Raw genomic sequence first — 114291 nt, forward strand, 5'->3', positions numbered from 1 at the left:
CCCTACGCAAGACCTGCGAATCCGCAGCCCTGGCCCCCCACAAACACCCCACCCGAGTCTTCTACGCCACAGAACTCCCCACCGGCCCCAACCGCCGCACCACCCTCACCCAAGAAATAACCAACACCTGACCCCGCCCACCCCCAGCCCCAACCCACATTCAGCCCGACCGACGCTTGAGGCCACCCCAACACCCACCGCAGCCAACCAACCCGACCGAGGCAATTTCAGCCCGGCCGGCGTTTGAGGCCACCCAAAGCCACCCAACACCCGCCGCAGCCAACCAACCCACATTCAGCCCGACCGGCGCTTGAGGCCACCCAACACCCGCCGCAGCCAACCAAGCCACATTCAGCCCGACCGGCGCTTGAGGCCACCCTCGGCCGAAGGCCAGGTCACACCAGCCCGGCCGGCGCTTGAGGCCAACCCCACGCCACCCCCACCCCACGTGCCGCCCCGCGAGACCCGCATACCCTGGACTCCGTGTCCCACCCCGCCCCGCCTCCCGTGGAGGCAACCGCGTTCAAGGCCGCCCTGTCCCGCTTCGCCACCGGTGTCGTCCTGATCACCGCCCTCGAAGGCGACCCCGACGACGGCGGCCCGATGGACGACGTGGGCATGACCGCGACCGCGTTCATGTCGGTATCCCTGGACCCACCGCTGGTCCTGATCAGCCTGCGCCGCGAGGCCCGCATGCGCGACCTCCTCGACGAGCAACCGCTCTGGGCGGTATCGCTCCTGTCGCAGAGCCAACGGCACATCGCGGGCCGCTTCGCGATCCCCGGCCGGGTCAGCGACCGACTGATGTTCGCCGACATCCCGCACCGCCGCGGCACGGTGTCGAGCGCCCTGCTCGTCGGCGGCGCGCTCGCGACCCTGGAATGCCGCACCCACCAGGTCGTCGAGGCGGGCGACCACATCCTCTACGTCGGCGAGGTGCTGACCGCCGAACTGCCCAGCCCGGAGGGCCTCCCCCTGATCCACTTCCGCGGCGGCTACGGCACCCTCGGCTGACCCCACCCCGCCCCGACCGCCAGAACACCCCGGCCACCGGACCACTCGCCCACAAAGACCTACGGCCGCACGCCCGGCCGCATCAACCCGTCCGCCGTCACCGACGCCACCAGCCGCCCGTCCCGGGTGAACACCCGGATCCGGCCGTGCATGCGCCCATCGCCCGCGTACTCGCTCGCGCACCGCAGCAACAACCACTCGTGCGCCGAGAACTCCTGGTGGAACGTGATGTTCTGGGCCAGTGCCACCGACATCGCCCGCCCACCGCGCCGCTCGATCTCGTCCCGCGGATACGGCCGCAGCGCGACCGGGCCCAGAAAGCCCTCGGTCGTCCACGCGAGGATCGCGCGCGCCGTCGTGGGGCCGTCCGCGACCTTCGCGCACCGCGTCCACAGGTCGAGCCGCGGCGGCCCGGCCAGCTCCGGCGCGAGCGCGTCCACCCCACCGAACGTGCGCACCTCCCACGGCAGCATCGGAACCGGCAGTTCGGCGCATTCCTCCGGCCCCGGCACCTCGACCGGCAACGCGTCCGCGTGCCGCACCAGTTCGGCCCCGGGCACGCCGAGCGTCACGAAGGCCCGAAAGTGCTCGGCGGCACCCTGCCGAAAGCCGACCTGGAGCATCGCGACCGACCGCCCCTCGTGCAGCCGCTCGACCCGCACGTCCACCGGCTCGGTCGGATCCCCGGCCCGCGGGAACACGCCCTGGAGAGTCTGTACGGCCATGTGCGGGACGACCCGCTCGGCGGCCACCACCGTCTGCGCCAGGACCTGCGCGCCCAGCGTGCGCGGGATCCGCGTCACGATGTTGCGGGCCCGAAAGACCACCACACCGGTCGGGTCCGCCGACCCCTCCGGACCCTTCGGCCCGACCCGTTCGAGATCCAGCGCGTCCACCACGTCGGCCGTCGCGATACTCGGCCACATCGACACTCCACCAGCCATGAACGCATGATCGCAGCCACACTTCGGGCCGCACGGGAAGGGGCGAAGCCGACCGGCTCCGCCCCTTCCGGTATATCTGATAGATCGTCAGTTCCCATTCGTGGAGCGCCGATTCCCACGAACCGCGGCGCACCCGATCAGCGGCGCGTACCCATCCCGGTGAACTTGACGACCAACGACACCAGGAACACCGAGACCGCGATGCTGATGATCCACCGGGTCCAGTCGATGCCCCTGGTGGCCTCGACGCCCAGAGCCGCGGCGATGCCGTAGCCGATCAGCGTCCCGACGATGCCCACCGCCATCGTCGCGAAGAAGCCGATCTTCTGCCGGCCGGGGAGGAAGAGCCGCCCCAACGCGCCGATGATGATGCCGGCGATGATCAGGCCAACGAACGTCATGGTTCCCTCCAGCCACCAGCGAGCCAGGCAAACTCCCGCAAACCCGGACTTTTCCGGGTAGGTGTCTCTTGTTCCCCACGATCACCGCGCGTTAACGCGGACACGCCCGGGCCGCAAAGCCCTAAGGTGGTTGCGCCCGCCGGGTGGCGACGGTGCAAAATGGTCCGGTACACGCCCCGATAGCTCAGTTGGCCAGAGCACGCGCCTTGTAAGCGCGGGGTCGTCGGTTCGAACCCGACTCGGGGCTCACAGGGGCCGTCATCTGCGAAAACGCGGATGGCGGCCCGCTTTCGTGCCCGCCGCACCACCACGCCCACCCACCGCATCCGCGGCACTCCACCCGCGCCCGCACCGCACCACGCGCGCCGAGCGCCCGCCTCAGCGCTCGTCTCGGCGCACGACGTCCGGCGCCGGACCCGTCGAGCCGCGGACGACCAGCTCGGGCCGGTAGATCAGCTCTGTGCGCGGCGCCCGGCCACCGCCGATCTCGTCCAGCAGCGCACGGACCGCCGCCGCGCCCATCGCCTGGACCGCCTGCCGCACCGTGGTCAGCGGCGGATCGGTGAACGCCACCAGCTGCGAGTCGTCGTAGCCCACGATCGAGACGTCCTGCGGCACCCGCAGCCCGCGCTCGCGGGCCGCCCGCACGGCGCCGAGCGCCATCAGGTCGCTCCCGCACACGATCGCCGTCGCGCCCCGATCCAGCAGTGCGCCGGCCGCGGCCTGGCCGCCCTCGACCGAGAACAGCGACCGCTCGATCCACCCGTTCGCGTCCTCGACCCCGAAGCGCTCCGCGAGGCCGCGCCGGAAGCCGGCGATCTTGCGCGCCGTCGGCACGTACCGCTCGGGACCGACCGCGAGCCCGATCGCCGTGTGCCGCAGCGAGGCCAGGTGCCCTATCGCCAGCTCGACCGCGACCGCCTCGTCGCTGGAGATGAACGGCGCGTCCACCCCGGGCGCGAAGCCGTTGACGAACACCATCGGCAGTCCGCGCTCGACCAGCCGCAGGTAGCGCGACAGGTCGGCGCCCGAGTCCGAGTGCAGCCCCGAGACGAACACGATCCCGGACACCCCGCGCTCCAGGAGCAGTTCGGTGTAGTCGTCCTCGGTGACCCCGCCCGGGGTCTGCGTACACAGCACCGGCGTGTAGCCGTGGTGCGCCAGCGCCCGCTCGATGACCTGCGCGAACGCCGGGAAGATCGGGTTGTCCAGCTCGGGCAGCATGAGCCCGACCAGACCCGCGCTGCGTCGCCGCAGGCGCGCGGGGCGCTCGTATCCGAGCACGTCGAGAGCGGTCAGGACGGCCTGCCGAGTATCTTCCGCCACCCCGGGTTTGCTGTTCAGGACCCGACTGACGGTCGCCTCGCTGACCCCTGCCTGCGTTGCGATGTCCGCCAGCCGAGCCTTCATGCCCCGCAGCCTAGTGATGCTTGCTGCAGGATTTCGCAGGGCCTTGCAGCTCACGCAAAACTTTTCGACCCCGGCCGACTGCTGACAGAACCGGTGCTCCCGGGTACGGTGATCGGAGTCCATCTGGAATGGACTAGACCACTTTGCTCGGGGCACTGCGCGCCAGGCACTTCACCCTCCACTCGGATCGTCCGGCACGTTCCTGCCGGTGGAAGGACACATCACCATGGCCACGGTCAGCTACAAGCAGGCGACCTGTACCTACAAGGGCGCCGAGCGCCCGTCCGTCAACGCGCTGGACCTGGAGATAGCCGACGGCGAGTTCCTCGTCCTGGTCGGCCCCTCCGGCTGCGGAAAGTCCACCTCCCTGCGCATGCTCGCGGGTCTCGAGGAGGTCACCGGGGGCTCGATCCACATCGGCGACCGCGAGGTCACCAACCTGGAGCCCAAGGACCGCGACATCGCGATGGTGTTCCAGAACTACGCGCTCTACCCGCACATGACGGTCGCCGAGAACATGGGCTTCGCGCTGAAGATCGCCGGCGTCGACAAGAAGCAGATCCGCGCGAAGGTCGAAGAGGCCGCGAAGATCCTCGACCTCACCGAGTACCTCGACCGCAAGCCCAAGGCGCTCTCCGGCGGTCAGCGCCAGCGCGTCGCGATGGGCCGCGCGATCGTCCGTGAGCCGCAGGTCTTCCTGATGGACGAACCGCTGTCGAACCTGGACGCCAAGCTCCGCGTGCAGACCCGCACCCAGATCGCCGGCCTGCAGCGCCGCCTGGGCGTCACCACCGTGTACGTCACGCACGACCAGGTCGAGGCGATGACCATGGGCGACCGCGTCGCGGTGCTCAAGGACGGGCTGCTCCAGCAGGTCGACACCCCGCGCAACATGTACGACCGCCCGGCGAACGTGTTCGTGGCCGGCTTCATCGGCTCGCCCGCGATGAACCTGATCGAGGTCGACCTCGCCGAGGACGGCATCCGCTTCGGCGACGCGATCGTCCCCGTCTCGCGCGAGGCCCGCGAAGCGGCCGTCGCCGAGGGCGGGAGCAAGGTGACCCTGGGCGTGCGCCCCGAGCACCTGAAGATCAACTCGGCCGAGGGCCTGTCCAAGGACAGCAAGGGCCTCGCGGTTTCTGTGGACGTCGTCGAGGAGCTCGGCTCCGACGCGTTCGTCTACGGCTCGGTGACCATCGACGGCGAGACCAAGCCGCTGGTCGTGCGGGTGCCCGGCCGGGACGTGCCGGAGAAGGGCGGCGTCCTGCACGTCGTCCCGACCGTCGGCGAGACGCACCTGTTCTCCACCAAGTCCGGCGAACGCCTCGTCGACTGACGTCGCGCTTACCGGCCGTCGGACCCGGTACAGGCGAGACTCGGGCCATGGAACGCATGACCGAGACCGAGTGGCGGGCCTTCCTCCTGGAAGGTCCGCGGACCGGAAAACTCGCCACCGTACGCCCCGACGGCCGGCCGCACGTGGCCCCGATCTGGTTCGACCTCGACGATCGCGGCGACACCGTCGAACTCGTCTTCACGACGTTCGCGTCGTCGGTCAAGGGCCGCAACCTCGCCAACGATCCGCGCGTGAGCCTGTGCGTGGACGACGACCGGGCGCCGTACGCCTACGTCGTCGTCGAGGGCGAGGCCCGGATGTCCGTGGACCCGACCGAACTGCGGGTGTGGACGAAGCGGATCGCCGCGCGCTACATGGGTGCGGACGAGGCGGTGGAACGGGAGCCGGTGGACGGCGAACGGGTCGTCCACGTGCACATCCACCACGTGGTCGCCGACCGCAACATCGCGGGATGACGACCCGTGCACGACACGACGGAGGGGGCTCGCACATCGTGCGAGCCCCCTCCGTCGTGTCGTGCACGGGTGCGCCCGGGCGTCAGCCCAGCAGACCGCCCAGCGGCTTCGCGCCGGCGCCGGTCTTGGGCGCGCTGCCCGAGGCACCGGTGGTCGAACCGCCCATGGAGCTCCGGCCGGCGGCCGGCGTGGCGGCCCCCGTCGTCTTCTTGTCCGGGGCGCCGGCCGAGGTCGACTTCGCGGCACCCGGACCGCCCTTGGCGGACGGCGAGGGAGTCGCGACCCGCGGCGTGATCTGCGGCGCCGTGCTCGCCTTGGGCGGGACCACCGCCGAGGGCTCGGCCACCGGCGGCCTGGGCTGGGTGGCCACCGCGGCGCCCTGCTGACCGGCGGCGGGCGCGCCCGGGACCGCGGGACCGGCGGGCTGCACCGTGTCGCCCGTCCGGCCGGTGTCCGACTCGTCCAGGTGCCGGTGGCCGCCACCGAGGAAGGAACCCGCGAGCAGGGTCGCGCCGACGCCCGCGAACGCGAGCATCGAGCCGTAGCCGAGCTTGCGCCGCCGGGCCCGCACGGGCGTGATGATCGGCCCGCGCCAGGTCCGCAGGGACAGCCACGCGTCCGCCGAGTACATCGGCGCGCCGGCGAGCGCGAGCGGACTGAACGCGGCCAGGAAGACCACGTAGGGCGCGTGGTAGGGCGACGAGCCCGAGCCCACCGCGATCAGCACGCCGAGCGACAGCAGCATCCCGAGCAGGCCCGCGAGCCGCGTCCAGAGCCCGAGGACGACCGCGAAGCCGACCACGACCTGTCCGAACGCGAACAGCAGGCCCGCCCCGATCGCGTGATCGGCGGCCAGGTCCATGACCGACGGCGACAGGCTGCCGTCGCGCAGCACCCCGATCCGGTGCCCGAACGAGTCGGTCGAGCTCGGGTCCAGGAAGCCCGGCGCGTACAGCTTGCGCAGGCCCTCGACGAGGAACGCCCCGCCGAGGAACAGCCGCAGCGGCAACAGCACCGTGCCGCCCGGGAGCGTGCCGCGCCGCGCGTGCGTGGCCGCCGCCGCGGTGCCGTCCCGCTCGCGCACGGCCGTCCCCGACGTCCGCCGCGCGGCCGGCGCGCGCCGACGGGGCATGTCGTCACGGATCGCCGGCAGCCGCGTCGTGGCGTCGTCCGCCGCCTCGCGCTGTTTGGGCATGGGTCCGGGCGCGCCGCCGGCCCCGGGGCCGCCGATAACCACCCGCAGGGTCTTCGTGGGGGTGGCGACCGCCGCCGGATCGCCGGGGTCACGCACAGCCGCGGGCGAGGGCAACAGCCCGACAGCACCGCCGAAGCTGCCTTCCGATCTGGTGTCCACGCATCAATAACCGCGAGAGGTCCCCCGAGGATGCGGCCCTTCGCGTATTACCCGATACGGACCACAAGGCCCGCTTCGTCCGGTTACACTGCGCGGCGCCTGGCCACCTCGTAGAGCACGATGCTCGCCGCGACACCCGCGTTCAGCGACTCGTTGCCGCCGGCCATCGGGATCCGCACGGTGATGTCGCAGGTCTCCTGGACGAGCCGGCCCAGGCCCTTGCCCTCGGAACCGACGACGATGACGATCGGGTCGACCGCCGCGTCCAGCTCCTCCAGCGAGATGTCCCCGTCGGCGGCGAGGCCGACCACGGTCATGCCCGCCTTCTTGTACGCCTCCAGGGCGCGCGTGAGGTTGGCCGCGCGCGCCACCGGCACGCGGGTGGCCGCGCCCGCCGAGGACTTCCAGGCGCCCGCCGTCATGCCGGCCGCACGCCGCTCCGGCACGACCACGCCGTGGCCGCCGAAGGCCGCCGCCGAGCGGATGACCGCGCCGAGGTTGCGCGGGTCGGTGATGCTGTCGAGCGCGACGATGATCGGCGCCTCGCCGCGGTCGTGCGCGTCCACGATCAGGTCGTCGGGGTGCGCGTACTCGTACGGCGGCATCTGCAGGACCAGGCCCTGGTGGATCGCGCCGTCGGTCATCCGGTCCAGTTCGGGACGCGGGATCTCCATCAGCGGGATGCCCCGGACGTTGGCGATCTTCATCGCCTCGCGCACGCGGTCGTCGCTGTCGATGTACTGCGCGATGAACAGCGAGGTCGCGGGCGCCTCCGCGAGCAGCACCTCGAGCACCGAGTTGCGGCCGGCGACCAGCTCGGAGGAGCTCTTGCCACCGCGACCGGGACGGCCGCCGCCGGAGGCCCGACGGGTCGTGGGCGACGCGGCCTTGCGCTTGGCGGCGGCCTGGGCCGCACGCTGCTTGGCGTGGCCCTTGCGCGCCTCGGCGGGCGGGGTCGGCCCCTTGCCCTTGAGCGCCCGGCGGCTGTGCCCACCAGTACCGACCGAGGGCCCCTTCTTGCTTCCCTCGTTGCGCTTGTTACGGCGCTCCGTGTTGCCGGCCATGACGGGTACATCCCTTCGATTGCTTCATCAGCAGCTGAAATCAGCTCACATGCTTGTACAACCGTACGGCCGGCCCGCCAACTCATGGCGGTCCGGCCGTACGGCGCGTCTTGGCGCTAGTCCCGGTGCAGCGTCCAGCGCGGGCCGTTGGGAGTGTCCTCCACCACGATCCCGGCCGCCGTGAGGCTGTCCCGGACCGCGTCGGCCGCGGCGTAGTCCTTCCGGGCCCGCGCGGCCTGGCGCTGTTCGAGCGCGAGCTTCACGAGGTGGTCGACCACCCCGCGCAGTTCGTCCGAGCGACCGGCGGACGCGCCCGCCGTCCACTGCGCGGACAGCGGGTCCATGCCGAGCACGCCCAGCATCGCCCGGACGTCGGCCGCGTGCCGCACGACCGCGTCCTTGTCGCCCGCCGCGAGCGCGGTGTTCCCCTCGCGCACGGTGTTGTGCACGATGGCCATCGCCTGCGGCACGCCCAGGTCGTCGTCCATCGCCGCCGCGAACGCCGCCGGCATCTCGGCCGCCGGCTCGATCGCCCCGGTCTGCTCGCCGGCGCGCTCGAGGAAACCCTCTATCCGCCCGAACGAGACCTCGGCCTCGCGCAGGGCCTCCTCGCTGTACTCGATCATCGACCGGTAGTGCGGGGTGGCCAGGTAGTACCTCAGGACCAGCGGCGACCAGCGCTTGAGCATCTCCGTCACGAGCACGGAGTTGCCGAGCGACTTGCTCATCTTCTCGCCGCTGAGGGTGACCCAGGCGTTGTGCATCCAGTAGTTCGCGAACCGGTCGCCGGCCGCCTTGGACTGCGCGATCTCGTTCTCGTGGTGCGGGAACACCAGGTCGAGCCCGCCACCGTGGATGTCGAACGCGCTGCCCAGGTACTTGTGCGCCATCGCGGAGCACTCCAGGTGCCACCCCGGCCGACCGCGCCCCCACGGCGTCTCCCACGAGGGCTCGCCGGGCCGGGCCGACTTCCACAACGCGAAGTCGCGCCGATCCCGCTTGCCCGCGGCCCCGGCGCCCGCGTCCTCCGCCTCCCGCATCGCGTCGGGCTTCTGCCCGGACAGCGCGCCGTAGGCGGGGAAGGACGACACGTCGAAGTACACGTCGCCACCGGACGGGTAGGCGTGCCCGGTCGCGATCAGCCGGTCCATCATCTCGATCATCTCGGGGATGTGCCCGGTCGCCCGCGGCTCGACCGTCGACGGCAGGCAGCCCAGCGCGGTGTACGCGTCCGCGAAGGCCCGTTCGTTGGCCTGCGCGAGCCGCCAGTGGGGGATCTCCTGCTCGCAGGACTTCGCGATGATCTTGTCGTCGATGTCCGTGACGTTGCGGCAGAACACGACGTCGTTGCCGCGGTGGGCGAACCACCGGCTCAGCACGTCGAAGTTCAGCCCCGATCGGATGTGCCCGATGTGTGGCGGCGCCTGCACGGTGGCACCACACAAGTAGATCGAGACCTGTCCGTCGACGAGCGGCACGAAGTCCCGGACCGTGCGGGTGCTGGTGTCGTACAGGCGCATGCTCACAGGCGCAAGCTTAGAGCGTCACGGCGGCGTGCCGTTCCGCATTATCCCTCGGTTCGGACCACGAGCGCGGTCGCGATCGCGGCCACTCCCTCGGCCCGACCGGTCAGGCCGAGCCCGTCGGTCGTGGTCCCGGACACCGACACCGGAGCACCGACGGCGGCCGACAGCGCGGCCTCCGCCTCCGCCCGGCGTCGGCCCACCTTCGGCCGGACCCCGATCACCTGCACGGCGACGTTGCCGATCTCGAAGCCGGCCGCCCGCACCAGCCGGGCCGCCTCGGTCAACAACGTCACCCCGGACGCCCCCGACCACTCGGGCCGGGAGGTCCCGAAGTGCGCGCCCAGGTCGCCGATCCCGGCCGCCGAGAACAACGCGTCGCACGCGGCGTGCGCGACCACGTCGGCGTCCGAATGGCCGGCGAGTCCCGTCTCCCCCGGCCAGTGCAGTCCCGCGACCCACAGCTCGCGGCCCTCCTCGAAGGCGTGGACGTCCACGCCCACCCCGGTACGGGGCAGGACGAATCGGGGGGCGTGCTCACCGGACAACGTCGGTCTCCGTACTGTCTGCCGCCGCCCGCGCCGACTCCGCCGCGCGCCGCTCCAGGAGCGCCCGCGCGAGCAGCAGGTCGAACGGGCGCGTCACCTTGAACGCCTCTTCGGATCCGGGCACCACCACGACCGTGCCGCCCGTGCGCTCGACCATCCCGGCGTCGTCGGTCGCGCCCTCCGAGCCGAATCCGCCCGCCTCGGCGTGCGCGCGCGCCAGCACGGCCCGACGAAAACCCTGCGGAGTCTGAACGGCGCGCAACAGCGACCGATCGACCGTGCGCACGACGGACTCGATCCCGTCGACCGCGACGACCTCTTTGACCGTGTCCACCACGGGCAGCGCGGGCACGACCGCGTCGGCCCCGTCGGCGACGGCGGCGATCACCGCCTCCACCACCCGGGCCGGCACGAACGGGCGCGCGGCATCGTGCACGAGCACGATGTCGTGTTCGGCCGACACCGCGTCGAGCGCGAGTCGCACCGATTCCTGCCGCGTCGCACCGCCGGCGACCACCCGTACGGGTGAATCCGACGGCAGATGCGCACGCAAAAGATCCCGGACACCGGCCACACCGTCCGGAGGCGCGGCGACCACGACCGCGGATACCCCGCGGGCGGCCAACAGCGACCGGACGGCGTGCACCAGCATCGGGATGTCCCCAAGCTCACGCAACGCCTTGGGCGCACCGGGACCGAGCCGTTCACCACGCCCTGCAGCGGGCACAAGGACCGCAGCGTTCAACGAAGTCCCCTCAAACCACCTGGGCGCCGACGCGATCATCGCGTCGACACCGCACCGGCGGATCCGTCCGTCACCGACGGGCGGATCCTACGGCTCAGGAAGCCAGGACCTCGTCGAGGATGGCCTCGGCCTTGTCCTCGTTCGTGTTCTCGGCGAGCGCCAACTCACTCACCAAGATCTGCCGAGCCTTCGCCAGCATGCGCTTCTCGCCTGCCGACAGGCCGCGATCACGCTCGCGGCGCCATAGATCGCGCACGACCTCCGCGACCTTGATAACGTCACCGGAGGCGAGCTTTTCCAGGTTCGCCTTGTAACGTCGTGACCAGTTCGTCGGTTCCTCGGTGTGCGGAGCGCGCAGTACCTCGAAGACGCGGTCGAGCCCTTCCTGGCCGACCACGTCCCGGACACCGACGAATTCCGCATTGTCCGCAGGAACGCGGACGGTCAAATCACCCTGGGCGACCTTCAACACCAGATAGGTCTTGTCCACACCCTTGATCGTGCGCTGCTCGATCGCCTCGATCAGCGCGGCCCCGTGATGGGGGTAGACCACGGTGTCGCCAACCTTGAACGTCATGTGACAGGTACCCCTTCCGTGGCTTTCTAGGGTAACACGGGACACGCCCCTACTGAATGACGTTTCCGCAGGTCAGGGCCTTAGTCGGGGCTTGACAACCGACCTCCGGCCGTGCTGGGACAGGGAGCCCCACACCTGTAGGACTCGAACAAATAGGACAAATAGGATCATCGGGCGGCGCGTCGAGTGCTCCCGCGCGACCCATATGTCACATGGGCCCCACGGGCGTATCGCCGGTGTCGCGGCCACATCTCCTCGGTACCGGCCCGGCGAGGCCCGCCCCGGGCGCGGTGAGCCGCGTACGAGTCGCCCCTGCGGCCTGAGTACGCTGTCACCGGTCATCGTGACCGGTCCTCATCCGAGCTCTTCAAGGAGATGCCGCCGCCGTGAGCCGCAGCCTTCGACGCGGCGCCCTCGCCGCCACCGTCGCCGTCGTCCTTCCCCTGGCCGCGGGCTGCGCCAGCGGCAACGACGCCGAGACGCAGCAGATCAAGCCCGACACCGCCAACACGGCGTTCGGCGCCCTCAAGATCCAGAACGTGCAACTGGTGACGGGCGACCCGGGCAAGCACCTGGTCGCGCTCGGTGGTGCGCTGTTCAACGAGGGCACCACGCCCGAGACGATCACCAAGGTGACCGTGGACGGCGCGGGTCAGGCCATCGGCGGCCCCCTGACCATTCCGGCCGGTGGCGCCCTGTACATGGTCGACCGTCCGGAAGGGATCCCCGCGAACAGTCCGATGGGCCGGGAATTCCTGGGCCCGCTGGTCTTCCCGAACGCGCCCGACGTCGCGCCCGGCTCGTTCCGCCGGGTGACGTTCGCGTTCGGCACCGCCGGCGAGACCTCGCTGGACGTCGCGGTGTACGGGCCGACCAGCTACTACGAGCAGCTCAAGCCGACCCCGGCGTTCACCCCGCCGCCGGCCCCGCCCGCCCCGCCGACCACGGCCCCGCCCGCGACGACGCTGCCGAGCGGCAGCGCGACCTCGTCGACGCCGTCCAACGGCGCCTCGGCCCCGGCGAACTCGGCCGGCTCGTCCGCGCCGCGCAACAGCTCCTCGGCCCCGGCCCGCAGCTGACGCCCGCGACGCGGACACTCGGCACATACGACGGCGCCCGCGCCGCCCCCGGACGAACCGGTGGGGCGGCGCGGGCGCCGTCGTCGTGGGGGCGGCGGGTGCCGCCCCGGGCCGATCAGGGCTCGAACTTGTACCCGAGGCCGCGCACCGTGACCAGGTAGCGCGGCGCCCCCGGGTCGGGCTCGATCTTGGCCCGCAGGCGCTTCACGTGGACGTCGAGCGTCTTGGTGTCACCCACATAGCCGACGCCCCACACCCGGTCGATCAGCTGCATCCGGGTGAGCACCCGGCCCGCGTTCCGCAGCAGGACCTCCAGCAGGTCGAACTCCTTGAGCGGGAGGTCGATCCGCCGACCCTCCACGGTGACCCGGTGCGCCTCCACGTCGAGCCGGACCGGACCGGCCTCGATGGCGCGCGGCTCGTCGGTCGGCTCACCGCCCTGACGCCGCAGCACCGCCCGGATCCGGGCGATCAGCTCGCGCGTGGAGTACGGCTTCGTGACGTAGTCGTCGGCGCCGATCTCGAGGCCGACGACCTTGTCCACCTCGCTGTCCTTGGCCGTGACCATGATGACCGGCACGTTGGACTTGGCCCGCAGCCCGCGGAACACCTCCGTGCCGGGCAGCCCGGGCAGCATCAGGTCGAGCAGCACCAGGTCGGCGCCACCCTGGTCGAACAGCTCCAGGGCCTCGGGTCCGGTGGCGGCGACGGCCACCTCGAAGCCTTCCTTGCGAAGCATGTACGACAGCGCGTCGCTGAAGGACTCTTCATCTTCGACGACGAGCACACGGGTCATCGTGAAGCCTCCATGGATGGGGTCGACGATGTCATCGACATCGATTGAGAGGTATGCGATCCGGCGGTCTTGAACGGCAGCACGAGGGTGAAGGTGGATCCCACACCCTCCAGGCTGCGCACGGTTACCTCTCCCCCGTGGCCCGCCGCGATGTGCTTGACGATGGACAGGCCCAAGCCGGTACCGCCGGTGGCCCGCGAACGGGCCGGATCGACGCGGTAGAACCGCTCGAAGATGCGATCCAGGTCCCGCTGGGGAATCCCCAGGCCCTGGTCGGAAACGGTGATGACGGCCATTCGCGACTCCGCTCTGACCTCGATGTCGACCCTTGTGCGGGCGGGACTGTAGTTGACCGCGTTCTCGACGAGGTTGCCGAGGGCCATCACCAGTTGATTGTGGTCGCCCGGCACGATCAGGCCCGGGTCGCCGCCGATCACCAGGGTGATCTGCTTGGACTCCGCGGCCTGCCGACACCGGTCGGCGGCCTCCGCGACGAGCTCGTCCAGCGGTACCGGACCGACGTGGTGCAGCGGATGGTCGTTCTGGACCCGGGACAGGTCGATCAGCTCCTGGACCAGGTTGGTCAGCCGGGCCGACTCGATCTGCATCCGACCCGCGAAGCGGATGATCGCCTCGGGATCGTCGCTCGCGTCCATGACCGCCTCGGCAAGCAGCGACAGCGCGCCGACCGGGGTCTTGAGCTCGTGGCTCACGTTGGCCACGAAGTCGCGGCGGACCGCGTCCACCCGCCGGGCCTCGGTGCGGTCCTCGACCAGCAGCAACACCAGCCGGGACCCCAGCGGGGCGACCCGCGCGGACACCTCGAACTCGTGTTGCTCGCCGTCCGCGCGCTCCAGGAGCAGGTCGCGCTGCCTTATCTCACCGTCCCGCCTGGTCTCCTTGGCCATCACGAGCAGGTCCTCGGGAACGAGTTGGTCCCCGCGTACGAGGCCGAACTTGTAGGCCGCCGAACTCGCCTTCACGACGGTGTCGGTCTCGTCCAGGACCACCGCCGAGGAGCGCAGCACGGACAGCACGGTGGCCACACCGGGCGGCAGCGAGGGGGTCGCGGCGGGCGCGACGGCCGTACCCCGACCCTGGACTCGCTCACTCCAGCGGAAAGCCAAGGTGCCGGCTACGCCCACGGCCAATCCGGATACAGCGGCCAAAGCGGCAGCAGCAACGTTCACGTCCACATGTTCCAGGGTAGAGCTGCTCCGAACGGGTGAAACCGTCCAGAGGGTCCCACATGCAGATCTTCATGTGTCGTTCACCCGTGCGCCACGCCTGTCACCGGTGATCGTTCGGAGGTCGTTATGCCCGACACTCAGACCCCGCCCCAGCCGCAAGCCCCCGTACCGGGCTGCAACTGCCCATCGAACTGCGGTTGCGGCTGCAAGTCGGGTTCCGCGTGCAACTGCGGAGGCAGCTGCGGTCGCTAGAACCCGGTAACCCGGTGTTCGGGCCCAGAGCCCGGCCCGTGCGGGGCGCCTCACCCCTTCCGTGACAGGTAGGGCGCCCCGCGCGGAGCCGATCGACTTCACACCGTGTCCCGTACGCGACGTTTCGCGAGCGGTGTTCCGTACGCGGCGTTCTGTAGGGGTTGCTTCACGCGGTGTTTCGCGAGCGGTGGTCCGCGCTTACTTGCGGCCCTGGTTCTTGACCGCCTCGATCGCCGCCGCGGCGGCCTCGGGGTCGAGGTAGCGGCCGCCCGGGGTCAGCGGGCGCAGGTTCGCGTCCAGCTCGTACAGCAGCGGGATGCCGGTGGGGATGTTCAGCCCCGCGATGTCGGCGTCCGAGACGCCGTCCAGGTGCTTGACCAGCGCGCGCAGCGAGTTGCCGTGCGCGGCGACCAGGACCGTGTCGCCGCCGAGCAGGTCCGGCACGATCGCGTCGTACCAGTAGGGGAGCATGCGCTCGACGACGTCCTTGAGGCACTCGGTGCGCGGCCGGATCTCGACCGGCAGCGACGCGTACCGGCGGTCGTCGAACTGCGAGTACTCGTCGTCGTCCGCGAGCGGCGGCGGCGGGGTGTCGTAGGAGCGGCGCCAGAGCATGAACTGCTCCTCGCCGAACTCCTCGAGGGTCTGCTTCTTGTCCTTGCCCTGGAGCGCGCCGTAGTGCCGCTCGTTGAGCCGCCACGAGCGGCGGACCGGAAGCCAGTTCAGGTCGGCCACGTCGAGCGCGAGCTGCGCGGTGCGGATCGCGCGGCGCTGGAGCGAGGTGTGCAGAACGTCCGGCAGGACACCCGCGTCGAGCAGCAGCTGCCCGCCGCGCGCGGCCTCCTTCTCACCCTTTTCGGTCAGGTCGACGTCGACCCAGCCGGTGAAAAGACCCGCTTCGTTCCACTTGCTTTCGCCGTGCCGCAGAAGGACCAGTTTGTAGAGAGCATCAGCCATGCCCAGGAGCCTAATCGAGGCGATCGGGGCCCCGGCAACGGCCTTTTTCTCCTGATATGGGGCGAATTGCTATTCCCGGTTCTCCGGCGCGGCGAAGCGGGCGAACGCCTCCAGGTTCTTCAGCGATTCGCCGCGTTCGACGCGCCAGTCCCATTCGCGCCGGATCGAGGTGGCGAAGCCGATCTCCAGGAGCGTGTTGAAGCTGTCGTCGGCGGCCTGCAACACGACCCCGAGGATGCGGTCCACCTCGTCGGTGGTCACCGCGCCGATCGGCAGCCGGCCGTTCAGGTAGACGTCGCCGACCTTGTCGACGGCGAAGGCCACGCCGTACAGGCGCACATTGCGCTCCAGGAGCCAGCGGTAGAAGGCCGCGTGGTTCTCGTCGGCGTTCCGGACCACGAACGCGCTCACCGCGAGGGTGTGCGCGTTGACGGTGAGCGCGACCGTCGTCTTGAGCTTGCGCGTGCCCGGCAGGACCGCGACGAACGTGTCCGGCTTGGGCTGCTCCCACTCGACGCCGGCGTCCTTCAGGGCCGCGCGGACGGTCTCCGCGGCCTGATCCTGTTGCGCTGCTCCCACGACCTGCCCCAATCGTCTCGACACACCGACGCTACTGCCCGCCCACGACCCGACCACGCGGGGCCGCGCTGCGGGCCAGCGTCTCCGCGTACACCTCCGCCATCGACGCCGCCGCCGAGGACCAGCCGAAGGCCGCCGCGTGCCGGACGGCGCCCGCCGAGTAGTCCTCGCGCATCGCCGGGGCCCTGATCAGGTCGCGCAGCGCCAGGCCGTAGTCCACCGGGTTGTGCCCCCGGACGAGGGTGCCCGAGACGCCGTCGCGCACCGCGGTGGGCAGGCCGCCGACCGCCGCCGCCACCACGGGGGTGCCGCAGGCCTGGGCCTCGATGGCCACCAGGCCGAAGGACTCGTTGTAGGACGGCACGACCGCGACGGTGGCCGCGCGGTACCAGTCGGCCAGGACGTCCTGGCGGACGGGACGCTGGAACCTGACCACGTCGTGGATGCCGAGCGTCGCGGCGAGCTTCTGCAGGTGCTCCGGCGCGGCGAGGCCGTTCCCGCTCGGGCCGCCGACCACCGCGACGACGAGCGAGTCGCGCAGGGTCGGGTCGGCCTGCAACAGGTGGGCGATCGCGTACAGCAGCACGTCGGGGGCCTTGAGCGGCTGGATCCGGCCCGCGAACAGGATCACCGTGGCGTCCACCGGCACGCCGAGCCGGCGGCGCGCCTCGGCCATGTTGCCGGGGCTGAACGTCTCCAGGTCCACGCCGGGGTTGACCACCGCGACCTGTTCGGCGGTCGCGTCGTACAGGTCCATCAGCTGCTCGGCCTCTTCGACCGTGTTGGCGACCAGGCGATCGGCCGCCTCGACCACCTGGGACTCGCCGATCACCCGGGCCCTGGGTTCGGGGGCGTCGCCGCCCGCGAGCGAGGCGTTCTTGACCTTGGCCATCGTGTGCATGGTGTGCACCAGCGGCACACCCCAGCGCTCCTTGGCGAGCCAGCCGACCTGGCCGGACAGCCAGTAGTGCGAGTGCACGAGGTCGTAGTGGCCCGGGTCGCGCATGGCCTCGGTGCGCAGCACGCCGGATGTGAACGCGCACAGCTGGGCCGGCAGGTCCTCCTTGGACAGGCCCTCGTACGGTCCCGCGGTGACGTGCCGGACCAGCACTCCCGGGGCCATCTCGACCACCGGGGGCAGGTCGCTGCCGGTGGCGCGGGTGAATATCTCGACCTCGATGCCGAGCGCGGCGAGCCGCTTGCTCAGTTCGACGATGTAGACGTTCATGCCGCCGGCGTCGCCGGTGCCCGGTTGGTGCAGTGGGGAGGTGTGAACGCTCAGCGTCGCGATCCGACGAGGTGCCCCCCGGCGCGCTCCGAGTCTGGTCGCGCGCTGGACGTGGTGGCTCACTCGTTGACCTCCCTGGCCGGCCCCGTGCCATGTCGTCTTGTGTTGTCGTGTCGTGCGGTTTCGCGGTCGTGCGGAGATGCTGGTCGTACAGAGGTACTACTTGTATCGAGCTTCCATCGACCGTGGGTCGCCGATCGATCGTTTGCGGCCCAACTCATGACCTAACCCATGGTGGTGGGAGGGGATTCCCTCCCGGAGTGTGATCCGGACCGCTTGCGGGGGCGTACGGAGGTGTTCCCCTACGCTGCGAGCATGGGCACGCGCGGCATACCGGGACACGGCGCTCCGGGAGCGGGGGCTCGATCCCGACCCTCGGGAGTGATCACTCGCGGGACGACCAATCCGAATCGGCTGCGCCGGGTGGACCGGTGGCTGACCGGCGTGCACGGGCGACTGCTGCGGACCGCGGCCGATCCACTGGTGGTCGACGTCGGCTACGGCGCGTCGCCGGTGACCACCCTCGAACTGCTCCGGCGACTGCGCACGGTGCGGCCCGACGTCGAGGTGGTCGGGTTCGAGATCGATCCGGAGCGGGTCGCCGCGGCCCTGCCGTACGCGCGCGAGCGCCTGACGTTCGCGCGCGGCGGCTTCGAGGTGCCGCTGCCCGCGGGGCGCTCGGCCACCGTGATCCGGGCGTTCAACGTGCTCCGGCAGTACGACGAGGACGCGGTGCCGGCGGCTTGGGCGCGGATGTGCGCGCGGCTGGCGCCGGACGGGCTGCTCGTGGAGGGCACGTGCGACGAGTTGGGCCGGCGCGCGGTGTGGCTGGGCATCGGGGCGGACGCGCGGCCGCGCACGGTCACGTTCGCGACCCGGCTCGCCGGTTTCGATCGCCCGTCCGAGCTGGCCGAGCGGCTGCCCAAGGCGCTGATCCACGGCAATGTGCCCGGTGAGCCCATACACGCGTTCCTGACCGCGTTCGACCGGGCGTGGGATCTGCACGCGCCGCTCGGGGCGTTCGGGGCCCGGCAGCGCTGGATCGCGGCGACGGACACGTTGGCCCGGGACTGGCCGGTGTGCGACGGACCCGCGCGCCGGCGACAGGGCGAGCTGACCGTGGCGTGGTCGGCGGTCGCCCCGTCCGACCGAAATATCAGATCACGGTGTTGATACATTCCCGGTGACTCGTGTCCGATCGGAAAAGGCACGTGAAATCTTTTGCGAACGACATTCACTCGACAGGGGTACGGGGCGGCGTCTCATCCGTAATTGAACCGTTTCGCCCGATCCGATAACCGGACGATCACGAATGTTCCTCTGCCCATCGCAGCCGGAACATGCAAGGATCCGACGCTGAACCGGTCCTCGGGACCTGCCATCCATCGAGTGCCGGTTTCGGTTTGTTTCGGCACCGCCGCAGTGAATCGTCCGAATCGTCGCAGAACGCATTCGATTTCCGAAAGGGCGAAAGCATGGTGAAACTCGGGGGCCGGTCCGGCCTGCGAACCCGGGCTGTGACCACCTGCGGCGCGGCACTGTTGTGCGCGGCCCTGTTCGGCGGCAACGCGTGGGCGGCCCCCGGAGTCCCGCCCGCGCCGCCCGCCAATACCGCGATCACGTCCGTGCAGGACCTGCTGGCCGCCCAGGCCCGGGTCGCCGAGCTGTACCGCCAGGCCGAGCAGGCCACCGAGCGGTACAACGCCACGACCGAGCAACTCGGCCGCACGCAGATCAAGGTCAACGACGTCAACGCCGGCGTCGTCTGGGCCCGACAGAACGTCGAGAAGGCCCGCGACGACCTCGGCCGGCTGGCCCGACTGCAGTACACCACCCGGGGCATGGACCCGATGCTGACGCTGATGCTGTCCTCGGACCCGCAGCAGTTCCTCCGGGACGCGCCGGCGTACAAGCACATCTCGCAGACGCAGCTCGACACCATTGCCCGGGCCAAGCAGGCCGAACTGCAGCTCACGGCGATGCAAAAGAGCGCGGACGCACAGCTCGCGGAGAGCCGTCGGCTGGAGCAGGAAGCGGCCAAGGCCAAGACCGACATCGAGACGCGCATCGCCGAGGCCGAGAAGATACTGGCCGGCCTCACGCCCGAGCAGCTCGCCGAGCTGGCCCGGATGGAGGAGTTGTCCGCGCAGGCCGGGCAGACCCAGCTGAGCACGCTGATCGGCAAGCCCGACCAGCAGACCTCGCCCAAGGCCGCGCTGGCCATCGCGTGGGCGATCGACAAGATCGGCCTGCCCTACATCTGGGGCGGCGTCGGTCCGCAGGGTTACGACTGCTCCGGCCTGACCTCGAAGGCGTGGGCGTTCGCGGGGGTCCCGATCCGCCGCACGTCCCAGGAGCAGTGGGCGTCGCTGCCGCGGGTGTCGGTCGCCGAGATGCGCCCGGGCGACCTGATCGTCTACTACTCCGACGCGAGCCACATCGGCATGTACCTGGGTAACGGCAAGATCGTGCACGCGCCCCGACCGGGCCGCACGATCACGGTCGCCAACGCCGGGTCGATGCCGATCCTGGGCGTCGTGCGACCGGACGCGGGCGCGGGCACGGTGAACGCGCCGGCGATCCCCCACGTCCCGGGACAGCCCACGACGCCGGCCAAGCCGCCTACGACGCCGCCGGTCACGCCACCGACGACGCCGCCGCCGACGACGAACCCGCCGACCACCGAGCCACCGGCCACCGAGCCGCCCGAGACCGAGCCGCCGACCACCGAGCCGCCGACGACGCAACCGCCCACATCGGTTCCGCCGACGACGCCCTCGACACCGCCGGCGACGAGCAGCCCGAGCAAGTCGGGGACGAGCAAACCGTCGGGCAGCGCGGGGTCCACGCCGACCCGCACCTGACGCGAGACGCCGTGAGCGGGCCGGGCCTTCGGGCTCGGCCCGCTCGCGTGTTCGGGGTTCGGGTCGGTGTTCGGGGGGTCGCGACCGTCAGAGCGCCGCGACCGCGTTCTCGAACGCGATGTACGCGCGGGCCTCGAACAGGACGAAGCGTGCCTCCTCCAACCCGGACGGCGTCGCGTGCACGGTCTCGACCGCGATCCTGGCCGCGTCCTCCATCGGCCAGCCGTAGACGCCCGCGGACACCGCGGGGAAGGCCGCGGTGGTCGCGCCCAGTTCGTCCGCCACCCGCAGCGACTCGCGGTAGCAGGAGGCGAGTTGCGCGGACCGGTCCTCGGTGTGGCTGTACACGGGTCCCACCGTGTGGATCACCCAGCGCGCCGGGAGCAGCCCCGCCGTCGTGGCCACCGCCGCACCGGGCCGCAGGCCACGACCGAGCTTGGCCGCGCGCAGCGCCCGGCACTCCGCCAGGATCTCCGGACCACCCCTGCGGTGGATCGCCCCGTCGACACCGCCGCCGCCCAGCAGCGACGAGTTCGCCGCGTTCACGATCGCGTCCACGTGCTGCTCGGTGATGTCGCCGCGAACCAGCGTTATCCGTGTCATGGCCGCAAGCGTGCCGGCAACGCCCGTGGCGCTCCCACTCGGTTAGCCGGCACAGTGGCCGGATGTCCGTGGCCCGAGGAGAAGGGGACCTACCCGCGGAACTGCTCGATCGTGTGGACGCACTGTGCGAGTGGATGGCCGCGGTACGAACCCACGCGCACGACGAGCCGGGAGGCCGGGTGTCGCCGTCCCAGCTGCGGGCCCTGCTCGTGATCGCCGACCACGAGGGCATCAACCTGAACATGCTCGCCGGCCGACTGCGGGCCATCCCCTCCTCGGCCAGCCGGCTGTGCGATCGCCTGGTGGCCGCCGGCCTGCTGGAGCGCGGTCCGAGTACGACCGACCGCCGGGAGGTGGTGCTGCGACTGGCGCCCGCCGGGGTCCGATTCGTGGCGGAACTGCGATCCGCCCGCCGCCAGGCCCTCGCCCGGGTATTGATACACCTGGAGCCCGGCGACCTGGACGGGCTCGTGCGGTCCCTCGTGGTGCTGCGCGAGGCGGCGAATCGGGCCGACGACGCGGGGTAGGGACAACCCGCACGGTTACCCGCCCCCAGCCGCCCGCGCTATCGTCCTTTTTCGATTGCCGGACGACAACGATCCGCTCGGTGACATCAATTCCGGAGGTGGTGGCGTGCGCCCCGCGTACGGCGGCGACGGCGGAGCGGTCGGGAAGGCCGAGTATCGCGCGGTACCGATGTCCGTCGCGGTGGACTCGGATCCGGTCGCGCTCGCCGCGCACCCGCTGCGCGTCCTGCTGATCGAGGACGACGCCGGGGACGCCTTCCTGGTCGAGGAGTTGCTCGCGGACTCCCCCGACCCGATGGAGATCGTGTGGGCCCGATCGATGGCCGAGGCCATGGTCAAGCTCGGTGACGACATCGGCTGTGTCCTGCTCGATCTCGGGCTGCCCGACGCGGAGGGCCTCAACGGCCTGCACCGACTGCTCTCGTTCGCGCCGCGGACCGCGGTGATCGTGCTGACCGGCCTGTCCGACGCGCATCGCGGCTCGGCCGCGGTCGCCGCCGGCGCCCAGGACTACCTGGTCAAGCAGGAGATCGACGGCTCGCTGCTGTCCCGGGCGATCCGCTACGCCCTGGAGCGCAAGCGGGCCGACGAGTCGCAGCGCCGGCTGGTCGAGTCGGAGCTGCGCGCACAGGAGAACGCGCGTCTGGAGCGCGGGCTGCTGCCGGCGCCGATCCTGCGCGACCCCTCCCTCGACTTCCGCGCCCGCTACCGCCCGGGCCGACAGCGCGCGCTGCTCGGCGGGGACCTGTACGACGCGGTGCAGACCGCCGACGGGCGCGTGCACGTGATGATCGGCGACGTGTGCGGACACGGTCCGGACGAGGCCGCGCTCGGGGTCAACCTGCGGATCGCCTGGCGTTCGCTGATCTTCGCCGGCCTCACCGGCGGCGAACTGCTCACCACGCTGGAACGCATCTTCGAGCACGAGCGGCGCTCGGACGAGATGTTCGCGACCCTGTGCATGACGATCATCGAGCCGGACCGCAGACACGGTCGGGTCTATCTCGCGGGCCACCCGGCCCCGCTGCTGCTGACCCCCAAGGGCGTCGCCCCACTGTCCGAGGGCGCGACCGGGCCGGCCCTGGGCCTGTTCCCGGACGGCCGTTGGGGCTACGAGTCGATGGAGCTCGGCCGCGACTGGTCGCTGCTGCTGTACACCGACGGGCTGATAGAAGGCCGGATCGGCCCGGGTCCCGAACGGCTCGGCACCGAGGGCCTGCTGCCCCTGATCGGACGACTGGTCGCGGCCGGGCGGTCCGGATACGACCTGATCGATTCCGCCGTCGCCGAGGTGGAAGCCCTGCACGGGGGCAGCCTCAACGACGACGTGGCGGTGTTGCTGCTGCGGCACGATCCGGACCGCCCGCTGCACGGCGTGCAGGGCGGACATCCGGTCCTGCCGGGCCAGACGACGGGTGAGGACGGTACTGCGTGACCGGGATCGAGACACGCACGAAGCGGCGGCGCGGCCCCCGCATGCGCCAGGTCGTCGGCCTGGCGCTCGGGTTGCTGGCGCTGGTGATCGTGATCTCCGCGGCGGTCGGAGCGTTCGCGATATCCCGGCTGAACGACTCGCGGGACACCGTCCTGGACCGGCTCGAACCGGCCGCCAACACCTCGCTGCGCCTGGAGAACGCGCTGATCGACCAGGAGACCGGCGTCCGCGGCAGGCTGATCAGCGGCGACCCGAGCTTCCGCGAGCCGTACACGGTGGGCCGCGCCGAGGAGGACCGGGCCTACACCCGCCTGGACGAACTGCTGCCGTCCTCCGCCGAGGGCGACCGACTGCGGGCGGACCTCGCCGACGTCCGCGCCAAAGCCCAGGCGTGGCGTTCCTCCTACGCCGAGCCGGCCCTGGCCCAGGGTCGGAGCGACCCCGACAGTCTCCTGTCCGATCAGGGCAAGGGCCTGTTCGACGCGCTGCGCCAGGCGATCACGAACCAGCAGACGCACCTGAACGACGCCCGCCTGGCCGCCCGCGCCGAGCTCGCCGAGGACGCCCGCATGCTCACCGCGACGCTGATCTCGGTGGCCGTGCTGTTCGCGGGCCTGCTGGTGGTGGTGGGGCTGTTGTTCCGGCGAATGGTCACCCAGCCGTTGGAACACCTGGGCGAGCAGGTGCGTCGGGTCACCAAGGGCGACTACGGCCACGAGCTGACCGGCCGGGGCCCGGCCGAGATCACCGCGCTGACGCACGACGTGAACTCGATGCGGGACCGGATCGTCGAGGAACTGCGCAGTACCGAGGCCGCGCGCGTGCTCGTCGACGAACAGGCCGAGGACCTGCGCCGGTCCAACGCCGAACTGGAGCAGTTCGCCTACGTGGCCTCGCACGACCTGCAGGAACCGCTGCGCAAGGTCGCGAGCTTCTGCCAGCTCCTGGAGAAGCGCTACAAGGGGCAGCTGGACGAACGCGCCGACCAGTACATCGCGTTCGCGGTGGACGGCGCCAAGCGCATGCAGACGCTGATCAACGACCTGCTCACGTTCTCCCGGGTGGGCCGGCTCGACACCGAACGCGGCGACGTCGACCTCGGCCGGTGCCTGGACCACGCGCTGCACGCGCTGGCCGCCGCCCGCGAGGAGAGCGACGCGGAGGTCACCGCCGACCCGCTGCCCACGGTCGTGGGCGACGCGCTGCTGCTGGGTCAGCTGGTGCAGAACCTGGTCGGCAACGCGATCAAGTTCCGCGCCGAGGCCGTCCCGCGCGTGCACCTCGGCGCCCGCTGGGACGGCGAGCAGTGGGAGTTCTCCTGCACCGACAACGGCATCGGGATCGAGTCGCAGTACGCGGACCGGATCTTCGTCATCTTCCAGCGCCTGCACCCCAAGGACGCCTACGCCGGCACCGGCATCGGCCTGGCGATGTGCAAGAAGATCGTCGAGTACCACGGCGGGCGGATCTGGCTCGACCCCGACACCGAGAGTGGGACGACGATCCGCTGGACCCTGCCGGGCCCGCCCCCGAAGGACCCGCCCGCGACGGCCGCGGCCGAGCCGCACGACTCGGTGCCGCCACCCGCCGAGGCGGTGGTCGAGCTCCCGGCGCGCTGACCGCGCCGGGGCGGTTCACCAGGGGCCGTAGGGCCCCATGTTCCGGCCGCCACCGCCGCCGCGCCGACCGCCGACCTGCTTGAGCGCGGGCCGGACGTCCACGAGGTAGACGATCGCCGCGACCAGGCCGGCCAGCATGAGCAGCAGGCCCAGGCCGGTCGGCAGGACGTCGACCACGACCGCGACACCGAGCAGGATCAGCCAGAACGACTTCTTCTGCTTGTCCGCGGCGCGGTACGCGTCCTCGCGCCGGAAGGCGGCGTCGAACAGGCAGAAGACCTTCAGCAACAGGATGCCGAGGAAGAGCCACGTCATCAGCTCGTTGAACTTGGCCGTCAGCAGACCATCGGCCATGGCCAGTTCCATCGATCCTCCTCTGCGCGGCCGCCCCGTGCCGCCACGTCGTGCCGGAGAACCAGTCTGGCACGCGGAGTGCGACCTCGGGTCTCCCGAGGTCGCACTCCGGTGTGTCAGGCGCCCGCGCCGGGCGTCGGCTTGGCGGCCGAGTCGCCGATCTTCTTGGCGCCCTGCTCGATCGCGTCGGCCGCGGCGTCGGCGGTCTTGCCGGCGGCCGTGGCGGTGGCCTTGGCCTGCGCCTTGGCGTTGGCCACGCCGCGCTTGGCCGCGGTCGTGGTGGCCTTGGCCTTGCTCTCGGTGGTGTTCACGGCCGACTTGGCCCGCTTGGTGCTCTCCTGGCGGTCGACCCGCTTCACCAGCTTCTCGCCCCGCGCCGCGAGGTCTTCGTAGAGCTCCTTGGCCTTGTCCACCTGGGACTTGGCGAAGGTCTGGGTGCGGTCGGGGAGCGTCTGGAAGCGCTCGCGCAGCACCTTCGGGTCGGTGGTGATCTCGACCCGGAGCTTCTCCGGCAGTTCGCGGAGCTTCTCCACCATCAGGTCGCCCGCGCCGGCGACGGCGTACAGCGGGGTGGTGTCGGTCAGGGTCTTCTTCAGTTCCGTGGCGATCGCCATGGTGTTCCTCACTCGTCGGGATCGAGGTGGTCGGTTGCGGACCGACCGTCCTTGCCGTTCTCGGTTCCTTCGGCGGCGCCCTTGCCGTCCTGCGCCGCGCCGTCCTGCGCGTTCTCCTTGCGGAATGCCTCGTAGATTTCTATGAGGACGCGCTTTTGGCGGTCGCTGATCGCCGGGTCCGCCATGATCGCGGTGCGCACCTCGCGGTCACCCTCTTCGCGTTCGTCGAGGATGCCCGCCTGCACGTAGAGCGTTTCGGCAGAAATGCGGAGGGCCTTCGCGATCTGTTGCAGGATCTCCGCGCTCGGCCGCCGCAGGCCGCGCTCGATCTGGCTCAGATAGGGGTTCGAGACCCCGGCCGCCTCGGCGAGTTGCCGAAGCGAGTACTGCGCGTTGCGGCGTTGCTCCCGGATGTACTCACCCAACGAGCCGACGTTCAGACCAGCCATGGCTCCAGCATGCACAGACCCTGCTTGCTATTGCAAGCACGCTGCTAGCAAAGATATCCGGAGTCGAATCCACCGGTCCGCTCCCGCGGTGGTGGCCCACGCCCTAGCGGCCGGACAGCAGGTCCTCCACCTTGGCCTCGCCCTCGCGGTAGCGACGGGTGATCTCGGTGGCGCAGTCGTCGGCGGTCCGCTGGAGGCGGTGCCGGCGCGAGGACACCTCGTGCTCGTGGCTGCCGAGCTTGTCGAGCGCCTCCCCCAGTTCCGCGTCGGTATGCGCGGCGAGGTCGGACAGGCCCACGTCCGCGAGCAGTTGCTCGATCCAGCTGCGGTAGCGATCGGTGCGCGGCGGCTGGACGTTGACGTGTCGCGCGCCCCGCGTGGGCGGTCTGGATTCGGACAGGATCTCCGGCAGCCGACCGACCACCGGCGATTCGGGCTCGGCGCCGTCCTGCCCCGAGCGCCGGGCCAGTTCCGCGCGCAGGATGTCGATCCGCCCTTGGAGCAGCCTCCGCAGATAGGACAGATCGTTCTCCTCGCGCTGGGCGTCACGCATGAGTTCGCGAACCCGACTCAGCGTGAGTGCGCGGATGGCCTCCGGGGCCACTCCGTCGGGAAGATCCACCATGAGACGCATCGTGTCATGTCGGACAGACCACCGCGTGCCAGATGGCTCGGAATCGCTCCGGACGGGTGTGCAGAATGGGGCCATGCGCGCCGTCCTGCAGGTTGTGACCGAAGCATCCGTGACCGTCGAAGGGGAGATCGTCGGCTCGATCGTGGGCCCCGGACTGTGCGTACTGGTCGGGGTCACGCACTCCGACACCCCCGAGATCGCGCGCCGGATGGCCGCGAAGCTGTGGACCATGCGCGTGCTCGACGGCGAGAAGTCCTGCTCGGACCTGGCCGCGCCGCTCCTGGTGATCTCGCAGTTCACGCTCTACGGCGACGCCCGCAAGGGCCGCCGGCCGACCTGGAACGAGGCCGCGCCCGGACCGGTCGCCGAGCCGCTCGTGGCCGCGGTCGTCGCCGAGCTGCGCGACCTCGGCGCGCAGGTGGGCACGGGGGTGTTCGGCGCGGACATGAAGGTCGCGCTCGTCAACGACGGCCCGATGACGCTCGTGGTGGACATGTAGGGCGGGCGCGGGACGGCGGGGGTTGTCCCCATGTTCCCCGCGCGGGTATCGACGGAGAATGGCGTCAGGTACACCGACCGAAAGGGGTTGGACCCATGTCGCACCGTGGCCCGTACATCGCGGGCGGGATCGTCATCGCCATCATCGCGCTGATCCTGCTGCCGTCCTGGATCGCCTGGACCGTGGTGGCCGTCGCGATCGGCCTGCCCGTCGTCGCCTACTTCGCCCTGGACCGCTCGCAGCGGCGGCGCATCCACCGCATCCGCCGCCGCGAGATCCGCTAGTACCGTGGCCGGGAACGTTCACCGGTTCCCGGCCACGGCACTGGAGACGCCCTGGGCCCTACGCGGGGACCACGACCTCCTGGGTCGCCGGCACGCCGCCGGCGAGCAGTTCCGCGTCCACCGCGGTGTTGCGCTTGATCAGGGCCAGCGCGATCGGGCCGAGTTCGTGGTGGCGCGACGCGCTGGTCACGAATCCGACCTGGCGGCCCTCGAGTTCGACCGGCGCGCCGTGCGCGGGCAGCGCCTCCGGCGTGCCGTCCAGGTGCAGGAAGACCAGGCGGCGCGGCGGGCGGCCGAGGTTGTGCACGCGCGCGACCGTCTCCTGGCCGCGGTAGCAGCCCTTGTCGAGGTGCACGGCGGTGTCGATCAGGCCCAGCTCGTGCACGATCGTGCGGTGGTCGGTCTCGCGGCCGAGCCGCGGCCGGTGCGCGGCGATCCGCAGCGCCTCGTAGGCCCACATGCCGGCCGGGTTCGCGTGGTCGCGCCCGTACGCCTCCAGGCGCTCGCGGGGCAGGAACAGCTCGCGCCCGTGGGCGCTCGTGCGCACGAGTACGTCCTCGGGCGTGTCGCCGGGGTCGGCCGCCTCGTACACGATCGCGAAGTCGGCGGACACGTCCGCGACCTCGACGCGCAGCAGGAAGCGCATGCCGTCGAGGAACGCGACCAGGGCGGGCGCCTCGCCGGGCTCCACGTGGGCCCAGAAAGCCTCGCCGTCGTCCACGCCGTACAGCGCGTGCTCGATGTGCCCGTGCGGGCTCAGCACGAGCGTCAGGGTCGCCTCGTGCGGCTTCAGCGCGGTGAGGTGCTGCGTGGTGAGCGAGTGCAGCCAGCTCAGCCGGTCGGGGCCGCTCACCTTGATCACGTCACGGTGCGACAGGTCGACGAATCCCTCGCCCGCCTCCAGCCGGCGTTGTTCGCGCAGGGGGTCGCCATAGTGCGCGGCGACGCCGGCGTCGGGGGCTTCCGCGGCGACCGCTCGGGGCAGGGACAGCAAAGGACTCGTGGGCATACCCCCACAGTACGAGACCGGCCGAGTGGACCTCAGGGAACCCGGGCGGCCGTGCAGTCGGCGCAGCGGCCGAAGATCGCGAAGTGCGCGAGGTCGACGTCGAAGCCGTGCTCGGCGCGCATCCGCTCGCCCAGCGCTGCCGCGACCTCGGTCTCGACCTCGATCACCGTGCCGCAGTCCCGGCACACCAGGTGCAGGTGCCCCCCGACGTCCGCCGGGTGATAGGTCGGCGCGCCGTGCCCCAGGTGGGCGTGGGTGACCAGGTCGAGTTGTTCGAGCAGTTCGAGGGTGCGGTAGACCGTCGAGATGTTGATCCCGCCGGCGGTCTTGTGCACCTCCACCAGGATCTCGTCCGGCGTCGCGTGCCCCAGGGTGTTCACCGCTTCGAGGACGAGTTGGCGCTGCGGCGTGAGCCGGTAGCCCTTCTCCCGAAGTTCGTGCTTCCAGTCAGTGCTCACGCCGGAAGTTTACGAGTGCGGACCGGGCGCCGTGCTATTCGGCGGCGAGGTCCGCGTCGACCCGCTTGAGCTGAGCGGACACGTGCGCCTGCAATGGCTGCCCCATGGCGGCCATGTCGAAGGCGTACATCAGCTCGCCCTTGACCAGACCGTAGAGCCGGTGGCCCGCCGTGTACTCCTTCGCGTCCTCGGTGCGCGCGACGACGTCGGTGCGCATCTCCAGGCGCGGGCCGTCCACCTTGCCGAGCCAGACCTCCACGATCCCGGTGGGGTGCGCGAGCGTGACGTCGACCGAACCGTCCAACTTCGAGCGCCAGAACCCGGTCTCGGTCGCCAGCGGCCGGACCCGCTCGCCCGCGTCGTCGAGCAGCCAGGTGCGCGACGTGTAGGTCAGGAACGGCTTGTTCGCGATGTAGCCGAAGGTGACCTGCTGCCCGAAGCGGAACGCCTCGATCGTCGGATAGTCGCCGACGCCGGCGCCTTCCCAGGTGCCGAGCAGGAACGCGAGCGGGACGGCGTCGAAGTGCAGGTCGTCCGGGATTTCGATCATGTGAGAGAAGCCGCTTCCGGGGTCGGGTACGGCGGATCAGCCTACCCGGCCACGGGTCAGTTCTGGCCCTTGTACAGCTTGGACACGGTCAGGGCGGCGAACCAGGCGACCAGGACGCCCACCACGGCCAGCAGCGCAATGAAGAAGATGTGCATCGCCCGGGTGCTCCTCGTGCTTCGTACGTTACGTATCGACCGGATCCGGCCGGCGGGTCGCCAAACGGCCTCAGTGTATAGGCTGCGGATCGTGAAGCGATCTCTCGTGGTCAAGGTCACCGCAGGTCAGGACGCGCCGGAGCGCTGCTCCCAGGCGTTCACGGTGGCGTCGGTGGCGCTCGCGTCGGGGGTCGACGTGTCGCTGTGGCTCACCGGCGAGTCGTCGTGGTTCGCGCTGCCGGGCCGCGCCGCCGAGTTCGAGCTCCCGCACGCCGCGCCGCTGCCGGATCTGCTGGCCGCGCTGATCGCGGGCGGCCGGGTGACCCTGTGCACGCAGTGCGCGGCCCGGCGCGAGATCACCGGCGACGACGTGCTGCCCGGCGTCCGGATCGCGGGCGCGCAGGTGTTCGTCCAGGAGGCGCTCGCGGACGGCGCCCAGGCGCTGGTGTACTGACCCGCGGCTGTACCGACCCGCGGCCGGCGCCGACCGCCGTGCGCCGGGCTCAGTGGCTTATCCCGGAGATGTTGAGGCCGATCACGCCGAGCAGGACCAGGCCGATCGAGATCAGCTTGAGCGGGGAGGCGCCCTCGTTCAGCAGCCAGATGCCCACCAGCGCGGTGCCCGCCGCGCCGATCCCGGTCCACACCGCGTAGGCGGGGCCGACCTCCAGGCTCTTGAGCGCGTACGTGAGCAATCCGAAGCTGCCCAGCGCGCACGCCGCGAAGCCCACCGTGGGCCACAGCCGGGTGAATCCGTGACTCTGCTTGAGCATGATAGCGAATCCGGTCTCCAGGATCCCCGCGATGATCACGATCACCCATGCCACATGTGCCTCCCCGCGTCGCGCCCTACCCATGTGCCCCGAGTATCCCGAGTTTCCCGAGTGCCCCGAGTGCATCCACGGGAGATACGGAAACCTTTCTGCCCCCACCACGAACGGGACACACCAAACGACTCCGCCCCTCCCCCGAGCACGTGGGGAGGGGCGGAGCCGCTGTGGCACCGACCGGGTCGCGGGATCCGAAGGTGTACGTCCGATGGAGACCCGACCCGTCGGGGTCAGACGGCGATCTCGACCTCTGCGACGGTGCCCTTCTCGGCCACCACGACGCTGCGGTCCACGGTCGCGCCGGGGACGAGCGCCCGCACGGTCCAGTTGCCCGGGGCCGCGAAGAACCGGAACTGACCGGTCGCGGAGGTGGGCACCTCGGCGGTGAAGTCGCCGCCCGCGTCGAGCAGGCGCACATAGCCGTTGATCGGCTGACCGCCCTTGGTCACCGCCCCCTGGATGATGGTTTCCTTCGCCACGTCAACTCCTGCCAGATCCGGGCCGCCGGCCTTCGCACCGCACATCGTTCTTGCTCCCTGAAGTCGGGTAGGTGGTGTAGCCGTCGGTCACTTGCCGTCGCCGAGCTCGATCGGCACGCCGACCAGCGCGCCGTACTCGGTCCACGAGCCGTCGTAGTTGCGGACGTTGCCCTGCTCCAGCAGCTCGTGCAGGACGAACCACGTGTGCGCCGAGCGCTCGCCGATGCGGCAGTAGGCGATGGTGTCCTTCGCCAGGTCCACACCCTCGCCCTCGTAGAGCGCGGTGAGCTGCTCGTTGGACTTGAAGGTGCCGTCGTCGTTGGCGGCCTTCGACCACGGGATGTTCTTCGCGGTCGGCACGTGGCCGGCCTTCTGCGACTGCTCCTGCGGCAGGTGCGCCGGGGCGAGCAGCTTGCCGGAGAACTCGTCGGGCGAACGCACGTCGACCAGGTTCAGCGTGCCGATCGCGGCGAGGACGTCGTCGCGCCAGGCGCGGATCGAGGTGTCCTGCGGCTTGGCGACGTAGTTCGTCGCGGCGCGCTCGGGGACCTCGACGACGAGCTCACGCGAGTCGAGCTCCCACTTCTTGCGACCGCCGTCGAGCAGCTTGACGTCGCCGTGGCCGTAGAGCTTGAAGTACCAGTAGGCGTAGGACGCGAACCAGTTGTTGTTCCCGCCGTACAGCACCACGGTGTCGTCGTTGGCGATGCCCTTGGCCGAGAGCAGCGCGCCGAAGCCGGCCTCGTCGACGAAGTCGCGCTTGACCGGGTCCTGCAGGTCGTCGCGCCAGTCGATGCGCACCGCCCCGCGGATGTGGTTCTTCACGTAGGCGCTGGTGTCCTCGTCGACCTCGACGAGCACGACCTTCGGGTCGTCCAGGTGGGCCTGGACCCAGTCTGCGTCTACGAGAACGTCGGAGCGGCTCATGGGATACCTCCGGTGAAGAAGTGCGCGGGGTTCGCGGGATTCACGCTGATTTGGGGTACACCCGGGCATGCTGCGGCGCCGCGGCACACGGGTGTGATGGTGCGATTGCTACGCGGGGGTCGGGCGCCCGTTCCACCGCGTCGTCACACGGTTCGGGTCCCGAGGGCCGACGGCCGGTCGTGGTCCGCCGAGGGCGGGCCGTCGAACGACGACTGTCGACAAGTCAGTCAGCGCAACACAGGCAGGTCTGCGTGCGGCACAGGTCCACTGCGCGCCGCTTGGTGAGGTCATCCGCCTGTCGCTTCACAGGTTCGATCGTAGGGACGGCGACCGCCCCTGTCATGCCTGTTCCAGGATGCGAGACAAAATTGTCCGCCTGCTGAGACAAGCGGGCAAATGGTCCAGATTTGTCATGGTTGCGCAGGGGGAATTTCCAACAGTTCTTCGCCGTCGCCGACGATCCTGACCGCGAATCGGGTGATCTCGCCGACCGGAATGCTGGTCCCGCCGCGAATCTCGTCGGCCGGGCCGTACCCGCCGGCCGGTACCTGCCACGACGACGCCGTCTCCACTCGACCCTTCGTGCCGTACACGTCCAGCTGGCAGCGCGTGCCGGGGCGGATGCCGGACAGGGTCAGGTCCACGCTGCTGCCCCACGCGGTCGCGGCGTAGCGCAGCTCGGCGCCCGCGCCGGACCGCGGGTCGCTCGCGCGGACGGTACGCCCGCCCGGCGGCGGCGACGCGGGCGCGGTGGTCGACGGGGAGGGCTGCGGCGGGGCCGTACTCGCCGGCGGCGCTGCGGTCGTGCCGTCGCCCCCGGCGTCGCCGAGCGCCCAACCCAGCGCGCCCGCGAGCACGACGAGCACGGCCGCGGCGGCGACCGCTACGTGGCGCAACCGTCGGCGCCGCCCGGCGCGCCCGGCGGCGTCGGCCAGCAGGCGGGTGGGCGTCGCGCCGTTCGCGGCCACCCCGCTCGCCCGTGCCTCGGCCTCGGTCAGCCGGGCGAGCAGGCCGGGCAGGCCCGCGAGTTCGTCGTACTCGGCCCGACAGCGCGGGCACGTGGCCAGGTGCGCGCGGACCTGCCCGGCCTCGTCCTCGGCCAGCGCGCCGAGCACGAACGCGCCCAGGTCCAGGCGCGCGACCGCGCAGCCGATCCGCGGCGGACCGCCCGGCGGGTGCGGGGGCCTGGCCGGGGCGGGGTTCGGCGGGGTCGCACCGCCGGGAGTGGTGCCGTTCGGCGCCGCGCTCTCGTCCCCGGTGTCCGTCACGGGACCAACCCCCTTTCCTCCAAGGCCACGCGCAGCGCTCGCAGCGCGTAGTACGTCCGTGATTTCACCGTGCCCTCGGGCACGCCCAGGGCCTTGGCGGCGTCGGCCACCGAACTGCCCCGGTAGTACGTCTCCAGCAGCACGGCCCGGTGCTCGGGACTCAGCGCGGCCATCGCCTCGGCGACGTCCCACGCGAGCACGGCCCGGTCGAACTCGGCCTCGGCGCCCTCGTCGGGCACCGTCGCCAACACCGCGTCGCCGGTCTCGGGCGGGCGCGCCCGGCGGGCCCGCCCGACGTCGATCACCACGTTGCGGGCCACCGTGCAGAGCCAGCCGCGGACCGAGCCGCGAGCGGGGTCCAGGGCCTCGGGGTGGCGCCAGGCGCGCAGCAGCGTCTCCTGGACCACGTCCTCGGCCCAGGCCCGGTCGCCGCCGGTCAGTCGCAACGCGAAGCCCAGGAGCGGCCCGGCGTGTTCGAGGTACAGGGCCCGGATGACCGCCTCGTCGGCGGTGGAGATCCGGGAGGCGGAGTGCAGCGGGTCGGCGGCCGGGATGTCGGCCTCCGGCGCGGGCCGCGCGAGGAAGGCGCGGGCCGCCGCCGGATCCGCCTGCGCCTCGGCGCTCAGCACGTCGGAACGGTGCACCACACCCGCATCACGAGCGGGCGGGCCCGGCGGTTCATCCCGCGTCCCGGGACGGGACCGGCGGCGTATCCACGGCATGGCCGCATCCTCCCGTGACTGCGGCGCCGCCGCACACCTAATCAGCCGATCATGACCCTGCCCAGCAGATACGCGGCCGGGGCCGCGAGCGCGAGCGGCAGGGATACACCGGCGGTGAAGTGGACGAACCTGGACGGATGGTCGTAGCCGGCGACCCGGCCACCGAGCAGCCCGAGCACCGCCGCCCCCGCGCCGAGCAGCCCGGCGTAGGGCGCGTCGCCCCCGAGCGCCACACCCGCCGCGGCGCCGGCGGCCGTGCCGAGCAGCCAGGCCGCGATCGGCCCGAGGATCGCCGGCAGCGGCACCGCCCGGACCAGGGTCGCGACGCCGGCCGCGAGCACCGCGGGCACCACCGCCGCGCCCGGGTCCATCGGACCGCCTTCGAGGTCGCCCGCGACCAGATAGGCGACGTCGAACGCGGAGATCAGCGCCGCGGACGTGGTCACCGTGAGCGCGGGCAGCAACTCGCCGGGGCGGGCCCCGCTCCGGGCCTGTAGCGCCAGCAGCACGAGCAGCGTCACCGCGAGTACCGCCGGCACGCTCGCCAGTCCCTGCTCGCCCTTGGCGAACACCGCGACGTCGGTCGCGAACGAGGCGAGCACCACCAGCGCGATGCCCTGCCGCGCGGGCCACATCCCGTTCAGCCGGAACCATCCGGCGGCGGTGACCACTTGGAGGAAGGCGACGCCGAGCACGAGCGCCGGCTTCCCGGCGATCGCGGTCACCGCGAGCACGGCGGCGAGGCCGACCGTGCACAGCGCGGGCAGCAGGCCCGGCGGATCCCAGATCGGCGTCCGGGCCGCGCGCGGCTCGCGCGGCTCGCGCGGCGCCGACACGGGCGCACGCTGCGCGGGCACGTAGGCGGGCTCGTCCGCGGACTCGTGACCGTGCCCGAGGTCGAAGTCGGGGTCGTACGCGTCGGCCGGCTCGTCCGGGTACCCATACGGCTCGGCACCGGCCGGGTCGGCCTCGACCCCGGTGTCCACGATCGCCGGCAGCAGGCTCGTGGCACCGTCGTAGCCGTACCCGCCCGGGCCGGGCTCGGTGATCGCCGGCAGCACGCTCGTCGAGTCCTGGTGGCCGTACCCGGCGACCGGCGGCTCGACGACCGGCTCCGCGTACGTCTGCGGATAGGACTCCTGCTGGTACCCGTAGGCGCCGTACTCGGCCGGCTGCGCGTACTGCGCGGGCTCGGCGTAGCCGCCGTAGCCCTCGACGGGCTGCCCGTAGTGCTCCACGGGTTGCCCGATCGGCTGCCCGTACCCGTCCACCGGCTGCTCGCCGTACGCCGGGGCGGACTCGACCGGATGGCCCTGCTCGCCCTGGTACGTCGCCGCCGGGTCGTAGCCGCCCGGCTCCTCGTAGTGGTCGCCCGCCGGGCGCCCGCGCCGGCCGCTCATCCGCCGGCGAAGGGCGGCAGGACCTCGACGGTGCCGCCGTCGGTCAGGGTGATCGCCGCGTGGTCGCGCAGGCCCACGGGGTCGCCGTCCACGACGAACGAGCAGTTCGCGACGACCGCGCCGAAGCGGGTCGAGTCGACGTGCCGCTCGTGGGCCCGCCGCAAGGCCTCGGCGAGGGTGGCCGCGTCGTACGGCTCCTCGGGCGTGCCCGCGGCTTCCTTCGCCGCGGCCCAGTACCGCATGGTGCCGACCGCCATCGCGCCCGTCCTCCTGTGTGTCCGTCTGTGCGTCCGCGACTCCCACGCCGCCGGCGCCGAAGTGTGCAGCATCCATGATGACGCCCTTCGCGCGCCGACCGGACCCCTCGGTGCGCGGATCACCCTTCGGTGTGCGTCCGGGCCCATCGCCCGATCCGGTCGAGCAGCTCCGCGCCGACCGCGTTCTCGGCGTGTCCCAGCCCCGGCTCGATCCACAGCTCCTTGGGCGCCCGGGCCGCGTGGTGGATCTGCCGTGGGTGATCCAGCGGGAAGTACGGATCGTTGTCGCCGTGCACGACCAGCAGCGGCGTGGGCGCGATCGCGGCGGCCGCCTCGAAGGGCGCGAGCGGGACCGGATTCCACTCCTGCGGGGAGATCCGGGTGCGGGTCACGAACCGGGCGAGCACGCGACCGGCCGGCCGCTCGATCGCGAAGTGCACCCGGCGCATCGGCGGGGTCCCGCGGTAGTACCAGCGCGCCGGGGCGCTCACCGCGACGACGGCCGCGACCCCGTCGTACAGCGCCGCGTGCCGCAGCACGACGCTGCCGCCCATCGAGAAGCCCACCGTGACGATCCGGCGGTAGCCCAGCCGCCGGGCCCATCCGAGCACCGCCTCCAGGTCGCGCACCTCGCGGTCGCCGACCGTGCTCAGGCCCGCGGACGAGCCGTGGCCGCGGAAGTCGAAGCCGAGCACGCCGCCGTGCCCGCGCAGGCCCGCCATCACCGCGCCCACCGCCGGCCGGCGCCACGAACCGGTGAATCCGTGGGCCACCACGAAGACTCGCTCGCGCGACCGCGAATCGGTGCCGGACAGGTGCACGGCACTGATCCGCACGTCGTCGTCGGTGATCAGGACTGCCTGCTCGGGTGCAGGCATTCCGGTGAAAGCCGGACCCGAATGTGTCCGCAGTGCGGGAAGATCCCCGGGTCGGTCGGTTCCTTGAGGCATGTTCGCTATCCTGACCCCGAAGGCTCATCCCCCGATGACGGGCACACCCCAAAGGACCCCGGAAGTGGTTCCCGAACGGTTACGGATTCGGACGAGTCGGCGACCAATGAAGGATCCGGGCGACGATGCCCCGGGTCCTTTCGTGTTTTAGTGGAGGTGTCCCGTTGAGTGCTCTGCTGCTGCTCACGAACGCGCTCCAGCCGTCGGCCGAGGTGCTGCCCGCACTCGGCCTTCTGCTGCATCAGGTCCGGGTCGCCCCCGCGGAGGCTTCCGCCCTGGTCGACGCGCCCGCCGCGGACGTCATTCTGGTCGACGGCCGGCGTGACCTCCCCCAGGTGCGCAGTCTGTGCAGGGTGCTGCGGACCACCGGGGTCGGCGCCCCGCTGGTGCTCGTGGCCACCGAGGGTGGCCTGGCCGCGCTGACCGCCGACTGGGGCGTCGACGACGTGCTGCTCGACACCGCGGGGCCCGCGGAGGTCGAGGCCCGGCTCCGGCTCGCGATCGGCCGGCTCCAGGCCGCGCAGGGCGCGGAGGACGAGCCGACCGAGATCCGCAACGGCGATCTGACCATCGACGAGGCCACCTACAGCGCGAAGCTGCGCGGTCGCGTGCTCGACCTGACGTTCAAGGAGTTCGAACTCATCAAGTACCTCGCGCAGCACCCGGGCCGGGTGTTCACCCGGGCCCAGCTGCTGCAGGAGGTGTGGGGTTACGACTACTTCGGCGGCACCCGCACGGTGGACGTGCACGTGCGGCGGCTGCGCGCCAAGCTCGGCCCCGAGCACGAGTCGTTGATCGGTACGGTCCGCAACGTCGGCTACCGCTTCGTGGTGCCCGACCGCGGCGTCGGCGAACCGGCCCTCGCCGAACGCTCGTGATCGGGTCGCGGCGCTCGGCGTCCCGACGATCCGACGGGACGTCACATCCCATTCCCTGAAGCACAAAACAGACTTATCCGGAACAACGCGGAGTACTGCCCGCGTCCCGCGTCCAGGTTGTGAACTCCCATGAGCCGCGCCGCTCGTGGTACCTACAATGACCGCGTGCCCAAAGTGACCCGCGACGATGTCGCCCGCCTGGCGGGGACCTCCACCGCGGTGGTCTCCTACGTCGTCAACAACGGCCCGCGCCCGGTCGCGCCGGCCACGCGCGAGCGTGTGCTCGCCGCGATAGACAAGCTGGGCTACCGGCCCGACAGCGTGGCCCAGGCCATGGCCAGTCGGCGTACCAACCTGATCGGCCTCGTGCTGCCCGACGCCCGGCAGGCGTTCTTCGCCGAGCTCGCGCACACCGTCGAGCAGGCCGCGTTCGAGCAGGGCCGGCTGGTCCTGATCGGCAACTCCGACTACGAGGACGACCGCGAGCTGCACTACGTGCGCGCGTTCCTCGGCATGCAGGTGTCCGGCCTCGTACTGGTCAGCCAGGGCCCCTCCGAACGGGCCGCGCGCGAGATCGCCGCCCGGGACGTACGGGTGGTCCTGATGCACCGGCAACCCGACGCGCTCGGCGGGGACGCGGTCATACTCGACGACGTCCAGGGCGCCTACACGGCCGTCCACCACCTGCTGGACACGCACGGCCTCACCCGGGTGGACTGCCTCGGCGGCCCGCCCACCACGCCGCACTCCGGCGACCCGGTGACCGACCACGTCACCGGCTGGCGCCGGGCGATGGACGAGCGCGGGCTGTCCACGGACGGGCTTCTGCACGAGGCGCCCTTCGGTCGATTCGGCGCCTACCAGGTCGCGTTGTCGCTGCTGTCCGGGCCGAATCGGCCGCACGCGCTGTTCTGCTCGACCGACGACCAGGCGATGGGTGTCCTGCACGCGGCCCGCGAGGTGGGCCTGCGGGTGCCCGACGACCTCGCGGTGGTCGGCTTCGACGACATCGCCGAGGCGGCCATCGCCGACCCGCCGCTCACCACCGTGACCTCCGACCGCGCGGGCATGGCGCGGGCCGCGGTGGAGTTGGCGCTCGAGCGCGAACCGGCCGCGGCCGGCGCACCGCGCGTGCGCACCTTCCCGTCCACGCTCGTGGTCCGACGCAGCTGCGGCTGCGGCTGACGGGCAAGGCGGCGGCACCGACCGACGCTCAGTACCGTTGAGGGCATGGACCTCGCGGATGTGTCGATCGAGACGGTGGACCGGGCTTCGACGGAGGACGTCGCGGCCGTACTGACGCTCGCGGAGGCGGCGGCCGGGGCCGACGGCGCCGCGCCGCTGTCCGAACAGTCCCGCCTGGGGCTGCGGCACGGCGCGCCCGCCGCGCGCGAGCTGATCGCCCGCGCCGACACCGAGATCGTCGGCTTCGCGCACCTGGACGGCTCCGACCCCGTCGACGGCCCGTCCGCCGAACTCTTCGTCGCGCCGAAGGCCCGCGGCGAGGGCCTGGGCCGAGTGCTGCTCGACGCGCTGGTGGCCGAGGCGGCCCGGATCGACGACGGCGGCCGGCTGCGGGTGTGGGCGCACGGCAAGCTGCCCGCGGCCGAGCGCCTGGCCGCGGCCCTGGACTTCACCGCGTTCCGCGAGCTGTGGCAGATGCGCCGCTCGGCCGCCGCCACCGTGCCCGAGTTCGTCCCGCCCGCCGACGTGCGACTGCGCACCTTCCGCCCCGGCGCGGACGACCAGGCGTGGCTCGCGCTCAACGCGAAGGCCTTCGCGCACCACCCCGAGCAGGGCGCCTGGACCCCGGACGACCTGCGCCGCCGCTTCGACGAGCCGTGGTTCGACCCGAGCGGCTTCTTCCTCGCCGAGGACGCGGGGACCGGCGAGCTGCTCGGCTTCCACTGGACCAAGACGCACCCCGCGACCGACGAGTCGGGCCCGCTGGGCGAGGTGTACGTGGTCGGCGTCGACCCTGCGGCGCAGGGCCGCGGCCTCGGCGCGCTGCTGACCGCAGTGGGGTTGCGCCATCTGGCCGAGCGCACGGTGGGCTGCACGCCGCTCGCCGAGGTGCTGCTGTACGTGGACGCGGACAACGAGGCCGCGGTCAAGGTGTATACCCGTCTGGGCTTCCGTGTGCATACGATCGATGTGATGTACCGCCGCTGAACACGACATGAAACCTGGCGAACATCTGTTTCGGGTCGGGTTCGTACAGGTGCGGATAGACCCGCTCGAAAAGACAATGGTCTGATGAACGCCGAGACCCCCGCCGCACGCTCGTCCCGCCACCTGACCGTGGCCGTACCTCCGGCGAAGGACGGCAGGGGTCAGGTCTCGGCGGTGCCCGCGGACTCGGGGTCCGAGCTGCCCCCGGACCGGTTCCTGGACCGGGAGGGCAGCTGGCTGGCCTTCAACGAGCGGGTGCTCGAACTGGCCGAGGACCCGGCCACCCCGCTGTTGGAGCGGGCCAGGTTCCTGGCCATCTTCGCGTCCAACCTCGACGAGTTCTTCATGGTCCGGGTGGCCGGCCTCAAGCGCCGGATCGCGACCGGCCTCGCGGTGCGCGCGGCGAGCGGGCTGCAGCCGCGCGAGGTGCTGGAGAACATCTGGGCCCGCAGCCGCGCGCTGATGGCCCGGCACGCGACGTGCCTGCACCACGACGTGCTGCCCGCGCTCGCCGAGGCCGACATCCAGCTCCTGCGCTTCGACGACCTCACCGACGGCGAGCGGCAGTCGCTGTACGCGCTGTTTCGCGAGCGGGTCTTCCCGGTGCTCACCCCGCTGGCGGTGGACCCGGCGCACCCGTTCCCGTACATCTCCGGGCTCTCGCTCAACCTCGCGGTGATCGTGCGCAACCCGCGCTCGGGCAACGAGCACTTCGCGCGGGTCAAGGTGCCGCCGCTGCTGCCGCGCTTCGTGGAGACGTCGCCGGCCCGGTTCGTGCCGCTGGAAGAGGTGATCGCCGAGTTCCTGGGCGACCTGTTCCCGGGCATGGAGGTGCTCGGCCACCACGCGTTCCGGGTCACTCGCAACGAGGACCTGGAGGTCGAGGAGGACGACGCGGAGAACCTGCTCCAGGCTCTGGAGCGGGAGCTGATGCGCCGCCGGTTCGGGCCGCCGGTGCGCCTGGAGGTCGAGGAGACGATCGACCCGCACGTGCTCGACCTGCTCGTGCGCGAACTGGGCGTCAGCGAGAAGGAGGTCTATCCGCTGCCCGGCCCGCTGGATTTGACCGGCCTGCACGCGATCGCCGACCTGGAGCGACCCGAGCTCAAGTTCGGCCGCTTCGTCGCCGGCACCCACCGCGACCTGGCCGAGGTCGAGACCGCGCAGGCCGCCGACGTGTTCGCCGCGATGCGCAAGCGGGACATCCTCGTGCACCACCCCTACGACTCGTTCGCGACGTCGGTGCAGGCCTTCCTGGAGCAGGCCGCGGCCGATCCGAACGTGCTCGCGATCAAGCAGACCCTGTACCGCACCTCCGGCGACTCGCCGATCGTGGACGCGCTCGTCGACGCCGCCGAGTCCGGCAAGCAGGTGCTGGTGCTGGTCGAGCTCAAGGCCCGCTTCGACGAGCACGCCAACATCACCTGGGCCCGCAAGCTCGAACAGGCCGGCTGCCACGTCGTGCACGGCGTGGTGGGCCTCAAGACGCACTCCAAGCTGTCCCTGGTGGTCCGCCAGGAGGGCGACGCGCTGCGCCGCTACTGCCACATCGGCACCGGCAACTACAACCCGAAGACCGCCCGGCTCTACGAGGACCTGGGCCTGCTGACCGCCGACCCGCAGGTCGGCGAGGACATGTCGAACCTGTTCAACCGGCTCTCCGGGTACTCGCGCGCACAATCGTTTCGGCGGCTGCTCGTGGCGCCGCACTCGCTGCGCAACGGGCTGATCGAGCGGATCGAGCGCGAGGCGGCCAACCACGAACAGGGCCTGCCGGCGTACGTCCGGCTCAAGTCGAACTCGCTGGTCGACGAGCTGGTGATCGACGCGCTGTACCGGGCCTCGCAGGCCGGGCTCCCCGTGGATCTGTGGATCCGGGGCATCTGCGCGCTGCGCCCCGGGGTCCCCGGTCTGTCCGAGACCATCCGGGTCCGCAGTATTCTCGGCCGTTTTTTGGAACACTCTCGGATATGGGTATTCGCCGGCGGCGGCGAGCCCGAGGTGTGGATCGGCAGTGCCGACCTCATGCACCGCAACCTCGACCGCAGGGTCGAGGCCGCGGTGCGGTTGCGCGGCGATCGACACCGCGACGAGATGACGTCCTTCATGGACCTGGGCATGAGCGAGGAGACCGCCTCCTGGCACCTGGACCGGGACGGCACCTGGACCAGGCGATCGACCGCCGCCGACGGCACCCGGCTTCGTGACGTGCAAGAGCACCTCATCGAGACCCGGAGGCGCAGACGTGGCCCGGAGTAAGCAGTCGCAGGCGACGATCCCTCGACCACGCCCGGCGGCCGAGGACCCCTCGGCCGGCACGATCCTGCTCGCGCACCTGGTCGGCGAGGCGGGCGCGTTCATCGACCAGTTGCCCCGGCTCGGCGCGGGCGAGGAGGACGCGGCGCACAGCGCGCGCGTGGCCGCCCGGCGGATCCGCAGCGCACTGGCCACCTGCGGACCGCTGCTGGAGCGCGAGCGGGCCGACCGGCTGCGGGCGAGGTTGCGGGACGCGGCGGACGCGCTCGCGGCCGAGCGGAACGCCGAGGTGCTGCTCGAGCGCCTGCTGGCCGACCTGGACACGCTGCCCGAGCGACCCGGCTCGGCGCGGGCCCGGGCGATCGTCCGGCGCCGGTTGCGCGGCGACCTGGACGCCGGCCGCGCGCTGGCCCTGGAGGCCCTGGGATCCGAGTCGTTCGCGGCGTTGTCCGCGTGCCTGGTCGAACCGGCCCTGGGCCTGACCTTCACCGAGCGGGCGGCGGGCCCGGGCGCCGAGGTGGTACCGAGGCTGGTCGCGCGGACCGTGCGCCGGCTCGACCGCGCCGCCGAGCGGCTCCCGGTGGCGGCGGCCCGGGTGCCCTACCCGGCGGACAGCGCGGCGTTCGCGCCGTACGCGGGCACCGACGACGAGGAGTGGCACCGGGTCCGGATCCTGGCCAAGCGGGCGCGCTACGCCGCCGACATGTGCGTGCCCGCGTTCGGCGCCCCGGCCGCCCGGCTGACCCGGCGGCTCAAGGCGGTGACCGAGGTGCTCGGCGTGCACCAGGACGCGACGATCGCGGCGGAGGTGGTCGCGGAGCTGGCGGCCCGGCCGCGGATCGGGGGCCCGGCCGCCTTCGTCCTGGGCGAGCTGTACGCGCACGAGCGGCACGCGGCGACGGCCCAGCGCCACGCGTTCGCGCTCGTGTGGCCCAAGGCGAGCGCCGCCGACGCGAGGGCGTGGCTCGATGGATGATCCGGCGCGGGCCGGCCGCGTCGGGCGGCCCGCACTCGATCCGGTGCTCGCCGCGGGCGGGGTGCTGTGGCGGCGGACCGCGAACGGGCCGGAGGTGGGGCTCGTGCACCGCCCGCGCTACGACGACTGGTCGTTTCCGAAGGGGAAGCTGGAGCCGGGTGAGCCCGCGGTGGTGGCCGCGGTGCGCGAGATCGGCGAGGAGACCGGCTTCCGGGCCATCCTGGGCCGCGAGTTGGGGGTGCGCAGCTACCCGACGCACTCGCACGATCGACTCAAGATCAACCGCTACTGGGTCGCCGAGGCCGTGGCGGGGACGTTCACGCCCAACCACGAGGTGGACCGGATGTGGTGGGGGCTGCCGGAGGAGGCCGCCGCGCGCACGACGGATCCCGCGTACACCGCGTCGCTGATCGACGCGTTCCGCGGCGGTCCGCCGCCCGCGACGGTGCCGGTGCTCGTGCTGCGCGCGGGTCCGGCGTTCGCGGAGGATCTGGTGCCGATGCTCGCCGCGTTCGGTCCGGTCGAGGTGCACGGGTGCACCGAGCCGGCCGCGGCCGCGACCGTCGCGCCGTACGTGGCGGCCGTGCGCGCGCGGGTCTCGGCGGCGCCGCGCTCGGTGGCCGACGCGCTCCGCGGCGGACGTCCGACGCTGCTGTGCACGCCCGTTCCCGACCTGCCCCGGGCCGCTCCCGGAGTGGTGGGCACCCGGCTCGCGGCCGAGCCGTTGCTGCCCGGCGAGTTCGCGGTTCTGCACGCCGCGGCGGGGCGGGTGGTCGCGATGGGGCGTTACGCCCCGTACCCCACGGGAAGCTGAGCACTCGGTCAAGCCGAGGACACGGTTCACGGAACGTCGAGCGACCTCGATCTGAACGGCAGATGAACGTCGTCCGACCGGCCCGACAAAGCCCCAGTTCAGGGGCGGTAAATACCTAGATGGTCGGACAATTCACCCAGGAGTCGGCTTATCTGACTCGACCGTTCGAGTTCACCCTCGGTTCACTTTCCCCGGCGGATCGCTTCATTCGCGCGGCTTAACTTCATGGATGACGGCGATCACTCGGATCGTCGCGCCACGCAGTGAGTTCGATCGAAAGGGAGCGCCGTGACCATTCGGCCCCGCAGTGTCCGTCGCGGTATCGGCTTCACCGGCCTTGCCCTCGCCGGCGCGCTCACGCTGGCCGCGTGTGGCTCCGACGACAACAGCTCCGGCAACGACTCCAAGGCGCCGAAGTCCACGGCCGCCGGCGCCGAAGCCCCCAAGGGCGACTGCGCGACCGGCAAGATCGCCGGCGCCGGGTCGAGCGCCCAGAAGAACGCGCTGGACGAGTGGACGAAGGCCTACCAGGCCAAGTGCTCGGGCTCCTCGATCGACTACGCGTCCTCGGGCTCCGGCGCCGGCCGTCAGTCGTTCTTCGACAAGCAGGTCACCTTCGCCGGCTCCGACTCGGCGCTCAAGCCCGAGGAGGCCGCCAAGGCCGCCGCCGCCTGCGCGCCCGGCCAGGCGATCAACCTGCCGATGGTGACCGGCCCGATCGCGGTGTCGTACAACGTCTCCGGCGTGAAGGACCTGGTCCTGGACGCCAAGACGATCGCGGGGATCTTCTCCGACAAGATCAAGAAGTGGGACGCGCCGGAGATCAAGGCGCTCAACCCGAACGCGCAGCTGCCGTCGACCGCGATCCAGACCGTGCACCGGTCCGAGGCGTCCGGCACCACCGAGAACTTCACCAAGTACCTCAAGGCCGCGGCCGGCGCCGACTGGACCTTCGACGCCGCGCAGGACTGGAAGGCCACCGGCGGCCAGGGCGCCAAGGGCAACGAGGGCGTCGCGTCGATCGTCAAGCAGACGCAGGGCGGCATCGGCTACATGGAGCAGTCCTTCGCCGAGAACTCGGGCCTGAGTATCGCGCAGATCAACACGGGCGCGTCGGCTCCGGTCAAGCTCACCGCCGAGGCCGCGGGCAAGGCCGTCGAGGCCGCCAAGATCGCCGGCACCGGCAACGACCTGAAGCTGTCGATCGACTACGCGACCAAGGCCGAGGGCGCCTACCCGATCATCCTGGTCACGTACGAGATCGTCTGCGAGAAGGGCACCCCCGCGGACAAGCTCCCGCTGCTGAAGTCCTTCCTGAACTACACCTCCAGCGCCGAAGGCCAGAAGGTCCTCTCGGGCATCGGCTACGCGCCGCTCCCGACGACGATCGCGGACAAGGTTCGCACCGCCGTGGCCGGTCTGTCCTAGTCCGAGCCCGCTGAGCGACCGACTCGTACGGAGAGAGATGTCCACCACCACCCCCACCGCACCGGCGGAACCCGAGCGCGAGGCCCCGGCCAGGCGCACCAAGGTTCGGCTCGGCGACCGGATCTTCTCCGGTGCCTCCCGCGGCGCCGGCATCAGCCTGCTGGCCATCATGGCCGCGATCGCGATCTTCCTCGTGGTCAAGGCGACGGACGCACTGTCGAAGAACCAGGGCAACTTCCTGACGGACCAGGGCTGGGACCCGAACGCGGCCAAGCCGGTGTTCGGTGTCGTCACCCTGGTGTTCGGCACGGTTGTCAGCGCCACGATCGCGATGCTCATCGCGGTGCCGGTCGCGGTGGGGGTGGCGCTCTTCATCACGCACTACGCCCCGCGGCGGATCGCCCAACCGCTGGGCTACGTCATCGACCTGCTGGCGGCCGTGCCCAGCGTGGTCTACGGCCTGTGGGGCTCGATCTTCCTGGCCCCCAAGCTGCTGGGTCTGCACGCGTGGCTGTCCGACTACCTGGGCTGGATCCCGATCTTCGACAAGGAGCAGACGGGCATCACCGCCCGCACGCTGTTCACCGTCGGGATCGTGCTCGCGATCATGATCCTGCCGATCATCGCGGCGGTCACCCGGGAGATCTTCCTCCAGGTGCCCCGCGCCCACGAGGAGGCCGCGCTGGCGCTCGGCGCGACCCGCTGGGAGATGATCCGCGTCGCGGTCCTGCCGTACGGCAAGCCCGGGATCATCAGCGCGTCGATGCTCGGCCTGGGCCGCGCGGTCGGCGAGACCATCGCGGTCGCGATGGTGCTCTCGCCCAGCTTCCTGGTCTCGATCCACATCCTCGACCCGGGCAACAACACGATCGCGGCGAACATCGCCAACCAGTTCGGCGAGTCCAACGACATCGGCCGCGGCGCGCTGATCGCCTCGGGTCTGGTCCTCTTCGTCATGACGCTGCTCGTCAACGGCGCCGCGCGCATCGTCATCAACCGGCGCAAGGCGTTCTCTGGAGCGAACTCATGACCGTCCTCGACACCGGTGACAAGCGCCCGGGCCTCGGTACGGACGCGGCCGAGTCGGTCGCCGCGCTCCCCGATCCGCGCGCGGTCACGCTGACCCGCCGGACCCTGCCGCGCCAGGTGCCGTGGGCGATCGCCGGCGGCGCGATCGCGCTGGTGGTCGTGCTCAAGCTGGCCCTGGGCAACTGGGGACTCGCGGTCTTCCTCGCGGGCGTCGCCTTCATGGCGGTCCTCACCGCCGTGTCGTGGCGGTTCGAGGACAGCCGCCGGGCCCGCGACCGGTTCGCGACGAGCCTGATCTCCACCGCGTTCGTGCTCGCCGTGCTGCCGCTGATCTCGCTCCTGGGCTACACGATCCAGCGCGGCGCCGAGAAGCTCACCCCCTACTTCCTGACCCACTCGATGCGCGGCGTCGGCTCCCGGGACGACACCGGCGGCGTCTACCACGCGATCGTCGGCACGCTGGAGCAGGTCGGTCTGGCCGCGCTGATCGCGGTTCCGATCGGCCTGTTCACCGCGATCTACCTGGTGGAGTACGGCCGCGGCCGACTCGCCAAGACCGTGACGTTCTTCGTCGACGTGATGACCGGCCTGCCCTCGATCGTCGCGGGTCTGTTCGTCTACGCCTTCTGGATCCTGATGCTGGGCTTCGAGGCCTCCGGCTTCGCCGGTTCGCTCGCGCTGATGATCCTGATGCTGCCGACCGTGGTGCGCTCCGCGGAGGAGATGCTCAAGCTCGTCCCGAACGAGCTGCGCGAGGCCAGCCTGGCGCTCGGCATCCCCAAGTGGCGCACGGTGCTCAAGGTCGTCCTGCCCACGGCGTTCGGCGGCATCGTCACCGGCGTCATGCTCTCGATCGCCCGGGTGATCGGCGAGACCGCCCCGCTGCTGCTCCTGGTCGGGCTCACCCAGTCGATCAACACCGACCCGTTCTCCGGATGGCAGTCGGCCCTGCCGCTGTTCGTCTACGACCAGAACCACGCCGGCAACACGTTCGCCGAGGAGCGGGCCTGGGCCGGCGCGCTCACGCTGATCATCATCGTCATGCTCCTGAACCTGGCGGCGCGCCTGATCGCGCGCTGGAAGGCACCGAAGGCGGGCCGATGAAGCTCAAGACGCAGGGCACGACGAGAGCCACCCCCGACCCCGGCACCGACACCCGTACCGATCTCGAGGCAGGAATGACCAAGCGCATCGAAGTAGCCGGACTCAACGCCTACTACGGCTCCCACAAGGCCGTCGAGGACATCTCGATGACCATCGAGCCGCGTTCGGTCACGGCCTTCATCGGTCCTTCCGGCTGCGGCAAGTCGACCTTCATCCGCACCCTGAACCGGATGCACGAGCTGATCCCGGGCGCCCGGGTCGACGGCTCGGTCGCGCTCGACGGGCAGGACCTGTACGGAAACGAGATCGACCCGGTCGCGGTCCGCCGCACGGTCGGCATGGTGTTCCAGCGGCCCAACCCGTTCCCGACCATGTCGATCTACGACAACGTCGCGGCCGGGCTCAAGCTCGCGGGCATCAAGCGCCGGGGCGACCTCGACGCGATCGTCGAGCGCTCGCTGCGCGGCGCCAACCTGTGGACCGAGGTCAAGGACCGGCTGAACAAGCCCGGCGCGGGCCTGTCCGGCGGCCAGCAGCAGCGTCTGTGCATCGCGCGCGCGATCGCGGTCGAGCCGCAGGTGCTGCTGATGGACGAGCCGTGCTCGGCGCTCGACCCGATCTCCACGCTCGCGATCGAGGACCTGATCGCGCTGCTCAAGGAGCGGTACACGATCGTCATCGTGACCCACAACATGCAGCAGGCCGCGCGCGTCTCGGACAAGACCGCGTTCTTCAACCTCGCGGGTCCGGGCCAGCCCGGTCGGCTGGTGGAGATCGGCGACACCGAGAAGATCTTCTCGGCACCGACCCAGGAGTCCACCGCCGACTACATCGCCGGTCGGTTCGGCTGACGGTTCGAGAGTCGAGGGAACACGACCGTGGACACGCGAGAGGGCCCACACCGGGACGGGTGTGGACCCTCTTGTCGTTCTTGTCGTTCTTGTCGTTCTTGTCGTTCGCGTCGTTCGTGTGGAACGCGGCGCGGGGGTGCGGGGTCAGCCCACGATCAGATGGGCGATCCAGTACACGCCCGCCGCGACCAGGCCCGCGGCCGGCATCGTGGTGAACCAGCCGATCAGGATGTTCTTGGCGACGCCCCAGCGGACCGCCTTGACCCGCTTCGTCGCGCCGACGCCCATGATCGCCGAGGTGATGATGTGCGTGGTCGAGATCGGCGCCTTGAAGACGTAGGCCGTCGTGTACAGGATCGACGCGGCCGTGGTCTCGGCCGCGAAACCCTGCGGCGGGTCCAGCTCGATGATCTTGCGGCCGAGCGTGCGCATGATCCGCCACCCGCCCGCGTAGGTGCCGAGCGACAGCGTGACGGCGCAGGCGAGCTTGACCCACACCGGAATGCTGTCGCCCTCCTGGTGACCACTGATGACCAGTGCCATCACCACGATGCCCATGGTCTTCTGGGCGTCCTGGATGCCGTGTCCGAGCGCCATGCCGGCCGCCGAGACGGTCTGCGCGAGCCGGAACCCGCGCTTGGCCTTGTGCGGGTTGGACTTCCGGAACAGCCAGATGATCAGGACCATCACCAGATATCCGGCGACGAGGCCGACCACCGGCGACAGGAACATCGGGATCACGACTTTGTCGATCACACCGTCCCAGTAGACGGTGCTGGAGCCCGCGAGCGCGGCGCCGACCAGGCCACCGAACAGCGCGTGCGACGAGGACGAGGGCAGCCCGAAGTACCAGGTCAGCAGGTTCCAGAAGATCGCGCCGACCAGCGCCGCGAACAGGATGACCAGGCCTTGCTCGCCTTCGGGGGTGGCGATCAGCCCCTCGCTGACGGTCTTCGCGACGCCTTCGCCGAGGAAGGCGCCCGCGAGGTTCATCACCGCGGCCATGGCCAGCGCCGCCCGCGGTGTCAGTGCCCGAGTGGACACCGACGTCGCGATGGCGTTGGCCGAGTCGTGGAAGCCGTTGGTATAGGTGAAGAAGAGCGCGACGCCGATGACGATGATCAGACCAGTGAGTTCCACTGGGTCAGGACTCCTTGACGGCGATCGTCTCGACCGTGTTGGCCACGTGTTCGAAACCGTCGGCGGCCTCTTCGAGCACGTCGATGATCCCCTTGAGCTTGAGCACCGTCAGCGCGTCGTACGCACCGCTGAACAGGTGCGCCAGGAGCTTGCGGTGGATCTGGTCGGCCTGGTTCTCGAGTCGGTTGATCTCGATCCAGTACTCGGTCAGGTCCTTCATCGTGCGCAGCCGTGGCATCGCCTCCGCGGTCAGCTCCGAGGCCCGGACGAGCACCTCGATCTGGTCCGCGACCTGCGGGGGCAGATCGTCGAGCTGGTACAGCACGACCAGGTCGACGGCCTCTTCCATGTAGTCCATGACGTCGTCCAGCTGCGACGCGAGGGCGTAGATGTCCTCGCGGTCGAACGGCGTGATGAAGGAGGCGTTGAGCTGGCGCATGATCGCATGCGTGGTGTCGTCACCGGCATGCTCGGCCGCCCGCATCCGTTCGGCGATCTCCGGACGAGCGGAGACCTCTGCGCCGAGCAACTCCGTAAGGAGCTTGGATCCGGTGACCAGGTTGCTCGCCGCTGCGGCGAACATGTCGTAGAAGCTCGTCTCCCTGGGGGTCAGACGCAATCGCACTAGAGGTCTCCGGGATAATGAAAGTGGTCGGCGTCGATGCTAGGCGCTCCTGCGGTCCTGCACGCAAGCCGGGGAGTCGACATGAGCCCCGACCGTATCCGGCGGTAATACGACGCACGCTGTGAGCGACGAACAGGCATGCGGAATCGCCCGTTCCGCCACCGAGGACGCCCGTTACACGGCCAGAGTATGGGCCCGGACCCCGTTCGAGTGACAGAGCGGCCTACCCTCGACCCATGTCGCCCACATCACACGAAGCGGATCCGTCGATCGGTCGGAGCATCACCGTTCGGGCACGGCCCGCGACCGTGTTCGCGATCGCGACCGATCCGCGCGGGCGTCACGAGACGGACGGCTCGGGCGCGTGACGCGCGCGCCGCAACGGGACACGGTCGCGACAGGGGCCGCGCCCGCGCGATCGAAGAAGCCGGGGGAAGTGACCGGTTCGCTTGCCGGATATACCCCCCAGGGGTAAATTCGGAAGGTGGACGGTCACCCGATCGGGCCATGTATGTGGATACGGCCGCACAGATACGGGAGACGACGGTGGAACAGGATCCGCAGACGCCGGACGCGAAGGCGACACCCGGCGCGCAGGGGCACGAGCACGGCTACAGCGGTCGCAAGGACGAGCACCTCAAGCGGCTGCGGCGGGTCGAGGGGCAGGTCCGCGGGCTGCAGCGGATGGTCTCCGAGGACGAGTACTGCATCGACATCCTGACGCAGGTCTCGGCCGCGACGAAGGCGCTGCAGTCCTTCGCGCTCAGCCTGCTCGAGGAGCACCTCGGGCACTGCGTCGCGAACGCGGTCGAGAAGGGCGGTCCGGAGGCGGACGAGAAGGTCAAGGAGGCGTCCCAGGCGATCGCACGCCTGGTGCGCTCCTGAGGCCGCGGCGGCGGGGGCCGCCGGCCCGTGTGTGGACCGTCGTCCCCCACCCGCCCACGAGCCCGAGGACGGCGTCGATCTGGGCCTGGGTCAGCGGGCCGTCACTCGCCGACGCCGCGATCATCAGGTCGCCGTAGAGCTCGATCTCGTCGAGGACGACGTGGTCGTGCACGCCGCGATCGGAGAACCGTGACACCCACATCACCTCCTGCTGCGCACCCCGGACGGGCCTCGGCCCATCCAGCGTAGGGGCGCCTTCGCAGCGCGGACATGGCACGCCTGGGTCATTTGGGGACGGCCCACAACGACGCCGCGGGAGTGGCTCAGCCGCGTTTGGTGGGTGTCCCGGCCGGGCTCGGCGCGACGTACAGGTCCTTGCCCGTGGGCGGCTTGACGTCGACCGCGACGCCGAAGTCGTACAGCTCCGCGCTGGAGTGCACCTTCGCGGTCGGCCCGTCCTCCGGGCCCATCACGAAGGCGAACTGCTCCTCGACCTTGCGCAGTCGGCCCGCGTCGTCGAGGTAGGCGTCGAACGGGATCGGCGCCCCGTCGAAGGTCTTGAGCGCGGCGGCCAGCGGCCCGCGCACCTCGGGCGGGGTGAGGTCGTGCGCCTTGCGGATGTCGAGTGTGCCCTTGTAGTGCCGGACCGTGTCCGCGCCGAGCTTCTCGGTGCCCACGAGCACCACGTCGTCGTTGACCCCGCGCAGTATCTCGAAGGAGGTCCCGGGGTCGGTGCCGCCGCCGCTGACCAGGTTGCCGTCGGCGAGCCCGTCGATCGCCACGCGGACCCACTTGTCCTTGGGGATGCCGGGCGAGGCGTTCTTCATGTAGAGCGCCTCGGGGGTGAGGATCTCCTGGAGCGGCCCGGCGATGCCGGAGTCCTTGGGGGCGTCGACCGTGAGCGAACCGATGTGCCGCACGTAGTCGAACAGGCCCTCCCCGGTGAGCTTGACGACCCGGTCGGCGGACTCCATCGTCATCGCGGTGCGGGTGCGTGAACTCTTCGCGCTGGTGGTGACGTCGGCCGCCCGGCGGACCGCGAGGACGGCGTCGGACGGGCCGTTCGCGGCCTCGCCGCCCTTGACCTGCGCGCCCTGGGGTTGCGCGTCGTCACCTTCACAGGCGGTGGCGCCCGCCAGGACGAGGGCGCAGCAGGCACCCGTGAGCGCGGTGCGGACCAACATGTGGGGCTCTCCCGGGATGCTCGGAATCCTCGCGTGACGGCGCGCCACGCGGCGGCGGCTCGACGGGACAACGAGCGGGGGGTCGCGGGGTTACGGCCGTTCGGGGGACGGCGGGTCGGCGGGGGCCGGTGCCGGGCCGGCCGGCGTTCGGCGCGACCACGCCAGGTGTCGGCGCATCAGTTCCTCGGCGCCGGCCGGATCACGGGCCTCGATCAGGTCGAGCAGCCGGTGGTGCTCGGCGGCGATCAGGCCGCGGTCGACCGCCTCGGTCAGCGGTCGCGGACCGTACAGCCGGGCCTGCGCGCGCAGCTCGGCGACCACCCGGACCAGCCGCGCGTTGCCGGCGACGCCGAGCAGATGCGCGTGGAAGCGGTCGTCGGCGTCCACGTAGTCGACCACGTCGGCGCGGGCGACCGCGTCGGCCAACTCCTCGACCAGCGCGCGCAGGCCGGGCAGGGCGTCCGCGCAGCCGTCCCGGGCGAGCCGCCCGATGATGGGTATCTCCAGGAGCTCGCGAAGGTCGTGGATGTCGTCCAGGTCGGCCGCGGACATGCTGCGGACCCGGAAGCCCTTGTTGCGGACCGGCTCGACCAGTCCGTCCTTCGCGAGGTCGAGCAACGCCTCGCGGACCGGGGTCGCGGACACCCCGAAGCGGGTGGCGAGGGCGGGCGCCGAGTAGACCACGCCCGGTTGCATCCGGCCCGCGACCAGCGCGGCCCGGACCGCGCGGGCGACCTGCTCGCGCAGGCTCAGCCGCTCGCCCAGGCGCCCGGCGTCGCGGCCGCCCTCGCTGTCCGTCCCCATCGTGTCCGCCCCCTCGGCCGCGTCGCCGTCACACGACCGGACGCGGCCCGGTCGCCACCAACGGGCGCAGCGGTCCGCGTTCGACCATCCGTACGACGGGTTCCAGGGCGCGGCCCACGAACAGCGAGCCGACGAGGGCGACGAGCGCGCCGAGCGCGAAGCCCGCGAGCACGTCCGTCGGGTAGTGCACACCCACGTACAGCCGGGAGAAACCGGTGAACACCGAGGCGAGCACCGCGAGGATCCCCAGCCGGCGGTCGACCAGCAGGATCCCGACCGCCAGCGCCATGGTGGTCAGCGCGTGGTCGGACGCGAAGGACGGGTCGGTCTTGCCCTCGATCAGCACGTGCAGCCCGTCGTGGCTCAGGAAGGGCCTCGGCCGGTCCACCCACTCGCGCAGGGGCGCGTTCGCCAGCTCCGCGACCAGGGCCGCCAACGGGGCCCACAGGAGGCCGGCCACGGCCGCCGTGTGGTCGGCGCGCCCGCGGGCGCGCCACCACGCGAGCACGCCGAGGACGGCGAGTACGGCGAACATGCCGTACTCGCCCATGAACTCCATGCCCCCGTGTGCCCAGGAGGTGTGCTCGGTGAGGCCGTTGACGTCCCGCAGGACCTCGATGTCGAGGTTGTCGTCCGAACTCTCCGCCAGGACCTGCAAGGACACCTGTGAACCCCTTCGAACCGTATTGCCTGGTGCGGTGTTGCCGGTGCGGTGTTACTTCTTCTCGTACGCGGCGACGACTTCTTCCATCGGGCCGTCCATCTTCATCACGCCCTGGTCGATCCAGATCACCCGGTCGCAGGTGTCCCTGATCGACTTCATGCTGTGGCTGACCAGGAAGACCGTGCCGGCCTCCTTGCGCAGCTCGCGGATCCGCGCCTCGCTCTTGAGCTGGAACTCGCGGTCGCCGGTGGCCAGCGCCTCGTCGATCATCAGCACGTCGTGCGTGCGCGCGGCCGCGATGGAGAACCGCAGGCGGGCCGCCATGCCGGACGAGTACGTCCGCATCGGCAGCTTCGTGAAGTCCTTGCCGTTGTAGTTGTTGAGGCCGGAGAAGGTGGCGATCTGGTCGTAGTTCGCCTCCGCCTCGCTCTGCGTCATACCCATCGCGAGACAGCCCAGGATGATGTTCCGCTCGCCCGTGAGGTCGTTCATCATCGCGGCGTTGACGCCGAGCAGGGACGGCTGGCCGTCGCTGTAGATCTTGCCCCGGGTGGGCGGCAGCAGGCCGGCGATGCACTTGAGGATCGTGCTCTTGCCCGAGCCGTTGCGGCCGATCAGACCGATCGCCTGGCCCTTGTACGCGACGAAGCTGATGCCGCGCACCGCGTGCACCTCGGTGATGCCGGCGGCCTTCTTGCGCAGCGCGAGCCGCGACAGCGCGGAGGTCGCGCTGCCCTTGCCCGCGGCCGCGCCGTGCACCTTGTAGATCAGGTGCACGTCGTCGACCACGACGGTCGGCGGGAGTTCCGGCTGCGGAATGCCCTGCCCGGGCACCGCGGCCACCGAATCGTCCACCGCGGTGACCTCTTCCCAGCTCATGATCGTGGGCTGCTCAGCCACGGCCGTACCTCTCTTCCGCCTTCCAGAAGTACACGTAACCGCCGAGGCCCATCACGACCGCCCAGCCGAACCCGTAGACCCAGGTGTACGCCGGGATCGTGTCGTGGCTGTCGATCAGCGCGTCGCGGATCAGCTCGATGTACACCGCCACCGGATTCGCGGCCAGTACGTGCGCCACCCAGCCGGGCGCGGTCTTGGTGTAGTTGTCGATGCTGTAGAACACGCCGCTGAGGTAGAGCCACGTCCGCAGGATGAACGGCAGCAGTTGCTTGATGTCGGTCAGCACCGCGCCGATCCGGGCCAGCACCAGGCTCAGGCCGACGTTGAAGACGAACTGCAGGACGAGCGCGGGGACGATGAGCAGCCACTTGAGGCTGAGCGGCTCACCGGTGCCCAGCACGATCGCGCACAGCACGACCATCGAGAACAGCAGCTGTTGCAGCTGCACGATGGTGAACGAGATCGGCAGGCACGCGCGGGGGAAGTGCAGCGCGCGGATCAGGTTGAGCTGATCGCTGATCGCCCGGCTGCCCGCCAGTACGGCGCTCTGCGTGAAGGTGAACACGAAGACGCCGGTGACCAGGAACGCGACGTAGTTGTCGATGCCACCCTTGGTCTTGACGAGGTAGCCGAAGATCAGGAAGTACACGGCCGCGTTCATCAGCGGCGTGAGCACCTGCCACAGCTGGCCGAGCTTGGCGGTGCTGTAGGTCGCCCGCGTCTTGGCGTTGGCGAAGGCCACGATGAAGTGACGCCTGGCCCAGAGCTGTTTCGAGTACGCGAGCAACCCGGGCCGGGCTCCGCTGACCGTCAGCTTGTAACGGGCGGCGAGGTCCGCCAGGGGTTCGGTGGAACCGGGGGGCATCGACGTCCCCTGTGGGCTCAGGGTGTCGGCCTGCGCGCTGTTGGCCACGTTGACACTTTCGTCTGCGTCGGATCGAAATCGAAACGGTACGAGGATTCCAGCCTGTCAGATGACGGGTGGACGGCCGAGCCTGGTCATTCGCCAGACCGTGCGCCAGGACATCGGCTTGCGCGGACCGCTCGGAGTCTTCCACCCCTCGCGGAAGCCCGCGGCCCAGGCCTGCGCGTTCTCCTTGGACGGACGGCGGGCGGCGGTGAGTACGACCCACGTACCGAGGTAGGCGGGGACGATCGGCCACGGCAGGTTGCGCCGGGCCAGGAAGACGCGGTTGCGGGCGTTCATCCGGAAGAACGCCGCGTGCCGGGCCGGGCTGGTCTTGGGGTGTTCCAGCACGATGTCGGCGCGGTATTCGATGTCCCACCCGGCGTCCAGCGCGCGCCAGGCGAGGTCGGTCTCCTCGTGCGCGTAGAAGAAGTCGTCGGGCAGGCCGCCGACCTCGCGCAGGACGGCCGCGCGGACCGCGCTGGCGCCGCCGAGGAACGTGGTGACCGGGCCCGATCGCATCGGGTCGCCGACCCGGATCCTGGGCACGTGTCGCCGCTGGGTCTCGCCGCTCTCGGGATCCACGATCCGGAAGCTGACGATGCCCAGGCGCGGGTTCGCGGCGAACGCCTCGCGCAGCAGTCGGCCGGCGTCGGTGCCGGCGAGCCGGCCGTCGTCGTCGAGGTAGAGCACGATGTCGGTGCCGGCCGGCAGTTCGTCGGTGCCGACGTTGCGACCGGCGGGAATGCCGACGTTCTCGGGGAGCGTGACCCCGATCGCGCCCTCGGGGAGCTCCGGCAGCTCGCCGCCGTTGGCCACCACGACGACCGCCATCGGGTCGCCGTCCTGGTCGGCGACCGAGCGCAGCAGTCGGTTCAGCTCGGCGGGGCGGTCGCCCATGGTCAGCACGACCGCGCCGAGGGTGACCCGGTCCGCCTCGGCCGCGTCGTCCGCGCGCTGCCCCACGGCAGCGTCGGCGGTCACCGAAGCCTGCTCGACATGAGCACGCTGACCAGGTGCAGCAGGGTCTGCAGGAGCGCGATGGCGGCGAGCGCGGTGACCGCGATCCGGCTGTACAGCAGTCCGCCGTCGTCCAGGACGAGGTCGAGCACGCCCGCGAGGAGCAGGAAGATCGACGCCTCGACGGCGCCGACCAGGCGGTGGAACTTGAGCGAGGCCACGATCTTGCGCAGCGACGCGGCACCCGAGGAGCGCGGCACGGCGGCGGCGTCCTGCACCGGCGGCAGGCCGCTCTTGGCACGGGCACCGTCGACCAGGTCGGTCTCGGACTTGATCAGGATCGCGCCGAGCGCCGCGACCACGCCCAGCGTGGCGTAGCCGTTGAAGCCGCCGCCGTCGAGCACGCCGGCCGCGTGCAGGCCGGCGCCGGAGAGCAGGGCCGCCTCGGAAAGGTAGTGGCCCACCCGGTCGAGGTAGACGCCGGTGACCGAGGTCTGCCGACGCCAGCGGGCGACCTCGCCGTCGATGCAGTCGAGCAGCAGGTAGAGCTGCACGAGGACGAGCGCCGCGAGCGGGCCCGCGAGGCCCGGCAGGATCAGCGCGGCACCGGCGGTGATGCCGGCGATGATCATCATGTAGGTGAGCCCGTTGGGTGTCACCCGGGTCCCGACGATGCGTCGGGTGACCTGCAGGGAGATCTGCCGCATGTAGATGCGCCCGGCCCAGTGTTCGCCACTGCGCCGATCGAGCAGCCCCTCGGGGTGTACGACCGAGCGAAGCTCAGCCGCCGTAGGTGTTGACATATTCGGTCACCGAATCCCGGATGGCGTCATTGTCGAGGTCGAGATGTTCGAGGATGGTGAAACGCCCCGGACGGGTCTGGGGCGCGTAGCTCACCGCCGCCACGAATTCGTCGATGGTCAGGCCGAGATGCTCCGGCACGACCGGCAGCTTGTGCCGATCGAGTGTGCTCGTCAAGAGCTTCGTCAACGGGACGTCGCCGCGCAGGTGCGTGGCGAACGCGGCACCGAGGCCGACCTGTTCGCCGTGCAGCCCGTCGTGACCGTCGCGCTCGCCGTAGAGCAGGTCTATGGCGTGTGAGATCTCGTGGCAGGCCCCGCTGCACGGGCGGGTGGTGCCGGCCACGGACATCGCGATGCCGGAGAGTACGAGGCCCTCGGCCAGGGCCACGAGGAAGTCGTCGTCCTCGATGCCGCCGGGGCGGTGCAGGATCGAGTCCCCGGACGTGCGGGCGAACGCGGCCGCGAGGCCGTCCACCTGCTCGCCGGTCTCGCGCTGCGACAGCTCCCAGTCGGCCACCGCGGACAGGTTGGACAGTGATTCGCCGATGCCGGAGCGCACGAAGCGCTGTGGCGCGGCGCGGACCAGGTCGAGGTCCACGACCAGGGCGATCGGCGTGGGGACGCCGTAGGAGCCGCGGCCCGCGTCGTTGTCGAGGATGCTCACGGGGGACGCGATGCCGTCGTGGGCGAGGTTGGTGGCGACCGCGACCATGGGCAGGCCCACTCGGGCCGCGGCGTACTTGGTCGCGTCCAGGACGCGGCCGCCGCCCAGGCCGACGACGGCGTCGTAGGCTCCGGCGCGCATCCGGTCGGCCAGGTCGACGGCGGCGGTCAGCGTGCCGCCGGCCACCGAGTACCACTCGGCGCCCGGCAGCTGGGGCGCGAACCGCTCGCGCAGGCGTGCTCCGGAGCCCTCGCTGACCACGACCGCGACGCGGCCCGACGTCGAGACGCGGCGGTCGGCCAGGATCGTGGCGAGGTCGTCGACCGCGCCCGCGCGGATGTCGACGGTGAGCGGTGTCGGGACGAGTCGAGTCAGTACCGGCACGCGATCTCCCGCGCGACCATGAGGTCCTCGGTGGTGTCGATCTCGGTCCACGACACGCGGGTGTCCGGCGCGCTGATCGGCTGGACGTCGACCCGGCCGCCGCGGTTCACCAGCTCCTGGTAGCCGTCCTCGTAGTACAGCTGCGGGTCGCGCTCGAAGGTCGCCTGGAGCGATTCGATCAGCGCGGGCGCGGCGTGGCCCTCGATGAGGGTGACGCCGATGTACTCGCCGGACGCCTCGGAGGGGTCCATCAGCTTCGTGATCCGGCGCATCCGGCCGTCCGCGCCGAGGGTGACCTTCATCTCCTCGTCGGCGAGCGGCTTGGCGGTGTCCAGGGCCAGGATGATGCCCTTGCCGCCGGCGGCGTCACGCGCGGCCAGCATCGTCTCCTGGACCGAGACCGGGTGCAGCGTGTCGCCGTTGGCGAGCAGGACGCCCTCCGCGAGGTAGTCGCGGGCGCACCACAGGGAGTAGGCGTTGTTCCACTCCTCGGCCTTGTCGTTGTCGACCATGTGCAGCTTGAGGCCGTAGCGGCTCTCCAGCGCGCCCTGGCGGTCGCGGATCGCGTCGCCGCAGTAGCCGACCACGATCGCGGCCTCGGTCAGCCCGACCGCGGCGTAGTGGGAGAGGGTGACCTCCAGGATCGACCGTTCGCTGTCCGGCGCACCGGGCGCTCCCACCGGCACCAGGGCCTTGGGCAGCGTGTCGGTGTGCGGGCGCAGCCGGCGGCCGGCGCCGGCTGCGAGGACAAGGCCGATCATGAGAGGTCTCCAGTTCGATCGGTGGCCGCCACGGCGGCCTCCAGGGGGCGGTGCACGGGTGCCGGCGTCGAGGGAGCCGGTCCCACCGGGGTGACGTCGTCGATGTCCGGGCGCGCGCCGCGCACCCAGAACACGACGCTCTCGGCGAGCACGATCGCCGCGATTACGGCGGCCGTCACGATCAGGCCGGTGCGCAGGGTGTCCGAACCCAGTGCGGCCAGCACGGTCACCAGGAGCACGCGCCCCTCGTGACCGAGCACCAGCCACACCAGCGCCCGGGGCGGGGCCCCGTAGCCGCCGCGAAGGCGGTACACCGTGTCGTAGTGATGGTAGGCCGTGGCCGCGACCAGGCCGAACGCCGCGGCCACCCCGGTGGGGACCACCCGCGCCGCGAGAATCGTGATCGCGGCGTACTCGGCGGCCCGGAACACCGGCGGCACCACCCAGTCGAGCCGGTGCACCAGCGGTCGGCCGATCGCGACGCCGGCGCACAGCGCGTACACGCCGGCTCCGGCCAGGCCCCACCACTCGCCCGCGCCGCCCGAGAGCAGCACCGCGACCAGCGCGGCGGTGCCGAGGAGGGCGGCGGCCGGGGCGGGGACGCGCAGGCGGAGCCGGCCGACGAGCTCGGCGAGCGGGCCGCTGTCGGCGAGCGCCGCGAGGTGCTCCCCGACCTGCGGGACGGCCGCCGCGCGCCGCGGCAGCGAGCGCAGGATCCGGCCGAGCGAGGTGTAGCAGGCGGCGAGCACGCAGCCGACGATGAGCACGACGAACGTGATCCGCGGGGTCGTGGTCGCGGTCAGGATCGCGATCAGCGCCCAGCGCTCGCCGATCGGCAGGATGATCATCCGGCGGGCCCATACGGTCCAGCCGACGTTGTTGAGCTTGCCGGAGAGCTTGGCCCCCGCGCCGCCGTCGGCGCTGTCGTCGTCTCCGCCGCCGATGCCGCGGCGGGTCTCGTTGAAGGAGAAGTCGACGATGTGTCGGGTGGTCATGACGACCATCGCGACCAGCGCGAGGGTCCACACGTCGTCGTCGTGCCGGGCCGCGCCGAGCGCGAGGCCCGCGTAGACGGCGTACTCCTTGGCCCGGTCGAAGGTCGCGTCGAGCCAGGAGCCGATCCGCGAGTAGCTCACCGCGTAGCGCGCGAGCTGTCCGTCGGTGCAGTCCAGGACGAACGAGAAGTACAGGCCCAGGGCCGCGCCGATGTACCCGGCTCGGGTGCCGGTCGCGGCGCCCGCCGCCGCCGCGAGGGCGACGAGCAGCGACAGGACCGTCACCTGATTGGGCGTCAGCCCCCGGTTCGCGCACCAGCGCGCGAGGTAGCGCGACCACGTGCTGACCGCGAAGGTGGTGAAGAAGCCGTCCCGGGCCTTGACCGCCGAGTTCAGCCGGATCCGCTCGTCGTCCACGGCCGCCACGGCGGCCAGCGCCCGGGCGCGCGCGGCGTCGTCGCGGGGCACCTCGGCGACCATGTCGCCCAGCGGGACCTCGCGCACCGAGACGTCGCCGTCGGCGATCAGGCGCTCGGCGATCGCGTCGGGCACGCACGCGTCCTCGGGCAGGCGGCCCAGCTCGGCCAGCACGCGGGCGGCCCGGGCACGCGCGTCACCCTCGACGACGAGTACTCCCGGCACGTGCGCGGCCGGGAATCGGGTGTCCGCGACGACGAGCCGCAGCGCGTGCCGGTGGCCGACGAACCGGTGGTCGACCAGCGCGATCCGCCGGGTATCGGCGCCGAGGCGCCGATCGAGCGTGCTCGCCGCGACGACCTCGACCTCGGGTACCGCTCGGGTCAGCGCGGCCAGCTCGGCGAGCAGCGCGGCCGGGTCGGGGTCGGCCGAGGAGGTGGTCGGTTTCGTGATGACCAATGCCGTGGACAGGCGCCATCACTCCTTATGCAGCGGTGGTCGCTACACCGCCGAGAAACGGGATATGTGGGGGGCTCCCCGAAACAACGAGACAGGCTAGCCGATCAATCGATGCCGGAACACGTGCATCCGCCGCAGGTGGAACGCGTGCGCGACCCGGCCGGGGGCTGTCACGCGAGATGGCGGGCGCGGGAACCGAACGGGTTCCGATCCGCGTCCTGATCGGAGCAAGCCACGCGCGTCGGACGATTCGGGCGCTTTGACCGAGGTCATACTGTGATTGCTACAGTCGAAGCGATTCCCGTTCGAGTCCAGCCTTGCGGCAGCGCCGTCCACAGGACGCTGGTCGGCCCGCCCGGCCGGCGGCCGGATCACCCCGCGCCGCGCACGAACTTTCGAGACTTCTTGCCTTTGGAGGTGGCCGCTTGTCCATGACTTCGGCACCGGACGTCAGCATCGTCGTCATCGTCTACAACGATGCGGACCGCCTGCCCCGAGCCGTGGACTCGCTGCTGGCTCAGACCCTCGACAATATCGAAGTTCTGATCGTGGACGACGCCAGCACCGACGACAGCTTCTCGGTCGCGGAAGGCCTGGCCGCGCAGCGCCCGGACAAGATCCGGGCGATCCGCCTCCCGGAGAACAGCGGCGGTTGCAGCCGACCCCGCAATGTGGGTATCGACGAGGCTCGCGGCACCTATGTGATGTTCCTCGACAGCGACGACACGCTGGACCGTCACGCGTGCAAGAACATGCTCGCGACCGCCGAGGAAACCGGCGCGGATCTGGTCTCCGGCTTGTGTGTCCGGCTGCACGTGGACAAACAGAACAAAATGACCAAGTGGTATCCGCATCTTTATGAGCGCCACGCGGTATACGAGTCGTTGAGCGAGAACCCGGATCTGCTCTACGACACCCTGTCGACCAACAAATGTTATCGTCGTGATTTCCTCAACGAGAATTTTCTTCGTTTTCCCGAGGGATATCACTACGAGGACCTGCTGTTCTCCGCGCAGGCGTATCTCGCCGCCTCCCGCATCGCTTTGGTCCCTTACACCGTCTATTATTGGCACGTCATCGACAAGACGGCCGTCAAGTCGATCTCGAATCGCCGGGACGAAATCGGAAACTTCGTCGACCGTATTCGAATTCATAAGCTGATCGATCAGCAGTTGGCCGATCGACTGCCCCCGGACCGGGCGCACGCGCTCAAGGTCCACAAGGACAAGAAGTTCGTCAAGCACGACCTGGTCCTGTATCTGTGGGGTCTTCCCTTCCAGGACGAGACCTATCGTCGCGAATTCCTCGCCCTGGCCAAGCCGTATCTGGAGACGCTCGACCGCAGCGCGTTCCTGGACAGCAAGCCGATCCCCGCCCTGGCCGCGTATCTGATCATGCGCGACGACTGGGACAACCTGCTGCCCGCGCTGGACACGGTGCTGAACCCGACCAAGCTGACCTCCGACCTCCATCGCGAGGGCGAGCGGATCTACTGGTGCGCCGAACACCTCGACGACGAGCTCGGGCGACAGGTCCTCGACGTCACGGACACGCTTCCGTGGTCGAAGCCGCTCGTCCAGACGCGGTTCGGCAACCGGCTCACGTCCTTCCACAGCTCCGGCTCGGTCGTGTCGATGGCCGGCGAGATAAACAATGCTCTCGGTCGCATCGATCCCCGGTCCTCCATCGCGGCGAACCTGGAATTTCGCGCCCGCCGCAAGAAGCTGGCCGGGGTCGCGGTCTGCGTCCCGGTCAAGACCCTGCGCCACCAAGGCTCCAGGATCACGTGGACCTCGGAGTTCGACCTCGCCGAGAGTGTCCGGCCGATCGGACTGATCGACCCTGTGTGGGACATCCGGCTGCAGCTCAAGATCGACGGCAAGATCGTCTCGACCCGGCTGTTCACCACAGGCCTGCCGGAGGGCACCTCGTCGATTCCGGCCCGGCCTCGGCTGAGCCGACTGGCCGGCGACCATCTGTTGCCGCACCTGACCCCGAATGGCCACCTCGCCTTCGTGGTCGTCAGCGAAAGTGAACTGGCCCGCAAGAGTCAGGAGTTGGTCCTGCGGTCCGCGCGCAGTCCGCTCGGCCACAAGGCAATCCGGACGATCAAGGGGCAGCTCAAGCAAAGCAAGGCACGCAAGAAGAGCCTGGTCGACCTCGGCAAGCGCACGCTCGCCCAGTTGCCCGTGCACAAGGGAACCGTCGTTTTCGAGAGCCACCTCGGGAAGCAGTACAGCGACAGCCCCAAATACATCTACGAGGAACTGCGCCGCTCAGGAGCCAAGATCAACGCGATCTGGTCCTACGCGGACAGCAGCGAGGGCTTCCCGAAGGACGCCAAGCTGGTCAAGCGGCGATCGTGGGCCTATTACAAGGCCCTGGCTCAGGCCGAGTTCTGGATCGACAACCAGGGATTCCCCGCGGACGCGGTCAAGAACAAGGGCACCACCTACATCCAGACCTGGCACGGCTCGGCGCTCAAGCGGATGGGCTTCGACATCCCCTCGTTGAAACACGCCGGCGAGCCCGAACGCAATCGCCTCCAGACCGCCGTCGATCGCTTCGACCACTTCCTGGTCCGGTCCGAGCACGATGTCCGGACGCTGGTCGAGGCGTTCCGTCTACGGGCCGAGGTCCTCCGGGTGGGCTATCCGCGCAACGACGCGCTCACGGACCCCTCGCGGATGGGGGATGAACTCACCCGCTTGCGGAAGCAGCTGGGACTGACCGAGGGCGATCCCCGGCGGATCCTGCTGTACGCCCCGACCTTCCGGCAGGCGCCCGCGGGCGCGATCGTGCCCTTTACGATGCCGTTCGACCTGGAGCGATTCGCGGAGCGCTTCGGCGATCGGTTCGTGCTGTTGATCCGCACGCACTACCTCAACACCGTCGAGGTGCCGCCGTCCTTGCTCGGTGTCGTGCATGACGCCTCACGGGTCCACGACATCACGCCGCTGCTGTTGCTCGCGGACTCCCTGATCACGGACTACTCGTCCCTGATGTTCGACTACGCCCTGCTGGCTCGGCCGTTGGTGCTCTACACCTACGACTACGAGGAGTACACCGGCCAGTCGCGAGGAGCGTACTTCGATCTCGCCGAGCACGCGCCAGGGCCGCTGGTACACGACGAGGACGCTCTGTTCAAGGTCCTGGAGGACATCGACGGCTCACGTGTCGCGCACGCCGACCAGCTTCGGCGATTCGTCGACGAGTTCGGTGAGTACGACAACGGCAAGGCCGCACAGGCCGTCGTGGAACGGTTCTTCGGATCGAGGGGAATGGCGTGACCCAGGCTGACGGCGCGACTCCCATTCAGGGCCGGCGACAGGCCGGACGCGACATCTTCATCGTCTGCAACAACATCGAGGAACTCGGCGGACTGCAGCGCTGGGCGCACCACACTGCGGCCATACTCGCCGGGCATGGGCACAATGTGAACCTCGTGGGCATCATGCCGCCGGCCGAGCCGCACGCCTTCGAGCCGGACAGTTCGTACCGCACCACCGTGCTGTACGAGACTCCCCCGCCGAACGCGTGGTCGCCCAAGCGGTTGCGCGACCACGGCAACGTGCCCGCCCGGGTCCGCGAACTCCGCCGGCGGGACGGAGCGCGCAGGATGGCGGACCGGCTGACCGCGATGTTCCGCACGGCGCGCCCCGGTGCGGTGGTGATCGTGCCGCAGGTCTGGGCCATGGAGTGGGTCGCCCTTGCCGACACTTCCGGGCTCCGCGTGATCGGGATGAGCCACGAGTCGTTCGACGCGTCGAAGATGTCTTCCCGCCGTGCCCGCGTCAAGCGCTACTTCAGCGATGTCGACCGACTGCTGTTGCTCACCCGTGAGGACGCCGAGGCGTGGGCCCGGGACGGGATGAACAACACGGGCGAACTGCCGAATCCGCTGCCGATCGAACCGACCACTTCTTCCGACCGCTCGCACAAGGTCGTCGTCAGTCTGGGCCGCTTCTCACCCGAGAAGGGCTACGACCTGCTCCTCGAAGCCTGGGCCGAAATCGTGCCCGAGCACCCGGACTGGACGCTGCGACTCTACGGCGGGGGAGCCGAGGACGAAGCCCTGCGGGCACAGGCACTCCACCTGGGAATCACCGGAAACGTCGAGTTCCCCGGCCCCACCGCGGACGTCGAGGGCGCCCTCCGCGATGGAGCGATCTTCGCGCTGTCCTCGCGCGCCGAGGGCTTTCCGATGTCGCTGCTGGAAGCGATGTCGATGGGACTTCCCTGCGTGGCCTTCGACTGCGCCCCGGGCGTGCGGGAAATCATCGCCGACGGGTCCAACGGAATGCTGATCGCCCGCGGCAACACGGAGAGTTTCGCGGCGGCTCTTCGCACCGTCATGACGGATGCGGGGTTGCGCGACCGACTGGGCGAACAGGCACTGAAGGACGTGCAACGCTACACTCCCGCCTCGATCCTCCAACGGTGGGAAGACCTCTTCGAGTTCGTCTACCGCTGACGGCGCCCACGGCCGGCGCCCGCCGGCCGGGAGCGCCGATCGCCTCGGTGGACGCAGGGACGTGAGACGGTCCGACACCGATGCGGTAAAGCCCGGCCCGTCGGAAGAAATGCTTTCGCCGGTTCCATCGTCGCCCCGGCGTGGTACTGGCTCCTCTGACCGGCGGCGCTCGTGAAAGGATCGCGCATTGGTTCGCTCGCGAGGCCGTCGGGCGCAGCGGGAAGTGACACACGGAGCGCCTGCGGCGCGCGCTCTGGACTGGGGACGAGGACGAACATGGGTGCGGTGGCCGAAACGAGGGCCGACGTTCCGTCGAGCGGGACGTCGGCGGACGATACAGGCGACCCGGCGGGAGGCGGACCGAGCGCGCTGCGGGCTCGCTGGAGACCTTTGGCCGCCCCCTGTGTTGCCTTTGTCGCCACCGTCTTGTCGTATTGCACCGCCTGGTACATGCGCAAAACGTATCCATTCGGGACCACCGGCCACGCGATCAATGATCAGGCGAACCAGTACATCCCGTTTCACTTGAACTTGTGGGACCTCTCCCGCGGCGAGGCCGCCGGGAACCTGTTGTTCAACTGGCGCAGCGCCTTCGGCCAACAGTTTCTGGCCGACTATCACACCTACCTCGGCAATCCCTTCTCGCTGGTCGTGCTGTTCGTTCCGCGCAACCACGTCGACTTTGCGGTGTTCATGGTCGCGCCGCTGACCATGGGCGCCGCGGCAGCCCTGATGACCGTCTATCTGGGGCGGATCACCTCCGGATCGCGGTGGCTGCGGTCGATCATGGGCATCTGTTACGGCACGTGCTCGTGGGCCCTCGGTTCCGCGTCCTACATACCGATGTGGATGTGGGGTCTCGTCGCGCTGCCGCTGCTGGGACTCGCGGTCGAATGGTGCCTGGAGGGTCGCCGCTGGGTCGCGGCAACCCTGTTCGTGGGATTGGCCTGGACCGGGAACTTCTACACCGCCGCCATGGCGACGGTGGCCGCCTCGATCATCATGCTGATCCGTCTCGTCACGCTCGAGATGACCATGCGGGAAAGGCTCCGGGCGATCTACCGGGCGGCGGGGGCGACGGGGGTCGGCGTCATGCTGACGCTGCCGCTGCTGCTGCCGTCCTATCTGGCCTCGAAGGCGGCCGCGCCCACTCTGGCCGGCGATTTCATCCCGGTGAAGACCGATATCTACTTTGCCTCCATGCTGCCCGCTTCATCCCTTTGGGGCGATCGACCCCGAACGTACATGGTGTCGCTGGGCATGCTGGTCGCGTTCGCGTTCGTGCTGAACCGGGCCATCGCGATGCGTACCCGTGTGGCGTGGACGACCGCGACGGTGCTGGTTGCCGCGTCCTTTCAGTGGGCTCCGACGCAGTTCGTGTGGCACGGCTTGGCGGTGCCGAACGGCAACTCGTATCGGGAGACCTTCGTCCTCAGCGGCCTGATGGCGATCATGGGATGGCTCTTCCTGGCGAACAGCCCGCGCGCATGGCCGGTCGTGACCGCCGCGGTGGGGATGCTCGGCGCCACCTGGCTGCTGCGCGAAACCGACGACTTCGGCGAGTACACCTGGTGGGCGGTGATCGTCGGCGGCGGCGTCTCCGTTGTCGCGGTCTCCCTCCTCGTGCTCGCCCACCGGGCCGACCAGAGCGCGCCCTGGCGACGATGGGTCGCCGGGTTCGCCGTACTGACGATGTTCGCGGTCGTGGTGGTCGAGTCTTCGATGTCGTCCGCGGTCATCGACGCTCGCCGGGCCCGCGAGGGTTGGGCTCGACCGTTCGTCACCTCCGGGAACAAGTTCGAGAACAAGATGGCCGCCGTGGCGTCCGCGGACGCCTGGCCGCGCTATCGAACCGATCCCGGCACGCAGTTCTTCACCTATAACGAGGCACTGCTCTCGCGCGGGGAGGGGCCGCAGTACTACAGCAGCTACACCACCAAGGAGACCTTCGACGCCCTCAACGGGCTCGGTTTTCCATGGGTCAACTACGGTCGCACGATCCTCGGCCAGGACAACCCGGTCATCGACGCGATCTTCGCGATCGGCGCCCGGGTGAACGCCACGAACAAGTCGGAGACGCGGTTCACGGCCGACCGATTCGCGACTCCACCGCTGGTCACCGTTCGTCCGCCGACCGCTCCGGCGGCGGCGCCGGACACCGTCTTCGCCCGGCAGGAGGCCCTGCTCGGGACGAAGGTGTACGCCGTTCCACCGGTGACGATGGCGGGCGCCCAGACCGCGGCCGCGGTCGTCGGTGACGGACCGTACAAGATCACCTGGAAGGAAAACGTCGAGCTTCGGTTCACCGCGACGTGCGCGCCGGGCTCCGAGGTCTACTGGTACAGCCCCCAGGCCGCCCTGACCGCGTCCCAGGGCAGCGTGTCCAGGGTCTCCACCGGCTCGCACGACGGGTACTCGGCGGGCGGCGTGCTGCCACTCGGACCCGTGCCGGCAACCGGTCGGGTCGAGGTGGTGGCGACCCCGGCCGAGGACGGCGAGATTCCCCGATCGCCGATCGGCTGCCTCGATCGCAGCAAGGTGCAGTCGGCGGTGACCGCGTTGACCGCGACCGGCGCGACCAAGGTGACGGTCGATGGAAGCTCGATCAACGCTGTACTGCCCAAGGGCAGCACCGGAACCGCGGTGATCTCCACAGCGGCGTCCGACGGTTGGCAGTGTTCCCAGCAGGGCGGCTCGATGCGCGAGCCGGACAACCTGTACGGGCTGCTGGCCGTCCCGCTCAAGGCGGGCAGCACCCGGATCTCCTGCTCGTACACGCCCCCGGGTCTGTTCGCCGGACTCGCCGGAGGAGGCCTCGCGGCGGCTTGCCTCGTCGCCGTGGCCGTCACCGTATGGTTGCGGGAACGCAAGAGTCCGCGCCCGCACCGGCGTCCCGGACGAACCCGATTGAGTGGGAGATGGCTGTGAAGGACGCTGTGAGCGTCGTCGTCATCACGTACAACGACGCCGTCCATTTGCCCGCTGCCATCGAATCGGTGCTGGCCCAGGGCGATGTCGTGCACGAGGTCGTGGTCGTCGACGACGCCTCGACCGACGACACTCCCCAGGTCCTCGGCCGCTGGCCGCGCGACCGCGTGCGGGTGGTGCGACGGACGGTGAACAGCGGCGGTTGCGGGGCTCCCCGCAACGACGGCACCGCGTTCGCGCGTGCCCCGTGGGTGCTCTACCTCGACAGTGACGACGTGCTGCCGCCCGGCGCGGTGCACAAGCTCCTGGCCGCGGCCGAGGACGCCGACGCGGACTTCGCGGTCGGCGCCTGCGTCCGACACGAGCTTCCGGAGAACCGCGACGTGCCGTGGCAGCGCGAGCTGTTCACCAACCGTGGGGTGTACTCGCTGGCCACCCGACCGGAAATGCTCTGGGACACGCTGTCGGTCAACAAGCTCTACCGCCGCTCGTTCCTGACCTCGAACAAGATCCAGTTCCCGGACGGCAACGAGCACTACGAGGACTTCGTCTTCACCGCCGACGTGTACGCCGCGGCGACCCGCTTCGCGGTGATCCCGGATCACGTCTACACCTGGAACGTCCGGCGCCGCTCGGCCGCGCCGTCGATCTCGTTGCGCCGCGACCAGCTCAAGAACTGGCAGGACCGGCTCAAGGCCCACCAGCACGTCCTGGAGACGATGCGCTCCACCGGCGAGACCCGGCTCGTGGACACCGCCGAACGCAAGTTCCTCGAACACGACCTGGCGCTGTACCTGCGCGACCTGCACGCCAAGGACGCCGAGTACCAGCAGGAGTGGTGGGACGCCACGCGCGCGCACCTGGACACCTTCGGCTACCGCGGGGCCGAGACGGCCAAGGCGCCGATGCGCTGGGCCTCGTCGCTGATCTCGCTGCGCCGGCAGCCGACCGCGCTGCCCCGGCTGGCCGAGCTGGCGGCCGAGCCCGCGCGGCTCACGCCGCCGTACGCCGGCACCCCCAATCGCCCGCTGTGGGACGACGAGGAGCCGTCGGTACCGCTGACCGGGCTGTCCACGCAGTCGCCCGATCAGCTGCCCATCCACATCGAGGCCGCGGTGACGATGAGCGGCCCCCGGCTCGCGCTCGTGCTGCGGATCGCCGACCTGTACGGGCTGCTCTCCCGGTCTCGGGTGATCGGTGCCGACGTGATCCTGCGGGACCGGCACGACCGCGCGGAGCGGCGCCGACCGGTGCAGCTGGAGACGGTGGCCCGCGAGGGATTCCTGCACGGCAAGGTCACCCTCGAAGGCAGCGCGCTGCGCGGTCTGGAGGTCTTCGCGACCTGGGACATCTGGGCCCGGATCTCGTTCGCGGACGGTACGTACCGCGAGGTGCGCGTGCGCGCCGGCGGCGGCTCCGGCCTGGGTCGGCATCTGGTGCCGGACCTGCGCCGCGCGATGCTGCTCGTCCAGCCCTACCGCACCGCCAGCCACTCCCTGGGCGTGCGCGTCGCGGACGGCCCCCGGGGCGCCGCGGCGGTGGCCACGGCCCGGATCAAGCGGCGCAAGGCCCCGGGCAAGAAGGTCTGAGACGCCCCCGGACGCGACGCGCGGACACGACGAAGGCGGCGGCCCCGAACGGGCCGCCGCCTTCGTCGTGTCTCGGCGCCGGGAGTCTCGGCGCCGGGTGTCTCAGCGCTGCGGCAGGTTGGCCGCCGAGGTCTCGGCGCGGCGACGCATCCGTCGGCCGATCAGCGGGATCGCGATCAGCGCCACGAAGCCCGCACCACCCGCCAGCGTGCCCTTCTTCAGGCCCGGCGGGGTGTACGAGCACGAGACCTCCGAGGCCCCGGAGCCCAGCGGCACGGCCAGCAGGCCGTAGCGGTTGGTCGGCTTGACCGAGGACCCGTCGCGCTCGCAGGTCCAGCCCTTGTTGGCCGGCGTGGCGATCACCGCGGTGCCGGTGCTGCCCTTCGGCAGCTTGGCCTTGATGTCGTGGCCGCCCGCGGACACCGACTGCGCGCCGGTGGCCTTGAGCCCGGCCACCGCCCGGTCCAGGCGGGCGTTGTCCAGGCAGCCGATCGACTCGCGCGGAAGGCTGCCCGCATCGGTGGGCTTGAGGTCGACCTCGACCTTGCCCGTCGCCGGAACCGGGCCCAGCTCGATCACCGGGGCGCTGTTGCCGGGCGCGCGGCCCGCCACCTTGGACTCGGTCCCGAGGGCGGACACGCCTGCGGACAGCCACGGCGCATACAGGTAGGCGGTCGAGCCCGGCGCGCACTGTGCTTCCAGGCGCAGGTTCGTCTTGCCCTTGACCGGGTTGAGCTTGATCGGGTCGGTGCCGCTGTGCGACTTCGCCGTCTCCAGGCCCGACACCCGCACCTGCGGGATGGCGTACACGTCCGTGCCCAGCGCGGCGTTCTGCCACGCGAACACGCTGCCTCGGATCAGCGTTCCGGTCTTCGGCTGGACGGTGACCAGGGGCGGGGCCGTGTAGCGGTCGACCCGGAAGGCGGTCGAGCCCTTGTCCGGCGCCGAGATCCGGGCGCCGATCGAGAAGATCGCGTCGGTGACCGGGTTCTCCATCGAGGCCAGGAAGCGTCCGCTGATCCACCACGGATAACCCAGGTGCTGAAGCGTGTTCGCCGTCCGGGTGGTCACGTAGCTGCTGTAGTACTGGGCGCTCTGGCCGTCCATCAGCATCGCGTCGTTGTTGACGAACGCGTGCGGGCCGGTGTCGGTGCGATAGGCGGGCCAGCCGTCGGCCTCCCGGGTCGCCGCGTACTTCGCGTCGTAGGTCGGCCCCCACTCCGGCTTGGGACTGAAGAAGTCGAAGCGGTTGCGGTAGTCGTCCACGGCGACCGCCGACACGGTGGCCTCGGCCGCGAAGCCGCCGGCCAGCAGCACGGCGAGCCCGGCGCCGAGCGCCCGGGTCGCGCCCACGCCGAGGCGGCCCTCCAGGAGTCGCGGGGCGATCAGCACGACCAGCGCGACAAGCCCGCCGATCAGCAGCGCCCACCACGTGTACTCCATCTGCACGTCCCGGACGCCGTTCGCGTACAGCGCGACCGCGACGATCACCGCTGCCGCGCCGAGCACCGCGAACAGGCCGGGCCGATGCGACAGCGACAGCCACGCGGCGATCACGATCAGGCCGCTGAGCACGAACATCGCGCGGTACGGGCTGCCGTTGGGGATGTCCATGCCGTGCCAGAGCTTCTGCGTGGGCTCCCAGACGTAGGACGCGCCGACCAGGACCAGGCCGATGCTCCAGCTCGCCCGCACACGTTTGGCCAGTGCCTTGTTGAACGGCATGGTCAGCACGAGCAGGAGCGCGAACGTGCCCACGAAGAACTTGGGCGCCGTGATCAGCGGACGGGTGGCCGGCAGCATCTGGGTCAGGTACACGTCGCCCGGAATCGCCTTGAAGAGCGACATCGGTGCGGGCTGCGCGTCCTTGCTCGCCAGGTACGACGGCACCAGCAGCGGCAGGGTCACCATCACCCCGACGCCCACCGCGGAGATCGCGCGGACCGCGCGGTCCGCGCGGTGTCGCCAGGTGACGTCCTCGGCCATCGTCCGGACGGTGAAGAGCACGCCCGCGCCGATCGTGGCCATGATCGCGGTGTAGAAGTTGCCGCCCCACGAGAAGGCCACGAACAGCGTCGCCCAGACCCACCTGCGGCCCTGAAGACACCACTCCACCGCGATGCACATCAGCGGGAACGACGCGAGACCCCACATCCACATCGGGTCCGGCGACGCGTCGTCCAGCGCCCACGCGCACATCCCGAAGCCCGCACCGAGCACCGCGCGCTGCCACCACGGCCCCTGCGAGATCATCCCGAGGTAGCGGGTCATCAACGCGGCACCGAGCGCCATACTGAGCGGCGTGATCAGGAAGACCGCGAGATCGATCTGGTCGCGGGGGAAGAGGGCCACGAACCACGAGAACGGGTTCATGAGATAGGTGTAGAAGTCCGGCAGGTAGCCCGTGCCGTAGGCACTGTCCCAGTTGAAGAAGAGGTCACCGGACGTGCGGCCGTGCACGAGGTCCCAGAAGTGCGCGTGGAACGGCACGAACTGGTTGGCGAGGTCGTTGATCGCGCGGGAACGGGACCCGAACGGGGAGGTCCCGCGCACGGCGCAGGCTGCGCAGTAGGACGCGAAGGCGAGGAACGCCGCGAGCAGCGGGCCTCGCGCGGCGTACACGATCCGGCGCGTCCGAGGCCCGAGGAATCGACCGCCGGCGCCCGAACCGGCGTCGACGACATCCCCTTCGTTCCCGGGGGCCGTGCCGGCCTGATCGACTTCTGCGGTGTGCGCCAAGACCTCTGTTCCCTTTTCAGACATGTCCGCGTATCGGCGGAGACTCTCGGTGACCCTCGGTCCGGGGCGGGGCTCTTGCCCCGTGCCGGAGCCCACCTTCCCCAAGGTCATACTGTAGAGCCCCCTCGCATGGATGGTTTCGGTCCGCGTGGCTCGTGCTCGGATGCGGCAGCTCGCTCGAAGCCGGTATCCGCACGCAACCGGTGGGGTTGTTCACGCGTGTGACCACACGAGTCCCGGAAAGAAGAAGGGTGCCCACCCATGCCGATGCCGTCACCGACTCGACGGGGGATGCTCCTCACCGCCGGTGGCGCCGCCGCCGCGGCGGGACCGCTGGCCTGGTGGCGACTGAACGAGCGCGAGGCACCCCGGCGCAACCGCTCGCGGGAGAACATCGCGAGCAAGAAGCCCGCCCCCACGACCACCTCGGCCTCGGTCATGCACGTCATCGCACACGCCGACGACGACCTCTACTTCATGAACCCGGACCTGCTGGCCACGCTCGGGCCGGAAGCACGCAGCGTGACCGTGGTGCTCACCGCGGGCGAGTCCGACGGGCGCAACTTCGGCCGTGACGACCCGCGGCGCACCAAGGGCTCGCCGGACCGGCCCGGCTTCACCGGGGCCCGACAGAACGGGGCGCGCGGCGCCTACGCGCAGATGGCGCTGGGCGACCGCAAGGCGCGGTGGAAGCGCGAGCGGCTCGACACGCGAGGCGCGGTGGCCGAGCTGAACACCCTGGTGGGCGCACCCAACGTGCACCTGATCTTCCTGGGCATGCACGAGGCGGGGATGATCACCGCGTTCAACCGGACCAGCCTGCGCGGGCTCTGGGAGAACATCCTGCCCCGCCTGGGCACGCTCCCCCCCAAGGGCGGCCCGGTGACCACCGCCTCCTCGTACACGCGCGAGTCGCTGCTCCAGACGCTCACCGACCTGATGGACCACTTCCAACCGACGCTGCTGCGGACGCTGGACCCCGACCCGGAGACGAGTCGGCAGGGCCCCGACAACGTGCTCACCCCGGACGACCACCAGGACCACACCACGGCGGCCCTGTTCGCCCTCGAGGCGCTGCGCCGGCACGAGGAGGCGGCCGGCACGAGCGGCCCGCCCACCGTGGTCGAGTCCTACCGCGCGTATTGCAACGCGCACTGGCCGCACAACCTGGGTGCCGAGAGCTTCGGCCGCAAGAAGCGCGTCCTGGAGACCTACGGCTGGGTGGACGGGTGGGACTGCGGCGACGCGGCCGGTTGCGGCGACCGCAAGGTGGGTTCGCAGGTCGCCGTCTACAACTGGGCCGAGAGCACCTACCCGCGCTACCCGGGGACGTCCAACTGGACCCAGGTCGGGCCCAACGGGACGCACTACTCGTTCGCGGTGCTGGACGGCCGGGCAACGGTCTGGACGGCCGGCGCGGACGGCGTGTGGCAGAAGGGCACCGGGCTCGCGAGCGGCATGATCGCGCCGCGCCTGGAGGTGCTGCGGCACAAGGACGGCCGGCTCCAGTTGTTCGCGCTGCGGATGGGCCTGGCGGCCGACCCGCAGGCCCAGCGGCGCGAGATCGTCACGAGCGTGCAGGGCGCCGGCGGCTCGTTCGGCTCGTGGACCTCGCTCGGCGCACCCGACGAAGGCGACCCGATCGCCGCTCGGGAGACCGGGCTGCCCACGGTGGTCGCGGACGGTGCCGGCCGGCTGCGCCTCTTCGCCCGCAACCGGGTCCGCGGGCTCAGCGAGCGCGTGCAGAACGCCGACGGCTCCTGGCAGCCGTGGCGCGCTCTGGGTGGTGTCGAGATCCAGGACGGCGTGTCCGCGGTGACCCTCAAGGACGGTCGGGTCGAGGTCTACGCCTCGACCCGGACCGGCATCGCCCGCTGGACCCAGAAGCGCACCGGCGATCCGATGACCCTGGACTCCTCGATGCCCCACCCCGCCCCGGGCGGGCCGCCGACCGCGTACGTCGAGCCCGACGGCCGCGTCGCGCTGCTCACCCGACAGGCCGACACGGCGCGTATCCTGTTGTATCGACAGACCGCCCCCGGAGCATCGTGGGGCAAGGCCGATCCGCTCGATCTGGGCGGGCACGGCGGCACGGGCGCGCCGGCCGCCGTGCGAATGCAGGGCAGTGACGGCTTCCTGTTGGCCCACCGCAACGACAAGCTGGGGGTCAGCGTCGCGCGACTGCCCTCCACCCCGACCACCGCGCCCGAGTGGACCGACCTCGGCGGGCAGTCCGTGCACCTGCCGGCCGTGACCGTCGACGCCGCCGGCCGAGCGTTGATCACGACGCTCGGTCCGGACGGGAGAATGTCGTCCACCCGACAGGAACAGCCGCGCGCGGGAGCCGGATTCGGCGCCTGGACGCAGGCTCCGATCGGTTGACGCACGGGTTTTTCCGTCCCACTCCGAGGGCCCAGGATGGAGCCGGGACGTGCAACAATGATCGACGCTCGGGCGAGATGACATCTCGAACGTCGTCGCCTCCTCCCGGGATCATCCCGGGGGTGGGTGGGCTCCCCGACCATATGGTTGCGACCAGGGCGCGGCCTGTGTCTTCAGACGAGAAACCGGTGAAGTCGATGCTCTTGTCTCTCGTGGTGCCGTGCTTCAACGAAGAAGCCGTCCTCTCCACATTCCACGAGACGATCCGCGAGGAACTGAAGGACATCGGTGCCGACGTCGAGATCTGCTACGTCGACGACGGCAGCTCCGACGGCACCCTTCGCATCCTGCGCGAGTTGGCCGCGAAGGACCCGGCCGCCAAGTTCGTGTCGTTCAGCCGCAACTTCGGCAAGGAAGCGGCCATGCTCGCGGGCCTCGAACAGGCCACCGGCGACGCGGTCGTGATCATGGACGCGGACCTCCAGCACCCGCCGGAGCTGATCCCGCGCATGCTGGACCTGCACCTCAAGGGCCACGACCAGGTGATCGCGCGGCGCAGCCGCGAGGGTGACAAGCGCTTCCGCAGCTTCCTGAGCAGCTCGTACTACAAGCTCGTCAACAGGTGGGTCGACGTCGAACTCGTGGACGGCGTCGGCGACTTCCGACTGCTGTCGCGCAAGGCGCTGGACGCGTTGCTGTCGATGCGCGAGTACAACCGCTTCTCGAAGGGTCTCTACTCGTGGATCGGGTACGACTCGGTCCTGTTCGAGTACAAGAACGTCACGCGTGAGCTCGGGCAGACCAAGTGGAGCTTCGGCAAGCTCCTCAACTACGCCCTCGACGGTCTGATCTCGTTCAACAACCGACCCCTGCGCGTGGCCATCTACTTCGGCCTGATGCTCTCGGCGCTGTCGCTCGTCTACACGATGATCCTGGTCGGCATGGCGATCGTCCAAGGCGTCCAGACCCCCGGTTACATCACGATCATCGCGGCGGTGACCGGACTCGGCGGTCTGCAGATGACGATGCTGGGGTTGATCGGCGAGTACATCGGCCGTATCTACTACGAGACCAAGAACCGGCCGCACTACCTGGTCCGCGAGAGCACCGAGGATCACCGCGTCCCGGTCCCGCAGACCGCCGCGGCGGTGTCGATCCGGGAGACCTCGGCCGACATGTTCCCGCGGGGGGCGGGTCGCTGATGCTGCGTCAGGCTTTCCGGTTCGCGCTGGTGGGTGTCGTGAACACCGGCACCTACTACCTCATCTACCTCGGGCTGCGGGAGATCATCCCGTACCTGCTGGCGCACGTCTCGGCCTTCGTCCTGAGCATGATCGGCTCGTTCTTCATGAACACGTACTTCACCTATCGGGTGAAGCCCACGTGGAAGAAGTTCCTGCTGTTCCCGCTGACCAACGTGACCAATTTCGTGATCACCACGGTCGGCGTCTTCATGCTCGTCTCGTGGGCGTCCATGGACGAGCGGATCGCGCCGCTCGTGGCCGCGGCCGCGGCCATCCCGGTGACCTTCCTGGTGTCGCGCAAGGTGATGATCCCGGGTACCGAGCCGGAGCCCACGCTGGGCCGCGCCGATTCGACCCCGGTGTCCTGATCCCGTAACGGATGACCGACAGGTTCCGCATCGCACCCGTTCGTCCACCGAGCCGAGCACCGCTTGTGGCTACGCTGATCCCATGAACTGGCTTGTCACCGGCGGCGCCGGATACATCGGGACTCATGTCGTGCGGGCATTGCTCGCGACCGGCGAGAACGTCGTGGTGATCGACGACCTCTCCACCGGAGCGCGCGAGCGCGTGCCGAACGGCGTGCCGCTCGTGGTCGGCTCGGTGCTGGACCGGGCTCTGCTCGACGAGACGTTCCGCACCCACGCCGTGGACGGCGTCGTGCACATCGCCGGCAAGAAGCGGGTGCCCGAGTCGGTCGACCGACCGCTCCACTACTACGAGGAGAACGTCGAGGGGCTGCGTACGCTCCTGGCGGCCACGGTGGACGCAGGTGTCACGCGCTTCCTCTTCTCCTCCAGCGCGGCCGTCTACGGCATGCCGGACGTGCACCTCGTCGACGAGGAAACGCGCTGTGCGCCGATCAATCCGTATGGCGAAAGCAAGCTCGTCGGAGAGTGGCTGATCAGGGCCACGGCGCGCGCGCACGGCATCTCGTACGCCTCTCTGCGCTACTTCAACGTCGCGGGCGCGGGCGCGCCGGAGCTCGCGGACGAGGGCGTGTTCAACCTCGTGCCCATGGTGTTCGAGAAACTGACGGCGGATCGGGCACCGGTGATCTTCGGCGACGACTACGACACCCCCGACGGGACCTGCGTCCGCGACTTCATCCATGTCGTCGACCTGGCCGAGGCGCACGTGGCCGCCGCGCGCCGACTCGCGACCGATCCGGAGGCCGGGCTCGTCCTCAACGTGGGACGCGGCGAGGGTACGTCCGTGCGCGAGATGGTCGACCTCATCCAGGAGGTGACCGGTCTGCGGGACGTGGCTCCGGTGGTCCAGGCGCGGCGGGCGGGCGACCCGGCCCGGGTCGTGGCGAGCGCGGATCGGATCGCCGCCGAACTGGCCTGGAAGGCCCGCCTCGACACCTCGGACATGGTCGAGAGCGCCTGGGCCGGATGGCAGGCGCGGAGCCACTGAGCGGCCCCCTGGAGGCACGTCGCGGCGCCGGCGGCAAACCCGCCGGCGTTGTGGCGCGAATCACTCGGATCCCGTGTGCGAAACCGCGTCCCGAAGGGCATGGCGGACGCCTCCACGACGCTACGCGCGATGCGCATGTGACGAACGGGATGTAGGTGATCGTTCCCGGACGATCTCCACGTCGAACGACCAAGGACCTTTGTCACTCGATCCGGGACCTTCCGCCACGGAACGCCAACTACGGTCCTTTCCGTAAGGGACCATCTACTTTGCGCTCAACCCCAATTCGGACAATCGACGTCTATCAGACACAGACTTGTGATCTTCGGTGAGGCCTGCTTAGCGTTCCCATCGTCCGTATCCCACACGGACCCCGATCGCCGGTACGCCGAATCCTGTCGCCGGCCGTTCGGGAGGCTGACGAGCACCACACGACAGGAGCGGGGGAACCACAGGTGAACCGCCGCGAACGGCCTCGATCGAAGCGATCGGGCGCCGCGAACGGCTTGGGGTGAAGCCACGTCCTTCGGGATGTGGCCGGGCTATCGATCTCCGGCCCGAATCCGACAGCTCACCTCGTAGGCGTGGGAGAGGATCCAGCAATGCTGTCCGGAACCGGGCGTCATCGCCGCCGCAGTCACAGCAGGACCACGCGTCTGATCGCCGCGGCGGGTGTCGCCGGCGTCGGCGTCGCCATGCCGATCATCGGCGCGGGTTCGGCTCACGCCGCCCCCGTGAGCACGTGGGACAAGGTCGCCCAGTGCGAGAGCACGAACAACTGGAAGATCAACACGGGCAACGGCTTCTACGGCGGTCTGCAGTTCACGCAGAGCACCTGGAGCGAGTTCGGTGGCAAGCAGTTCGCCCCTCGCGCCGACCTGGCCACCAAGGACCAGCAGATCGCGATAGCCGAGAAGGTGCTCAAGAGCCAGGGCCCCGGCGCCTGGCCGGTGTGCTCGATCAAGGCGGGCCTCACTCGCGGTGCCGCCGCCCCGGACGTGGACACGTCGGCCGGCAAGACCGCGCCGAAGACGGCCCCCAAGGCCACCACGGCCACTCCGAAGGCGGAGACCCCCAAGACGGCGCCGAAGACGGTCGCCGCCCCCAAGGTCGAGGTCAAGACCGAGGCCCCCAAGGCCGACACCGCGCCGAAGACCGAGACGGCCCCCAAGGCCGACTCCGCCGCGACCACGTCCTACGTCGTGGTGGCCGGTGACACGCTCTTCAAGATCGCGGATGCCGCACACGTGCCCGGCGGTTGGCCGAAGCTGTACGAGGCCAACAAGAGCGTCGTCGGCGGCAACCCCGACCTGATCTTCCCGGGTCAGAAGCTGTCGGTGTCCGGCTCGGCCGCGACCACCACCAAGACCGAGGCCGCCGCGCCGAAGATCGAGGTGAAGAAGCCCGAGGCACCGAAGGCGGAGACGCCCAAGACGGCGCCGAAGACCTCGACCACCAAGGCGGAGACGCCGAAGAAGGCCGAGTCCAAGCCCTCCGCGTCGACGACCACCGAAAAGGCGTCGGGCTCCTACGTGGCCCCCGTCTCCGGCGGCTCGCTCAGCGCGAGCTACGGCACGGGCGGCTCGCGCTGGTCCAGCGGCAGCCACACCGGCCAGGACTTCGCGGTCTCGACCGGCACCACGGTCCGCGCGGTCACCTCGGGCACCGTCGTCTCGGCCGGTTGGGGCGGGGCGTACGGCAACGAGGTCGTCATCCGCCACGCGGACGGCAAGTACACGCAGTACGCGCACCTGTCCTCGATCTCGGTCAAGGCCGGGATGAAGGTCCAGACCGGCCAGAAGATCGCGCTGTCCGGCGCGACCGGCAACGTGACCGGCCCGCACCTGCACTTCGAGGTCCGGACCACGCCGAACTACGGTTCCGCGGTCAACCCGATGACGTGGCTGCGCAGCCACGGCGTCAACGTCTGATCCGTCCGATCCATCGGCGGCCGAGCCGCCCTTGCTTCGCGACACACGGCGGGCGTCCCCTTCGGGGGGCGCCCGCCGTTCGCGTGCCCGACGCGGCCGATCGCTCAGGACAGCCGGGCCGTGCGCAACGAGCCGTCCGGCCCCAGCCAGCAGGCCACCGCGTGCCCCGCGCCGTCGAGTGCACCGGTCGGTCCGGCCGCCGCCGGGCGCGTGTCCAGGACGAACGGCGCCCCGGTCCCGCCGACCGCGACCGGCCGGCCGTCGGTGTCCCGGGTCAGGGTGAGCGGATCACCGGCCGGCCCCGGCACCCGGGACAGCGGCTCGTAGCCATTGCCCGCCGGGCCTTCGCCGGCCGCCGGCCGCCACGTCCCCGCGTCGCCCTCGACCACGCTCGCGATCTCCGACGTGCCGGCGCGGCGGTACGCGACCTCCATCCGGCCGTCCGCCCGTACCACCGGCGCCGGGGGCCCGGTCGGGCGGTCGGCCGCGATCGTGCGCGGCGCGCCCATGCGATCGCCGGCCTGCTCCCAGTACCGAATGCCCTCACGGGAGGTCCCGAAGACGGCGACCCGACCGTCGGGGCGGGTCACCGCGACCGGACCCTCGACGATCTCGGCGCCGCCCAGATCCCGCCACGGGGTCCAGGCGTCGCTCCCCGCGGGCAGGTACCGCGTGCTGATCCCCTTGTCCCGGTCGCGGGCGAACAGGTGCAGCCCGCCCGCCCCGTCGGCCCGCACCACCGGCGTGCCGAGCCCGCGTTCGCGCACGTCGCCCGCCGGGTTGCCCAGGCTCGTCCACGGGCCCAGGTCGCCGCCCGGCGCGCGCTCGGTCGCCGTCACCACGTCGAACCGCTGCCGGTCGCCGCGCCCCGCTTCCCCGATCCGCAGCGCGAACACCCGGGTGCGGCCGTCCGCCGACCGCACCAGGCCCACTCCGGGCGCGAGTTCGCCGTCGCCGGGTCCCGGCATCGAGCGTGGGACCGCGGACCACGCCGGGGCGCCCACGGCCTCCTGGTCCCAGCGCGCGATCCGACCGCCGAGCACCGACCAGGCCGACAACCGGCCGTCGGCCCCCAGCACCGGCCGCGGACCGGCGTCCGGGAAGCGATACGTCGTGCTCTGCGGCCAGTTGGTGCGGGGCGCGGTGTCCCGCACCTTGAGGTCGCCGCAACCGACCGTGCCGGGGCAGTGGTGGACCCGGTCCGTCCAGCCGTACACGCGGATGATCGCGTCCTTGCGCTCGCGGGCCCCGGGCGCGAGGTTGTGCGGCCAACGCTCGTTGTAGTAGCCGCGGTAGGCGACGGCCACCGCCGGCCGCGCCGGTGCGTCTGCGTCGTAGCGCCGCAGTGCCTCCCACGCGAACTGCGCGGCGGCGGTGTGGTCCTGGTGGTCCGAGACGCCGCCGTTGTCCGCGTGCGCCGGGTGCGCCTTGTCGTGCGTCTGCCGATCGGGGTCGGGGTCGAGCGTGCGGACGACGGTCGGCGCCTGGGCCCGCATCAGGTCCGCGAGCGAGTCGATCAGGCCGTCGCGGGTGTACGTGTACGGCCCCCCGGCGGGCTCGTCCCGCGGTGCCAGCGTGTCGAGTTCGCGTTCCTTCCCGTTCCACAGCGTCCGCAGCCGCCCGTCGGCGCCGATGCCCTCCTCCTTGCGGGTGTTGAGGAACACCAGCTTGACGTTGGGGGCGCCGACGAGGGTGTCGAGCTCGGCGTGCGCGCCGTCGCGCAGTCGGACGCTGTGCCGCTCCCACGCCGCGGCGCGATCCCCGAGCGCCATGAACGCGTAGGCGGCCCGCGAACCGTTGTTGCGTGCGGCGGCGTACGCCTCCGGATCGGGGCGCCCACCGGGTCCGTTGCGCCCGTCGGCCTCGCCCGCGGTGAGGAAGACCGTGACGAGGTCGGTGCCCACCCGCACGGCCTGGTCGACGTCAGGGTTCATGAAGTACAGGTCGTCGTCCTGGTGGGCGACGATCTGCATGACCGCGCCGGACGCCTCCGGGCGCGGCGCGAGCGCCTCGATCCCGGTCGCTCGGGTGGGCGAGTGGTACGGCGGCGAGCCGAAGGGTCCGGTGAGTTTCACCACCGTGACCGTGATCGCGACGGCCAGGACGCCGACCACGGCGACGAATCTGCCGGTCCCGGGGATCATGGGCATGTCGGGGGCGATCCTTCCGAAGCGCGGTCACAGACGGACCACTTCATCATCGCCGGTCGCCCTGGGCGGGTCGTGACCGCCGTCGCGGCGCCGCCCGGGCCCGAGCGTCGCCGCGACGGATCCTCGACCCCGCCGGGTCGCCGACTCCGGTGGAGCGTCAGCCCCGACGCACGGAACCCGAGCCGGCCCCACGGGGCTTGGTGCCCGCGGGCAGCCGCGGCTGCGGCGCGGTGCCGGGGACGGCGGACTTGGCGGCCGGGGACTTGGCGGCGGCGGCCTTGTCCGGCTCGGCGAGCGGGCTGCCCGCGCCCGAGTCGTTGTTCGCCGAGCCCGGGCTGCGGTCCGGCAGCGACTGCGCGCCCTCCGGGGTCACCCGGGTCGCGCCGATGTAGTCCGGCTTGTCTATCGGGCCGAACTTGATGACCGTCCCGGTGTACGGCGCGTGGATCATCTGGCCGTTGCCGACGTACATCCCGACGTGGTGGATGCTGCGCGGGTCGCGCAGGTCTGTGGCGAAGAACACCAGGTCGCCCGGGAGGAGTTGGTCGCGCGAGGGGTGCCGCCCCGCGTTCCACTGGTCGTTGGCCACCCGGGGCAGCTTGATGCCCACGGTCTCGTAGGCGGCCTGGGTCAGCCCCGAGCAGTCGAACCGCCCGCCGTCGGCCGCCGACCCCTCACCGCCCCACAGGTAGGGCGTGCCCAGCTTGGTCTGCGCCCAGTTGACCGCGCCGGCCGCGAGCGCCATCGGCTGCAGCGGGGCCTTGACCACGCCGAAGCTCTGCTCCAGGGAGCGGATCGCCTTGACGTAGTTCTGGGTCTCCTTGTACGGCGGGATCCCGTTGTACTGCATGACCCGGTAGGCACCGGCGTTGTAGGCCGCGAGCATGTTGTTCGTGCGGTCCCCGGGGACCTTGGCCACGTACTTGGCGAGCGAGCAGTCGTAGCGCGCCGCCGCCGGGATCGCGTCGTCGGGGTCCCACGGGCTGGTCTTCCCGTCGCCGTCGCCGTCCGTCGCCCACTCCGGCCAGGTGCCGGGCATGAACTGCGCGATACCCTGGGCACCGATGGGACTCAGCGCGTTCGGGTCGAAGCCGCTCTCCTGGTACAGCTGCGCGGCGAGCAGGGCCGGCGAGATCTCGGGGCACAGCCGCCCCCACTTGTCGATCGCCGGTTGGAACTGCGCGGGCACGGTGCCCGCCGCGAGTTCCATCGTGGTGCCGCCGGTCTGGCTGCCGGACGCCGACTGCATCGCGCCCACCCCCACGGTGAGCAGACCGACCAGGCCGAACGGGACCGCCAACGCGATGCCGCCGGCCACCCAGGCTTTGCTCATCGCACGCACCCCCGATTCTCTGCGACCGGGACGGGCCGCAGCGGACACTCCGTGTCATTGTGCGCGCCATGATTGCTCAGCGCAATCACCCGTGATACACACAGTGAGCAGACACACTTGCCGAGGTGGTAGCCCGATCGGCTTCCCCACAGCACAATAAACGAACGACACACTCCTTCCGTCGAATGGACGGGAGGCCATGAAAAGCCCAACCTCGGGGGCGGTGAACAACGTGTTTCTTGGCGAAGGCAATGGCGACATCAATACGATCATCGGCGGGATAGCTCCGGACTGGGGCCCGTTCGCGAAACTGGGCGCCGAAGCCCGGATCATGGTCGAGGTGATCATGGCGATCGCCCTGCTCCTGTGCCTGGCCCTGGCGATCTGGGGCGCGGCGAAGCAGCGCATAGGGGCGACCGCGATGCGTGACACGTTCAGCGCGGAGCAAGGCAAGGGCCTCATCATCGCCGGCCTGACCGGTGTCTTCATCATCGGATCGCTCGGGACGCTGTTCACGATTGTGTACGGAATGGCGATCTAGAACGGTTCGCACCCTGCCGTCCCCAAGGTGGCGAATCCCGTGGTGTTTTGTCCCGGGCGCGGCGCACTCCGGTGCGCCGTGCGCCCCGAAAACGGAATGCCCCATTCCGCATTCGAGGCAAAGCAGCAATTCCGGTTCCTTTACCGGACAATCGAGCCTGTGTTCACGCGACAGCGCGGTGCCACCGGAATGACCTCCCGTCTGGGAAGATCGTTCCGGCTGCAACCGAACCCGGCGGCGCTCCGCCCCCGGGGACTGTGTTGTGCGCGCAGGTCGTCCGTATCTTCCGGCCTGCCGCGGTAAGGGGGGACAGGCCATGAGCGACGAGGAACCCGTCACGCGCACCCGCCTGCCCAGACCCACGTCCTCACCGGAGGGTCCGGAGCCCAGGCGCAACCCCATACTGTCCGGGATCGGCGTCGTCGTCGTGATCGCCGTGGTCATCATCTCCCTGCTGTTCGCCGCGAACCGGTCCGAGGACGGCGAGGGTTCCGACGCGAAGGACACCGGGTCCACCTCCGATACCGGCCCCCAGGCGTCCGCCGGACCGCCGCTGTCCGCGGCGCAGGTGCCCGAGCGGACCGAGTCCGGAGTGCCCGTCGGCTACCCGCAGACCGCGGAGGGCGCGCAGTCCGCCGCGGCGAACTTCGTGGTCGCGTACGGCTCAGACCGGATGTTCCAGGCGAAGCCACGCGCCGCGATCATCGCCACGATCACCGACCCCGCCGTTGCCGAGGGCCTGCTCGTGCGCGCCGACCAGGTCTTCCGCTCGCAGACCGCGACATTCGGCCTCCAGGCCGACGGGACTGCGCCAAAAGGACTGACCTTCGTGTGCCGCACCGTGCCGATGGGCACCAAGTCCATCGCGTACACCGCGACTTCCGCCACCGTGGAAGTCTGGAGCGTGGGCGTCGTGGGCCTCGCGGGAACCACCTCCACCAAGCCGGTGGGCGAAGCGTGGAACACCACCACGATGCGACTGTCCTGGGTGAACGGCGACTGGAAACTGGTCGAGTTCAGTCAGAAGGAGGGACCGACTCCGGTCGCCGGGCTGCAGGTTCCGTCCGGCGCCGAAGACATCGCCAAGGCCGACCGGGAGTTCGGGGAATTGCGCCATGCACGCTGACGGAGAACACGGAGAACGCCGCAGCTTCCGCAACCGATTCCTGGCCGTCGGCGGGTTGCTGACGACGGTCCAGGCCGCCGTCGTCCTCGGCGCCGCGGCCGTGTCCGCCGAGCCCTCCCCCGGCGCCACACCCACCGGCACGCCGGCCGCCACCCCCTCGGGCGGCAAGCCCGAGTGCGACCTGCTCACCGGCCCCGCCAAGGACATCTGCAACAACGGCGGCCCCAGCGCCCCCGGCACCGGCACCCTGGGCACGGTCACCGACCCGCTCGGTTCGATCGCCAAGGGCTGTGCCGAGGCGGCCACCTGGATCATCGACAAGCTCGCGGGCGCGGTGAACGACACCACGCAGGTCGACTTCACCAACCCGGGCTTCCTGCGCCAGTACGCGGTGGTGTTCGCCGCGTCGACGTTCCTCACCCTGATCCTGTGGATACTGGCCGTCGCCAAGCGCGCCGTGCGCGGCGTGCCGATCGGCACCGCGATCAGCGAGGCGGTCGGCTACCTGTGGCTGGCCGTGATCGCCTCCGCGTTCACGCCGCTGATGCTCTACTTGGCGGTCTCGATGACCGACGCGATCACCGCCGCGATCGCGACCGGCACCCAACAGGACACGAACAAATTCCTGGGCGGCTTCTCGAAGGCGCTGGATCCGGCGAGCGGGCTCGGCGGCGGTCCGGTGATGCTCATCTTCGTGTCGCTGCTCTCGATGGCCGCGGCGGCCGTGCTGTGGGTCGAACTCCTGGTCCGCGCGGCGATGTTGTACGTCGGGGCGATCCTGGGCACGGCGGTCTACTCGGGCCTGGTGGACAAGGCCATGTGGCACCACGTGCGGCGGTGGGCCGGGATCATGATCGCGGTGCTGCTCGCGAAGCCGGTGGTGGTGATCGTGCTCGGCCTCGCCACCGCGGTGACCTCGACGGGTGGCCAGAAGGACGCGTTCTCCTCCGTGCTGTCCGGTCTCGCGATCCTGTTCCTGTCCATCTTCGCGAGCGTGCTCATCTACCGATTCGTGCCCAACTTCGGCGACGACATGGCGTCCCTGCACAGCAGCCGCAAGGCCATGCAGTCGGCCGGCCCGGCCTCGATGGTCAACGGCCCGGCCACCTACGTGAAGCAGGGCATCCAGGCGCACGCCTCGCGCGGATCGAGCGGTTCCGGCTCTGCCCCGGCGACCGCGAACGCCGTATCGTCGGGCATTGCGGCCCATGGCACCAGGGGCGGGGGATCGGGCGGCGCGCCGGCACCGGCCCCGCCTCCCCCGGCCAACCCCGCAGCAACGCCTCACGCGAGGAACGGTAACGAGTAATGACGACGCAACCGGCCGCCCGCCGCCGGACCTTCCTCATCGGCAAGGCCAAACCCACGGCGGTCATCGGCAAGAACCGCGAACCGGGCGAGATCTTCCTGATCATCGCCGCGGGCGGACTCGCCCTGCTGTGGGGCCTGGTCGTGCCGATCCTGGTGGTCCGCGTCCTGGGCCTGGTCGGCTTCCCCCTGCTCGCGTTCGCCGCGGTGTACATGCCGTACAAACGGCGCACGTTCTACAAGTGGTGGGAGATCAACCGGACGTACAAGCGCACCCTCAAGCGGGGCGCGAAGTATCGCTCGGCGGTCACCGAGGCGGGCACCAGGCTGACCGGACAGGGTGTCGCGGTGGGCGCGCCGCCCGGGGTCGGCCGGGTGACGTGGTCGAGCGTGCCGTTCGGGCCCGACGACCTGACCGTGATGCTGCACCTGGAACGGCGCACGGTCACCGCCGCGATCGAGATCGAGGGCCCCGGAGTGGGGCTGCGCGACTCGGAGGACCAGGAGGCGCTGGTCGAGCGGTTCGGCACGCTGCTCAAGCACGTGGCCAACGGCGACGGCTTCGTGACCCGGCTTCAGGTCCTGGCGCGTACGCTGCCGGCCGACCCGGACGCGCACGCCAAGGACGTGGCCCGGCGCGGCGACCACAACGCTCCGGCGTGGGTCCAGGACTCGTACGAGCAGCTCCAGTCGATGGTCTCCACGTCCTCCGAGCAGCACCGGGCGTACCTGATCGCGTGCATGCACTACACCCGCGACCTGGCCGCCGAGGCGAACGTGATGGGCAAGGGCGACAAGGGCATCGGCGTGGTGATGGCGCGCGAACTCACCGACGTGTGCGCGCGGTTGACCGAGGCGGACATCCGGGTGCGGCAGCCGCTGAACGAGGCCCGGCTCGCGTCGTTGATCCACTCGATGTACGACCCCGAGCACCAGATCGACGCGTTCGAGGGCATGCAGGCGCGGTACGCCTGGCCGGCCGAGCTGGACGCGACGCACCAGAACTACCTGGAGGCCAAGACCCGCGAGTCGGACTCGGCCGAGCCGTGGTGCCATGCGACCGCGTGGATCAAGGAGTGGCCGCTGACCCCGGTCGGCGTCAACTTCCTGGCCCCGCTGCTCGTACACACGCCGGACGTGATCCGCACGGTCGCCGTCACGATGGACCTGGAGCCGACCGACGTCGCGATCGAGCGGATGCTCACCGAGAAGACCAACGACGACGCGGACGCCGCGCGCGCGGCCAAGATGAACCGCGTGGTCGACCCGCGCGACATGGCCCACACCGGTCGGGTCGACCAGCGCGGCGAGGACCTCGCGGGCGGCGCGGCGGGGGTGAACATCGTCGGCTACATCACGGTGTCCTCGCGCAATCCCGACCAACTCTCCCGCGACAAGCGCACGATTCGCGCGTCGGCGGGCAAGTGCTTCCTCAAACTGGAGTGGTGCGACCGCGAGCAGCACCGCGCGTTCGTCAACACGCTGCCGTTCGCGACGGGCATCCGCAAGTGAGCGGCGGCGGTCGCGACGCGCTCGACGGAGCGACGCGCTCGACGGTTCGCCGGGATGGATGGGGTGACGGGATGGATGGGGTGACGACATGTCGGGTCTGATGTCCACGTTGACCCAGGGCTTCTCCGGCATCATCTTCGGCCGCGGCGAGACCCAGCGGCTCCCGGTGCGCACGTCGACCGGTCAGGCCCAGGCGGTCTACCTGCCGACGGCCGCGCCGGGGCTCGGCGACTCGGGGGTGATCATCGGGCGCGAGGTGTACTCCGGCAAGGGCTACATCTACGACCCCTTCCAGCTGTACGGACAGCAGCTGCCCGCGCCGCACTGGCTCGTGCTCGGCGAGTCCGGCAACGGCAAGTCGGCGCTGGAGAAGACCTACGTGCTGCGGCAGTTGCGCTTTCGCGACCGCCAGGTGGTCGTGCTCGACGCGCAGGGCGAGGACGGCGTCGGCGAGTGGAACCTGATCGCCGAGGCGCTGGGCGTCAAGCCGGTCCGGCTCGACCCGAACGACCTCTCCGGCGACGCGGTACGGCTCAACCCGCTCGATCCCGCGATCGCGGTCACCGGGCAGCTGGCGCTGCTGCGGACCATCATCGAGGTGGCGATGGGCCACACTCTCCAGGAGCGCGCCGGATACGCGCTCAAGGCCGCGCACACGCACGTCATGCGGACCGTGCACGGGCGCCAGCCGATACTCCCGGACATCGTCGACGCGCTGCGCAACCCGACGCCGGAGTCGTGCGAACTGCTCAGCCTGGACGTCAAGGACGTCCGGGTCTGGGGCCTGGACGTCGCGCTCGTGCTCGACCGGCTCACCGACGGCGACCTGCGCGGCATGTTCGAGGGGCCGACCACCGACGGCATCGACCTCGACGCGCCGCTGATCATCTTCGACCTGTCGCACATCGACCGGAACTCGATCGCGATGCCGATCCTGATGGCGATCGTCGGCGTGTGGCTGGAGCACACGTGGATCCGCCCGGACCGGGTCAAGCGGATCTTCTTGGTCGAAGAGGCCTGGCACATCATCAACAGCCCGTTCGTGGCCCAGCTGTTCCAGCGCCTGCTCAAGTTCGGCCGCCGGCTCGGGCTGTCCTTCGTCGCGGTCGTGCACCACCTCTCCGACGTCGTGGACGGCGCCGCGGCCAAGGAGGCGTCGGCGATCCTGAAGATGGCCTCCACCAGAACCGTCTACATGCAGAAGGCGGACGAGGCGCGCGCGACCGGGAAAGTGCTCGGCCTGCCGCGGTGGGCCGTCGAGATCATTCCGACCCTGACCCCGGGCATCGCGGTGTGGGACGTCAACGGCAACGTGCAGGTGGTCAAGCACCTGATCACCGACACCGAACGGCCGATGGTCTACACCGACCGTGCGATGACCGAGGACGCGGTGGAGGAACGGGTGCGCGCCGAGGCGGCGTTGGCCGACGATCCGGCCGCGTAGTGGGGTCCTCGGGGTACCCGCCGGTGCCGCGCGTGCCCACGCCGGGCCGGGAGCCCTCGCGGGGCGTCCCGGACGGCCTGCTGATCGCCGGGCTCGCGCTGCTGGTCGCCGGCACGGCGGTGATATGGCTCGCGACGGGTCTGGGCGCGGTGGCGAGCGGCAAGGACTGGCCGGACCGGGTCACCTATCGCGGTTCGGCGTTGGCGATGCGCTCGGTGTTCACCGCGCCGGACGACCTGCCGCGCGCGTGGCCGGACACGCCGCCGGGCCAACTGCCCTCCCCCACGGCGTTCTGGGTGGCGTTCGGGTGTGTGGTGCTGCTGTTGCTGATCGCCGCGGGGCTGGTGTTCCGGTGGTGGCTGCGTCGGGTGGCGGCGCGCAATTCGGTTGCCCCGAAGCGGAATCAGGAGCTCCCGGAGGGGGAATGATGCCCGTGCGCTTCTCTGCCGAGGGCGTTCGTTGATCGTGGCCGGGTCTGGTCGCCGCGTGGCCGTATGGGTCACCCGGGATTGGCCCGGCCCACCATGTTCTCGGCCACAGGGCCCTGTCGGGTGGGCCCGGCCTGCGGCCGAGGCGTCCTCAAACGCCGGACGGGCTGGGATTGGGTTGTGTTCGGTTTGCGGGTGGGGTGTTCAGTCGGTCCAGGTCATGCATTCTTCGCAGCGGTAGGCGCGGGGGCCGGACTTGTACTCGACTCTGTCGGATTTGTGGAAGTACTTGCAGGCTCGGTTCTTGCATACGACGGGGTGGCCGTCGACTGCCTCGGTCGGTAAGGGTGTTGTCTCGTACTCGCATGGCGTGGGCGGGAGTTTTTTGTAGTAGCCGCCGGTCGCCGGCAGCGCGGTCGGGTCGAACGGTGAGAACGCGGCCTCGTCGGACACACCTTCGGACACACCCATGTGCACCTCCCCTTCGGGATGGGACGCTAGTCGAGAAACGGGAGTGGGACGGGTGGTTCGGGATCCATCCGCCCGAAGGGTCGACGAGGCCGCGCGGGTCAGTGGCTCGTGGCGGTCTGTTGGACGGCGATCGAGGCCAGCACGAGGACCCCGCCCAGGAGCCGCGCGGCGCCGAGTTGCTCGCCCTGGATCGACGCGGCGAGCACGGTCGCGGTGAGCGGTTCCAGGAGCACGGCCACGATGCCGCCGCTGGGGCGGGCCCGGCCGAGCGCGGTGAAGTAGGCGATGTAGGCCGCGGCGGTGGGCACGATGCCCAGGAACACGACCGCCCCGAGCGTGTCGGCGCGCGCGGGCACGCCCATCCCGACCACGAGCCCGGCGGGCAGCAACAGGCCGCCGCCGAACAGGAACCCGAGCCCGGTCACGGCGACCCGGTCCAGGCCGGGCAGGGCCGGCCGGGTGTCCAGGGTCAGCACCGCGAACCCGGTGGCCGCGAGCAGGGCGAACGCGGTGCCGGCGAGCCTGTTCCCGGCTCCGCCCGCGGGTGAACCGAGCAGCAGGACGAGGCCGGCGACGGCGACGCCGATCCCCAGCGTCGCGGCCCGGGAGGGCAGCCGACGTTCGAGGACGGCCTGCCCGGCGGTGACCAGGACGGGGACGGCCACCATTGTGGTGAGCGTCGCGAGGCTCACCGACGTGCTGACCACGGCCGCGAAGTAGGCGGCCTGGAACACCGCGAGCAGCGCCCCCGTGCCGGCCACGCGCGCGAGCGCCGCGCGCCCGAGCGGCCGCACGCGCAGCCGCCCCGAGGCGACGGCGTACAGGGTGATCAGGACGCCGCCGGTGAGCAGCCGGTAGGCGGCGATGGCGACGGGGTGCAGGCCGGCCCGGGAGGAGAGCAGCGATCCGGCGAGGCCGCCGGTGCCCCACAGGATCCCGGCGAAGACGAACAGGTCGAGCCCGGACCGGGAGGTGCGGGCGGCATGCAGCAGAGTACGAATGGACATGGGAGAGCTCCGACTTCGACGCCAACAGGACAACGTCGGAGCGGGACGGCACCGGTTCGGATCACGCCCGAGGGCACGCCGAGATGGGGCCGCGACCCGTGAACCACCGGATCGGACCCGGAAACGCCCCGCTCAGTGGCGGGGCGGCGGGCAGACGGACCAGTCGTGGTGCATGGGCCCCACCCTAACCAGGCCCGTGGGCCGGCCGTGGATCGGCGGAGGGTGCGAAACGTTTCTTCCGGGGCAGCAGCAAGCCATGGAGGAAACCCCGAAAGAGCGCCTCGACCGCGAGCTCAACGAACTGCTGCAGGGCCTGCGCGTCGCGATTCCCGGTGTGCAGTTCATGTTCGCGTTCCTGCTCACCGTGCCCTTCGCGTCCGGGTTCGCACGGGTGACGGAGTTTCAACGAGACGTCTTCCTGGTGGCGCTGATCTCGACCCTGCTGTCCTCGGTGTGCTTCATCGCGCCCGCGGTCCAACACCGGATGTTGTTTCGGAGCGGCGCCAAGGACGTGCTGCTGCGCCGGTCGAACCGGTACGGCATCGCCGGCTCGATCACGTTGGCGGTGGCCATGACGTCGGCGGTACTGCTGGTCGTGGACTACCTGTTCGGCCGCACCTGGGCACTGTCGATCGCGCTTCCGCTCGCGGCGCTGATCACCTGGGTGTGGCTGCTCCAGCCGCTGATCACCCGCAAGCGCCGCACCGACGACTACCTGCCGTAGCGCGGGGTCGCGGACCCCGTCAGACCCATTCCAGCAGTCGGGCCGCGTGTGCCCCCACGGGGCACGGTTGCGGTACGCCGCAACCGCACGTCGTGGGGTCGGCCGGGCGATGTCGGATCAGCGTGCGGGTGACCACCATGCGGTAGTCGAGCAGCGGATCGCCGCTCCCCTGCGGAGCCCTCGGGCGCGGGGCGCGCAGGATGCGCGGGGCCGGGGTCGACAACGACGCGGGCAGTGGACGATCGAGTCGGTCGATGTCCGTACGTTGCCGCGGAATGCGCACTCGCATGTATCCGGTCCCCTTGTCGTCCGGTCTCCTGCTGTCGCGGCGCGGCCGATCGTGGCAGCGATCGGCCGCCCGCACCGAGTCACTCCGTGTCGAGCCGGCCGCCCGCGTCCGGCTGGGACTCCTCGACCCTGGCGAGCATGCCGCGCAGGCCCGCGGCGAGCGCGTGCCGCTGCTCGGGGCCCAGGTCCTGGAGCAGGCCGGCCTCGAAGACCGCCGCCTCGCGCACCACCCGCAGCCATACGTCGCGCCCGGTGGTGGTCAGCTCGACGATCACCCGGACCCGATTCTGCTCGTCGCGCGTGCGCGTGACCAGGTCCTCGGCGACCATCCGGTCGAGCCGATGGGTCATCGCCGCGGGGGTGAGGCCGAGCCGCCGGGCCAGTTCGCCGGGGCTGAGCCGGTAGGGGCGGCCGATCAGCACGAGGGCCTTGAGCACCTCCCACTCGGCGTTGGTGATGCCCAGCGCGGTGAGTTGGCGGCCGTACGCGACGTTCATCCGTCGGTTGAGCTTGGACAGCGCCGCCACGATGGTCTCGACCTGTGGGTCGACCTCCGGGAACTCGCGCTGGAAGACGGCGATGTATTCCTCGATGTCGCCTTCATCCGCTGTTGCCGGCTCGGCCCCCTCTGTCATGCCGGGAAGTATCCCACCTCTCACGGTCCCGGCCGCCGCCGTCGGCCGGCGTCGGCCGGTAAAGCGTTGGACGACAACGCTAAAGACTCGTATAGTTTAGGTCTGAAGTCTTCAGGCTTGAGGACTCGGACTCATCGGACCAGGAACAGCGGCGCCGCCGGCGTGGGCCCGGGCTCATCCCCGGCCGCCCCCGGCGCGCCGCCGACGACGCAGGTACAGGCGAGCCTCCTCGCCGGGACACGGGCAGGCCCCGTCCCGGCGGGTTCGGCCCGGCTGCCTCCGCACGCCCCCGATCGGCCGAGCCCCGCCTGCGGACCGACCCCGCGGACCGGAACGGCCGGCCCGCGCGACCGGTAGTCGGGGAGGTGTGTGATGGCGACCCAAGGCGCTCTGCGTCGAATCCAACTCGGTAACGCGCTCAGTGCGTTCGGCAGTGGTTTCACGGTGCCGTTCCTGTTCGTGTACGTGACCCGGGTGCGGGACATGTCGGCCGGCCAAGCCGGGCTGATGTTCAGCGTGCTCGCCGTCGCCGCGCTCTGCGCGCTCCCGATGGTCGGTCCCGCGATCGACCGGCGCGGCCCCCGCCCGGTGGTCGCGATCGGCGCGGTGGTGGCCGCGCTCGGCTCGCTGGTCCTGGGCCTGGCCGTGAACGAATCGCTCGTGATGCTCGGCGCGGCGCTGCTCGGGGCCGGCGTGGCCTCGATCCAGCCGGCGCTCGCGACGATGATCGTGCGCTGCACGACACCGATGACGCGGGCCCGCGCGTTCGCCCTCCAGTTCACCTTCAACAACCTGGGCCTGGGCATCGGCGGGTTGATCGGCGGCCTGATCGTCGATCCGTCGCGACCGGCCAGCTTCACCGTGCTGTTCGCGACCGAGACGGCGATGTTCCTGGTGCTCGCCGCGGTGTGCGGAACGGTACGGCTGCCCGCCGCGACCGTCGCGCCGGCCGGCACGGCACCCGGCTCGGGCTTTCGGCACGCGCTGGGGAACCGGGCGATGGTCAAGCTGTGCGTGGTCAGCGCGGTCATCTTCTTCACCTGCTACGGCCAGTTCGAGTCCGGCCTCGCCGCGTTCGCGACCGAGGTCAGCCGGATCTCGCCGAGCATGCTGGGCGTCGCGCTCGCGGCCAACACGGCCGTGATCGTGCTCGGTCAGCTCACCGTCCTGCGGATCACCCAGCGGCGGCGGCGCAGCACCGTAATCGCGGCGACCGGTCTGGTGTGGCTGCTCGCGTGGATCGTGACCGCGGTGTCGGGCCTGCTGCACCACGACTCGGTCGCGGCGGCGCTCACCATCGTCACGACCTACGCGCTGCTCGGGGTGGGCGAATCGCTGCTCGCGCCGACGCTCGGCCCGATGGTCGCCGACCTCGCGCCGGCGCACCTGCTCGGCCAGTACAACGCGGTCCAGTCGCTGGTGAAGCAGCTGGCGATGGCGGCGGGCCCGGCCTTCGCCGGGGTCATGGTCGGCGCGGGTCTGTACGGCCCGTACCTGGTGATCCTGATGGGCTGTTCGATCCTGATCACGGTGCTCGGGCTCCGGATGCGGCACACCTTGAACCCGACCCAGAACGGCGTGGTCGTCGCCGAGTCGGCGCCGGTCCGCGCCGAGCGGCAGCCGGTACTCACGGCCTGATCGAGAACGCACGCCGATCCACCGACGCCGGACGGGCTCGACCGAGCCCGTCCGGCGTTCGAGGACACCGGGCCGTCGGGCCGGTCGCGCTCACCCCAACGGGAACTCGCACCAGACCGTCTTGCCCTCGTCGGTCAGCCGACTGCCCCACGACTTCGCGATCGTGGCGACGATCGCGACGCCCCGCCCGCTCTCGTCGTCGGCCGCCGCCCGCCGCCTGCGCGGCACGTGGTCGTCCGCGTCGGAGACCTCGACGATCAGCCGCTTGTCGGTGCGCCGAAGGCGCAGGCGCATCGGGGCCGCCCCGTGGGTGAGCGCGTTCGCGACGAACTCGCTGACCGCCAGGACGCCCAGCTCGCGCAGTTCCTCGCCGACCTGCCAGCTCGCGAGCACGCCCGACGTGAAGGCCCGGCCGCGCGCGGCCACCTCGCTGCCGCCGAGCAGGTCCAGCGACGCCGTGCGGAACAACCGCGCCTGGGCACCCTCGCGGCGCGGCAGTTGCAGCACGAGCATGGCCATGTCGTCGTCGTGCTCCTCGGGCAACTGCATGTGCGCGATGAGGTGGTCGCGGACCGCCTCGGGTTCGCCCACCGACGACAGCAGCGCGCCGCCGAGCGTGTCGATGCCCTCGTCCAGGTCCTCGCCGCGACGCTCGACCAGGCCGTCGGTGTACAGCACGACCGTCGAGCCCGGATCCAGCGTGATCCGGCCCGACGTGTGCGGCCAGCTCGCGCCGGTGCCCAGCGGCGGGCCGTTCGCGTCGTCGAGCTTGTGGATCACGTCGTTGCCGTCCCGGACCAGCGGCGGCAGGTGGCCCGCCGTCGAGTAGGTCAGGATCCCCTCGCCCGGGTCGTAGACCGCGTAGGCGCAGGTCGCGATCTGGGTCGCGTCGATCTCCATCGCGGTCTCGTCGAGCAGCTGCAGGATCTCGTGCGGCGGCAGGTCGAGCCGCGCGTACGCCCGTACCGCCGTGCGCAATTGGCCCATGACCGCGGCCGCGCGCACGCCGCGGCCCATCACGTCGCCGATCACCAGTGCCGTGCGGCCCGCGCCGAGGGTGATCACGTCGTACCAGTCGCCGCCCACCGCCGCGTCCGTGCCGCCGGGCAGGTACTTCGCCGCCACGATCAGGTCGTCGGGGTTCTCCAGGCGCTGCGGCAGCAGGCTCCGTTGCAGGGTGACCGCCGCCTGACGGTGCCGCCGCTCGCTCTCCCGCAGCCGGTCGGTGGCCTGGACCTGGTCCGTGACGTCGACCGCGAACACCAGCACGCCACGCGTGTCGCCGCCGCGCCCGGCCGCCTCGGGGCGGACCGGCGTGCACACGAACGTGTAGTAGCCGTGCTTGCGCTCGCTCTCCGGCATGCCGGGATACGTCTCGCCGCGATGGTCCACCCGGCGCGCGCGAACCGTCCGGCCGCGGCCGGTCCGGTACACCTGATCCATCAGCGTCAGCAGCCCGTGCTCGGCGAGTTCGGGCAGCGCGTCACGGGCCGGCACGCCCGACTTGCGCGCGCCGAACACGGCCCGGTAGGCGTCGTTGACATAACAGAGCTCGTGGTTCGAGCCCCGCGTGACCGCGATCAACGCCGGCGCGTGGGCCAGCACGTCCCGCAGCGGGAAGGTGTCGTTCGATTCCTGGCTGCGTGCCGCCGGCACCACGCGCCGCCGGTCACCGGCCAGCCGGGCGCCCCACCGGGTGATGTTCAACCGCTCGCTTCCTAGGGAGTTCGTTCACGCAAAGCGCATGGAGGTTTACCTCGGGTGACATCACCAGTGTGGGCGAAAGTCGGCCCCGAGGGAATCACGTCCCGTGACCGGGCCCCCGTTCGGGGTACCACCGGGGTGGGTTGTGGCAATGTACGGGACCCGGTCACGACACACTCAACCGTCGAGTGTCACGCCAGCCTACGAGCCCACCGCCCACTCGGGTCCGGAGCCCGTCCCACTAACGCGCGGGCCCGCGATCGCCGCGGGTGGCGTACTCGAACTCGGCGCGCGGGTGTTCGATCGAACCCAGCGAGACGATCTCGCGTCGGAACATCAGAGCCAGTGTCCACTCGGCCATGATGCGCATCTTGCGGTTCATCGTGGGCACGCGGCTGAGGTGATATGTGCGATGCATGAACCAGGCCGGGAAGCCCTTGGTCTTGATGCCGTAGACCTGCGCGACGCCCTTGTGCAGGCCGAGCGAGGCGACCGAACCGGCGTGCTTGTGCCGGTACTGCCGCTGCGGCTCGGCCCGCAGCCTCGCGATGATGTTGTCGGCCAGCACCCGCGCCTGGCGCACCGCGTGTTGCGCGCTCGGGCCGGTGAACTCCTCGCCCGGCTTGGTCAGGTCGGGCACCGCCGCGCAGTCGCCCGCGGTCCACACCCCGGGGACGCCGTCGACCTCGAGGGTCGCGCGGGCCTTGAGCCGGCCCTTGTCGTCCAGCGGCAGGTCGGTGGCGATCAGCATCGGGCTGGGCTTGACGCCCGCCGTCCACACCAGCGTGCTCGCGTCCACCTCGGTGCCGTCGGAGAGCACCACGTGCCGGTCCTTCGCCGATTCGAGACGGGTGTTCAGCCGTACGTCGATGCCGCGGCGGCGCAGCTCGGCGACCGTGTACCGGCCCATGTCCTCGCCCACCTCGGGCAGGATCCGCGGGCTCGCCTCGACCAGGATCCAGCGCATGTCCGCCGGGGTGATGTTGTGGTAGTAGCGGCACGCGTAGCGCGCCATGTCCTCCAGCTCGGCGAGGGCCTCGACGCCCGCGTAGCCGCCGCCGACGAACACGAACGTCAGCGCGTGGTCCCGGATCGAGGGATCGCGCGTGGAGGACGCGGTGTCCATCTGCTCCAGCACGTGGTTGCGCAGCGCGATCGCCTCCTCGACGGTCTTGAAGCCGATGCCCCACTCGGCGAGCCCCGGGATCGGCAGCGTGCGGGCGACCGAGCCGGGGGCGACCACCAACAGGTCGTAGGGCGAGTCGTAGGTCTCGCCGCCGATCAGCTCGATCGTCGCGGTCCTCTTCGCGTGATCGATGTGCTCGACCGTCCCCGTGACGATGCGGCACTTGGGCAGCACCGACCTGAGCGGCACGACCACGTGGCGCGGCGAGATGGCGCCGGCCGCGGCCTCCGGGAGGAAGGGCTGGTAGGTCATGTACGACTGCGGTTCGACGACGGTCACGGTCGCCTCTCCCGCCTTGAGTTTCCGTTGCAGGCGAAGAGCCGTGTAGAGGCCGACGTAGCCGCCGCCGACGATCAGGATGCGCTCGGGCCGAGTCGAGGTCGTCATGCGTCCCACTCTGCCCCTTTCCACCCGGGACATACAGCCGATCAGGCGGTTGGCGTGCCCGCACGGGTGGTGACGAGTCGTCAGCGGTCAGCGATATCTTCACAACCGTGCTGTCGGATTCCGCTTCTGGGGTGGGGTCCGTTCGGGTAGTCTCGACGGCCTGGGCAAAGCGGGGTCTGGTGGGGGAACGACACACTTGCCTTTCGGGGGAGACGCTATGAGCGGCGCTTCACGTACGCGCACCACGAAGACTCAGGACACCGGCGTAGACGGCGTCGGGAGCCGGCACACGAGCACGATTCCACCGGCTCGCAGGCCGCAACGGAGCAGGCCGGCCGAGCCGTCGCCACAACTGCGCACCGACGCCCGACGCAACCTGGAGCAGGTCCTGCGCGCGGCCCGCGAGGTGTTCGGCGAGCTGGGCTACGACGCTCCGATGGAGGAGATAGCCCGCAGGGCCGGAGTGGGGGTGGGCACCATCTACCGCCGCTTCACCGGCAAGGAGGCGCTCGTCCAGCGGATCATGATCGCCGAGACCAACCGGTTGACGGCCGAGGCGATCAACGCCCTCGACGAGGAGCCCGACGCCTGGTCCGCGCTCGCGAGGTACTTACGCCGCGCGGTCGGCTCGGGTGCGGGACGCCTGTTCCCCGCGCTGAGCGGCCGGGTCCCGGTCACCGAGGAGATGAGTTCCTCGCGCGCCGAACTCAACGAAGCCGTCAACACGTTGGTCGAGCGGGCGAAGGCCGGCGGCCTGCTGCGCGCCGACGTCTCCGACGCCGACATCTCGCTGATGATGTCGTGCCTGCTGCCACCTTCCGGCCTCCCGCATCCGCAGCGGTTGACGATCGCCGGCCGGTATCTGGAGATCCTGCTCGACGGCCTGCACGCGGGCCACTCGTCCCCGCTGCCCGGAAAGCCGTTCACCCAGGACGAGCTGGACTCCCTCTTCCTGAGCTGACCCGTTCCCGAGCCGACCCGGCCGGCGCGTTCGGGCGTCGGTCAGCCGCGGACGACCAGCACCGGGCACGCCGCGTGGTGCACGATCGCGGTGCTGACCGAGCCGAGCAACAGGCGCGAGAAGCCGCCGGAGCCGCGGGAGCCGACCACCACCAGCTCGTGCCGCTCGGACATGCCGAGCAACACCTCGGTCGCGGTGCCCGAATACACCTGGACGACGGCGTGGCCCGCGAACGGGCGCTCGCGTCCGCCACTCACCTCGGCGACGATCGTCTCGGCCCGGATCCGCAGGTCGGCGAGGTTTCGCTCCAGGTCCTCCTGGTAGTGCGGGCCGGGCGTGAGCACGGCGTATCCCGGGGTCGCGGGCTGTGCGGTCACCACGTAGAGCGGAAGCTCGCGCAACTCGGCCTCGGTCATCGCCCAGTCCAGGGCCCGCCGGGCCGGATCGGACCCGTCCACGCCGACCACGACGCCCTTCGGCTCATCGTCGGCCATGGGCCCTCCTTCACCGATACCGGATGTGGAGGGCCCTTTACCACCCGGGCGGCACGCACTCACCTCTCGGCGCGAACGCCACCCGGACGGCGGCCGGCCGTGCCCCGGACACGCGCTATGCCTGCTCCAGGATGTCCTTCGCGCGCTCGCCCAGGGCCAGCAGTCCCGCGCCGGTGAAGCGACCGCCGGTGTCCTGGTCGCCCATCGCGCCGGCGGTGAACCGGTGGAGCACACCGGCCAGGATGCACGCGAGCCGCCAGCACGCGAACGCCTGGTACCAGCGGATCTGCGACAGGTCGCGGCCGGTCGCCGCCGCGTACCGCGCGGCGAACGCGGCGCGGTCGATGAAGTCCTCGCTCGCGGTGCCGTCGGCGGGCAGCAGGCCGCCGTCCTCACCGCGCTCGACCCAGTACATGAGCGTGGTGCCGACGTCGGCGAGCGGGTCGCCGAGGGTGCACAGTTCCCAGTCCAGGACGGCGAGCACGGTTCCGTCCGGGCCCAGGATGACGTTGTCCAGGCGGAAGTCGCCGTGCACGATCGTGGCGCCCTGCTGGACCGGGATCGAGGCCGCGAGCGCGTCGTGCACCTCGTCGATCACCTCGATCCCGGGCACCCGGGTGGCCTCCCACTGGCGATGCCAGCGGCGCAGCTGCCGTCCGATGTAGTCCTCGCGCCGGCCGAGCTCGCCCAGACCGACCGCGTCCACGTCCACCGCGTGGATCGCCGCGAGCACGTCGGCAAGTTGCTCCCCGGCCCGTCGTCGGGCGGCCGGGGTGAGCAGCTTGCCCGCGTCCTCGGCGGTGCGGACGACGTGGCCGTCGACGAAGTCCATCACGAAGAACGGCGCCCCGTTGACCTCGTCGTCCGGACAGAACCCGACCACCGGCGGCACCGGCACGTCGGTGCGCCCCGACCCGAGCGCGGCCAGGATCCGGTGCTCGCGGCCCATGTCGTGCGCGGTCGCGAGCACGTGCCCCAGCGGCGGTCGGCGCAGCACCCAGCGGCGGGCATCGGCGTCCGAGACGATGTAGGTGAGGTTGGACCGCCCGCCGAGCACGAGTTCGAAGCCCAGCGGCGGACTCACGCCCACCCGCTCGGCCAGCCACGCGGTGATCGCTTCGGGCCGCAGCGCCGCTGCCATGGGACTCTCCGTCATGTTCGGACTCCGCTTCAGATGCCGAGGGAACGGCCGATGATTTCCTTCATGATCTCGTTCGTCCCCCCGTAGATCGATTGCACGCGCGTGTCGACGAACGCCTTGGCGACCGGGTATTCGAGCATGTAGCCGTAGCCGCCGTGCAGTTGCAGGCAGCGGTCCACGACCCGCTTCTGCAGGTCGGTGGTCCACCACTTGGCCTTCGACGCCGCGACCGCGTCCAGTTCGCCCGCGATGTGCTTCATGATGCAGTCGTCAACATAGGTCCGTGCGATGTCCAACTCGGTGTCCATCTCGGCGAGTTCGAACCTGGTGTTCTGGAACGAGCCGATCGTGCGGCCGAACGCGGTGCGCGTCTTGACGTATTCGAGCGTCTGCGCGAAGACCGTCTCGGCGCCCGCGACCGCCCCGCACGCGATGCCCAGGCGCTCCTGCGGCAGGTTGTTCATCAGGTGGTAGAAGCCGCGGTTCTCCTCGCCGAGCAGGTTGCCCACCGGCACTCGCACGTCGGCGAAGAACAGCTCGGCGGTGTCCTGCGCCTTCATCCCGATCTTGTCGAGGTTGCGCCCGCGCTCGAACCCGGCCATCCCACGCTCGACCACGATCAGGCTGATCCCCTTGCTGCCCTTGGCCGCGGGGTCGGTCTTGGCGACCACGATCACCAGGTCGGCGTTGATGCCGTTGGTGATGAACGTCTTCGCGCCGTTGAGCACGTAGTGGTCGCCGTCGCGGATCGCGGTCGTGCGTACGCCCTGGAGGTCGCTGCCCGCGCCGGGCTCGGTCATCGCGATCGCGGTGATGATCTCCCCGGTACAGAAGCCGGGCAGCCAGCGCTCCTTCTGCTCGTCGGTCGCGAGGTCGTTGAGGTACGGCGCGACCACCTCGTTGTGCAGGCCGAAGCCCACACCCGACGCGGCGACCCGGATCAGCTCCTCGGACAGCGTGGCGAAGTAGCGGAAGTCGGAAACCCCGCCGCCGCCGTAGCGCTCGTCGACGTCGATGCCCAGGAGGCCCTGCTTGCCGGCCTTGATCCAGACCGAGCGGTCGACGATGCCGTCCTTCTCCCACTGGTCGTGGAACGGGACGACCTCGCGCTGGAAGAACTCGCGGACGGAGTCCCGAAAGGCGATGTGCTCGGGTTCGAGGTGCCGGTCCCTCATGTGTGGTCCCCCTGCGGTGGGTCTGCGGATGGGGCGCGGCAGAGCACGCCGAATCGGACATTCCTACCGGTCGGTAGGTACGCGCGTGCTCGCATGCTAGGTGGGGCCGGCAACCGGATCAAGGGTTGACCGGCGCGCAGGTATGAGTGGTCTATTACTCACATGCCCACGAACGACGCGACACGGCGCTGCGCACCGCGATCCGCGCGTGCCACGCCAACCAGGTCGCGTTCCTACGCGGCGCGACCGGCGCCTCCACAACCGGCCTGCTCGCGAACCTACTCGCGACGATCGACCCCAGGTCGGTCGACGCCGCTACAAATAGCCCGGCCGGCGTTTGAGGCCAAGTAGCCCGGCCGGCGCTTGAGGCCAAACAGCCCGGCCGGCGCATGAGGCCACCCAGCCCGGCCGGCGCTTGAGGCCAAACAGCCCGGCCGGCGCTTGAGGCCACCGAGGCTCAGGCGACCGCCGCAATCCGTACGCCGGGTGCGGAACTCGGCGTCGCGTCCCAACGCATGACCCGCCCCTCCCACACACCACGCAGCCACAGCTCGGCCGAGACCACATCGGCAATCGGACCAAGCGCCACCGGCGACTGCGCGATCGGCGCCCCCTTCGCGAGGCTCGGTGCCGCCCCGATCGCGTGATCGAGCGAACGGCGCAGTTCGGCCGGATCAAGCACGCCCAGCTCGGCAAGCAGCGGATCGGCGAACAGCTCGCGCAGCGTGCCGGCGTTGAGCCGCAGCCCGCGCCGCTCAGCCTCGGTGTAGTCGGCCCGATGCACCGCACCGAGCGTGTGCCCGGGAATCAGCCCCTGCACGGCCGCCGTCAGCAGCGCCCGCGGCCCGTCGTCCCGGTCCCGCGCCCACGCCGGCAGGGAGAGCCCGGCGCGCACCACGGCGGTGTCCAGATAGGGCGCCTGGACCCGCACTCCGGTGCGTTCGGCCAGCTGCTGGTAGGCGCGTTGGCGTTCCGCCGCCCGGCGGACCGCGACCCATGCGGCGCGGTCCCCCGGACGACCATGAACCGCCGGGTCCGCGGCGACTACGGATCCGGCGGAGACCACCGACTCGCCCGCGAGGCGGCGCAGCGACACTGCGAGTCGGCGGCGCATGTCCGGCGTCGTCCAGACCGCCGCGGGGGCCACGGTGCACCACGCGATCGAGGCGGCCGGGCCCGGGTCCACCCGGCCGGCCCCCACGAGTGCCTCGGCGAGCTGGTCGAGCGCCTGGGGGAACGTCGTGCGGGCGACCCGGTTGGCGGCCGCCGCGAGGTCGTAGGCACCCATCCCGAGGTTGCGCGCCCAGGTGCGGGCGTGCCGGGCGGCGGTCAGCCGACGGCGGTCCATCGCCAGGTCGGCGAGGTAGGCGAGCGGGGTGCCGAGCACGGCGTCGCCGCCGTAGCCGGTGACGTGCATGTCGATGCCGGCGTCTCGAACGGCCTGGAGGGTGCGGGTGGTTCGGGCCATCCCGATCAACGAGAATCCGGGCTCGTCGGGCATCATCGTGCCGTTCAGCACGTCTTCGAGGCCCGTGTACGGCAGGTGGTCGACGCCGCCGGGAACCACGATGTGCCGCATCCGCGCGGAGCGGGCCACGATGCCGGCCGCGGACTCCGGGTCGCCCGGGGCACACGGCTCGGCCCACGTGACCGCGATCAGGTCGCGCGTCTTGGCCATCGAGACCGAGCGGGCGCCGAGCAGCGCGAGCACCGCCGAGTCCCGTCCACCGGACAGGTCCGCGCCGGGCCGCTTGGATCCGGCCACGCGCCGACCCACCGCGGCGGTCAGCGCCCGCCCCAGCGCGTCGGCCGCGGCCGGGAAGTCGAGGGGCGCGCGGTGCTGTTCGTACAGCCGCACCCGGGCGACGCCGTGCGCGAGTTCGAGCGCGTGCCCCGGTTCGAGCCGGCTCACGCCCGCGAACATCGAGCGCCCCGCGACCAGTTCGGGCACGTCGGGGCACGCGAGCCGGGCCGCGAACGCCTCGGTGTCGAGCCCGGCCCGGGTCAGGTCGGCGAGCGGCAGCGCGTGCGAGGCGTAGACCACGCCGTCGGCCGGCTCCGCGTGGAACACCTGGCGCACTCCGGCCAGATCGCCGAGCACCACGGTGCGCGAACCCGTGCGCAGCACGACGTGGTAGCTGCCCGCCCACCCGGTCAGGTGCCGCAACGCACCGCCGCGCGCGACCGCGAGCCCGACCTCCAGCTCGGCGTCGGTAGCGCCGCACACGCCCAGGACCGCCATCCGCATCCCGCCGCGGCTGACCACCCGGACCTCGTCGGCGGGCCAATCCCCCACCAGCCACAGCGGATCGGGGCCATCCCACAGCGTCCTGGCACCGGTCGGCCGGGCCACGCTCCGGCTCTCGGACGTCCCTGCGAACCAGCGCATCTCGACCCCCTTCGGGTAACGGCCCTCGTACAACCACCATGGATGTCGGCCGTACGTCCTCCGACGTTTCCATGGAACCAAGGTTAGGCAAGCCTGAGTAGAGCGCATTCGACGGCGCACGGGGACACGCGACCGGCGCATGGTGTCTTTTGACCGTGCCTGTGTACTGACGCGCCGTCAAGTACGTCTTGTCAATGATTGCGACCGGCCCTTGGCGATGGCTTGGCCAACCGTTGCCCCGCGATCGAAGCGGTCCCGCGACACCGACAAGATCGCGTCGCAGACCACCCCCGATTGGCGAATATCTCCCTTACCGAGGGTCCCGGCGCCGGTTACGCTGAGTCGGACGGAGGGTTGCCTTTGGGGGCAAACTATGCGCGGCAGTCCCAAGCAGGATCGGTCGGGGCGTTCGAGCCCCGATCACGCGGGCCGGGAGGCCCCGGATCCGGGAGCAGAGGTCGGAGGCGTCGGGTCCGGGTCCGACGACTCCTTCGGCGATTCCCCGGCCGGCGTCGCGGTGACGACCCCGAACCACGCGCTCCGAACCCACACGGCTCCGATCCACGCGACCCCGAACCACCCGACCCGAGGCCACGCGACCGCGGACCACCCGCATCGGGACCACGCGCACCCGCGGTCCGAGCACCCCGACCCCGGGAGCCCCGAACAACCCGCCGACGCCGGCCGGCGGACCCCCCGCGAGCGCGGCCCCAACGGCCGGCTCGGCGACCTTCTCGGCGTCGCCGGCGTCAGCAACGCCGGCCTCGCGCGCCGCGTCAACGACCTCGGCGCCCGGCGCGGCCTGTCCCTCCGCTACGACAAGACCTCCGTGGCCCGCTGGGTCGGCAAGGGTATGACTCCGCAGGGCCCCGTGCCGCACCTGATCGCGGCCGTGCTCGCGGAGCGCCTCGGCCGCCCGGTGCCGCTGGAGGAGATCGGCCTCGACGACAGTCGGCCGGTGGATCCCGATCTCGGCCTGGCCTTCCCGCGCGACGTCGGGGAGGCAGTTCGCACCGCCACCGACCTGTGGAGGCACGACCACGTGAATCGACGCGAGTTGCTCGCCGGGACGTTCGCGGTCACCGCGTACGGCACCCCGATGGCCCGTTGGTTGATCACCCCGGCGGACGCCCGCGCCGAGCATCGCGGGTCCGGTCCGCACGTCGGACACAGCGACGTGACCAAACTGCGCGAGGCGGCCGAGGAGGCCCGCCGCTGGGACAGCAAGTACGGCGGCGGCGACTGGCGCGCGTCGATGGTGCCCGAGTGTCTGCGCTGCGACGCGACCCCGCTCCTGCGCGGCAGCTACCACGACGACGTGGGCCGCCGGCTCTTCGGCGCGACGGCCGAACTGTCACGCCTGGCCGGGTGGATGGCCTTCGACACCGGGCAGCACGAGGTCGCGCAGCGCTACTACATCCAGGCCCTGCGGCTGGCCCGCGCGGCGGCCGACGTGCCGCTCGGCGGCTACGTGCTCGCGACGATGAGCCTCCAGGCGACCTATCGCGGCAACCCCGACATGGCGGTCGACCTCGCGCAGGCCGCGATCGAGCGCAACAAGGGCATCGCGACCGCCCGGGTGACCGGCTTCCTGCACCTGGTCGAGGCCCGCGCGCAGGCCCGGGCCGGCGACGCGGCCGGATGCGGGCGGGCGCTCAACGCGGCCGAGGCACACCTGGAGCGGTCCCGCCCCGGCGACCCCGACCCCGAGTGGATCGACTTCTTCACCTGGGACCGGCTGTGCGCGGACGGCGCGGAGTGCTACCGCGACCTCGGCGTGCCCGAGCGCACGCGCTACTTCACCGCGCAGGCGCTCGCGGGCCTGCGCGGCGAGGCGTACCAGCGCTCGCACGGCCTGCGCCTGGCGGTGGGCGCGCAGGCCGAGCTGCGGGCCGGCGAGATCGAGGCGGCGTGCGCGACCGGCCGGCAGGCTCTGGAGATCGCCGACCGGGTGCACTCGTCACGCAACGCGGCCTACCTCAACGACCTGATGGTCGGTCTGAAGCCGTACACCGACGTCCGCGCGGTCAAGGACTTCACCGAGCGCGCCCGCCTGGTCGGTGGCATCACGGGTGAATACATCTAGGTCCGCCGGGAAACGCCCACAAGCGCCCGAAGAGGCCCGAAGAGGCTCCCGCGGGCTCCGGGGAACACCCGGGAGAGGCCCGAAGAGGCTGGGAGAAGCCCGAAGAGGCCCGGAAACACCACAGGCCCGACATGTGAATGTCGGGCCTGCGATACAAGTAGCGGGGACAGGATTTGAACCTGCGACCTCTGGGTTATGAGCCCAGCGAGCTACCGAGCTGCTCCACCCCGCGTCGGTGAACACAACTGTACGGCATCCCGAACGCGCCCACGACCAATTACGGCGACCTCGGATCGGAGCCGATCCACGGAGGCCGGCGGACGGACTTCCCTGCCCCCTCGCCGGCGACTCCGACGGGCCGTCAACTCCCTTTCCCAACAGGGTGGTTCATGTCCGGCGTCGACCCCTCGCGGGCGCGCCGAAGCACGGTATGGTTCCGGGCCGTGGGGGGCGGGTCGCCTACGAGGGCGGGTCGATGTGCGCCGGCGACGGCCGCGGCAGCGGCGGAGCGGGATGTGTCCTGGCATGACGAAGTCCGAGCGATCCGGTTGCCCCTTCGCGACGTTGGCCGGGCCGCGCTTCGAGACCGACCCGGCCGGGCTGTACGCGGAGCTGCGCGCGCGGCACGGGGCGGTCGCGCCGATCCGACTCGACGGTGACGTGCCGGCCTGGCTGGTCCTCGGCTATCACGAACTCCTGCGTGTGGTCCGCGATCCCGGCCTCTTCTCGCGCGATTCCCGACTGTGGCGCGACCTGATCGAGGGGCGCCTGCCCGCCGACTGGCCGATGCTGCCGATGGTCGAATACCGGCCCTCGCTCCTGTCCACCGACGGCCCCGAGCACCGGCGCCGCAACGCCGCGATCTCGGCCGCCCTCGGTCGGATCGACCGCCGGGCCCTGCGCGGCGAGATCGAGCAGATGGCCGACTCGCTGATCGACACCTTCGTCACCCGCGGTACGGCCGACCTGATCACCGAGTACGCGCGGCGTCTGCCGATCCTCGCCCTCGGCCGGATGGTCGGGCTCCCCGGCCCGAGCGGCCCGCCCCTGGTCGAGGCGATCGACGGTCTGCTCGACGGCGGCCCGGAGGCGCCCGCGCACCAGGCGTTCTTCGAGCGCACGATGACCGATCTGGTCGCGGCCAAGCACGCCGTGCCGGGCGGGGACATCCCGTCGTGGCTGATCGCCCACCCGGCCGCGCCGACCGACGCCGAGATCCTCGACGACCTGGTGGTGTTCATGGCCGCCGGGCACCAGCCCACGGCGAACTGGATCGGCAACACGCTGCGCTTCCTGTTGACGGATCACGGCCTGCACGCCTCCGTCGCGGGCGGCCGGCGGACCGCCGACGAGGCCCTGGACGAAGTGCTGTGGCTGGATCCGCCCACGCAGAACGTGGTGGGCCGCTGGGCCACCGAGGACACCGTGCTCGGCGAAACCCGGATCCGCGCGGGCGACTTCCTGATCCTGGGCATCGCGGGCGCGGGCGCCGACCCCGCAGTCCGCACGGCCGACACCGAACTGGCCGGCAACCGGGCGCATCTGGCCTGGGGCAGCGGGCCGCACATGTGCCCGGCCCAGGACCACGCGCGGCTGATCGCGCAGACCGCCGTCGACACGCTGCTCGACCGACTGCCCGACCTCCGGCTCGCGATCCCCCCGGACGCCCTCGTGTGGCATCCGTCCCCGTGGGCCCGCGGCCTGACCGCGCTGCCCGTCACCTTCACGCCGGACCGGCCGACCCACGGCGGCATGCCGTGGCCGGCGGCCTCTACCCGCCCGGAATCAAGGCCCACCCCGCCGGACCCGCCCACCCCACCGGATCCGCCCACCCCACCGACCGAGCCGGACACGCCCGCCCCACCGACCGCGGACACCGCGCCTTCCACGCCCTCCACGCCTGCGGCGTCCCCGCCACCGGCTCCCGCCCCCACGCCGCCGACCGGGCCGCCCGCGTGGTGGTCCCCGGCGAGGTGGCTGCGCGGCCGGTGACCGCCACGACGTCCCGACCCTCCGGCCCTCCGAGCCCGGGACAGCCCGCACACCGGGTCCGCGAGAGCGCCGGGCGCGGCACCGGGTCACCGGGTCACCGGGTCACCGGGAACACCGTGAGCGCCCGCCGGTGACCCTCTAGGGTCGAAGCACGGAGGTGCGCATGACGTTGTCCTACGACGTGGTGGTGATCGGTGGCGGGATCGTCGGCCTGGCGACCGCGTACGCCCTCACGGAGCGCGATCCCGGACTGACCGTCGCCGTGGTCGAGAAGGAGACCTCGTGGGCGGTCCACCAGACGGGCCGCAACTCGGGCGTGATCCACTCGGGCCTCTACTACAAGCCGGGCAGCCTGAAGGCGCGGTTCGCCGTCGAGGGCGCGCGGCGCATGGTGGACTTCTGCGCGCGGCACGGCATCGCGCACGACGTGACCGGCAAGATCGTGGTCGCCACGAGCGAGCACGAACTCCCGCGGCTGCGTGAGCTGTACGCGCGCGGGCTCGCGAACGGCGTGGCGGTCACCGAGTTGACGACCGATCAGGTCCGCGAGCGGGAGCCGCACGTGCTGTCGATCGGCGGCCTGCACGTGGCCTCCACGGGCGTCGTCGACTACACGGACGTGTGCCGGACCCTGGTCGCGCTGCTGCACGATCGCGGCGTCTCGTTGCGCACCGGCGCGGGCGTCGTGGACCTGGCCGTGCACCCCGACGAGGTGGTGGTGCAGACCCGCCTGGGCGAACTGCGCGGGCGGGTCCTGGTCAACTGCGCGGGGCTGTACAGCGACCGAATCGCGGCGATGGCGGGCGATCCGCCGCCGGTGCGGATCGTGCCCTTCCGAGGCGAGTACCACGAGCTGGTCCCCTCGCGGCGCGGTCTGGTCGAAGGGCTCGTGTACCCCGTGCCCGACCCGGCCTTCCCGTTCCTGGGCGTGCACCTGACCCGCGGCATCCACGGCGACGTGCACGTGGGCCCCAACGCGGTCCTGGCCCTGCGCCGCGAGGGCTACTCGTGGGCGCGGATCGCGCCGCGCGAGTTGGCCGCGACGCTCGCGTACCGGGGCATGTGGCGGGTCGCGCGCCGGCACTGGCGCTACGGCGCGGGCGAGATGCTGCGCTCGGTGGCGAAGCCGGCGATGGTGCGCGCGGTGCAGCGGATGCTGCCCGAGGTCACCGCGGCCGACCTGGTCCGGGCTCCGGCGGGGGTGCGCGCCCAGGCGGTGCGGCCGAACGGCGACCTGGTGGACGACTTCCTGATCACCGGCGGCGAGCGGACCGTGCACGTCCTGAACGCGCCGTCGCCGGCCGCGACCGCGGCGCTGCCGATCGGGGACGAGATCGCGCGTCGGGTCGCCGAACGACTGGGTTCGCTCTCCCGGCGGTGAGCCGAGGAAGCATCATGTTCCTGCGATCGACTCGGGGGAGACGTCGTGAGTGCGAAACGGGTGGCCGTGGCCGCCATGCTGTTATTCGCCCTGGCGCTGTGCGGCGGCACGGCGCGGGCCGCGCCGACGCCTGCGGCGAAGCTGACGTTCTCCCCGGGCGGCAAGCTCAATGCGGGCGACGTCGTCACGATCGTGGGCACCGGACACACGGGGTGCCCGAGCGGCCGGGTCGACGTCAGCGCGGTCTTCTCCTCCGGGGGGAGCATGGGCGAGTTCCCCGAGCTGATCGGCACGGACGTGCCGGTGAACGCGGCGAACGGGTACCGCTTCACGATCCGCTACCGATTGGGCGCCGACGGCCTGAGCGCGAGCCAGCGCTTCGAGAGCCGTTGCACGACGGACCGCGCCGATTTCTGGAAAAAGCGCATGGCGAGCGTCCCGTTCGACTTCGAGACGAACATCGACACGCCGCGCGACGACCCGGACCCGGGCACTGTGCCGAGCGAGCTCGCGAGCAGGCGCATCGTGGTCCGCCCGACCTCCGCGCCCCCCGGCACCGTGGTGACCGTGTGGACGGACATCAAGTGCGGCAGCTCCAACGCGGCGAACGATGCCGGCCTGTACTTCGGTGACAGCTTCGTGCACGCGATCAGCGCGTCGAACAACGCGACGGCCCGTCCGGTCTTCCTGCGGATCCCGCAGACCCCGGTCCGCGGCCCGCTGAAGATCTCGGTCTCGTGCGGCGACGTCACCGACCCGGACATGGTCGACGGCCCCGCCGTGTTCGCCGCCGACTTCACCGTCCCGCCCGCCACGCTCGTGCTCTCGACCGAGCGGGCCACCGTCGGCTCCCGGGTCCGGGTGACCGGCTCCGGCTTCACCGGATGCGCCGACCCGATCGACGGCGCGCCCGCCGAACTGGCGGTCCGGCAGGGCGATCGCGTCGTGGCCCGGCTGCCGGTCGCGCGGGACGGCCGGGTGGACGCCGACCTGATCGTGCCGGACGGGTTGGGCGAGGGGCGTACCGAACTGACCGCCGCGTGCGGAACCGAACGCTTCGACGGCAGCGTGCGGCTGGCCCTCACGGTCGCGCCCGGGCCGCGACCGGCGGACGGCGTCGCGCGGCGCCCCGCACCCGCGGCCGACCGCGCCGAGTCGGCGGTCGACCTGCCCTCCCCCGGCGACCTGCTCGACCACCCGGCACCGCTCACCGTCGCCGGCACCGGCACCGTGCTCGCGCTGCCGTTGGTGGGCTTCGCGGCCGAGCTGTTCAACAAGACCGTCGAGGAGAACCGGCTGCGGATCCGGCGCCGGCTGCGCCCCGGCTCGGCCCGCCCGCGCTCGCTGCCGCGGGCGCCGAGGCTGCAAGTGGCGGCCTTCTTCCTGTTGTCCGCGCTGTGCACGGTCGCGGTCGAGCCGAACATCGCGCTCGACGCGTCCACGTACGCCCTCGCCGCGTCGCTGCTGATCGCGATCCCGCTCACGGTGCTGGCCTACGCGGGCCTGGCCGAGTCGTATCGCCGGCGCGTCTCGCGGGTCCGGGCCTTCCCGCACCTGGTCCCCGGGGCGCTCGTGGTCGCGCTCGCGCTCGGGGTGGTCTCGCGCTCGGCGCACCTGGTCCCGGGCTACGTGTACGGGCTGTTCCTGGCCTTCACGCACGCCGGGCTGCGCCGGCTCCCCGATCGCGAGGAGGGCAGGGCGACCGCGCTCGGCGCGTGGGCGCTCGCGGGTCTGGGCGCGGTCGCGTGGGTGTGGCGGATCCCGGTCGAGCACATCCTGGACGGCGACGCCGCGCCGGCCTTCGGTTGGATCCTGGTCGAGAACGTGCTCACCCAGACCTACATCGCCGCGGTCGTGGGGCTGGTCTTCGGGCTGCTGCCGATCCGGTTCCTGGACGGGCACCTGCTGTGGAAGTGGAGCAGGTGGGGATGGGCGGCGGTGTACGCCGTCGCACTGTTCCTGTTCATGCTCACGCTGCTCGACCCCACCGGCGTCACGACCGGCGCGACCCGGGAGATGTGGGTACGCGCGGTGTGGCTGTTCGGCACGTTCCTGGTGCTCTCGGTGGCGTTCTGGGCGGTGTTCCGGCTGCGTCCGGGGCCACCGACCGGTCCGCCGGGGGCGGAGAGACCGCCGGGCGGGCCCGATCCCCGGGCGCTGCCGATTCCACCGCCGGCCATGCCCGGGGTTCCCCCGACGATCGGCCGCCCGGAGGTCCGGCCGTAAAATCCTTGTCCCATGTCCCCTTTCCCCGGTGCCTCCACCCTTTCCGGCGCCTCGACGAACGGCGAGCCGGTGCGCCACCCGGCCACCGTGCGCAGCTTCACGCCCCGACGGGGCCGGATCACGCTCGCCCAGCGCGACGCGCTCGACCGGCTGTGGGAGCGGTGGGGGTTCGATGTCGCGGACCGCACGATCGACCTCGGCGAGCTGTTCGGCGACGACCGGCCGGTCGTGCTCGAGGTCGGGTTCGGCATGGGCGAGACCACGGCGGTGATGGCCGCGGCCGATCCGACCGTCAACGTGCTCGCGATCGACGTGCACACGCCGGGCCAGGGCAGCCTGCTGCACGACGTCGAGAACCGGGGCCTGACGAACGTCAGGGTCGCCAACGGGGACGCGGTCGAGCTGCTCCGGGACATGCTGCCGCCGGCGTGCCTGGCCGGGATCCGGGTCTTCTTCTCCGACCCATGGCCCAAGACCCGGCACCACAAGCGGCGGTTGATCCAGCCCACCTTCGCCGCGCTCGCCGCGTCGCGACTGGTCCCCGGCGGGACGCTGCACTGCGCGACCGACTGGGAGCACTACGCGGAATGGATGCTGGAGGTGCTGTCCGGCGAACCCGAGCTGGTGAACACCACCGACGGCTACGCGCCGCGGCCGGCGTGGCGACCGGTCACCCGGTTCGAGCAGCAGGGGCTGGACAAGGGTCACGAGGTCGCGGATCTGATCTTTCGCCGCCGCTGATCCGATCGCGTCCCATCCGATCCGATCCGATCCGATCCACATGTCCTGTCGTGATGGGGTAGGGACTCGATACCGACCGCGTCACAGCCGACCGAGAGGGGGGCGCCGCGATACCGCGCGGCGTTATCGTCACCACATATGGACGCTCAGCGAGGACCCGAGGCTCCGGCCGGTCCCGTCCCTCCGGACGAGGCCGCCTACGAGTTCGCCATGTACCAACCCGGGCCCGCCGAGCGGTCGCAGCTGCGGGCCCTCGCGACGAACCAGACCGCGCGAATAACCGTGCTCGCGGTCGCGCTGCTCGGGTGCGGGGTCACCATCGCGTTCATGCTCGGCGACACGATCGGCGCCGAGGGGCTGCTGGTCGGCGCGCTGCTCGCGCTGGTGCCGGCGCCGCTCGTGGTCAGCGCGATCGTCTGGCTGGGCCGGGTCCGGCCGCTGCCGTGGAAGAGCCTGCTGTTCGCGTTCGCGTGGGGCTCGTGCGCGGGCGCGCTGGTGGCGCTGCTCGCCAACAGTTGGTCGTTCGACAAGCTCATGGATCTCAAGGGCGAGGAAGACGCCCAGCTGCTCGGACTGACCCTGGTCGCGCCCGTGGTCGAGGAGTGCGTCAAGGGGCTCGCGGTCCTGCTGCTGTTCGTGACGATCCGGTCGCGCTTCCGCGGCGTGCTGGACGGGCTGATCCCGGCGGCCATCAGCGCCGCGGGGTTCGCGTTCACCGAGAACATCCTGTACTTCGGGCGCGAGTTCGCCGCGAGCGAGGACAGCGGTGACGGCCTGGGGACGACGTGGGGCACGTTCATCGCGCGCGGCATCATGTCGCCCTTCGCGCACCCGCTGTTCACGTCGATGATCGGCCTCGGCTTCGGGCTGTCCCTGCTGGCCCGGTCCCCGCAGGCGCGGGTCCTGCTCCCGCTCGGCGGCTACCTGTGCGCGGTCGGGCTGCACGCGGCGTGGAACGGCTCGGCCACCCAGGGCCTGGCCTTCCTCGGCGTGTACTTCCTGGTGATGATGCCGATCCTGGGCGCGATCATCTGGTACGCGGTGATCGTGCGGCGCGACCAGTTGCGCGCCGTCGAGGACGAACTGCCGGGCTACGTCGCGGCGGGCTGGTTCCGGCCGCACGAGCCGCTGCTGCTGTCGTCGATGTCCGACCGCTCGCGCGCGCTGCGCACGGCGAAGACCACGCTCGGCCCGGAGGGCGTCGCCTGGCTGCGCGCCTATCAGGCGGACGCCACGATGCTCGCCGAGTTGCGCAGGCGCGCCACCGCGTCGCGCAAGGGTCCGCCGCCGGGCTACTCGGAGCAGGAGCGGGAGCTGCTCGACCGGCTCTGGGCCGTGAAGCCGGCCCTCACGCAGGTCATCGACCACACGATGCCGTCGCCGCGGTGGCGGTACATCCAACCGCCGCCCGGGTGGGCGCCGCCGGGGATGGTGCCGTTCGGGGCACCGCGGGGTTGGGCGCCGCCCGGCATGGCACCGGCCGGGCCGCCGCCGCCCGGGTGGGGACCGCCGCCGGGATGGGGACCGCCGCCCGGCTGGGCTCCGCCGGGGTGGGCGCCGCCGGCGCAGCAGGCCTGGGGCGCCGGGCCGCCGCAGGGCCCGCCGCCGCCGTGGGGACCGCCGCGCCACGCCGCCAACGGGCAGCGGGCCGAGGTGCCCGCGCAGCAGCCCGCCCCATGGGGTCCGCCGGCGCAGCCCACCGGCACGGTTCCCGCGCAGGGCGGCCCACCGGCTCCACTGGGCCCGCCGGCCTGGTACGCGAAGCCCGGCAGCGGCCCGCAGCCGCCCCCGCCGGAGCCCGAGACCCCCGACGAGACCTGAGCGATCCGGGCGATCCGGGCGGCCGAGAGGGTCGGGAAGGTCCGGCGGATCCGCCGGTCCGGGCGGGCCGGGAGCCGTAGCCGGTCCGGTCCGCTCCGCGTGCGACCATGTCCGAGTGCATATCTCGACCACCTACGTCCCCACCGAGGCCGACATCGCGGAGGGCGTGATCGCGTTCCGCCGCGGCCTCTTCCGGGGTCTGCTCGGTGCCGGAACGGTGCTCTCGGTGGTGGGCGTCGTGCTCGTGGCGACGGCCCTGCTGTCCGGGACGACGGTGCTGTGGCCGCTGGCCTTCGTGGGCTTCGGCCTGGCGATGCTCGCGCTGCGGTTCTGGGCCCCGATCCAGGCCGCGCGGCAGAACAAGCACATGCACGGCGTGCCGTGCGAGGTCACGCTGACCGACGAGACTTTCGTGACCACTCTCGGCGGCAGCCGCAGCGAGACCCCGTGGGACACGTTCCGCAAGATCCGCCGCGTGGACGCCCAGTGGATCTTCGAGTTCGGTCCCACCCAGGCCATGACGATTCCGCGGCGGGTCTTTTCGGATGCCGAGAACCTCGAACTGGAGACGTTTATCCACAGCCGGAGCCGGGCAGCACGCTGATCTTCCACAAGGAAGATCCACATCCTGTGGAAAACCTGTGGGTAAAGGCTTTCGGCGTAACAGCAGCGCTCGAAATAGCGGGAAACATTGTGGATTCGACCCGAACGGGCGGGTTTATCCAATCTGGTACCCACTGTCGGCTTTCACCCGATCGGCATTCCCCACATTCACCCGCGGACTCCCCCGAATCACCACCGATCGGTTTCTCCACA

107 protein-coding genes, 2 tRNA genes and 1 riboswitch (1 of these 110 running past the window's edge) are annotated in these 114291 nt (G+C 71.0%); of the genes, 53 read left to right on the forward strand and 56 right to left on the reverse strand.

Going from position 1 to position 114291, the window contains the following annotated elements; all coding sequences use genetic code 11:
• Positions 1–131, forward strand: the final stretch of a protein-coding gene (locus OG928_RS15030; RefSeq protein ID WP_406283886.1) for a class I adenylate-forming enzyme family protein. The gene continues 1249 nt to the left of window position 1, outside the view; the window shows 131 of its 1380 coding nt (coding positions 1250–1380); the start codon falls outside the window, past its left edge; the stop codon is at positions 129–131.
• 352 nt (positions 132–483) lie between these two features.
• Positions 484–1014 carry a flavin reductase family protein gene (locus tag OG928_RS15035; protein WP_406283888.1) on the forward strand — a complete coding sequence of 177 codons (531 nt, stop codon included), beginning with the start codon at positions 484–486 and terminating at the stop codon, positions 1012–1014.
• A gap of 59 nt (positions 1015–1073) precedes the next feature.
• Here OG928_RS15035 and OG928_RS15040 read toward each other — a convergent pair whose 3' ends face one another.
• The gene (locus OG928_RS15040; RefSeq protein WP_406283890.1) at positions 1074–1958 is read right to left on the reverse strand and encodes an acyl-CoA thioesterase; all 885 of its coding nucleotides are present in this window, start codon (positions 1956–1958) and stop codon (positions 1074–1076) included.
• A 137-nt stretch (positions 1959–2095) separates the two neighbouring features.
• Positions 2096–2359 carry a GlsB/YeaQ/YmgE family stress response membrane protein gene (locus tag OG928_RS15045; RefSeq protein ID WP_406283892.1) on the reverse strand — a complete coding sequence of 88 codons (264 nt, stop codon included), beginning with the start codon at positions 2357–2359 and terminating at the stop codon, positions 2096–2098.
• A 173-nt stretch (positions 2360–2532) separates the two neighbouring features.
• Between OG928_RS15045 and OG928_RS15050 the strand changes: the two genes are divergently transcribed.
• A tRNA-Thr gene (locus OG928_RS15050) sits at positions 2533–2606 on the forward strand.
• Positions 2607–2737: 131 nt separating this feature from the next.
• Here OG928_RS15050 and OG928_RS15055 read toward each other — a convergent pair.
• Positions 2738–3769: a LacI family DNA-binding transcriptional regulator gene (locus tag OG928_RS15055; protein ID WP_406283893.1), complete on the reverse strand. Its 1032-nt coding sequence runs from the start codon at positions 3767–3769 to the stop codon at positions 2738–2740.
• A gap of 226 nt (positions 3770–3995) precedes the next feature.
• On the opposite strand from OG928_RS15055, the gene OG928_RS15060 reads away from it, so the two are divergent.
• Positions 3996–5105 (forward strand): ABC transporter ATP-binding protein, encoded by a 1110-nt coding sequence (locus OG928_RS15060; RefSeq protein WP_406283895.1) that lies wholly within the window; start codon positions 3996–3998, stop codon positions 5103–5105.
• 47 nt (positions 5106–5152) lie between these two features.
• A complete protein-coding gene (locus tag OG928_RS15065; RefSeq protein ID WP_406283897.1) occupies positions 5153–5581 on the forward strand; it encodes a PPOX class F420-dependent oxidoreductase in 429 nt (142 codons plus the stop codon).
• A gap of 82 nt (positions 5582–5663) precedes the next feature.
• Here OG928_RS15065 and OG928_RS15070 read toward each other — a convergent pair whose 3' ends face one another.
• The 6 genes from OG928_RS15070 to OG928_RS15095 all read right to left on the reverse strand — a co-directional run bounded on the left by OG928_RS15070 (position 5664) and on the right by OG928_RS15095 (position 11392).
• Positions 5664–6935 carry a TQO small subunit DoxD gene (locus tag OG928_RS15070; RefSeq protein WP_406283899.1) on the reverse strand — a complete coding sequence of 424 codons (1272 nt, stop codon included), beginning with the start codon at positions 6933–6935 and terminating at the stop codon, positions 5664–5666.
• 83 nt (positions 6936–7018) lie between these two features.
• Entirely contained in the window at positions 7019–7999 is a 981-nt protein-coding gene (gene rlmB, locus OG928_RS15075) for a 23S rRNA (guanosine(2251)-2'-O)-methyltransferase RlmB (protein ID WP_406283901.1), read from the reverse strand.
• 116 nt (positions 8000–8115) lie between these two features.
• Positions 8116–9525 (reverse strand): cysteine--tRNA ligase, encoded by a 1410-nt coding sequence (gene cysS / locus OG928_RS15080; RefSeq protein WP_406283903.1) that lies wholly within the window; start codon positions 9523–9525, stop codon positions 8116–8118.
• Between the two features lie 41 nt (positions 9526–9566).
• On the reverse strand, positions 9567–10070 hold the full coding sequence (ispF, locus tag OG928_RS15085) for a 2-C-methyl-D-erythritol 2,4-cyclodiphosphate synthase (protein ID WP_406283904.1): 504 nt from the start codon (positions 10068–10070) through the stop codon (positions 9567–9569).
• A complete protein-coding gene (ispD, locus tag OG928_RS15090; RefSeq protein WP_406283906.1) occupies positions 10060–10854 on the reverse strand; it encodes a 2-C-methyl-D-erythritol 4-phosphate cytidylyltransferase in 795 nt (264 codons plus the stop codon). The genes ispF and ispD overlap by 11 nt, the downstream gene beginning before the upstream one ends.
• A 55-nt stretch (positions 10855–10909) precedes the next feature.
• Positions 10910–11392: a CarD family transcriptional regulator gene (locus tag OG928_RS15095; protein WP_020552233.1), complete on the reverse strand. Its 483-nt coding sequence runs from the start codon at positions 11390–11392 to the stop codon at positions 10910–10912.
• A gap of 386 nt (positions 11393–11778) precedes the next feature.
• On the opposite strand from OG928_RS15095, the gene OG928_RS15100 reads away from it, so the two are divergent.
• Positions 11779–12471: a hypothetical protein gene (locus OG928_RS15100; protein WP_406283908.1), complete on the forward strand. Its 693-nt coding sequence runs from the start codon at positions 11779–11781 to the stop codon at positions 12469–12471.
• A gap of 115 nt (positions 12472–12586) precedes the next feature.
• On the opposite strand, the gene OG928_RS15105 is transcribed toward OG928_RS15100, so the two are convergent.
• From OG928_RS15105 to mshA, 5 genes are all read right to left on the reverse strand, one after another.
• Positions 12587–13267, reverse strand: coding sequence for a response regulator transcription factor (locus OG928_RS15105; RefSeq protein WP_020552235.1), 681 nt, complete (start codon positions 13265–13267; stop codon positions 12587–12589).
• Positions 13264–14463: a sensor histidine kinase gene (locus tag OG928_RS15110; protein WP_406283910.1), complete on the reverse strand. Its 1200-nt coding sequence runs from the start codon at positions 14461–14463 to the stop codon at positions 13264–13266. Before OG928_RS15110 ends, OG928_RS15105 begins: the two co-directional genes overlap by 4 nt.
• Positions 14464–14907: 444 nt before the next feature.
• Positions 14908–15666 (reverse strand): phosphoglyceromutase, encoded by a 759-nt coding sequence (locus OG928_RS15115; RefSeq protein WP_406283912.1) that lies wholly within the window; start codon positions 15664–15666, stop codon positions 14908–14910.
• Positions 15667–15735: 69 nt separating this feature from the next.
• A complete protein-coding gene (locus tag OG928_RS15120; RefSeq protein ID WP_406283914.1) occupies positions 15736–16245 on the reverse strand; it encodes a YbjN domain-containing protein in 510 nt (169 codons plus the stop codon).
• A gap of 31 nt (positions 16246–16276) precedes the next feature.
• Positions 16277–17596 (reverse strand): D-inositol-3-phosphate glycosyltransferase, encoded by a 1320-nt coding sequence (gene mshA / locus OG928_RS15125; protein WP_406283915.1) that lies wholly within the window; start codon positions 17594–17596, stop codon positions 16277–16279.
• A gap of 252 nt (positions 17597–17848) precedes the next feature.
• On the opposite strand from mshA, the gene OG928_RS15130 reads away from it, so the two are divergent.
• Together OG928_RS15130 and OG928_RS15135 are read left to right on the forward strand one after the other, a co-directional pair.
• Positions 17849–18706: a class I SAM-dependent methyltransferase gene (locus OG928_RS15130; protein WP_406283917.1), complete on the forward strand. Its 858-nt coding sequence runs from the start codon at positions 17849–17851 to the stop codon at positions 18704–18706.
• A 302-nt stretch (positions 18707–19008) separates the two neighbouring features.
• On the forward strand, positions 19009–20397 hold the full coding sequence (locus OG928_RS15135; protein WP_406283919.1) for an NlpC/P60 family protein: 1389 nt from the start codon (positions 19009–19011) through the stop codon (positions 20395–20397).
• An 87-nt stretch (positions 20398–20484) separates the two neighbouring features.
• On the opposite strand, the gene OG928_RS15140 is transcribed toward OG928_RS15135, so the two are convergent.
• Entirely contained in the window at positions 20485–21000 is a 516-nt protein-coding gene (locus tag OG928_RS15140) for an O-acetyl-ADP-ribose deacetylase (RefSeq protein WP_406283921.1), read from the reverse strand.
• Positions 21001–21062: 62 nt separating this feature from the next.
• On the opposite strand from OG928_RS15140, the gene OG928_RS15145 reads away from it, so the two are divergent.
• The 3 genes from OG928_RS15145 (at position 21063) to OG928_RS15155 (ending at position 24581) form a co-directional block, all read left to right on the forward strand.
• Entirely contained in the window at positions 21063–21527 is a 465-nt protein-coding gene (locus OG928_RS15145) for a MarR family winged helix-turn-helix transcriptional regulator (protein WP_406283923.1), read from the forward strand.
• A gap of 169 nt (positions 21528–21696) precedes the next feature.
• On the forward strand, positions 21697–22962 hold the full coding sequence (locus tag OG928_RS15150; RefSeq protein ID WP_406290988.1) for a PP2C family protein-serine/threonine phosphatase: 1266 nt from the start codon (positions 21697–21699) through the stop codon (positions 22960–22962).
• Positions 22959–24581, forward strand: coding sequence for an ATP-binding protein (locus OG928_RS15155; protein ID WP_406283925.1), 1623 nt, complete (start codon positions 22959–22961; stop codon positions 24579–24581). The genes OG928_RS15150 and OG928_RS15155 overlap by 4 nt, the downstream gene beginning before the upstream one ends.
• Positions 24582–24596: 15 nt before the next feature.
• On the opposite strand, the gene OG928_RS15160 is transcribed toward OG928_RS15155, so the two are convergent.
• From OG928_RS15160 to OG928_RS15175, 4 genes are all read right to left on the reverse strand, one after another.
• Positions 24597–24947, reverse strand: a complete 351-nt coding sequence (locus OG928_RS15160; protein ID WP_406283927.1) for a DUF2516 family protein — start codon at positions 24945–24947, stop codon at positions 24597–24599.
• Between the two features lie 104 nt (positions 24948–25051).
• Positions 25052–25549: a hypothetical protein gene (locus OG928_RS15165; protein ID WP_406283928.1), complete on the reverse strand. Its 498-nt coding sequence runs from the start codon at positions 25547–25549 to the stop codon at positions 25052–25054.
• 8 nt (positions 25550–25557) lie between these two features.
• A complete protein-coding gene (locus tag OG928_RS15170; protein ID WP_406283930.1) occupies positions 25558–25998 on the reverse strand; it encodes a helix-turn-helix domain-containing protein in 441 nt (146 codons plus the stop codon).
• A gap of 103 nt (positions 25999–26101) precedes the next feature.
• Positions 26102–26623 carry an ABC transporter substrate-binding protein gene (locus tag OG928_RS15175; RefSeq protein ID WP_406283932.1) on the reverse strand — a complete coding sequence of 174 codons (522 nt, stop codon included), beginning with the start codon at positions 26621–26623 and terminating at the stop codon, positions 26102–26104.
• A gap of 82 nt (positions 26624–26705) precedes the next feature.
• Here OG928_RS15175 and dtd point away from each other — a divergent pair, with 82 nt between their 5' ends.
• Together dtd and OG928_RS15185 are read left to right on the forward strand one after the other, a co-directional pair.
• The gene (gene dtd / locus OG928_RS15180; RefSeq protein ID WP_406283934.1) at positions 26706–27131 is read left to right on the forward strand and encodes a D-aminoacyl-tRNA deacylase; all 426 of its coding nucleotides are present in this window, start codon (positions 26706–26708) and stop codon (positions 27129–27131) included.
• A gap of 95 nt (positions 27132–27226) precedes the next feature.
• Complete coding sequence (locus tag OG928_RS15185) at positions 27227–27415, forward strand: hypothetical protein (protein WP_406283935.1); 189 nt, start codon at positions 27227–27229, stop codon at positions 27413–27415.
• Positions 27416–27473: 58 nt separating this feature from the next.
• Here the strand turns inward: OG928_RS15185 and OG928_RS15190 are convergent, their stop codons facing one another.
• Genes OG928_RS15190 through OG928_RS15200 form a run of 3 tightly spaced genes read right to left on the reverse strand, consistent with a single transcriptional unit; the run spans position 27474 to position 29432 of the window.
• Positions 27474–28424 carry a YgfZ/GcvT domain-containing protein gene (locus OG928_RS15190; protein WP_406283937.1) on the reverse strand — a complete coding sequence of 317 codons (951 nt, stop codon included), beginning with the start codon at positions 28422–28424 and terminating at the stop codon, positions 27474–27476.
• Positions 28425–28456: 32 nt separating this feature from the next.
• On the reverse strand, positions 28457–28882 hold the full coding sequence (locus OG928_RS15195) for a Fur family transcriptional regulator (protein WP_406283939.1): 426 nt from the start codon (positions 28880–28882) through the stop codon (positions 28457–28459).
• 34 nt (positions 28883–28916) lie between these two features.
• Positions 28917–29432: an FABP family protein gene (locus OG928_RS15200; protein WP_406283941.1), complete on the reverse strand. Its 516-nt coding sequence runs from the start codon at positions 29430–29432 to the stop codon at positions 28917–28919.
• 246 nt (positions 29433–29678) lie between these two features.
• Here OG928_RS15200 and OG928_RS15205 point away from each other — a divergent pair, with 246 nt between their 5' ends.
• Entirely contained in the window at positions 29679–30041 is a 363-nt protein-coding gene (locus OG928_RS15205) for a DsrE family protein (RefSeq protein WP_406283942.1), read from the forward strand.
• A gap of 49 nt (positions 30042–30090) precedes the next feature.
• Here the strand turns inward: OG928_RS15205 and OG928_RS15210 are convergent, their stop codons facing one another.
• The 8 genes from OG928_RS15210 to OG928_RS15245 form a co-directional block, all read right to left on the reverse strand.
• Complete coding sequence (locus tag OG928_RS15210; RefSeq protein ID WP_406283944.1) at positions 30091–30414, reverse strand: DMT family transporter; 324 nt, start codon at positions 30412–30414, stop codon at positions 30091–30093.
• A gap of 233 nt (positions 30415–30647) precedes the next feature.
• On the reverse strand, positions 30648–30941 hold the full coding sequence (locus tag OG928_RS15215) for a DUF1416 domain-containing protein (protein ID WP_406283945.1): 294 nt from the start codon (positions 30939–30941) through the stop codon (positions 30648–30650).
• 42 nt (positions 30942–30983) lie between these two features.
• The gene (locus tag OG928_RS15220) at positions 30984–31823 is read right to left on the reverse strand and encodes a sulfurtransferase (protein WP_406283947.1); all 840 of its coding nucleotides are present in this window, start codon (positions 31821–31823) and stop codon (positions 30984–30986) included.
• Positions 31824–32233: 410 nt separating this feature from the next.
• Entirely contained in the window at positions 32234–33091 is an 858-nt protein-coding gene (locus OG928_RS15225) for an anti-sigma factor family protein (protein WP_406283948.1), read from the reverse strand.
• Positions 33088–33738 carry a sigma-70 family RNA polymerase sigma factor gene (locus OG928_RS15230; RefSeq protein ID WP_406283950.1) on the reverse strand — a complete coding sequence of 217 codons (651 nt, stop codon included), beginning with the start codon at positions 33736–33738 and terminating at the stop codon, positions 33088–33090. Before OG928_RS15230 ends, OG928_RS15225 begins: the two co-directional genes overlap by 4 nt.
• A 116-nt stretch (positions 33739–33854) precedes the next feature.
• Positions 33855–35213: a hypothetical protein gene (locus OG928_RS15235; protein WP_406283952.1), complete on the reverse strand. Its 1359-nt coding sequence runs from the start codon at positions 35211–35213 to the stop codon at positions 33855–33857.
• Complete coding sequence (locus OG928_RS15240) at positions 35210–35470, reverse strand: MoaD/ThiS family protein (protein ID WP_406283954.1); 261 nt, start codon at positions 35468–35470, stop codon at positions 35210–35212. The genes OG928_RS15235 and OG928_RS15240 overlap by 4 nt, the downstream gene beginning before the upstream one ends.
• 119 nt (positions 35471–35589) lie before the next feature.
• Entirely contained in the window at positions 35590–36348 is a 759-nt protein-coding gene (locus OG928_RS15245) for an alpha/beta hydrolase family protein (RefSeq protein WP_406283956.1), read from the reverse strand.
• Between the two features lie 236 nt (positions 36349–36584).
• On the opposite strand from OG928_RS15245, the gene OG928_RS15250 reads away from it, so the two are divergent.
• The 10 genes from OG928_RS15250 (at position 36585) to pstB (ending at position 47928) form a co-directional block, all read left to right on the forward strand.
• Positions 36585–37298, forward strand: a complete 714-nt coding sequence (locus tag OG928_RS15250) for a winged helix-turn-helix domain-containing protein (RefSeq protein ID WP_406283958.1) — start codon at positions 36585–36587, stop codon at positions 37296–37298.
• Positions 37299–37463: 165 nt separating this feature from the next.
• Positions 37464–38483, forward strand: a complete 1020-nt coding sequence (locus OG928_RS15255; protein WP_406283960.1) for a LacI family DNA-binding transcriptional regulator — start codon at positions 37464–37466, stop codon at positions 38481–38483.
• A gap of 45 nt (positions 38484–38528) precedes the next feature.
• Positions 38529–39470, forward strand: a complete 942-nt coding sequence (mshD, locus tag OG928_RS15260; protein ID WP_406283962.1) for a mycothiol synthase — start codon at positions 38529–38531, stop codon at positions 39468–39470.
• Positions 39471–39554: 84 nt separating this feature from the next.
• The gene (locus OG928_RS15265; RefSeq protein WP_406283964.1) at positions 39555–41729 is read left to right on the forward strand and encodes an RNA degradosome polyphosphate kinase; all 2175 of its coding nucleotides are present in this window, start codon (positions 39555–39557) and stop codon (positions 41727–41729) included.
• Positions 41716–42702 (forward strand): CHAD domain-containing protein, encoded by a 987-nt coding sequence (locus OG928_RS15270; RefSeq protein WP_406283966.1) that lies wholly within the window; start codon positions 41716–41718, stop codon positions 42700–42702. Before OG928_RS15265 ends, OG928_RS15270 begins: the two co-directional genes overlap by 14 nt.
• On the forward strand, positions 42695–43516 hold the full coding sequence (locus OG928_RS15275) for an NUDIX hydrolase (protein WP_406283967.1): 822 nt from the start codon (positions 42695–42697) through the stop codon (positions 43514–43516). Before OG928_RS15270 ends, OG928_RS15275 begins: the two co-directional genes overlap by 8 nt.
• Positions 43517–43804: 288 nt before the next feature.
• Entirely contained in the window at positions 43805–44944 is a 1140-nt protein-coding gene (gene pstS, locus OG928_RS15280; protein ID WP_406283968.1) for a phosphate ABC transporter substrate-binding protein PstS, read from the forward strand.
• A gap of 37 nt (positions 44945–44981) precedes the next feature.
• On the forward strand, positions 44982–45974 hold the full coding sequence (gene pstC / locus OG928_RS15285) for a phosphate ABC transporter permease subunit PstC (RefSeq protein WP_406283969.1): 993 nt from the start codon (positions 44982–44984) through the stop codon (positions 45972–45974).
• A complete protein-coding gene (gene pstA, locus OG928_RS15290) occupies positions 45971–47077 on the forward strand; it encodes a phosphate ABC transporter permease PstA (protein WP_406283971.1) in 1107 nt (368 codons plus the stop codon). Before pstC ends, pstA begins: the two co-directional genes overlap by 4 nt.
• 74 nt (positions 47078–47151) lie before the next feature.
• Positions 47152–47928, forward strand: coding sequence for a phosphate ABC transporter ATP-binding protein PstB (gene pstB, locus OG928_RS15295; protein ID WP_406290990.1), 777 nt, complete (start codon positions 47152–47154; stop codon positions 47926–47928).
• A gap of 144 nt (positions 47929–48072) precedes the next feature.
• Here the strand turns inward: pstB and OG928_RS15300 are convergent, their stop codons facing one another.
• Positions 48073–49068, reverse strand: a complete 996-nt coding sequence (locus OG928_RS15300; RefSeq protein ID WP_406283973.1) for an anion permease — start codon at positions 49066–49068, stop codon at positions 48073–48075.
• Between the two features lie 4 nt (positions 49069–49072).
• On the reverse strand, positions 49073–49693 hold the full coding sequence (locus tag OG928_RS15305) for a DUF47 domain-containing protein (RefSeq protein WP_406283975.1): 621 nt from the start codon (positions 49691–49693) through the stop codon (positions 49073–49075).
• A gap of 236 nt (positions 49694–49929) precedes the next feature.
• Between OG928_RS15305 and OG928_RS15310 the strand changes: the two genes are divergently transcribed.
• The 3 genes from OG928_RS15310 (at position 49930) to OG928_RS15320 (ending at position 50771) form a co-directional block, all read left to right on the forward strand.
• The gene (locus tag OG928_RS15310; protein WP_406283976.1) at positions 49930–50061 is read left to right on the forward strand and encodes a hypothetical protein; all 132 of its coding nucleotides are present in this window, start codon (positions 49930–49932) and stop codon (positions 50059–50061) included.
• A 139-nt stretch (positions 50062–50200) separates the two neighbouring features.
• On the forward strand, positions 50201–50578 hold the full coding sequence (locus OG928_RS15315; RefSeq protein WP_406283978.1) for a metal-sensitive transcriptional regulator: 378 nt from the start codon (positions 50201–50203) through the stop codon (positions 50576–50578).
• 31 nt (positions 50579–50609) lie between these two features.
• Positions 50610–50771 carry a hypothetical protein gene (locus OG928_RS15320; RefSeq protein WP_406283980.1) on the forward strand — a complete coding sequence of 54 codons (162 nt, stop codon included), beginning with the start codon at positions 50610–50612 and terminating at the stop codon, positions 50769–50771.
• 130 nt (positions 50772–50901) lie between these two features.
• On the opposite strand, the gene OG928_RS15325 is transcribed toward OG928_RS15320, so the two are convergent.
• From OG928_RS15325 to OG928_RS15370, 10 genes are all read right to left on the reverse strand, one after another.
• Complete coding sequence (locus OG928_RS15325; protein WP_406283982.1) at positions 50902–51762, reverse strand: hypothetical protein; 861 nt, start codon at positions 51760–51762, stop codon at positions 50902–50904.
• Between the two features lie 90 nt (positions 51763–51852).
• Positions 51853–52566: a GntR family transcriptional regulator gene (locus OG928_RS15330; protein ID WP_406283983.1), complete on the reverse strand. Its 714-nt coding sequence runs from the start codon at positions 52564–52566 to the stop codon at positions 51853–51855.
• Between the two features lie 28 nt (positions 52567–52594).
• On the reverse strand, positions 52595–53230 hold the full coding sequence (locus tag OG928_RS15335; protein ID WP_406283985.1) for a phosphatase PAP2 family protein: 636 nt from the start codon (positions 53228–53230) through the stop codon (positions 52595–52597).
• Between the two features lie 51 nt (positions 53231–53281).
• Positions 53282–54109 (reverse strand): ABC transporter ATP-binding protein, encoded by an 828-nt coding sequence (locus OG928_RS15340; protein WP_406290993.1) that lies wholly within the window; start codon positions 54107–54109, stop codon positions 53282–53284.
• A 13-nt stretch (positions 54110–54122) separates the two neighbouring features.
• Positions 54123–54995 carry an ABC transporter permease gene (locus OG928_RS15345; protein ID WP_406290995.1) on the reverse strand — a complete coding sequence of 291 codons (873 nt, stop codon included), beginning with the start codon at positions 54993–54995 and terminating at the stop codon, positions 54123–54125.
• A gap of 105 nt (positions 54996–55100) precedes the next feature.
• A complete protein-coding gene (locus OG928_RS15350; RefSeq protein ID WP_406290998.1) occupies positions 55101–55937 on the reverse strand; it encodes a glycosyltransferase family 2 protein in 837 nt (278 codons plus the stop codon).
• A gap of 80 nt (positions 55938–56017) precedes the next feature.
• Positions 56018–56800 (reverse strand): CDP-alcohol phosphatidyltransferase family protein, encoded by a 783-nt coding sequence (locus OG928_RS15355; protein ID WP_406283987.1) that lies wholly within the window; start codon positions 56798–56800, stop codon positions 56018–56020.
• Complete coding sequence (locus OG928_RS15360; RefSeq protein WP_406283989.1) at positions 56778–57848, reverse strand: iron-containing alcohol dehydrogenase family protein; 1071 nt, start codon at positions 57846–57848, stop codon at positions 56778–56780. The genes OG928_RS15355 and OG928_RS15360 overlap by 23 nt, the downstream gene beginning before the upstream one ends.
• A complete protein-coding gene (locus tag OG928_RS15365) occupies positions 57836–58609 on the reverse strand; it encodes a sugar phosphate nucleotidyltransferase (RefSeq protein WP_406283991.1) in 774 nt (257 codons plus the stop codon). The genes OG928_RS15360 and OG928_RS15365 overlap by 13 nt, the downstream gene beginning before the upstream one ends.
• Positions 58606–60480: a DUF5941 domain-containing protein gene (locus OG928_RS15370; RefSeq protein WP_406283993.1), complete on the reverse strand. Its 1875-nt coding sequence runs from the start codon at positions 60478–60480 to the stop codon at positions 58606–58608. Before OG928_RS15370 ends, OG928_RS15365 begins: the two co-directional genes overlap by 4 nt.
• 431 nt (positions 60481–60911) lie before the next feature.
• Between OG928_RS15370 and OG928_RS15375 the strand changes: the two genes are divergently transcribed.
• From OG928_RS15375 to OG928_RS15390, 4 genes are all read left to right on the forward strand, one after another.
• Positions 60912–63770: a CDP-glycerol glycerophosphotransferase family protein gene (locus OG928_RS15375; protein ID WP_406283995.1), complete on the forward strand. Its 2859-nt coding sequence runs from the start codon at positions 60912–60914 to the stop codon at positions 63768–63770.
• A complete protein-coding gene (locus tag OG928_RS15380; protein WP_406283997.1) occupies positions 63767–64954 on the forward strand; it encodes a glycosyltransferase family 4 protein in 1188 nt (395 codons plus the stop codon). Before OG928_RS15375 ends, OG928_RS15380 begins: the two co-directional genes overlap by 4 nt.
• A 276-nt stretch (positions 64955–65230) precedes the next feature.
• The gene (locus tag OG928_RS15385; RefSeq protein WP_406283999.1) at positions 65231–67882 is read left to right on the forward strand and encodes a YfhO family protein; all 2652 of its coding nucleotides are present in this window, start codon (positions 65231–65233) and stop codon (positions 67880–67882) included.
• Positions 67879–69471, forward strand: coding sequence for a glycosyltransferase family 2 protein (locus OG928_RS15390; protein ID WP_406284001.1), 1593 nt, complete (start codon positions 67879–67881; stop codon positions 69469–69471). The genes OG928_RS15385 and OG928_RS15390 overlap by 4 nt, the downstream gene beginning before the upstream one ends.
• 102 nt (positions 69472–69573) lie before the next feature.
• Here the strand turns inward: OG928_RS15390 and OG928_RS15395 are convergent, their stop codons facing one another.
• On the reverse strand, positions 69574–72210 hold the full coding sequence (locus OG928_RS15395) for a YfhO family protein (protein ID WP_406284003.1): 2637 nt from the start codon (positions 72208–72210) through the stop codon (positions 69574–69576).
• A gap of 261 nt (positions 72211–72471) precedes the next feature.
• Between OG928_RS15395 and OG928_RS15400 the strand changes: the two genes are divergently transcribed.
• From OG928_RS15400 to OG928_RS15420, 5 genes are all read left to right on the forward strand, one after another.
• Positions 72472–74592, forward strand: a complete 2121-nt coding sequence (locus OG928_RS15400; RefSeq protein WP_406284005.1) for a PIG-L family deacetylase — start codon at positions 72472–72474, stop codon at positions 74590–74592.
• A 197-nt stretch (positions 74593–74789) separates the two neighbouring features.
• Positions 74790–75794, forward strand: a complete 1005-nt coding sequence (locus OG928_RS15405; protein ID WP_406291001.1) for a glycosyltransferase family 2 protein — start codon at positions 74790–74792, stop codon at positions 75792–75794.
• A complete protein-coding gene (locus OG928_RS15410) occupies positions 75794–76204 on the forward strand; it encodes a GtrA family protein (RefSeq protein ID WP_406284007.1) in 411 nt (136 codons plus the stop codon). The genes OG928_RS15405 and OG928_RS15410 overlap by 1 nt, the downstream gene beginning before the upstream one ends.
• A gap of 82 nt (positions 76205–76286) precedes the next feature.
• On the forward strand, positions 76287–77255 hold the full coding sequence (gene galE, locus OG928_RS15415) for a UDP-glucose 4-epimerase GalE (protein WP_406284008.1): 969 nt from the start codon (positions 76287–76289) through the stop codon (positions 77253–77255).
• Positions 77256–77631: 376 nt separating this feature from the next.
• Positions 77632–77853: riboswitch (cyclic di-AMP (ydaO/yuaA leader) on the forward strand.
• Between the two features lie 4 nt (positions 77854–77857).
• Positions 77858–79186, forward strand: coding sequence for a transglycosylase family protein (locus OG928_RS15420; protein WP_406284010.1), 1329 nt, complete (start codon positions 77858–77860; stop codon positions 79184–79186).
• 104 nt (positions 79187–79290) lie between these two features.
• Here the strand turns inward: OG928_RS15420 and OG928_RS15425 are convergent, their stop codons facing one another.
• Positions 79291–81336, reverse strand: a complete 2046-nt coding sequence (locus tag OG928_RS15425) for a PIG-L family deacetylase (RefSeq protein ID WP_406284012.1) — start codon at positions 81334–81336, stop codon at positions 79291–79293.
• 157 nt (positions 81337–81493) lie between these two features.
• Positions 81494–82669, reverse strand: a complete 1176-nt coding sequence (locus OG928_RS15430) for an NlpC/P60 family protein (RefSeq protein ID WP_406284014.1) — start codon at positions 82667–82669, stop codon at positions 81494–81496.
• A gap of 199 nt (positions 82670–82868) precedes the next feature.
• Here OG928_RS15430 and OG928_RS15435 point away from each other — a divergent pair, with 199 nt between their 5' ends.
• The 6 genes from OG928_RS15435 to OG928_RS15460 all read left to right on the forward strand — a co-directional run bounded on the left by OG928_RS15435 (position 82869) and on the right by OG928_RS15460 (position 89028).
• A complete protein-coding gene (locus OG928_RS15435; protein WP_406284016.1) occupies positions 82869–83210 on the forward strand; it encodes a hypothetical protein in 342 nt (113 codons plus the stop codon).
• Positions 83211–83526: 316 nt separating this feature from the next.
• Complete coding sequence (locus OG928_RS15440) at positions 83527–84336, forward strand: hypothetical protein (RefSeq protein WP_406284018.1); 810 nt, start codon at positions 83527–83529, stop codon at positions 84334–84336.
• Positions 84326–85645, forward strand: coding sequence for a hypothetical protein (locus tag OG928_RS15445; protein ID WP_406284020.1), 1320 nt, complete (start codon positions 84326–84328; stop codon positions 85643–85645). The genes OG928_RS15440 and OG928_RS15445 overlap by 11 nt, the downstream gene beginning before the upstream one ends.
• Positions 85645–87156 carry an SCO6880 family protein gene (locus OG928_RS15450; protein WP_406284022.1) on the forward strand — a complete coding sequence of 504 codons (1512 nt, stop codon included), beginning with the start codon at positions 85645–85647 and terminating at the stop codon, positions 87154–87156. Before OG928_RS15445 ends, OG928_RS15450 begins: the two co-directional genes overlap by 1 nt.
• Positions 87157–87256: 100 nt before the next feature.
• Complete coding sequence (locus tag OG928_RS15455) at positions 87257–88600, forward strand: ATP-binding protein (protein ID WP_406291003.1); 1344 nt, start codon at positions 87257–87259, stop codon at positions 88598–88600.
• A 32-nt stretch (positions 88601–88632) separates the two neighbouring features.
• On the forward strand, positions 88633–89028 hold the full coding sequence (locus OG928_RS15460) for a hypothetical protein (RefSeq protein WP_406284024.1): 396 nt from the start codon (positions 88633–88635) through the stop codon (positions 89026–89028).
• A gap of 204 nt (positions 89029–89232) precedes the next feature.
• On the opposite strand, the gene OG928_RS15465 is transcribed toward OG928_RS15460, so the two are convergent.
• The gene (locus OG928_RS15465) at positions 89233–89499 is read right to left on the reverse strand and encodes a hypothetical protein (protein WP_406284025.1); all 267 of its coding nucleotides are present in this window, start codon (positions 89497–89499) and stop codon (positions 89233–89235) included.
• Between the two features lie 98 nt (positions 89500–89597).
• The gene (locus OG928_RS15470) at positions 89598–90506 is read right to left on the reverse strand and encodes a DMT family transporter (RefSeq protein ID WP_406284027.1); all 909 of its coding nucleotides are present in this window, start codon (positions 90504–90506) and stop codon (positions 89598–89600) included.
• Positions 90507–90762: 256 nt separating this feature from the next.
• Here OG928_RS15470 and OG928_RS15475 point away from each other — a divergent pair, with 256 nt between their 5' ends.
• A complete protein-coding gene (locus OG928_RS15475; RefSeq protein WP_406284029.1) occupies positions 90763–91230 on the forward strand; it encodes a DUF6328 family protein in 468 nt (155 codons plus the stop codon).
• A gap of 19 nt (positions 91231–91249) precedes the next feature.
• Here OG928_RS15475 and OG928_RS15480 read toward each other — a convergent pair whose 3' ends face one another.
• Positions 91250–91519 carry a hypothetical protein gene (locus OG928_RS15480; RefSeq protein WP_406284031.1) on the reverse strand — a complete coding sequence of 90 codons (270 nt, stop codon included), beginning with the start codon at positions 91517–91519 and terminating at the stop codon, positions 91250–91252.
• Positions 91520–91598: 79 nt separating this feature from the next.
• Positions 91599–92153 carry a MarR family winged helix-turn-helix transcriptional regulator gene (locus tag OG928_RS15485; protein ID WP_406284033.1) on the reverse strand — a complete coding sequence of 185 codons (555 nt, stop codon included), beginning with the start codon at positions 92151–92153 and terminating at the stop codon, positions 91599–91601.
• Positions 92154–92525: 372 nt separating this feature from the next.
• Here OG928_RS15485 and OG928_RS15490 point away from each other — a divergent pair, with 372 nt between their 5' ends.
• Positions 92526–93791 carry an MFS transporter gene (locus OG928_RS15490; RefSeq protein ID WP_406284035.1) on the forward strand — a complete coding sequence of 422 codons (1266 nt, stop codon included), beginning with the start codon at positions 92526–92528 and terminating at the stop codon, positions 93789–93791.
• Between the two features lie 90 nt (positions 93792–93881).
• Here the strand turns inward: OG928_RS15490 and OG928_RS15495 are convergent, their stop codons facing one another.
• Both OG928_RS15495 and OG928_RS15500 read right to left on the reverse strand, forming a co-directional pair.
• Positions 93882–95498 carry a SpoIIE family protein phosphatase gene (locus OG928_RS15495; protein WP_406284037.1) on the reverse strand — a complete coding sequence of 539 codons (1617 nt, stop codon included), beginning with the start codon at positions 95496–95498 and terminating at the stop codon, positions 93882–93884.
• A gap of 238 nt (positions 95499–95736) precedes the next feature.
• Positions 95737–97068 (reverse strand): NAD(P)/FAD-dependent oxidoreductase, encoded by a 1332-nt coding sequence (locus OG928_RS15500; protein ID WP_406284039.1) that lies wholly within the window; start codon positions 97066–97068, stop codon positions 95737–95739.
• A gap of 217 nt (positions 97069–97285) precedes the next feature.
• Here OG928_RS15500 and OG928_RS15505 point away from each other — a divergent pair, with 217 nt between their 5' ends.
• Positions 97286–98029, forward strand: a complete 744-nt coding sequence (locus tag OG928_RS15505) for a TetR/AcrR family transcriptional regulator (RefSeq protein WP_406284040.1) — start codon at positions 97286–97288, stop codon at positions 98027–98029.
• Between the two features lie 41 nt (positions 98030–98070).
• Here the strand turns inward: OG928_RS15505 and OG928_RS15510 are convergent, their stop codons facing one another.
• The 3 genes from OG928_RS15510 to OG928_RS15520 all read right to left on the reverse strand — a co-directional run bounded on the left by OG928_RS15510 (position 98071) and on the right by OG928_RS15520 (position 100839).
• On the reverse strand, positions 98071–98523 hold the full coding sequence (locus OG928_RS15510) for a universal stress protein (RefSeq protein WP_406284042.1): 453 nt from the start codon (positions 98521–98523) through the stop codon (positions 98071–98073).
• Positions 98524–98638: 115 nt separating this feature from the next.
• Positions 98639–99679 (reverse strand): phosphotransferase family protein, encoded by a 1041-nt coding sequence (locus tag OG928_RS15515; protein ID WP_406284044.1) that lies wholly within the window; start codon positions 99677–99679, stop codon positions 98639–98641.
• A 14-nt stretch (positions 99680–99693) separates the two neighbouring features.
• On the reverse strand, positions 99694–100839 hold the full coding sequence (locus tag OG928_RS15520; protein WP_406284045.1) for an acyl-CoA dehydrogenase family protein: 1146 nt from the start codon (positions 100837–100839) through the stop codon (positions 99694–99696).
• 146 nt (positions 100840–100985) lie between these two features.
• Between OG928_RS15520 and OG928_RS15525 the strand changes: the two genes are divergently transcribed.
• Positions 100986–101180, forward strand: a complete 195-nt coding sequence (locus OG928_RS15525; protein ID WP_406284047.1) for a hypothetical protein — start codon at positions 100986–100988, stop codon at positions 101178–101180.
• A gap of 116 nt (positions 101181–101296) precedes the next feature.
• Here the strand turns inward: OG928_RS15525 and OG928_RS15530 are convergent, their stop codons facing one another.
• Positions 101297–103228 (reverse strand): albusnodin/ikarugamycin family macrolactam cyclase, encoded by a 1932-nt coding sequence (locus tag OG928_RS15530; protein WP_406284049.1) that lies wholly within the window; start codon positions 103226–103228, stop codon positions 101297–101299.
• A gap of 517 nt (positions 103229–103745) precedes the next feature.
• Here OG928_RS15530 and OG928_RS15535 point away from each other — a divergent pair.
• Positions 103746–105314, forward strand: coding sequence for an MFS transporter (locus OG928_RS15535; protein WP_406284051.1), 1569 nt, complete (start codon positions 103746–103748; stop codon positions 105312–105314).
• A gap of 158 nt (positions 105315–105472) precedes the next feature.
• On the opposite strand, the gene OG928_RS15540 is transcribed toward OG928_RS15535, so the two are convergent.
• A tRNA-Met gene (locus tag OG928_RS15540) sits at positions 105473–105546 on the reverse strand.
• Between the two features lie 293 nt (positions 105547–105839).
• Here OG928_RS15540 and OG928_RS15545 point away from each other — a divergent pair.
• The 6 genes from OG928_RS15545 (at position 105840) to OG928_RS15570 (ending at position 114079) form a co-directional block, all read left to right on the forward strand.
• A complete protein-coding gene (locus OG928_RS15545) occupies positions 105840–107306 on the forward strand; it encodes a cytochrome P450 (protein ID WP_406284053.1) in 1467 nt (488 codons plus the stop codon).
• Positions 107307–107469: 163 nt separating this feature from the next.
• Entirely contained in the window at positions 107470–108687 is a 1218-nt protein-coding gene (gene lhgO, locus OG928_RS15550) for an L-2-hydroxyglutarate oxidase (protein WP_406284055.1), read from the forward strand.
• Positions 108688–108732: 45 nt separating this feature from the next.
• Positions 108733–110913, forward strand: coding sequence for an FGLLP motif-containing membrane protein (locus OG928_RS15555; protein ID WP_406284057.1), 2181 nt, complete (start codon positions 108733–108735; stop codon positions 110911–110913).
• A 12-nt stretch (positions 110914–110925) separates the two neighbouring features.
• Positions 110926–111654, forward strand: a complete 729-nt coding sequence (trmB, locus tag OG928_RS15560) for a tRNA (guanosine(46)-N7)-methyltransferase TrmB (RefSeq protein WP_406284059.1) — start codon at positions 110926–110928, stop codon at positions 111652–111654.
• A gap of 138 nt (positions 111655–111792) precedes the next feature.
• Positions 111793–113475 (forward strand): PrsW family intramembrane metalloprotease, encoded by a 1683-nt coding sequence (locus OG928_RS15565; RefSeq protein WP_406284062.1) that lies wholly within the window; start codon positions 111793–111795, stop codon positions 113473–113475.
• A 115-nt stretch (positions 113476–113590) separates the two neighbouring features.
• Positions 113591–114079: a YcxB family protein gene (locus OG928_RS15570; RefSeq protein WP_406284064.1), complete on the forward strand. Its 489-nt coding sequence runs from the start codon at positions 113591–113593 to the stop codon at positions 114077–114079.
• Positions 114080–114291: the final 212 nt, after the last annotated feature.

It is taken from the genome of Embleya sp. NBC_00896 (assembly GCF_045207785.1).
Lineage (GTDB): Bacteria > Actinomycetota > Actinomycetes > Streptomycetales > Streptomycetaceae > Embleya.

Excerpts from the sequence above, each read along its gene's own strand:
- OG928_RS15040 (WP_406283890.1), bottom strand. The coding sequence starts at position 1,958 with ATGGCTGGTGGAGTGTCGATGTGGCCGAGTATCGCGACGGCCGACGTG.
- OG928_RS15045 (WP_406283892.1), bottom strand. The coding sequence starts at position 2,359 with ATGACGTTCGTTGGCCTGATCATCGCCGGCATCATCATCGGCGCGTTG.
- OG928_RS15055 (WP_406283893.1), bottom strand. The coding sequence starts at position 3,769 with ATGAAGGCTCGGCTGGCGGACATCGCAACGCAGGCAGGGGTCAGCGAG.
- OG928_RS15060 (WP_406283895.1), top strand. The coding sequence starts at position 3,996 with ATGGCCACGGTCAGCTACAAGCAGGCGACCTGTACCTACAAGGGCGCC.
- OG928_RS15065 (WP_406283897.1), top strand. The coding sequence starts at position 5,153 with ATGGAACGCATGACCGAGACCGAGTGGCGGGCCTTCCTCCTGGAAGGT.
- rlmB (WP_406283901.1), bottom strand. The coding sequence starts at position 7,999 with ATGGCCGGCAACACGGAGCGCCGTAACAAGCGCAACGAGGGAAGCAAG.
- ispD (WP_406283906.1), bottom strand. The coding sequence starts at position 10,854 with ATGATCGCGTCGGCGCCCAGGTGGTTTGAGGGGACTTCGTTGAACGCT.
- OG928_RS15095 (WP_020552233.1), bottom strand. The coding sequence starts at position 11,392 with ATGACGTTCAAGGTTGGCGACACCGTGGTCTACCCCCATCACGGGGCC.
- OG928_RS15105 (WP_020552235.1), bottom strand. The coding sequence starts at position 13,267 with ATGACCCGTGTGCTCGTCGTCGAAGATGAAGAGTCCTTCAGCGACGCG.
- OG928_RS15115 (WP_406283912.1), bottom strand. The coding sequence starts at position 15,666 with ATGGCTGATGCTCTCTACAAACTGGTCCTTCTGCGGCACGGCGAAAGC.
- OG928_RS15130 (WP_406283917.1), top strand. The coding sequence starts at position 17,849 with ATGGGCACGCGCGGCATACCGGGACACGGCGCTCCGGGAGCGGGGGCT.
- OG928_RS15135 (WP_406283919.1), top strand. The coding sequence starts at position 19,009 with ATGGTGAAACTCGGGGGCCGGTCCGGCCTGCGAACCCGGGCTGTGACC.
- OG928_RS15140 (WP_406283921.1), bottom strand. The coding sequence starts at position 21,000 with ATGACACGGATAACGCTGGTTCGCGGCGACATCACCGAGCAGCACGTG.
- OG928_RS15145 (WP_406283923.1), top strand. The coding sequence starts at position 21,063 with ATGTCCGTGGCCCGAGGAGAAGGGGACCTACCCGCGGAACTGCTCGAT.
- OG928_RS15150 (WP_406290988.1), top strand. The coding sequence starts at position 21,697 with ATGTCCGTCGCGGTGGACTCGGATCCGGTCGCGCTCGCCGCGCACCCG.
- OG928_RS15160 (WP_406283927.1), bottom strand. The coding sequence starts at position 24,947 with ATGGAACTGGCCATGGCCGATGGTCTGCTGACGGCCAAGTTCAACGAG.
- OG928_RS15165 (WP_406283928.1), bottom strand. The coding sequence starts at position 25,549 with ATGGCGATCGCCACGGAACTGAAGAAGACCCTGACCGACACCACCCCG.
- OG928_RS15170 (WP_406283930.1), bottom strand. The coding sequence starts at position 25,998 with ATGGCTGGTCTGAACGTCGGCTCGTTGGGTGAGTACATCCGGGAGCAA.
- OG928_RS15175 (WP_406283932.1), bottom strand. The coding sequence starts at position 26,623 with ATGGTGGATCTTCCCGACGGAGTGGCCCCGGAGGCCATCCGCGCACTC.
- dtd (WP_406283934.1), top strand. The coding sequence starts at position 26,706 with ATGCGCGCCGTCCTGCAGGTTGTGACCGAAGCATCCGTGACCGTCGAA.
- OG928_RS15185 (WP_406283935.1), top strand. The coding sequence starts at position 27,227 with ATGTCGCACCGTGGCCCGTACATCGCGGGCGGGATCGTCATCGCCATC.
- OG928_RS15190 (WP_406283937.1), bottom strand. The coding sequence starts at position 28,424 with ATGCCCACGAGTCCTTTGCTGTCCCTGCCCCGAGCGGTCGCCGCGGAA.
- OG928_RS15200 (WP_406283941.1), bottom strand. The coding sequence starts at position 29,432 with ATGATCGAAATCCCGGACGACCTGCACTTCGACGCCGTCCCGCTCGCG.
- OG928_RS15215 (WP_406283945.1), bottom strand. The coding sequence starts at position 30,941 with ATGTGCGGTGCGAAGGCCGGCGGCCCGGATCTGGCAGGAGTTGACGTG.
- OG928_RS15220 (WP_406283947.1), bottom strand. The coding sequence starts at position 31,823 with ATGAGCCGCTCCGACGTTCTCGTAGACGCAGACTGGGTCCAGGCCCAC.
- OG928_RS15235 (WP_406283952.1), bottom strand. The coding sequence starts at position 35,213 with ATGAGCGGCCGGCGCGGGCGCCCGGCGGGCGACCACTACGAGGAGCCG.
- OG928_RS15240 (WP_406283954.1), bottom strand. The coding sequence starts at position 35,470 with ATGGCGGTCGGCACCATGCGGTACTGGGCCGCGGCGAAGGAAGCCGCG.
- OG928_RS15245 (WP_406283956.1), bottom strand. The coding sequence starts at position 36,348 with ATGCCTGCACCCGAGCAGGCAGTCCTGATCACCGACGACGACGTGCGG.
- mshD (WP_406283962.1), top strand. The coding sequence starts at position 38,529 with ATGGACCTCGCGGATGTGTCGATCGAGACGGTGGACCGGGCTTCGACG.
- OG928_RS15265 (WP_406283964.1), top strand. The coding sequence starts at position 39,555 with ATGAACGCCGAGACCCCCGCCGCACGCTCGTCCCGCCACCTGACCGTG.
- OG928_RS15275 (WP_406283967.1), top strand. The coding sequence starts at position 42,695 with ATGGATGATCCGGCGCGGGCCGGCCGCGTCGGGCGGCCCGCACTCGAT.
- pstC (WP_406283969.1), top strand. The coding sequence starts at position 44,982 with ATGTCCACCACCACCCCCACCGCACCGGCGGAACCCGAGCGCGAGGCC.
- pstA (WP_406283971.1), top strand. The coding sequence starts at position 45,971 with ATGACCGTCCTCGACACCGGTGACAAGCGCCCGGGCCTCGGTACGGAC.
- pstB (WP_406290990.1), top strand. The coding sequence starts at position 47,152 with ATGACCAAGCGCATCGAAGTAGCCGGACTCAACGCCTACTACGGCTCC.
- OG928_RS15310 (WP_406283976.1), top strand. The coding sequence starts at position 49,930 with ATGTCGCCCACATCACACGAAGCGGATCCGTCGATCGGTCGGAGCATC.
- OG928_RS15315 (WP_406283978.1), top strand. The coding sequence starts at position 50,201 with ATGTATGTGGATACGGCCGCACAGATACGGGAGACGACGGTGGAACAG.
- OG928_RS15325 (WP_406283982.1), bottom strand. The coding sequence starts at position 51,762 with ATGTTGGTCCGCACCGCGCTCACGGGTGCCTGCTGCGCCCTCGTCCTG.
- OG928_RS15330 (WP_406283983.1), bottom strand. The coding sequence starts at position 52,566 with ATGGGGACGGACAGCGAGGGCGGCCGCGACGCCGGGCGCCTGGGCGAG.
- OG928_RS15340 (WP_406290993.1), bottom strand. The coding sequence starts at position 54,109 with ATGAGCTGGGAAGAGGTCACCGCGGTGGACGATTCGGTGGCCGCGGTG.
- OG928_RS15345 (WP_406290995.1), bottom strand. The coding sequence starts at position 54,995 with ATGCCCCCCGGTTCCACCGAACCCCTGGCGGACCTCGCCGCCCGTTAC.
- OG928_RS15350 (WP_406290998.1), bottom strand. The coding sequence starts at position 55,937 with ATGGGCGACCGCCCCGCCGAGCTGAACCGACTGCTGCGCTCGGTCGCC.
- OG928_RS15355 (WP_406283987.1), bottom strand. The coding sequence starts at position 56,800 with ATGTCAACACCTACGGCGGCTGAGCTTCGCTCGGTCGTACACCCCGAG.
- OG928_RS15365 (WP_406283991.1), bottom strand. The coding sequence starts at position 58,609 with ATGATCGGCCTTGTCCTCGCAGCCGGCGCCGGCCGCCGGCTGCGCCCG.
- OG928_RS15375 (WP_406283995.1), top strand. The coding sequence starts at position 60,912 with ATGACTTCGGCACCGGACGTCAGCATCGTCGTCATCGTCTACAACGAT.
- OG928_RS15385 (WP_406283999.1), top strand. The coding sequence starts at position 65,231 with ATGGGTGCGGTGGCCGAAACGAGGGCCGACGTTCCGTCGAGCGGGACG.
- OG928_RS15400 (WP_406284005.1), top strand. The coding sequence starts at position 72,472 with ATGCCGATGCCGTCACCGACTCGACGGGGGATGCTCCTCACCGCCGGT.
- OG928_RS15405 (WP_406291001.1), top strand. The coding sequence starts at position 74,790 with ATGCTCTTGTCTCTCGTGGTGCCGTGCTTCAACGAAGAAGCCGTCCTC.
- OG928_RS15410 (WP_406284007.1), top strand. The coding sequence starts at position 75,794 with ATGCTGCGTCAGGCTTTCCGGTTCGCGCTGGTGGGTGTCGTGAACACC.
- galE (WP_406284008.1), top strand. The coding sequence starts at position 76,287 with ATGAACTGGCTTGTCACCGGCGGCGCCGGATACATCGGGACTCATGTC.
- OG928_RS15420 (WP_406284010.1), top strand. The coding sequence starts at position 77,858 with ATGCTGTCCGGAACCGGGCGTCATCGCCGCCGCAGTCACAGCAGGACC.
- OG928_RS15425 (WP_406284012.1), bottom strand. The coding sequence starts at position 81,336 with ATGCCCATGATCCCCGGGACCGGCAGATTCGTCGCCGTGGTCGGCGTC.
- OG928_RS15430 (WP_406284014.1), bottom strand. The coding sequence starts at position 82,669 with ATGAGCAAAGCCTGGGTGGCCGGCGGCATCGCGTTGGCGGTCCCGTTC.
- OG928_RS15435 (WP_406284016.1), top strand. The coding sequence starts at position 82,869 with ATGAAAAGCCCAACCTCGGGGGCGGTGAACAACGTGTTTCTTGGCGAA.
- OG928_RS15440 (WP_406284018.1), top strand. The coding sequence starts at position 83,527 with ATGAGCGACGAGGAACCCGTCACGCGCACCCGCCTGCCCAGACCCACG.
- OG928_RS15445 (WP_406284020.1), top strand. The coding sequence starts at position 84,326 with ATGCACGCTGACGGAGAACACGGAGAACGCCGCAGCTTCCGCAACCGA.
- OG928_RS15450 (WP_406284022.1), top strand. The coding sequence starts at position 85,645 with ATGACGACGCAACCGGCCGCCCGCCGCCGGACCTTCCTCATCGGCAAG.
- OG928_RS15455 (WP_406291003.1), top strand. The coding sequence starts at position 87,257 with ATGTCCACGTTGACCCAGGGCTTCTCCGGCATCATCTTCGGCCGCGGC.
- OG928_RS15465 (WP_406284025.1), bottom strand. The coding sequence starts at position 89,499 with ATGGGTGTGTCCGAAGGTGTGTCCGACGAGGCCGCGTTCTCACCGTTC.
- OG928_RS15470 (WP_406284027.1), bottom strand. The coding sequence starts at position 90,506 with ATGTCCATTCGTACTCTGCTGCATGCCGCCCGCACCTCCCGGTCCGGG.
- OG928_RS15475 (WP_406284029.1), top strand. The coding sequence starts at position 90,763 with ATGGAGGAAACCCCGAAAGAGCGCCTCGACCGCGAGCTCAACGAACTG.
- OG928_RS15480 (WP_406284031.1), bottom strand. The coding sequence starts at position 91,519 with ATGCGAGTGCGCATTCCGCGGCAACGTACGGACATCGACCGACTCGAT.
- OG928_RS15485 (WP_406284033.1), bottom strand. The coding sequence starts at position 92,153 with ATGACAGAGGGGGCCGAGCCGGCAACAGCGGATGAAGGCGACATCGAG.
- OG928_RS15490 (WP_406284035.1), top strand. The coding sequence starts at position 92,526 with ATGGCGACCCAAGGCGCTCTGCGTCGAATCCAACTCGGTAACGCGCTC.
- OG928_RS15500 (WP_406284039.1), bottom strand. The coding sequence starts at position 97,068 with ATGACGACCTCGACTCGGCCCGAGCGCATCCTGATCGTCGGCGGCGGC.
- OG928_RS15505 (WP_406284040.1), top strand. The coding sequence starts at position 97,286 with ATGAGCGGCGCTTCACGTACGCGCACCACGAAGACTCAGGACACCGGC.
- OG928_RS15510 (WP_406284042.1), bottom strand. The coding sequence starts at position 98,523 with ATGGCCGACGATGAGCCGAAGGGCGTCGTGGTCGGCGTGGACGGGTCC.
- OG928_RS15515 (WP_406284044.1), bottom strand. The coding sequence starts at position 99,679 with ATGACGGAGAGTCCCATGGCAGCGGCGCTGCGGCCCGAAGCGATCACC.
- OG928_RS15520 (WP_406284045.1), bottom strand. The coding sequence starts at position 100,839 with ATGAGGGACCGGCACCTCGAACCCGAGCACATCGCCTTTCGGGACTCC.
- OG928_RS15530 (WP_406284049.1), bottom strand. The coding sequence starts at position 103,228 with ATGCGCTGGTTCGCAGGGACGTCCGAGAGCCGGAGCGTGGCCCGGCCG.
- OG928_RS15545 (WP_406284053.1), top strand. The coding sequence starts at position 105,840 with ATGACGAAGTCCGAGCGATCCGGTTGCCCCTTCGCGACGTTGGCCGGG.
- lhgO (WP_406284055.1), top strand. The coding sequence starts at position 107,470 with ATGACGTTGTCCTACGACGTGGTGGTGATCGGTGGCGGGATCGTCGGC.
- trmB (WP_406284059.1), top strand. The coding sequence starts at position 110,926 with ATGTCCCCTTTCCCCGGTGCCTCCACCCTTTCCGGCGCCTCGACGAAC.
- OG928_RS15565 (WP_406284062.1), top strand. The coding sequence starts at position 111,793 with ATGGACGCTCAGCGAGGACCCGAGGCTCCGGCCGGTCCCGTCCCTCCG.